This is a genomic window from Brevundimonas sp., assembly GCF_019636155.1.
In the GTDB taxonomy this organism is placed as follows: domain Bacteria; phylum Pseudomonadota; class Alphaproteobacteria; order Caulobacterales; family Caulobacteraceae; genus Brevundimonas.
In genome coordinates, this window is the sequence record NZ_JAHBYB010000003.1 from 1 (window position 1) to 109,951 (window position 109,951).

The following is a 109,951-nucleotide window of genomic DNA, read 5'->3' on the forward strand; positions in this document are numbered from 1 at the left end:
GGGGCGGGGGGGGGGGGGGGCCCCCCCCCCCCCCCGCGGGGGGGGGGGGGGGCCGGGGGGGGGGGGGGGGGGGCCAGCCCCGGACACCGACGCTCGGGTCAGGCCCCCTCCACCATCCTGTGGATGGTCCCCCTCCCCCGATGGGGGAGGATCGTCATGAGCGACACCATTTTCGCCCTGGCCACGCCCCCTGGCCGGGGGGCGATCGCGGTCATACGCATCTCGGGGCCGGACACGGAAAGGACGCTGGCGGCCCTGGGCGTCGGCCGGCTCAAGCCGCGCCTGGCCATGCTGCGCGACCTCGCACATGGCGGCGATCACATCGATCAGGGGCTGGTCCTGTGGTTCCCCGCCCCGGCCTCCTATACGGGCGAGGACTGCGCCGAGCTGCAACTGCACGGCGGACGGGCTGTTGTCGAGGCGGCCAGTCGTGCGCTTCTGGACCTGGGCCTGCGGCCGGCCGATCCGGGCGAGTTCACTCAGCGCGCGTTCCAGAACGGCCGCATGGACCTGGCCCAGGCCGAGGCGGTGGCCGATCTGATCGACGCCGAGACACTAGGCCAGGCACGCCAGGCTCTGGGCCAGCTGGGCGGCGCCCTGTCGGATGTCTATGCCGGGTTCCGCGCCGATCTGCTCCGCGCCCTGGCCCTGGTCGAGGCCGAGATAGATTTTCCCGATGAAGAGACGCCCGACAATCTGGCCCGCTCGGCCGGACCGGTGCTGGACGGGCTGATCGCGCGACTGGAGGCGGCGCTGTCCGACGCCCGGCGGGGCGAGCGGGTGCGGGACGGCTATCGCATCGTCCTGATCGGCGAGACCAACGCGGGCAAGTCGTCCCTGTTCAACGCCCTGGCGGCGCGCGAGGCCGCCATCGTCACACCCATCGCGGGGACCACCCGCGATGTGCTGGACGCCGAACTGGTCATCGGCGGATACGCGGTGACCTTGTCCGACACCGCCGGCCTGCGCGACAGCGACGATCCGGTCGAGGCCGAGGGGGTGCGCCGCGCACGGGCGCGGGCTCAGGATGCGGACCTGCGCCTGTGGGTGCGGGCGCCGGGCGATGCGCCGGGCGTGGCCGCCGATTATGCGCAGCCCGACGATCTGGTGGTTTTGACCAAAGCCGATCTGGGTGCGGGGCCCGAGGTCGCGGGACATGAGACGCTGAGCCTCAGCACCACGACGGGACAGGGCCTTGACCGTCTGCACGACTGGATCGCCGCGCGCCTGGCCCGAGACCTGTCCGGCGCCGACTTCCCGGCCGTGACCCAGGAACGCCACCGACGGCGGCTGGACGAGGCCCTAGTCGCCGTCCGCGCGGCCCGCGCCCAACTGGACCGTGCGCCGGAGATGGCAGGCGACGATCTGCGCCGCGCCAATGAGGCCCTGGCCCGGGTGACGGGCGAGATCGGGGTCGAGGAGATTCTGGGCGAGGTCTTCGCCAGCTTCTGTATCGGCAAGTGATGTTTCACGTGAAACAGCGGCTCAGGTGGTGTTTGAGCGCCATTTCGCCTATGTGCGCGCCATGAGTTCTTTCGACGTCATCGTCATCGGCGGCGGACACGCGGGCTGTGAGGCCGCGGCGGCCTCGGCGCGCCTGGGCGCCCGCACGGCCCTGCTGACACAGAAGCTGTCGACCATCGGCGAGATGAGCTGCAACCCCGCCATCGGCGGCCTGGGCAAGGGCCATCTGGTGCGCGAGATCGACGCCCTGGACGGCGTCATGGGGCGTCTGGCCGACCGGGCGGGCATCCAGTTCCGCCTGCTGAATCGGTCAAAGGGCGCCGCCGTGCGCGGCCCGCGCAGCCAGATCGACCGGAAACTGTATCGCGAAGCCATGCAGGCCGAGATGGCGGCCACCCCCAATCTGACCCTGGTCGAGGGCATGGCCGAGGCCTTGGTCCGCGACGGCGGCCGGATCGCGGGTGTCGAACTGGCCGACGGACGGCGCTTGGCGGCCGGGGCTGTGGTGCTGACCACCGGCACCTTCCTGAACGGCGTCATCCATCGTGGAGACGAACGCCGGGCGGCCGGTCGGGAAGGGGACGCCCCCTCCACCGGCCTGGCGGCGGACCTGTATGGAACCGGCCTGATGATGGGGCGGCTGAAGACCGGCACCCCGGCGCGGCTGGACGGGCGCACCATCGCCTGGGACCGGCTGGAAATGCAGGCGGCGGACGACCAGCCCGTGCCCTTCAGCTTCCTGACCGACCGGATCGACGTGCCCCAGATCGCCTGTGGCGTCACCCATACGACCGAGGCCACCCACCGCATCATCGCCGAGCGCCTGGGTGAAAGCGCCGTCTATGGCGGCAAGCTGTCGGGCCGGGGCCCGCGCTATTGTCCGTCGATCGAGGACAAGGTGGTGCGCTTCGCCGACAAGACCAGCCACCAGATCTTCCTGGAGCCAGAGGGGCTGGATGACCCCACTGTCTATCCGAACGGCATCTCCACCTCGGTCGGCGAGGCGACGCAGATGGAATTCCTGCGCACCATTCCGGGCCTGGAGACCGTCGAGGTGTTCCGCTTCGGCTACGCCATCGAATACGACTATGTCGATCCGCGCGAATTGACTCCCGCGCTGGAGGTCAAGCGGATGCCCGGCCTGTGGCTGGCGGGCCAGATCAATGGCACCACCGGCTATGAAGAGGCGGGCGCCCAAGGGTTGATCGCGGGGGCCAATGCCGCGCGTTTGGCGGGCGACGGCGATCCGCTGATCCTGGGACGGGACCAGGCCTATATCGGGGTGATGATCGACGACCTGGTCACACGCGGCGTGACCGAGCCTTACCGCATGTTCACCAGCCGGGCCGAATACCGGCTGACGCTGAGGGCCGACAATGCGGACCAGCGGCTGACCCCCCTGGGCGTCCAGGTCGGCCTGGTTGGGGCCGGGCGTCGCGAAGCCTGGCAGGCCAAGGCCCAGGCGCTGGCGGGAGCGGGCGCAGTGGTGCGTGAGACCCGATTCACGCCGCGCGAGGCGCAAGCGCTGGGCATCGCCGTCAACAATGACGGCCAGCGCCGTTCGATCCGCGACCTCCTGGCCTATCCGAACGTGGACCTGTCGCGGTTCGAGGCGGTTCAGCCGGTCATTGCGACCTGGAGCGCGACGGTGCGCGAGCAGGTCGAGATCGAGGCGGGATACGCCGGCTACCTGGACCGCCAGGCCGCCGACATCGCCGCCCTGTCGCGTGAAGAGGACCTGATCCTGCCCGGCGATATCGACTATGCCGCCATCGCCGGCCTGTCGCATGAGCTGCGTGAGAAGCTGATCATGATCCGCCCGCGCACCTTGGGCCAGGCCAACCGGATCGAAGGAATGACGCCGGGCGCCCTGACGGCCCTGATGGGTCATGTGAAGCGCGGGCGCGTCGCGGCCTGATGACCGAAGCCGCCTTTCTGGATGCGGCGGGGTTCCAGGCCCGCACCGGGGTTTCCGACGCCGTTCTGGCTGACCTGGAGATCTTCCGCCAAAGGCTGGAAACGGCCAATGCCCAGATGAACCTGGTCGGCCCGGCCAGCCTGCCCGACTATTGGAACCGGCATGTGCTGGACAGCGCCCAGCTGCTGGACCACGCGCCCGACGCCCTGACCTGGGCCGATCTGGGGGCGGGGGCGGGGTTCCCAGGCCTGGTCCTGTCCATACTGTTGAAGGGGCGGCCGGGCGCCCATGTCTGGCTGATCGACAGTTTGAACAAGCGCTGCAGGTTTCTTCAGTCGGTGGTTGATGAACTGGCCCTGCCGGCGACCGTGATCTGGGGCCGGGCCGAGGATCAGGATGTGACGGTCCAGATCGTCACCGCCCGCGCCGTGGCCGCCATGACCGTCCTGCTCGCTTATGCACAGCCCTATTTCGATCGCGGTGCAAAAGGCCTGTTTCTCAAGGGAGAGAAAGCCGAGTCGGAGTTGACCGAGGCGCGGAAATCCTGGCGTTTCGAGGCTGAGGTCCGGCCGTCGCTCAGCGATGCGCGGGGTCGGATCGTCAGCATCGGGAGTCTGCAACGTGTCCGCTGAATCTAGGCCCATGCGGGTGCTGGCCGTGTCGAACCAGAAGGGCGGGGTGGGCAAGACCACCACGGCCATCAATCTGGGCACCGCCCTGGCGGCCATCGGCGAACGGGTGCTGATCGTGGATATGGACCCCCAGGGCAATGCCTCGACCGGCCTGGGTGTTCCACGTGAAACACGTCGGGTGACCATCTATGATGTGGTGGTGGACGGCCGGTCCATCGCCGAGGCGGCGGTCGAGACGGCCGTACCGGGTCTGTCCATCGTGCCGGCCGACGCCGACATGTCGGGCGTCGAGATCGAACTGAGCCAGGCGGATCGGCGCTCCTATCGGCTGCGTGACGCCCTGGCGGCGACCGGCGGGGGTCAGACCGGGTATGACTATGTGCTGATCGACTGTCCGCCGTCGCTGAACCTGCTGACGCTGAACGCCATGGCGGCGGCCGATGCGGTGCTGGTGCCGCTGCAATGCGAGTTCTTCGCCCTGGAGGGCCTCAGCCAGCTGATGCGGACCATCGACATGGTGCGCCAGAGCCTGAACCCGGCGCTGGAGATCCAGGGGCTGGTCCTGACCATGTACGACCGCCGCAACGCCCTGTCGGGCCAGGTCGCAAACGATGTGCGCAGCCATTTCGGCGACAAGGTCTATGACGCCGTCATTCCCCGGAACGTGCGGGTCAGCGAGGCGCCCTCGTTCGGCAAGCCGGCCCTGATCTATGATCTGAAGTGTGCGGGCAGCCAGGCCTATCTGAGACTGGCGCGCGAAGTGGTGGCGCGAGAGCGGCTGCGCCGCGCGGCCTGAATGAAACGGAATCATGCAAGTGTCTGAACGTCAAAGAGGTCTGGGGCGCGGTCTGTCGGCCCTGCTGGGCGAGCCGGTGGCGGCCGAGAGCGGGGCTGCGGCCCCCGCGGGCGTGCAGACGGTTCCGATCGAGAGCCTGAAACCCAACCCCGATCAGCCGCGCAAGGCCTTCGCCCGCGAAGAGCTTGAGGAGCTGACCGCTTCGATCCGCGACAAGGGGGTGCTGCAACCCATCCTGGTCCGGCCCCAGCCGGGCGAGGACGGCGTCTGGCAGATCATCGCCGGCGAACGCCGCTGGCGGGCCGCCCAGGGCGCGCGCCTGACCAGCGTGCCCATCGTCGTGCGCGAGATGGACGACCGCGAGGTTCTGGAAGTCGCCATCATCGAGAACGTCCAGCGCGCCGACCTGAACCCGGTCGAGGAGGCCCAGGCCTATGGACTGCTGATGGAGCGGTTCGGCCGCACCCAGGACGCCCTGGCCGGGGTGGTGGGCAAGAGCCGCAGCCATGTGGCCAACACCCTGCGGCTGCTGCAACTGCCTGAAGATGTGCTGGAACATGTGTCGCAAGGCCGGCTGTCGGCCGGTCACGCCCGCGCCCTGATCACCGCCCGCGATCCGTCGGCCCTGGCCGAGGCGGTGCTGAAGGACGGGCTGAATGTGCGTCAGGCCGAGGCCCTGGCCCGGCGTTCGGCCGAAGGTCCGAAAACCGCCAAAACCAAGGCGCGCCGGCCCGAAGGCGGCGCCGACATCGCCGCCCTGGAACAGGACCTGTCCGACGCCCTGGGCCTGCGGGTCGCCCTGACCGACCGGGGCGGCAAGGGCGAGCTGACCATCGTCTATTCCAGCCTGGAGCAGCTGGACGACCTGTGCCGGCGGCTGATGCGGAGCTGAGGCGGGCTTCGCCCCATTCCGGCCCTTGCATAAGGGGGCGTCTGGCCCTTTAAGCGCGCGGAACGCCTCCCCGCGTTCGATCAAGGAGCCCGACCGTGTCGAAACCCGCCCCGAAGAAAGTCGTCCTCGCCTATTCCGGCGGGCTGGACACCTCGATCATCCTGAAATGGCTCCAGACCGAATACGGCGCGGAGGTCATCACCTTCACCGCCGACCTGGGCCAGGGCGAGGAACTGGCGCCGGCCAAGGAGAAGGCGCTGAAGCTGGGCATCAAGCCCGAAAACATCTTCATCGACGACCTGCGCGAGGAATTCGTGCGGGACTATGTCTTCCCGATGTTCCGGGCCAATGCGGTCTATGAGGGCCAGTATCTGCTGGGCACCTCGATCGCCCGGCCCCTGATCGCCAAGCGCCAGATCGAGATCGCGCGCCAGATGGGCGCCGACGCCGTCTGTCACGGCGCCACGGGCAAGGGCAACGACCAGGTGCGGTTCGAGCTGGGCTATTACGCCCTGGAGCCGGACATCCGCGTCATCGCCCCGTGGAGGGAGTGGGAATTCCGGTCTCGTGAAGCCTTGCTGGACTTCGCCGAAAAGCACCAGATCCCGATATCCAAGGACAAGCGCGGCGAGGCGCCGTTCAGCGTCGACGCCAACCTTCTGCACTCCTCGTCGGAAGGCAAGGTGCTGGAGGACCCGGCGGTCGAGGCGCCCGAATTCGTGCATCAGCGGACCATCAGCCCCGAGGACGCCCCCGACAAGGCCGCGGTTATCGAGATCGGCTTCGAGAAGGGCGATCCGGTCTCCATCGACGGCAAACGCCTGTCACCCGCGACCCTGCTGACCGAGCTGAACCGGCTGGGTCATGACAACGGGATCGGCCGGCTGGACCTGGTGGAGAACCGTTTCGTCGGCATGAAGTCGCGCGGGGTCTATGAGACGCCGGGCGGGACCATCCTGCTGGCCGCCCGCCGGGGGATGGAGTCCATCACCCTGGACGGTGGGGCCATGCATCTGAAGGACGAGTTGGCCGTCCGCTACGCCCACCTGATCTACAACGGCTTCTGGTTCGCGCCCGAACGCGAGATGCTGCAGGCGGCCATCGACCATAGCCAGCAACGGGTCAACGGGAGCGTTCGGGTCAAGCTGTACAAGGGCAATGCGACGGTGATCGGCCGCGAAAGCCCCGACAGCCTGTACGACCAGGACCTGGTGACCTTCGAGGAGGGCGTCCAGGCCTATGACCACCGCGACGCCGAGGGCTTCATCAAGCTGAACGCCCTGCGCCTGCGGGTTCTGGCGCGGCGCGACGAACGCGGGCGTTGAACGCGCCGGTCGACCCCCACCTCTATCTGGCCTTCCTCGGCGTCATGGCGGTGATGGCAGTGACGCCGGGGCCGGCCAATCTGTTCGCCGTGGCGACGGGGGCCGGGCGCGGCCGGGCGGCGGCCCTGACGGCCGTGGTCGGGATGAACGCCGCCACCCTGGTCTGGTTCGGGGCGGCGGCCCTGGGCCTTGGCGCCCTGGTCGCGGCCTTACCACAGGTTTTCTGGCTGATCGCGGTCGTCGGGGCTCTCTACGTCGCCTGGCTGGGCCTGTCGGCCATCCTGCGGGCGTTGCAACCGGAGACCGGGGCGGCCGAGCCGGTTCTGCCGTCCGCGCCACGTCGGCGCGGCGCCCTTCTGGACGGGTTCGCCGTGCAGATCGCCAATCCCAAGGCGGTCCTGTTCTTCACCGCCGTCCTGCCGCCCTTCGTGGACGGGGCGCGGCCGCTGGGCCCGCAACTGATCCTGTTCGCCCTGGCCGTGGCGCTGATGGACGGCCTGGCCATGAGCGCCTATGGCCTGGGCGGGGCCGCCCTGTCTGCGGCCCTGGCGCGGCCTGGGTTCCGGCGCGGATTCGGCCTGGCGTCGGGCGCCCTGCTGCTTCTGGCCGCAGCCTTGATTGCATCGAGATTATAGGGGCTTATTCTTCGTGGAACCGTGTCTTTCAGGCGCCGTTCAGGTCACGATCACTAAACCGGCCCCATCACAGGAGGCACGTATGAAACGCTTCGTCCGCCCCGCCCTGGCGCTGGCCGTGGCCGCCACGGCCCTGACCGCCTGCGCCACCGCCACCCCCTATCAACCCGCCGGAATGGGCAGCCGCTACGGCTATGCCGAACAGCGGCTGGACGCCGGCCGCTACCTGGTCACCTTCGCCGGCAACTCGGTCACCTCGCGCGAGCAGGTGGAGATGTCCCTGCTGCTGCGCGCCGCCGAACTGACGGTGCAGAACGGCCAGGACTGGTTCGCCACGGTCAATCGCGCGACCGAGCGCGACACCCGATACAGCGTCACCCCCAGCCCCTTCTCGGCCCGCTACGGCCCATACTGGAGCCCCTACTGGCGCTTCTATCGCGGCGGATACTGGAGCCGCTGGGACCCGTTCTGGGACCGCGACATGGATATCCATCGCATCGACCGCTACGAGGCCTCGGCCGAGGTGGTGATGGGCCGCGGGCCCAAGCCCGCCGGCGACCGCAACGCCTTCGACGCGCGCGAGGTGATCGAGAACCTGGGCGGACGCGTGCCGCGCGGCATGTGACCCGACTGCGTCAGCTCCGGGCTGCGGCCCCGGGGCTGGCGGCCTATGCTCATCCGACGCGGGGCGACTTCAGCCGGCGCTTGTTGACGTGGGTGTCCGGCGCGGCGCCCATGTCCTCGGGCAGTTCGCCCTTGAAATAGAATCGTTGCCAGGCTTCCTTGGCCGCGTCGGGATCGCCGCCGGCCAGCCGCTTGTTGAAATCGGTGCGCTGGCGGTTCCAGGCCTCGAACTGGCCGTGCATGACGGGGTTCGACTCCAGCGATCGGATAACCGGCTGGAATCCCTCGACCTTGCGATGCTCGATCGGGGTGATGAAACAGAAGGGTTCCCCCTTGTCGAAACGAATCCGTCCCGGCCGGGTGAAGAGCCAGTTCATGGTGAAGGGGAAGGGCAGCCAGTCCGTCTCCGTCAGCCCGACCAGGGGCTGGATGCCGTCCTTCATGTGATTGGGCGATCCCGCGGCCAGGAGGCCCCAGCCCGGCGGGGTGCGGAACAGATACTGGGGATGCATGGTCAGCACCCCGCGCGAGAAGTGCGAGACCACGAAAGCCTTAAGGTCCGGAACCGGCCGGTCGGGGGTGATGACGATGTCGTCCTGGCTGGGCCCGCCGTTCCATTCGGCCTGGAAACCGTAGGGGCACAGGATCTCCCAGCCCGTGGTGTTGGCCATGCTCAGCGGCAGGCAGCGATAGGGGTGCCGGCTGGCGAAGGCGTCCATCCAGTTGCGCGACTGCCGGCCGGGAACCAAGTCCGGCGGCTGGGACGTCATCGGATAGCATTCCAGTTCCAACGGGGCGCTCCGGGCGGTATCGACTTGGGAACATCCTCCCTATCCCCGCCGCCTCGCCTGCGTCAAAGCCCGATGACCGACACGCCCCCGCCCGAAGCCGAACCCGAACCGACACCCGCCTATGACCGCGACCGCCTGCTGGCCTGGATGGCCGAGCGGGGGATCGCCCATGCCACCCGCGACCATCCGGCCGTCTTCCGCGTCGAGGAGGGGCTCGACCTGAAGGCCGCCATGCCCGGCGCCCACACCAAGAACCTGTTCCTGAAGGACAAGAAGGGCCGGCTGTGGCTGATCTCGGCGCGTCAGGACACGGTCATCGACCTGAAGCGGGCGCCCCCGGTTATCGGCTCGGACCGGCTGTCGTTCGGCAATGAGGCCCTGATGTGGGCGGTGCTGGGGGTGCGGCCGGGATCAGTCACGGCCCTGGGCCTGATCAACGACCTGGATCGGCGCGTGACCTTCGTCCTGGACCGCCGCCTTTGGGAGGCGGAGATCGTCAACTTCCACCCCCTGGTGAACACCGCGACCACCGCCCTGGACCAGGCCGCCTTCCGCCAGGTTATGGCCGCCCTGGATCGCGAGCCCCTGGTGGTGGACTTCGAGGCCATGAGCGCTTGAGTTGCGGCGGGGGCGGGACCATCTGTCGCCTGCCGCGTTGATCCCATCCGACAGGAGACCCCATGACCTTCGCCGATCCGACCAGCCCGCCCGCCGACCTGATCAAGGAGGGTTCGGACGCCGGCTTCATGGCCGATGTGATGGAGGCGTCCAAGACCCAGCCGGTCATCGTCGATTTCTGGGCCACCTGGTGCGGCCCCTGCCGCCAACTGACGCCCATGCTGGAGAAGGCCGTGCGCGCGGCGCAAGGGGCGGTCAAGCTGGTCAAGATCGATGTCGACAAGAACCCGGCCTATGCGGGCCAGCTGCGGGTCCAGTCGATCCCGACCGTCTATGCCTTCGTCGACGGCCAGCCGGTTGATGGCTTCCAGGGCGCGGTGCCGGAAAGCCAGATCAAGGCCTTCATCGACAAGCTGACCGGCGGCGCCGGTGTCAATTCGGATGTCGAGCAACTGTTGAGCCTGGGCGAGGAATCCCTGGGGCTGGGCGATTTCGGCGGGGCGGCCCAGGCCTTCGCCCATGTGCTGTCGATCGAGCCCGAGAACGAGCAGGCGATCGCCGGCATGGCGCGCGTCTATCTGGCGGGCGGCGACGCGGACCAGGCGCGCCAGACCATCGCCATGGCCCCGGCCGACTCCAAGGAGCCGGCGGTGGTCAGCCTGCGGGCCCAGCTGGCCCTGGCGGCCTCGGCCCCCGCGGGCGAGACGGCTGCCCTGGAAGCGCGGCTGCAGGCGGACCCCAATGATCACCAGGCCCGGTTCGACCTGGCCCAGGCCCAGGCGGCGGCGGGCGACCTGAAGGGGGCGGCGGACAGTCTTCTGGCCATCGTCGCCGCAGACCGGGAATGGAGCGACCAGGCCGCGCGCAAGCAACTGTTGACGGTGTTCGAGGCCGCCGGCGGCGCCAGCGACATCGCCCGCGACGGCCGGCGACGCCTGTCTTCGATCCTCTTTTCCTGAGGAGCCCGCGCGTTTGGCCCAGGGTTATGTGAAACCGTCGGACCTGCCCCAGGTGATCCCGGTCTTCCCCCTGGCCGGGGTGCTGGTGCTGCCGCGCGGCCAGCTGCCCCTGAACATCTTCGAGCCGCGCTATCTGAACATGGTCGACGACGCCATGGCCGGAGACCGGATCATCGGCATGATCCAGCCATCGGGCGGCCTTCCCGCCCAGCCCGGCCTGGCCAGGGTGGGCTGCGCCGGACGCATCACCAGTTTCGCCGAGACCTCGGACGGCCGCTATCTGATCACATTGACGGGCGTCAGCCGGTTCGCGGTCGAGGCGGAACTGCCCGGACAGGCGCCCTATCGCCAGGTGCGGGCCCGCTATGAGGCGTTCGAGACCGACCTGACGGCGCCCGACCTGGACGCCGGGTTCGATCGGGAACCCCTGCTGGGGGCCCTGCGGCCCTATCTGGAATCGCGCGGCCTGGACATCGACTGGGAGACGGCCGAGGGGGCGCCGATGGAGGCCCTGGTCAACAGCCTGTCCATGGCCCTGCCGTTCGAGCCGCCCGAGAAACAGGCGCTTCTGGAGGCCCCGGCCGTGCCCGATCGCGCCGAGGTGCTGACAGCCCTGCTGCGGATCGACGCCGCCGGGGATGACGAGGACGCGCCCCTGCAATAGAGGGAAGACCCATGAGCGACGCCTTCAACACCCCCGCCACGGTCGATCCGCGCCTGCTGGAGACCCTGGTCTGCCCGGTCACGCGCGGACCCCTGACCTGGGACCGCCAGACCAACGAACTGGTGTCCAAGGGCGCCCGCCTGGCCTATCCGATCCGCGACGGCGTGCCGATCATGCTGCCGGAAGAGGCGCGGCCGCTGGACTGACCGCGCCTACGTCGCCCGGTCAGTAGCGGTAGTGGTCGGGCTTGAACGGCCCGGCCTGGGGCACGCCGATATAGGCGGCCTGGTCCGATTTCAGTTCGGTCAGTTTCGCGCCCAGCTTGGCCAGGTGCAGGAAGGCGACCTTCTCGTCCAGGTGTTTGGGCAGGGTGTAGACCTGCCGCTCATAGGCCCTGGCGTTGGTCCACAGTTCGATCTGGGCCAGGGTCTGGTTGGTGAAGGACGCGCTCATCACGAACGACGGGTGGCCCGTGGCGTTGCCCAGGTTCACCAGACGGCCTTCGGACAGCAGGATGATCTTCTTGCCGTCCGGGAATTCGATGTGGTGGACCTGGGGCTTGATCTCGTCCCACTTGAAATTCTTCAGCCCGGCGACCTGAATTTCGCTGTCGAAGTGGCCGATGTTGCAGACGATGGCGTTGTTCTTCATCGCCCGCATGTGGTCGACGCGGATCACATCCTTGTTGCCGGTGGCGGTGACGAAGATGTCGGCCTTGTCCGCCACGTCTTCCAGCACCTGGACCTCATAGCCTTCCATCGCCGCCTGGAGGGCGCAGATGGGGTCGATCTCGGTCACGATCACCCGGGCGCCGCCCTGGCGCAGGGATGCGGCCGAACCCTTGCCCACGTCGCCATAGCCGCAGACCACGGCCACCTTGCCCGACAGCATGACGTCGGTGCCGCGACGGATGGCGTCGACCAGCGATTCCCGGCAGCCGTACAGATTGTCGAACTTGGACTTGGTCACGCTGTCGTTGACGTTGATGGCGGGGAAGGGCAGCTCGCCCCGCTCGGCCATCTGGTACAGGCGGTGGACGCCGGTGGTCGTCTCTTCCGACACGCCGCCGATGGCGTCGCGGATGGCGGAATAGAAGCCAGGCTTTTCGGCTAGATACCGCTTCATGACCTTGAAGAGGGCTTCCTCTTCCTCGTTCTGCGGGTCGTCCAGGACGCTGGCGTCCTTTTCGGCCTTGGGCCCCAGCACGCACAGCAGGGTGGCGTCGCCGCCGTCGTCCAGGATCAGGTTCGGATAGCCGCCATCCGCCCATTCAAAGATCTTGTGGGCGTAGTCCCAGTATTCCTCCAGGGTCTCGCCCTTGACGGCGAAGACCGGGGTTCCCGCGGCGGCGATGGCGGCCGCGGCGTGGTCCTGGGTCGAGAAGATGTTGCACGAGGCCCAGCGCACCTCGGCCCCCAGGGCTTCCAGCGTCTGGATCAGCACCGCCGTCTGGATGGTCATGTGCAGGGAACCGGCGATGCGGGCGCCCTTCAGCGGCTGGGACGGGCCGTATTCGGCGCGCACGGCCATCAGGCCCGGCATCTCGGTCTCGGCGATGGCGATTTCCTTCTTGCCGAAGTCGGCCAGGGCGATGTCGCGCACGATATAGTCGGTCATGGGTTCGGCTCCTCGGCCGCAATCGGTTCGGTCGGGCGCCCCTATAGCCGTCCGTCGCCGGCCGTTCAATGAACATATAAGGATATCCTTATATCCCCTCGGACGAGTCCGCTTGCCAACCGCCGCCATCGAAGGCTCAATCCCCCCGCATGGTGAGATTGGACAGAGTTTCGCGCCGGACCCTGATCGGCGGCGCGGCGGCCCTGGCGGGGGCGGCGAGCGGATCGGGCGCGTGGGCGCAGGACTCCTTCAGCTCTCAGGGGGTGAGCGCGGGGCGGGCGACCGTTCCGGTGCGGATCGACGGCCACGGGCCGTTCCAGTTCCTGGTCGACACGGCGGCCAACGCCTCGGTCCTGGCCGCGGACCTGGCCCAGCGGCTGGGGCTGGAGTCGATGGGACTGATCGGCATCCATACACTGGTGGGACGCGAGGTCGTGCCCACGGTGCGCGCCGCCACCGTGCACAGCGGCGCCCTGGAGGCCGCGAACGTCCGCATGGCCATCGGACAGCGCGCCGCGATCGGGGGGCTGGACGGGCTTCTGGGGTGCGATCTGCTGGCGGAAAGCCGGATCGTGCTCAGCTTCGCCGGAAGCCAGCGGATTCGCATCGGCCGTTCCGCCCCGCCGGCCCGCAGCTTCACCCACGGCCTGGGCGAGACCGGTCAGATGGTGGCGCCTGGCGAGCGGCGGTTCGGCAACCTGCTGGCCATAACGGCGCGGGCCGGATCGACCCCGACCACGGCCATTATCGATTCCGGCGCCGAGGGCACCCTGTTGAACACCGCCGCGGCGCGCGCCGCCCGTTGCCTGCCGATCCAGCTGGCCAACGGTTCGACGCGGGTTCAGATCCATAGCCCGACCGGAGAGGTCACCTCGGCCCAGCCCATGCTGTTGCGGGAGCTGGGATTCGCCGGGATCGACGTGACCAACCTGCCGGTCGCGGTGGGCGACTTCCACACCTTCGGCCTGTGGGGGCTGCAGGATCAGCCCGCCATGCTGATCGGCCTGGACATCCTGAGGCTGTTCAAACGGGTCTATATCGACCTGAAGCGCAGCGAATTCAGCGTCTTTCTATAGGACGTAACGGGCTCTTAAGTCGATGGAGCCATACTGGCGGCATGGATCGCCGCAGTCTCATCGGCCTGTCGAAACCCGCCGCGCGCAAGACCTCGGGCGGGGGCGGCTCGGCCTCGGCCAACAGCTATGTCCGCTTTCCGACCGTGACGGCCACCATCATTCGGCCGACCGGCCAGCGCGGCGTCTTTTCGGTGGAGACGGGGGTGGATGTCGCCGACGCCGCCCTTCGCGCCCGCGCCGAACAGTCGGGGCCGCGCCTGCGCGCCGCCTATGCCGAGGTGTGCCAGCAGACCGCTCGGGTCCTGCTGCCCGGCGCCCCGCCGGACATCGACGCCCTGGCGCGCCAGCTTCAGGCGGCGACCGACCGCGTCCTGGGGCGGGCGGGGGCGCGGCTGCTGCTGGGCACGGTGATGATCGCCTGAAACGGCCCGCGCCTCGCGGGCTCAGGCCTTCAGCAGGGCGGTCGAGGCGGCCTCCAGCCGGCTTTCCAGCTGATCCATGAACTCGGCCCGTTTCAGCCCGGCGGGAATGGGCGGCAGGAACTGGAACACCACCACCCCCGGCCGGCGCATGAAGCCGTGGGCGGGCCAGTGCTGGCCGGAATTGGTCGCCAGGGGCCAGCAGGGGCTGTCCAGGTCGCGATACAGGGCCGCGATGCCCGGCTTGTAGTCCGGCCGCGCGCCCGGGGCGGTGCGGGTGCCCTCGGGGAAGATCAGGATCTGGCGGCCCTCGGCGTGACGATCGCGGGCCTGTCGCACCATGGACTTCAGCGCCTTGGAGTGGGCCGAGCGGTCCACGGCGATCATCCGCGTCTTCCAGGCGAACCAGCCGAAGAAGGGCAGGGGCATCAGCTCCTTCTTCAGAACGAAACAGGGGTCGTCCAGCATGGCGAAGGGGGCGACGACGTCCAGCATGCCCTGGTGCTTGCCGGCGATCAGGGCCGGGCCCGACGGTCGATGCTCCAGGCCGCGCACCTCGACCCGCACTCCGGCGATCCAGCGCAGGCCGAACAGGACGAACCGGGCCCACAGCTTGATGACCCCCATGGCCGGCCGGTGCGGCATCAGCAGGGCCGGCGACAGGCCCACCGCGAACAGGGGCATCGACAGATAGAGCCACAGGGTGAAGATCAGGGAGCGGATCACGGTCACGATGCGGCGCGGACCCCCGCCTTGCCGGCCGCCGCCTCGATGGCCGGCTGGGCGTCGATCGACCCGCCGGTCAGGCGGCGCACCCCCTCGCGTCCCAGGACGGCGAGATATTTCATGTATTCCAGCGTCATCCGCCGGGCGGTGACGGCGGCCCGCCACCAGCGGCTATTGTCCAGGGCGGGGGTGGAGACGGCATAGGGCGTCAGGGTCACCCCCGGCGCGGCCGAGCGGATCTCGATCAGGCTGCGCGGCATATGATAGTCGGAAGTCACGACGATCAGGCTGTCATAGCCCTTGGCGCGGGCCCAGGCGGCGATCTCATGGGCGTTGCCGTTGGTGGTCTCGGCCTCGAACCCCAGATCGACGCAACAGTTGAACAGCCGGGCCGAACCGGGGACCAGGGCGCGCAGTTCCTGGCGCCGCACCTCGCGGTTGACGCCCGAGATCAGCAGCCGGCGGCCCTTGCCCTGTTCCAGCAGGCGCATGGCGGCGTTGACCCGCTCGGCCGAGGGGCCGGTCAGGGCCACGATGGCGTCGGCCCGCGCCGGTTCGTCGGCGGGCGTGAAGCCGCGCACCCGTTCGGCGAAGACGAACAGGCCGACCAGCCACATCAGGGCCAGGATGCCGATCAGGGCGAGGAATTTCATCCGTCCTTCCTATCGCCGGGCCCACGGCGGGCCAAGTCGCCGATGACCGCGACTCGCGCGGCCGCAAGCGCCACCGTAGCGGCGATCAGCGGCAGGGGCGAGAGCAGGATCAGGTCGCGCCAGGCGACCGGCAGGGCGGGGGTCAGTCCCTCATCGCCCCCCAGCAGCCGCAGACCGGCGACCAGGACCGCCGCCGTCCCCGCACCCACGGCGCCCGAGGCGGCGGCCAGAAGGCCGTAGCGGCGCATGAACAGGCCGGCGATGGCTCCGTCGGAGGCGCCGTTCAGGCTCAGGGTCTCGACCACCGCCCGGTTGGCGGCCAGGCCCGCGCGGGTAGCATAGATCACGGCCGCCCCGGCCGCCCCGGCGACCAGCAGGAAGGCCGCCGCCGCCAGGGCGGTGATCAGGGCGGCCGCGCGCTTCACCTCGCCGCGCCACTGGGTGTGGTCGTCAACCGTTGCATCCAGCCCCGCCTGGGCCAGGGCGCGGGCCAGGGTCGGGGCGCTGGCCGGGGCGTCGGACTGGAGCCGGACGGTCACCAGCATGGGGATGGTCAGGTCCGGCAGGATGGCCTCGCCGAGCCAGGGCCGCAGCAGGGCCTCGGCGGCCTTGCGGTCCAGGGCCTCGGCCTCGGCCACCCCGTCCAGGCCCGACAGGACCTCCGCCGCGCGGGCGGCGGCGGTGGGGCCGGTCTCGCCCGCCCGCGGCCGGACCAGGACCGTGACCTCGGCCCGCAGCCGTCCGGCCCAGCCGTGGGCCGCCCGGTCGGCCGCCGATCCTCCGACCGCCGCCAGGGCGGCCAGGAAACACAGGGCGGCGATGACCGCCGCCAGCCAGGGCTCGCCCGCCGCGTCTCGGGGCAGAAGGCCATCGCGCCGACGCCCCGCCATCACGCCGCCTCCAGCCGGCCGCCGGCCAGGCGCAGGACCGTCGCGCCCGAACGGGCCGCCAGGGCCTCGTCGTGGCTGGCGATCAGCAGGGTCACCCCCTGGCGGTTCAGGGCCTGGAACAGGCGCAGCAGGCGTTCGGCCATGGCGCGGTCGACGCTGCCGGTCGGCTCGTCGGCGACGATCAGCTCGGGCCGGTTCAGCACCGCGCGGGCGATGGCCAGACGCTGTTTCTCGCCCCCGGACAGGGCGGTCGGCCGGGCGTCCATCCGTCGGTCCAGCCCGACCCAGCGCAGCATCTCCTCGACATCGGCCGCATGGTTGGCGGGCCGCCCGCCGGCCAGGCGCAACGGCAGGGCGGCGTTGTCGAAGACGCTGAGATGATCCAGCAGGCGGAAATCCTGGAACACCGCCCCGATGCGGCGGCGAAAGGCGGGCAGCGCGCGGCGCGGCGCGGTCGTCGCATCCTGGCCGAACAGGGTGATTCGCCCCTGGCTGGGCCGCTCGGCCAGGGTCAGGAGTTTCAGCAGGGTCGACTTTCCCGCGCCGGACGGGCCGGTAAGGAAGTGGAAAGAGCCGCGCGGCAAAGTGAGGTTAACGTCCCGGAGCACGCCCGGAGCCTCCGCATAGCCGAATCCCACGCCGTCCAGTCGGGCGGTCACGGACGAGGCGGCGGGCGCGGCGCGGCGGGGTTCGGGCATCTGGGGTTCGGTTAGGTCAGCGGGGCCATGCGCGCCGCACGGGAGGGGGCGGCTTCGCCTCGCAGTCAGACGCCATGATACTGACCTGCCCCGCCTGCGCCACCAGCTATTTCACCCCCGACGAGGCGATCGGCCCCATGGGCCGCAAGGTTCGCTGCCAGGCCTGCGGCGAGGTCTGGAAGGCCGTTTCCGAAGAACCTCTGGAACTGGGCCGGTCCGGGGAGCCGGGCTTCACGCCCCGGCCGGACCCCGCGCCTCCCCCGGTCGCCGCAACCGAATCGTCCGAAACCCTGGCCGAGACACCGGCGCCGGAACTGCCCCGCGCCTTCCGCGCCCGGGCCGAGCAGCAGCGCCGCCTGCGCCGCGCCGCCACCCACGGCGCCGCCTGGGCCGGATTGGCGGGCATCTTCGTCGCCATCCTGGGAACCGCCTGGATCTTCCGCGTCGATGTGGTCGACCTGTATCCGCGCGCGGCCAGCGTCTACGCCGCCGTCGGCGCGCGGGTGAATCCGACCGGGCTGGAGTTCGAGGCGGTGGGCGCGCGCGCCATGACCGACGATCCGTCCCTGGTCCTGGTCTCGGGCGCCCTGCGGAACGTGCGTGACCGCGAGATCGTCGCCCCCCCGGTCCGGGTCGCCCTGCTGGACGCCCATGGGGTCGAACTGGGCCACCGGGTCGTGGCGATAGAGGCCGCCCCGGTCCTGCCCGGCCGGGTCCAGGGCTTCGCCGTCCGGATACCCGATCCCGGCGGCAAGGCGACGGGGGTGGGGGTCGATTTCGTCCTGGTCCCGCCCCAGGCCGCCGCCGACCGGCGCCCCCAGGGCGAGGCCCGGGCCCCTTCGCCGGCCTCCGCCGCGGCGCCGCGCGCCCTGCCGGCCGCCGCCGTGGGGCTGAGGCCGGCGATGAGCGACGCCGGTTCCGGCCTGATCGAGGCGCCGCTGGAGGCCATGCCGCTCGACAGCGCCCCGGTGGAAGCGGTATCGCCCGCACATCATGGCTGATCCCACCCCCGCCGTCCTCCTGCCCGAGGCCGAGATCCAGCGCATCGTCGCCGATCTGGCCGCGCGCATCGCCCCGGTCATCGACGACGAGACGGTGGCGGCGGTGCTGCTGACCGGCGGCCTGTGGTTCGCGGCCGACCTGACCCGCGCCCTGTCGCGCGTCGGCCGCCATGTTCGGTTCGACGCCCTGTGGCTGGCCTCCTATGGCGACGAACAGAAGAGCCGGGGCGAGATCGAGGTCCGCGCCGGCTTCCAGCGGCCGATCGAAGGCCGCACCGTCCTGATCGTCGACGATGTGTTCGACACCGGCCTGTCCCTGGCTGAGGCGGTGCGGATCGCGCGCGACCAGGGCGCGGCCCGGGTCCTGACCGTGGTCTTCGCCCGCAAGCCCTGGCCCCTGCCCCGCGCGCCCGAGCCGGACTTCGTCGGCTGGGAGGCGCCGAACCGCTTCCTGGTCGGCTATGGCTTGGACCACGCCGGCGGCCTGCGCGGCCTGCCGGACATCTGCGCCCTGGATTAGGTTTTCCGCTTCAGCGTCACATAGACGGCGCCGGCGCCGCCGTGCCGCCGGTGCGCCGAGGCGAAACCGGCCACCACCCCGCGCAGGGCTGGGGCGTGCAGCCAGTCCTCGAAGGAGGCGCGGATCACCCCGCCGCCCCGCCGGCCCTGGCCGGTGATGACCAGGACGGCGCGCAGGCCCCGCGCATGGCACGACAGCAGGAAGGCGCGCAGGACGTCCTCGGCCTCGAACCGGCCATAGCCGTGCAGGTCCAGCCGCGCCTCTATCGGATCACGCTCGCGCGACAGGCGGCGCTGACGGCGCGGTTCCAGAAGGTCCGGCGCCCGGACAGGGGCGCGGACGGGCGCCGGGCGGGTGATGGCGGGGGGCGCAACGACAGGGGCCGGTCGACCCTTGGTCTGGCTCTTGGGCGCGGCTTTCGGGGCGGGGGCGTCCGGATCCTGGGCCGTCGCCTCGGCCAGGGGCGCGCGGCGTCGCCGGGACGGGGTGACGGTTCCGGACACCCGGGCCCACAGCCGGCGGTCGTCGTCGCTCAGGGGCGGGGGCCCGCGCCGGGCCATCAGGCGTCCGGGGCGCCGGCCTCGTCCTCGGCCGGATCGGCCGGTCCGGGCGCATGGACCAGCAGGTCGCCCGGCTGGCAGTCAAGTTCCCGGCACAGGGCGTCCAGGGTCGAGAAACGGATGGCCCGCGCCTTGCCGGTCTTGAGGATCGACAGATTGGCCACGGTGACCCCGACTCGGTCGGCCAGCTCCGTCAGCGACATGCGGCGCTGGACAAGCATGCGGTCGAGCTGGACGCGAATGGCCATGACGGGTCTCTACTCCGGGCGCTGTCGATCGGAAAGGCGCGATCCGGCCGCGTCGCGGGGCGAACGGGCAGGACGGACAGCGCCGATCCGGCGGGTGCTCATATGGTCAGCTCCGCTTCGCGCCGCAGACGGGCGCCCTCGCGGAACACCTCGGCCAGGACCAGGACGATCAGGACGGAAAAGCCGGGGGTCAGCAGGTCGCCCAGCCCCTGGGTCTCCATGACCCCGGGGGCCAGGCGCGAGGCGACCAGGCCCTGGGCGACCCAGACCCCGCCGGTGACGACAGTCAGGATCAGGCCGATCTGGCGCAGGCGGCGCACGTTTCCGGGCTGGAACGGGTCGCCGAGGATCAGGGTGCGGAAGATCATCCGCAGATTGCGCACGATCAGCATGAAGCCCCCGAAATAGGCGGCGAATGCGCCCACGGCGAACAGCAGCAGGGCGCGCGTCAGGGGCAGGGCCCGGCCGCCGCCGGAATTGTCCGAGACAGTGACGTTGAAATTATCGATGGGAATGAAGATCGAGGCGACCAGGAACAGGATCAGCACGCCGGTGATCACGGCCAGGACCCAGAAGGCCACGTCCAGGGCGATCTTCAGAAAACTGGACACCGAACCCGGTCCGAGCGTGCGGATCCCGGGGATGCGAAGGGCCATGCCGAGCGGCGTCAGTTTCGGCAGGCGCATGGAGGTCAGCCTCTTTCGGGGTCGGACGATCACCGCGCGGGGCCGTGGGGCCCGCACGCGGTGTCATTCTTCGCGGTCTTCACCCATGAGGTCAAAAGGCTTTCTTTCTGGGGCCGCGCGTATCGGCCCTGCAGGATCATTTTCCTTCGTCGCGGTCGTTGGCCCGATGGGACCCGCCGCCCCGAGGCGACGAATGATCAGAAGGCCTGGACCAGGATGGCGACCATGGCGGTCGGCAGGGCGGCCAGAAGGATGGTGTTGACGAAGGCGTGGCCGACCTTGTCCATCAGTTGCGAGGCGTTCATCGTATACATCGTGTTTCTCCGTCGATTGATCGGGGTCATTTTTCGCTCCGACCTGAGTGTTCGCCGCACATCCATTCCTTAGGCCCGGAATGTAGGGAACGGCGCGGCCTCCGTTCTTGAGGATGATAGATAGGCCTTGCTCTCTCGGAAATCACGTTACATATCGTTTAACGATATTAAACTTTGGCAAGGAACTGTTTCAGGCGGTTGATCGGGAATGACTCTGAGACTTATCAAGGGGATGCGGCTTGTCGCGGCGACCCATAATCCCGGCAAGGCGCGCGAGATCTCGGCCCTGCTGGATGGAAATTACGACGTCGTAACCGCCGGCGACCTGGACCTGCCCGAACCGGACGAGACCGAGAGCACCTTCGTCGGCAATGCGGTGCTGAAGGCGCGCCACGCGGCGGACCGCTCGGGCCTGGTCGCCCTGGCCGACGACAGCGGCATGTCGGTGGCGGCCCTGGACGGGGCGCCGGGCATCTATTCCGCCCGCTGGGCCGGGCCGGACAAGGATTTCGCCATGGCCATGGCGCGCGTCGAGGAACGGATCGAGGAGACGGGCCGCCGCGACGCCAATGGGGAACTTAGGGCCTGGTTCACCAGCGCCCTGGCCGTGGCCTGGCCCCATGGACCTGTGGTGGCGGTGCAGGGACGGGTGGACGGCCGCCTGACCTTCCCCCCGCGCGGCGACCGGGGTTTCGGCTATGACCCGATCTTCATCCCGGACGGCCAGGCCGAGACCTTTGGCGAGATGGACCCGGATCTGAAGGACCGGCTCAGCCACCGCGCCCTGGCGTTCGCCAAGCTGAAGGCGGCGCTGATTGACTGATACGCTCGATCCCGGATCAGCGGTCGGCCTCTATGTCCACTGGCCCTATTGCGCGCGCATCTGCCCCTATTGCGATTTCAACGTGGTGCGCGACCGGGGGCGGACCCAGGAGCAGGCGGGACTGGTCCAGGCCATCCTGGCCGACATGGAGGCGCAGAGGGCGCTGACGGGGCCGCGCGCCCTGGCCTCGATCTTCTTCGGCGGCGGCACCCCGTCGCTGATGGCGCCCGAGGCGGTGGCGGCGGTGATCGACCGGGCGCGGGCCCTGTGGGCGGCCGCGGGGCCGATCGAAACGACGCTGGAAGCCAACCCGACCGACGCCGAGGCGGGGCGGTTCGCGGCTCTGGCCGAGGCGGGGGTCAACCGCCTGTCGATGGGAGTCCAGGCCCTGGATGACGCCAGTCTGAAACTGTTGGGCCGCAACCATTCGGCCGCCGAGGCGATCCGGGCCGTGGGCTTGGCCCGGGCGGCGTTCGACCGACTGTCGATCGACCTGATCTATGCGCGGCCCGGCCAGACCCAGGCGGCCTGGACGGACGAGCTGAAGACCGCTCTGGACCTGGGGTTCGAGCATGTCTCGCCCTATCAGCTGACCATAGAGGCGACGACAGCGTTCGGGCGGGCAGCGGCGCGCGGGACCCTGATCCCGCCTGGGGAGGACGCGGCGGCGGGCCTGTATGAGACGACTCAGGCGGTGCTGGGGGCGGCCGGATTCGACGCCTATGAGGTGTCCAACCATGCGCGGGGCGTGGCGGCGCGCTCCAGCCACAACCTGCATGTCTGGCGCGGCGGCGACTATGTCGGGGTCGGGCCGGGCGCCCACGGGCGGCTGACCCTGGCCGGCGCGCGCACGGCCACCGTCGCCCATCGCGGAATCGCCGACTATGTGGCGGGCGTCGCGGCGGAAACCCCCTGGGCCGAGCGGACCGCGCTGGAGGCGGCCGAGGCGGACGAGGAGCGGGTTCTGCTGGGCCTGCGCACGGTCGAGGGGGTCGAGGCGGGGGCGCTGGCGCGGCTGGGGCTGGAGGCGCGGGTGGATGAACTGGTCGCGGACGGCTTCCTGAGGCTTCAGGGCGGCCGCGTCGTCGCCACGAATGCGGGTCGGCCGGTTCTGGACGGGGTGCTGCGGGCGCTGCTGGCGTGACGTGCTAGGAATGAATCGATGACCGACCGTCCGCTTTTTCCGCCGACTGCTCCGCCGCCGCGCCCGGTGACGCCGGGCCTATATCTTGTGTCGACCCCCATCGGGAACCTGCGCGACATGACGCTGCGGGCGCTGGACGTGCTGGCGGCGGCGGATGTGGTGCTGGTCGAGGACACGCGGGTGACGACCAGGCTGCTGTCGGCCTACGGGCTGAAGGCCCGGCTGGAGCGATGCGACGACCACGCCTCGGCCCGCGCGGCCGAGACGGCGGTGGAGCGGATAACGGCGGGCGAGGTGGTGGCCCTGGTCAGCGACGCGGGGACGCCCCTGGTGTCGGACCCCGGCTATGTGGTGGCGCGGGCCGTGATCGCGGCGGGCCTGCCGGTGCATCCCATTCCCGGCGCCTCCAGCCTGCTGGCCGCCCTATGCCTGGCGGGCCTGCCGGCGGACCGGGTGCTGTTCGAGGGTTTCCTGCCGCCCAGGTCGGCCGCGCGCAAGACGGTGCTGGAAACCCTCAGGCCCGGCCGCCAGACCCTGGTCTTCTTCGAGAGCGGACCGCGCCTGGCCGACAGCCTGAAGGACATGGCCGAGGTTCTGGGCGACCGGTCGGCGGCGGTGACGCGCGAACTGACCAAGCTGTATGAAGAGGCCGTGCGCGGAACCTTGTCGGACCTGGCGGCCGATCCGCGCTGCCAGGCGCCCAAGGGCGAGATCGTCGTGGTCGTCGGCCCCGGCGAGGCGGAACAGGCGGGCGAGGCGGAGATCGACGCCGCCCTGGCCGAGGCCCTGGGCCGGCTGCCGCCCGGCGAGGCGGCGGCCGAGGTGTCCAGGGCGCTGAACCTGCCGCGCAAACCCCTGTATCAGCGGGCCCTTTCTCTCAAGAGTTCGGCCCTGAAGGGTCGCGGATGACGCCCCGGGCGTCCCGCATCGCGCGCGGCGGCCGGTCCTGGCGCGAGGGCCACGGGGCCGAATGGATCGCCGCCCTGTGGCTGATGGCCAAGGGCTATCGCATCCTGGGCTTCCGTCTGAAGAGCCGGGCGGGCGAGATCGACATCCTGGCGCGGCGCGGCCGGGTGCTGGCGGTGGTCGAGGTCAAGCGGCGCGCGACCCTGGAGGCGGCCCTGACCGCCGTGACCCCGGCCCAGACGGCCCGGCTCGTGGCCGCCGTGCAACAGGTGGTGCAGGGACGTAAAGCTTTGCAGGAGCTGGACATCCGTTTGGATACGGTGGCGCTGGCCCCCGGCCGGTTTCCGCGCCATCGTCGCGGCCTGGGGTAGATCGCGGGGGCGGGGGTCCATGACACGCGAAGACGCCGTCGAGGTGCTGGAGGCGGCCGGTCAGGCCGAGGACGGGGGGTTTCCCCTGCTGGAGGCGGCGATCGCCTGCGCCATCCATGACTATCCATTCCGCGATCCCGAGCCGGTGCGTGTCCTGGCGGCCAATGCGGTCGAGAGGCTGAAGGAGCGGATCGGCGGCGAAGGGCCGGACGACGCCCTGGCCGAGACCATGGGCGCCGACCTGCGGCTGAACGGCGACCTGATGCATTACGAGGACGCCGCCAACACCGACCTGATCGACGTGGCCGAGCGGCGGCGCGGCCTGTCGGCGGCTCTGGCGGTCTTCTATCTGCATTGCGGACGCCGGGCGGGGATCGAGGCGCGGGGCGTCGATTTCCCGGGCCATTTCCTGGTGCGGGTCGAGACGCCCGACGGGCCGGTGGCCCTGGATCCGTTCAGCCAGGGCCGGCTGGTCCTGCCCAGCGAGCTGACGCGGCGGGCCCTGCGGGCCGGGCTGACGCCGCATGTGGCGGACCGGCTGGACCTGCTGATGGCGCCGGTCAGTGACCGCCAGGCCCTGATCCGGTTGCAGAACATGTTGTTCAGCCGCGCCATCCGCTGCGGCGACTATGAGGGGGCCGAGCGGTCGGCCCTGCGCCGCGCCCTGCTGGACCCCGAGGATTACCGGCCCTGGCTGGACGTGGCCGCCGCGCGCGAGAAACAGGGCGCCCTGGCCGGGGCGCTCCAGGCCCTGGACCGGGCGCGGGGCCTGGATCTGGCGGCCGAGGCCGGGCGGGCCCAGACCTATGAACGGGTGCGGCTGAGGCTGAACTGAGTCGGTCCTTTCCCGTTCCCTGCGCTCCTGGGGAGGAGCGGGCTTGCGCTCGACCTTCTCCACAGGCACCTAACGCCCTCAAGCAGCGAACGACCGCGTCGTGAGCGTTAGGGCGAAAAACGCCCTCAAGCAGCAAGCGCCCGCGGCGCGCGCGTTAGGGCAAACATCATGCTTAGAGTCGCCATCCAGATGGACCCCATCGAGGCGGTCAATATTGACGGGGACACCACCTTCCTCCTGGCCATGGCGGCCCAGGGACGCGGGCACGCCCTGTGGGTCTATGATTTCCGCACCCTGGCGCTGGAGGACGGGCGGCTGTTCTGCCGGGCGCGTCCGGTGACCCTGAGAGAGGTCGTCGGCGATCACGTCACCCTGGGCGACGAGGTGAAACTGGACCTGGGCGAGGATGTGGACGTGATCCTGATGCGCCAGGATCCGCCGTTCGACATGGCCTATGTGACGGCCACCTATCTGCTGGAGACGGTGCATCCCCGGACCCTGGTCGTAAATGACCCGGCCGAGGTGCGTTCGGCGCCGGAAAAACTGTTCGCCACGCGGTTCGCCGGGCTGCAGCCGCCGACGCTGATCTCCTCGGACGTCGTGGCGCTCAGCGATTTCCACGCGCGGCACGGCGATGTGGTGCTGAAGCCCCTGCACGGGGCGGCGGGCTCGGGGGTGGTGCGGCTGAAGGCCGAGGACCCGAACCTGGAAGCCCTGGTCGAAATCCACGCCACGGGATCGCGCGACCCCCTGGTGATCCAGAAATTCATCCCGGCTGTCTCGGCTGGGGACAAGCGCATCCTGCTGGTCGACGGCGAGGTGGTCGGCTCCATCAACCGGGTGCCGATGAAGGGCGCCGTTCGCTCCAACCTGCGCGTCGGCGGCGTGGCCGAGCCGGTCGAACTGACCGCCCGCGACCTAGAGATCTGCGCCGCCCTGGGGCCCGAGCTGAAGCGGCGGGGCCTGCTGTTCGTCGGCATCGACGTGATCGGCGACTATCTGACCGAAATCAACGTCACCTCGCCCACGGGGGCGGTCCAGCTGAAACGGTTCACCGGCGTCGATGCGGGCGAACGGCTGTGGGATGTGATCGAGGCGAAACGGCGAGGCTGACGCCCACCCGCTTTGGTAGAGACGGCGAGAGGTTGCAATCCCATCAAGTTCATGCTTCGTTCCCCACCGGGTGGGAGAGGACGACATGGTCGCGCGGGTCACGACATTCGCCTTCGAGGGGGTCGAGGCCCGGCGCGTGGACGTCGAGGTCCAGCTGATCGGCAGCGCGGGCCAGACGACCTTCAGCCTGGTCGGCCTGCCCGACAAGGCGGTGGCTGAAAGCCGCGAACGGGTGCGCGGCGCCTTCGCCGGCATCGGCCTGGCCCTGCCGCCCAAGCGGATCATCGCCAGCCTGGCGCCGGCCGACCTGCCGAAAGAGGGGTCGCATTTCGACCTGCCCATCGCCCTGGCCCTGATGGCGGCCATGGGGGTGATCGGGCCGGCGGACCTGGAAGGCTGGGCGGCCCTGGGCGAACTGGGTCTGGACGGGCGGATCGCGGCGACGGGCGGCGCCCTGCCCGCGGCGGTGGCGGCCTCGGCCCTGGGACTGGGCCTGATCTGTCCCGAGGCCAATGGGGCCGAGGCGGCCTGGGCGGGGGACGCCAGCATCCTGGCGCCGCGCTCCCTGATCGCCCTGATCAACCATTTCAAGGGGACCCAGGTCCTGCGCGCGCCCGAACCCGGCCCTGCGATGTCGGGCGGGCCGGTTCCCGACCTGCGCGAGGTCAAGGGCCAGGAAAGCGCCAAGCGCGCTCTGGAGGTGGCCGCCGCCGGGGGGCACAACCTGCTGTTCATCGGCCCGCCGGGGTCGGGCAAGTCGATGATGGCCCAGCGCCTGCCCGGTCTTCTGCCACCACTGACCCCGCCGGAGCTGCTGGAGACCTCGATGGTCTGGTCCATGGCCGGGCTGATCGAGCGCGGGGCCCTGACGCGGGATCGGCCGTTCCGCAGCCCGCATCATTCGGCCAGTATGGCGGCCCTGACGGGCGGCGGCCACCGGGCCAGGCCCGGAGAAGCCTCCTTGGCGCACAACGGGGTGCTGTTCCTGGACGAATTGCCCGAGTTCTCGGCCCAGGCGCTGGACAGCCTCAGGGCGCCGCTGGAAACGGGCGAGATCGTGGTGGCGCGGGCCAACGCCCACATCCGCTATCCGGCGCGTTTCCAGCTGGTGGCGGCGATGAATCCCTGCCGCTGCGGACAGGGCGGGGTCGGGCGCGGCGCCTGCGGCAAGGCCCCGCGATGCCAGGTGGATTATCAGAACCGCATCTCGGGCCCGATGTTCGACCGCATCGACCTGACGGTGGAGACCCCACCGGTCACAGCCGCCGACATGGCCCTGCCACCGCCGGCCGAGGGCACGGCCGAGGCCGCCGCCCGGGTGGCCGCCGCCCGCGCCATGCAGGCGGAACGGGCGCGGACCGCCGGGCTGGACCCGGTGCGGACCGTCAACGCCCGGGCCGAGGGCGCCTATCTGGAACGGTTCGCCACGCCCGACGAGGCGGGACGGGTCCTGCTGACGCGGGCGGGGGAGGCCGGCGGCCTGACCGCCCGGGGCTGGACCCGCACCCTGCGGCTGGCCCGCACCATCGCCGATCTGGAGGGGGCGGACGGGGTCCTGCGCCGCCATGTCGCCGAGGCCCTGATCTATCGCCGCGCCGGCCCCGCGGCCCAGGCCGATTTCGAGCGCCGGACATCGACCCGCCCAGGCTTCGCCGAGGCCGAGGCGGCTCCCAGTCTGCACCGCTGAAAGGGGGCTGTCCGGCATTCCTTAACGCCTGAGCCCTAGTCTCGCTCCGCGACGGAGGCGACCATGGCGCGACGGAACCGGAACAAGGACGGCGGCGAACCGGCGCAGCAGTTCCTGCGCCTGATGAGCCACGAGATGCGCACCCCGCTGAACGGGGTGATCGGGATGCTGGGCCTGGTCTCGCGCACCCGTCTGGACGGCGCCCAGCGCGCCTATGTGGAGGCGGCCCAGGTCTCGGCCGAACACCTGCTGGGCCTGGTCAACGACCTTCTAGACTACGCCCGGCTGGAGGCGGGACGGCTGGAGTTCGATCCGGCCCCCGTCGATCTGGAGGCCCTGGCCCAGGGTGTCGCTGAGCTGCTCAGCCCCAGGGCCCACGACAAGGGGCTGGAGATCGTCTGGTCCGTGGCGCCCGATGCGCCCGATGTGATCGCCGACGAGGGGCGGCTGCGCCAGGTCCTGTTCAACCTGGCCGGCAATGCGGTGAAATTCACCGAGACCGGCGGGGTGCGGATCGCCATCGAACGTGTCGGCGGCGACGACCTGCGGCCGCGTCTGGCCTTCATTGTCGACGACACCGGCCCCGGCGTGCCGGTCGAGGCGCGGGCGCGCGTCTTCGAGGAGTTCGGCCATGCCCTGGGCGGCGACGCCGTCCGACACGACGGGGCGGGCCTGGGGCTGGCGGTGGTGCGCCGCCTGATGACGGCCATGGGGGGGTCGGCGGTGGTCGAGGACCGGCCGGACGGCGCCGGCGCCCGGTTCCGGGTCGAGGCGGCCTTCGACGCCGCCGGGCGCCCCCGCGCCGAGGCCGCCCTGGCCGGCCGCGCCGTGTCGGTGGCGTCGCCCGACCCCTTCGTGCGCCAGGCCGCGCGGGCCCAGCTTCTGGCCAGCGGCGCGCGGGTCGAGGACGCCGCCCCCGTCAGCCTGATCGACCACGCCCAGGCGGCGATCGAAGGCCGGACCCTGGCCGCGCCGGCGGCCGGTGGACGCTCCATCATCCTGCTGAAACCCGCCGAGCGCGAACTGATCGCGCGGTATCGGTCGGCCGGTTTCCACGGCTATCTGATCAAGCCCCTGCGCCGCGCCTCCCTGGTCGAACGGGTGCTGGCGGCCTTCGGCGCAGGCCCCGCCCCGGCCGCTATGCCGGTCGAGGACGACCGCGTCGCCCCGGCCCGGTTCGCCGGCGTGCGGGTGCTGCTGGCCGAGGACAATCCTGTCGGCGCCCTGCTGGCCAAGACCCTGCTGCGGCGCGAGGGCTGCGTCGTCGAGACCGCGGCCTCGGGCGACGAGGCGGTCCAGGCCCTGAAGCGCGCGCGCTACGACCTGGTGTTCATGGACATGCGGATGCCGGGGCTGGATGGGCCCGGCGCGGCGCGGGCCATCCGGGCGCGGGGCGACGACACCCCCATACTGGCCCTGACCGCCAACGCCTTCGCCGAGGACCGCCGGGCCTGTCTGGAGGCCGGGATGAACGACCATCTGGTCAAGCCTCTGGAACCCGAGGCCCTGCGCGCCGCCCTGGCCCGCTGGACGAAGCGCGACATCCGCGCCAAGGTCGCGGCCGGATAGCGCCGGGGGGCGCTCCCTGGGGAGGCCCGTGATGACTGACGCTTCGACCCGCGAACGACCCGCCGGCCGGCTGGGCGGCCTGGCCGTCTATGGCGAGCGGCGCACGGCCGCCATGCTGCTGCTGGGGTTCGCCGCGGGCCTGCCCAACCTGCTGATCTTCGACACCCTGTCGGCCTGGCTGAGGGACGCCGGGGTGACGCTGGAGGTCATCGCCTTCTTCGGCCTGGCGACCCTGACCTATGCGCTGAAATTCGTCTGGGCGCCCCTGCTGGATCGCACCTCCATCCCCGGCCTGACCAGGCTTCTGGGCCACCGCCGCTCATGGATGCTGGCGACCCAGGGGCTGATCATCCTGGGGCTGTGGCTGATCTCGGGGTCCAATCCCGCGACCTCCCTGATGGCCGTGGCCGGGTTCGCGGTCATGGTCGGCTTCTTCGGCGCGACCCAGGACATCGCCATCGACGCCTGGCGCATCGAATCGGTCGACGACAGCCGCCAGGGCGCCATGGCCGCCGCCTATCAGCTGGGTTATCGCGTCGCCATGATCGTGGCCGGGGCCGTGCCCCTGCTGCTGGCCGATCATTTCGGCTGGAACCTGTCCTATGCGGTGATGGCGGCCCTGATGGGGATCGGCGTCCTGGGGGTTCTGCTGGCCCCGCGCGAGACCCAGCATGTGGTGCGGCCGATCCCCGTCGGCGACATCCCCTCGCGTCCGGCGCTGGAGGTGTTCGAATGGATTGTGCGCCTGGTGCTGATCGCCGTGGCGGCGGTCATCATCGGCACGGGCCTGACCGACAAGCCCGACGCCCTTCTGTGGGCCTTCGGCGGGGTTCTGGGCGAACCCGGCGCAGCGGCGGTGACCGCGGGCCTGGCGAACAATGAGCTGACCGGGGTGTTGACCCAGTTCGTCTATGTCATCGGCGGCTTCGCCGTCCTGACGGCGGCCTGCTGGCCCGTGCCGGGGCTCAGGACGCGGCCGGGCGCCTATCTGGCGGGGTCGTTCGGGGCGCCGCTGATGGATTTCTTCGTTCGGTTCGGAAAGCTGGCCCTGCCGATCCTGGCCCTGATCTGCCTGTATCGGCTGTCGGACTTCGTCCTGAACATCATGAACCCCTTCTATCTGGATCTGGGTTTCTCCAAGACCGAGGTGGCCGAGGTCCGAAAGGTGTTCGGGGTGGTCATGACCTCCCTGGGCGTCTTCATCGGCGGCTGGATGGTGGCGCGGATGGGTCTGATCCGGGCCATGGTGGTCGGCGCCTTCATGAGTCCGGTGTCGAACCTGGTCTTCGCCTGGCTGGCGACCCAGGGGAACAGCCTGGGCGCCCTGTTCGTGGCCATCGGCGTCGACAACATCGCCACCGGCATCGCCGGCACCGCCCTGATCGCCTACATGTCCAGCCTGACCTCGATCGGCTTCACGGCGACCCAGTATGCGCTGTTCAGTTCGCTCTACGCCCTGCCGGGCAAGATCGTAGCCAGCCAGTCGGGCAAGATCGTCGAAGGCTCGGCCCGGGCCGCGGACGCCGGCGGGATACTGGCGCCGCTGAAGGGTCTGTTCGCCGGCCTGCCGGAAGGGTCGCTGGTCGAGGGGGCGGCCAAGAGCGGGGCCACCCCCGCCGGCCTGGGCGCGGGCTATGTGACCTTCTTCCTGTATTCGACGGTCATCGGCGTCTTCGCCATCGTCCTGGCCTTCTACGTCGCCCGGCGACAGCGGGCGATGCAGGCGGAACAGGCCGCCATGGCCACGGTGGCGGCCGAGGCCGAGGACAATGCGCCCCGGCCGTGACCGGAACCGCCGTCGGCGCGGCGGTCCTCAGCCCTCGGTCTGAACCCCGTCCTCATAAGCGGCGAAGGTGGCGGCGGTGATGATCTCGCTGACCGAGGCGCCCAGGGGCACGATCTGCACCGACTTCTCCAGCCCGACCAGCAGGGGCCCGATCACCGTGGCGCCACCCAGGGCCTGGACCAGCCGGGTCGAGATGGCCGCCGAATGGATGGCCGGCATGACCAGGACATTGGCGTCGGCCGACAGGCGCATGAAGGGGTAGTTGGCCCTCTGGTCCGGGTCCAGCGCCAGTTCGGGCGGCATCTCGCCCTCATATTCGAAATCAACGTCCATCCGGTCCAGGATGCGGATCGCCTCGCGCACCTTCTCGCCCCGGTCGCCCGGCGGATTGCCGAAGGTGGAATAGGACAGGAAGGCCACGCGGGGCGTGCGGCCCAGCTTGCGCACCGTGGCCGCGGCCTTGATGGCGATCTGGGCCAGTTCGGGCGCGTCGGGCAGTTCGTGGATCGAGGTGTCGGCCACGAACAGGGTCCGTCCCTTGGCCAGGACGATGGAGACGCCGATCATCCGGTCGGTGACGTCCAGAACGCGCCGCACCTCCTTCAGCACCATGTTGAAATTGCGGGTGACCCCGGTGACCATGGCGTCCGCCTGGCCCCGCGCGCACATGGCGGCGCCGAAATAGTTGCGGTCCTGGTTGATCATCCGCTGGACGTCGCGGCGCAGATAGCCGCGTCGTTGCAGCCGCTCGTACAGCCAGTCGGTATAGTCGGCGTTCAGGTGCGAGACGCGGGCGTTGGCGATCTCTATGCCCAGGTCGTCGAAATTCAGTCCCGCCTCGGCCGCGTTCTGGCGGATCAGATCCTCGCGCCCGACCAGGATGGGGTCGCCCAGCTCGGCCTGTTTGAAGCCCCAGGCGGCGCGGATGACCGACGGCTCCTCGCCCTCGGCGAAGACGATCCGCTTGTTCGGCGCCCCACGCACGGCCGAGGAGATCTTCTGCATCAGGGCGGCGGAGGGGTCGACCCGCTCGCGCAGCTGGACGCGATAGGCGTCCATGTCCTCGATCGGCTTGCGGGCCACCCCGGTGTCCATGGCCGCCTGGGCCACGAAGGGCGGGATGTACCAGATCAGGCGCGGATCGAACGGGGTCGGGATGATGTAGTCGGGGCCGAATTTCAGCTGGCGGCCGCGATAGGCGGCGGCCACCTCGTCCGGCACGGCCTCGCGCGCCAGGGCGGCCAGGGCCTGGGCGCAGGCCACCTTCATCTCGTGATTGATCTGGCGCGCCCGCACGTCCAGGGCGCCGCGGAACAGATAGGGGAAGGCCAGGACGTTGTTGACCTGGTTGGCGTAGTCCGACCGGCCGGTGGCGATGATGGCGTCCGAACGGACCGACAGCACATCCTCGGGCGTGATCTCGGGGTCCGGGTTGGCCATGGCGAAGATGATCGGCCTGGGGGCCATGGAGGCCACCATCTCCTTGGTGATCGCCCCTTTCGCCGACAGGCCCAGGACCACGTCGGCGCCGACCATGGCCTCGGCCAGGGTCCGGTGCGGGGTGTCGGTGGCGTGGGCGGCCTTCCACTGGTCGACGCCCGGACGGCCCCGGTAGACCACCCCGTCGCGGTCGACGATGACAGTGTTCTCGACCCTGACCCCTGCCGCCTTCATCAGGGCGATGGACGACAGGCCGGCGGCGCCGGCGCCGGACAGGACCACCTTGACCTCCTCCAGCCTCTTGCCCGCGACATGGCAGGCGTTGATCAGGCCGGCGGTCGAGATGATGGCGGTGCCGTGCTGGTCATCATGGAAGACCGGGATGTCCAGCAGATCCTGAAGCTGGCTTTCGATCTCGAAACATTCGGGGGACTTGATGTCCTCCAGATTGATGCCGCCCCAGGTGTCGCCGATGTTCTTGACCACGGTGACGAATTCGGCCGGGTCGGTGGTCTTCACCTCGACGTCGAAGCTGTCGACGTCGGCGAAGCGTTTGAACAGGACCGACTTGCCCTCCATCACCGGCTTGGACGCCATATGGCCCAGGTTGCCCATGCCCAGGATGGCGGTGCCGTTCGAGATGACCGCGACCATATTGCCCTTGGCCGTATAGTCGTAGGCCCGGTCCGGATCGTCGGCGATCGCCTGGACCGGCACGGCCACCCCCGGCGAATAGGCCAGCGACAGGTCGCGCTGGGTCGCCATGGGCTTGGTCGGGGCCATGGAGATCTTGCCCGGCGTCGGCAGGCGGTGGAACTCCAGCGCGTCTTCGTCGGAAAAGGTCTGTTTGTCGGTCAGGTCGGGCATTCGGGCCTCTGGAGCGTTCCCTCCGTTCCTAGGCCGTGCGTTCCCCAGGGACAACCGCCTGTCCTGCCGGTCGGCTACAGAACGCCCGTCCGTTCGACCTCGACCGGGCCGGTCATCCGCACATGGCCGGTGGCCGCGTCCCAGGCGATGGACAGCTCGCCGCCGTCGACCTGAACCGTCGCCTCACGGCCGGTCAGCCCCCGGCGATGGGCGGCGACCAGGGCGGCGCAGGCGCCGGTGCCGCAGGCGCGGGTCAGGCCGGCGCCCCGCTCCCACACCCTCAGGCGGATTCGGTCGGGCGCCAGGACATGGGCGAAACCGACATTCACCCCCTCGGGAAACAGCGGATGGTGTTCGATCAGCGAGCCGGCGCCGCGCACGAGGCCGTCGTCCGGCGCATGGTCCATGAAGAAGACGACATGGGGGTTGCCCATCGACACGGCGCCGGGCGTATGGATCACCGGGGCGTCGATCGGCCCGATCTGAAGCTCGATGCCGCGGGTGTCCATCTCCTCGGCCAGGGGAATCTGGTCCCAGGCCAGGCGCGGCGCCCCCATGTCCACGGTCACCCTGCGATCCCCGGCGCGGGTGGCGACCGTGGGGCCGCCCGCCGTGTCGATGACCACCCGGTCGGTCCCGTTCGCCTGCATCAACAGCCAGCCGACGCAGCGCAGGGCGTTGCCGCAGGTCTGGACCGCGCCGCCGTCGGCGTTCCACACCCGCATGAAGGCGTCGGCCTTTGCGCTGGGCTCGATGGCGATCAGCTGGTCGCAGCCCTGGCCCGTCTCGCGGTCGGCGATGGCGCGGGCCTGGTCCGGCGTCGGGGCGAAGGGGGCCGACAGGGCGTTGACCACGACAAAGTCGTTGCCGGCGCCGTTCATCTTGACGAAGGCCAGGGGGTCCGTGCGGGTCATCGCATCGGCATATAGGCCCGCCGCGCCAATCAGGCTATCGCTGGCGCATGAGCCGCCCGCCCCCCGACGCCAACCCGCCCGACAAGGCCGAGGGCCTGAGGCTCAGGGCCCGACTGCGCTACCTCTATCACGGCAGCAGTCCGGAGGCGGTCCGCTTCCGCCTGGCGGTCATCGTCATCGACGTGGCCATCATCGGCTTCTTCCTGGCCGCGCCGATCCTGCGCGAGGCGGGGTGGGCCTTCTACGCCCTGGACTATGTGATCGCCGCGATCCTGGCGGCGGACCTGTTCGCGCGGGCCTGGACCTACAGCGACCTGAAGGACTGGCTGAAACAGCCGGTGGTCTGGGTCGACATGGTGGTCCTGGCCACCCTGCTGTTCCCGGCCTGGCTGTTCAACTTCGGCTTCCTGCGGATGCTGCGTCTCTGGACCCTCCTGACCTCGGACTTCTTCTGGCGGACGGTCGGGCGACGCTATGACGACACCCGGGTGGAGGAGGTCGTCCGCACCCTGGCGGCCCTGGTGACCTTCGTCTTCGTGGTGACGGGCTTCGTCTACGCCACCTTCCGGGGCCGGCACGACGGCATCCACGGCTATCTGGACGCCCTCTATTTCACCGTCGCCACCCTGACGACCACCGGCTTCGGCGACATCGTCCTGCCCGGCGCCTGGGGGCGGCTGCTGTCGATCACCGTCATGCTGGTGGGCATCACCCTGTTCATCCGCCTGGCCCAGACCCTGATCCGGCCGGGCAAGGTGAACTATCCCTGCGACCGCTGCGGACTGCAGAAACACGATCCCGACGCCGTCCACTGCAAGGCCTGCGGCAATCTGCTCTGCATCCCCGACGACGGCGCATGACAAAGCCGTAATGACCAGGGGCGCGATCTGCCGTTAGGGTCGGTTCCGACCGTTCCAAGGGGGAAGTCATGATCCAGTCCGTCGCCCGCGGCCTCGTCGCCGCCCTTCTCGTCTCCACCGCCCTGCCCGCGAGCGCCATGGCCCAGTCGTCCGAACCTTCCGCTCCCAGCCCCGCCGCCGAGGCCGAGGATCCCTATCTGTGGCTGGAGGACATCGAGGGCGAGCGCGCCATGGCCTGGGTGCGCGAACACAACGCCCGCTCCCTGGGGGTCCTGCAGTCCGACCCGCGCTACGAAACCCTGCACCAGCAGGCGCTGGAGATCGTCCAGTCGCGCGACCGCATCCCGGCGCCCGGCTTCCGCCATGACGGCTCGATCGACAACTTCTGGCAGGACGCCGAGCATGTGCGCGGTGTCTGGCGCACCACCAGCCTGGACAGCTATCGCAGCGCCGATCCCCAGTGGCGCACCGTGCTGGATATCGACGCCCTGGCCGCCGCCGAGGGCGCAAACTGGGTCTACAAGGGCGCGACCTGCCTGCCGCCGGACGAGACCCGCTGCCTGGTCAGCCTGTCGAACGGCGGCAAGGACGCGGTGACCATCCGCGAGTTCGACCGCTCCACTGGCGCCTTCGTCGAGGACGGCTTCGTCCTGCCCGAATCCAAGGGCGGCGCCGACTGGATCGACCGGGACACCCTGATCATCTCGCGCGATTTCGGCGAGGGCAGCCTGACCGCCTCGGGCTATCCGCGCATCGTCAAGATCCTGAAACGGGGCGAAAGCCTGGATCAGGCCCGGACCGTCTTCACGGCCGAGCCGACCGACGTCTGGGCCAATGGCTTTGTCCTGCGGGACGCCGACGGGGCGGTGCAGGCGGTGCTGATCCAGCGGGGCGTCAACTTCTATGAGGGCGAGACGCACCGGCTGAACGCCGACGGATCGACCACCCGGCTTGACCTGCCGGCCAAGTCGAACATCAACGCCCTGGTCCAGGGCCGGCTGGTCTTCACCACCGATCAGGACTGGACCGCGCCTTCGGGCCAGGCGTTCCAGACCGGCGACGTGCTCGCCTATGACCTGGCGGCCTGGACCGCCGATCCGGCCGCCCCAGCCCAGCTGGTGATCCGGCCCGGCGAGCGCGAGGCGATCGAGGGGGTGAGCGTCACCCGCGACCGGCTGATCGTGGCCCTGTATGAAAACGTGCGCGGCGCCCTTTACGCCTATCGGCCTTCGGACGACGGCGACTGGACCCGGTCGCGACTGGACCTGCCCGCCAACTCCTCGGTCAATATCGGTTCGGCCAGCGACGGGGACGACCGGCTGTTCGTGACCGTGTCCAACTATCTGTCGCCCCAGACCCTGTATCTGGCCGACGCCGCCGCCATGACGGCCGAGCCGGTCAAGACCCTGCCGGCCAAGTTCGACGCCGCGGGCATGACGGTCGAACAGTTCCAGGCCCGTTCCGCCGACGGGACCATGATCCCCTATTTCGTCGTCCATCGCGGCGACATGGCCATGGACGGGTCGAACCCGACCCTGCTGTACGGCTATGGTGGGTTCCAGAGTTCTCTGCTGCCCGGCTATTCGGCCACGGTGGGCAAGCTGTGGCTCGAACGGGGCGGAGTCTATGTCATCGCCAACACCCGCGGCGGGGGCGAATTCGGCCCGCGCTGGCACCAGGCGGCCCTGCAACAGAACCGCCAGCGCGCGCATGAGGATTTCCAGGCCGTGGCCCTGGACCTGATCGCCCGCGACATCACCAGCCAGCCGCGCCTGGGGATCATGGGCGGCAGCCAGGGCGGCCTGTTCATGGGCGCCATGCTGACCCAGCGGCCGGACCTGATCAACGCCGCCGTCATCCAGGTGCCCCTGTTCGACATGATGCGCTTCCACCGCCTGCTGGCGGGGGCCAGCTGGATCGCCGAATACGGCGACCCCGACATTCCGGAACAGCGCGCCTGGATCGCCGAATATTCGCCTTATCAGCGTCTGGCGGCGGGCCGGCCCTATCCGGAAGTCTTCATCCATACCTCGACCAAGGATGACCGGGTCCACCCCGGCCACGCCCGCAAGGCGGCGGCGCGGATGGAGGAACTGGGCTATCCGGTCCTGTTCTACGAGAACACCGACGGCGGCCACGGCGCGGCGGCCAACCTGCAGGAAACGGCCCGGCGCATCGCCCTGGAATACACCTACCTGACCCGCCGACTGATGGACTGAGGAAAGACCGACCCATGCGCCTGACCCTTCTGACTGTCGCCTTCGCCGCCCTGGCCCTGCCCGCCGCGGCCCAGCAGGCCAGTCCCTTCATGCCCGCCGACCTGTCGCCGGCGGGGGTGCGGGCGGCCGACGACCATCTGGCGCTGGAACAGGTGGACGGCGAGGAGGCCATGGCCTTCGTCCGCGCCGCGAACGAGCGGGCCCTGGCGGCCCTGACCGGCGATCCGCGCTACGAGACCTATCGCCGCGAGGCCGAGGCGATCCTGACCTCCACCGACCGCATCCCCATGCCCAGTTTCCTGGGCGAGGGGGTCGGCAATTTCTGGCAGGACGCGACCAATCCCAAGGGCGTCTGGCGCCGCACGACGCTGGGCGGCTACGCCTCGGGCGCGCCGCAATGGGAGACCCTGCTGGACATCGACGCCCTGGCCGCCGCCGAGGGCCGCGACTGGGTCTTCAAGGGCACGGACTGCCTGGCGCCGGACGAGACCCGTTGCCTGGTCATGCTGTCGGACGGGGGCAAGGACGCCCTTTATGTGCGCGAGTTCGACACCACGACGAAACAGTTCGTCGACGGCGGCTTCAGCCTGCCGGAAGGCAAGCACCGGATCGAATGGCTGGACCGCGACACCCTTCTGGTCGCCACCGACTTCGGCCCCGGAACCCTGACCGAGAGCGGCTATCCCTATATCGTCAGGGCCCTGCGGCGCGGCCAGGGCCTCGACCAGGCGGCCGAGGTCTATCGCGGCGATGTCTCGGACGGCGGCTATGGCGTCAGTCCCTCCGTCTATCGCGGCGCCGACGGTTCGGTCGAGGCGGTGATCATCAGCCGCCCGCTGGACACCTATCGCGCCGAGACCTGGCAGCTGACGGACGGCACGGCCGCGCGGCTGAACCTGCCGGAACGGCTGTCCATCTACGGGACCAGCGGTGGGTTGCTGATCGTTTCGCCGGACGAGGCCTGGAGCGGATATGCGGCGGGGTCCCTGCTGGCCTTAGACCCGGCCGAACTGCGCGAGGGCGCGCCGCCCGTCAGCAACGATCCGGCGCGCCAGATCTTCGCGCCCACCGCGCGCCAGTCAATCGGCGACGTCGCCGTCTTCTCCGACCGCGTCGCCGTGGCCTACAACGACAATGTCCGGGGCCAGCTGTCGATCTTCGTCAATCAGGGCGAATGGGGCTGGCAGGGGCGCGATGTGGCCGTGCCGGACAATAGCGCCGTCTCCCTGGGAGACCGGTCCAAGGCCACGGGCGAGCTGTTCGTCACCAGCCAGAATTTCCTGACCCCGACCACCCTGGGCCGGCTGGACGTCGACTTCCCGGTGACGCCGATGGACGCCGCGCGCGCCGCGCCCAACGCCATCCAGGTGCTGCGCACGGCGCCGGCCCTGTTCGACGCCTCGACCCATGTCACCGAACAGTTCGAGGCCGTCTCGTCCGACGGGGAGCGCATCCCCTATTTCGTGGTGCGGCCGCGCGACCTGGTCCTGGACGGAACGGCGCCAACCATCCTGTTCGGCTATGGCGGTTTTCAGATCAGCTTCCCGCCCGCCTACAAGCCCGAGATGGGCAAGCTGTGGCTGGAGCGCGGCGGGGTCTTCGTCCAGGCCAATATGCGCGGCGGGGGCGAGTTCGGTCCGGCCTGGCACCAGGCGGTGCTGAAGGAAAACCGCCAGCTGGCCTTCGACGACTTCGCCGCCATCGCCCGCGACCTGATCGCGCGCCGGATCACCAGCCCCGAACACCTGGGCATCTACGGCCGGTCCAACGGCGGAGTCCTGACCTCCGTCTCGATCACCCAGCATCCGGAACTGTTCAATGCGGCGGTGATCGAAAGCCCGCTGATCGACATGCTGCGCTATCACGAACTGCCCGCCGGGGCGTCCTGGATCGGGGAATACGGCGACCCGCGCATCCCCGAAGAGGCCGCCTATATCGCCCGCTATTCCGGCTATCAGAACCTGCGGCCGGGGGTGGACTATCCGCGCCTCTACATCACCACCAACACCCGGGACGACCGGGTGCATCCGGGCCATGCGCGCAAATTCGCCGCCCGCCTGGAAGGGCTGGGCCAGGACCCGATCTATTACGAGGAGACGGCGGGCGGCCATTCCAATGACGCCGACCCCGTGGCCAACGCCCGACGCTGGGCCCGCCATTATGTCTATCTGGCGCAACAGTTGATGGACTGAACACCCTGTCTCCTCCCCACTCTGTGGGGAGGTGGATCGGCGGCGCAGCCGACGAGACGGAGGGGTTCTGTCTTCGTGTCGCGAAGAACCCCTCCACCGCCTTCGGCGGTCCCCCTCCCCATGAATGGGGAGGAGACGACGCCTCTCCTCACGCGAAAATGAGTGGGCGGGGTCGCGCATCCGGTGATTAATCCCCGCCCATGAAGGTCAGGGGCTGGATAACGGGCGCGGCGGCCCTGGTCGTCGGCGCCTTCGCGGCGGGCGGAGCGGCCCAGCCGACGCGCGCCCGCCCGGCCGTGGCCCCGCCTCCCTCCGAGCCCGTGGTGATCGAACTGTTCACCGCCCAGGGCTGCGCCGGCTGTCCCGACGCCAATCGGGCGGTCGAGGCGGTGGCGGCCGAACCCGGCGTCATCGCCCTGACCTACGCCGTCGACTACTGGGACTATCTGGGCTGGTCCGACACCTTCGCCCGGCCCGAGTTCGCGGCGCGCCAGCAGACCTATCGCCAGGCCCTGAAGTTGCGCGCCCTGCCGACGCCCCAGGTGATCGTCGACGGCGCCCGCCAGAGCCAGGCCCGGCCCGAACCCCTGCAGGCCGCCATCACCGCCGAGATCGGCCGCCGAGCGGCCCCGCCCGAAATCGAGTTCCGCCAGAGCGGCGACGCCGTGGGCGTGGGCTCGGGCCGTCCGCCCGCCGGCGGGGCCGAGGTCTGGGCCGTGGTCTTCGTCCCCGGCCCCCAGGAGGTGGAGGTGGCGCGCGGCGACAATCGGGGCCAGACCGTCCGTCACGTCAATGTGGTCCGGCGGCTGACGCGGCTGGGCGACTGGACCGGCCGCCCGGCCCTGTTCCGCCTGCCCGCCGAACGGGAAGAGGGCGAGGCCGTCGCCGTCCTGGTCCAGGCCAAGGCGGACCGCCGCATCCTGACCGCCGCCGTCGGCTGATCCGGCCCCCGCCGCCGCGCCATCATCTTCGATCAGTTTGCGTCCGCGCCGTTCCGGGGCATGGTCCGAAGACGCGCGTCGCGCGGTTCGAGGAACGGGGATCGCAATCATGGTTCGACTGACAGGCATGGCCGCGGCCGTCTGCCTGATCCTGGCGGGAACGGCCCGGGCCCAGGAGATGGCCCCAGAGCTGGCCCAGGCGCCGGCCGCCGATCCCGCCGCCGAGGCGCGGGGCGTCAGCCAGGCCGTCACGGCGGCCGAACTGGCGCGCTGGGGCCGCGACCGGTCCGATCCCGGCGCCCTGATCATGGCCGCCCGGCTGCTGGCCGAGGTTCCGGTGCGGGTCGAGGGGGACGAAGCGCCCATGCTGACCCCCGGCGCCCTGCTGGATCAGGCCGCGGCGGTCGCCGGGGGCAATACGGCCGTTCTGGACGCCATCGAACGCCTGCGCGCGGCGGGGACGCGGGGCGTCATCTCCTCGCCCTTCGGCCGGGGCCCGGTCTTCATCGTCAAGCAGATCGACCCACGCGAAACCTACTGGTTCGAGGTCCAGGCCCGGGGCGGCGAGGTGCTGCGCATCGCCGCCATCGGCGACGGCGACACCAATATCGACCTGACGGTCCGCGACAGCGAAGGCGTCCTTGTCTGCCGCGACGGCTTCGGCGACCATTATCCCGTCTGCACCACCCAACCCCGCGCGGATGGGCGGCTGAGGATCGACATCGTCAACCGCGGCGAGATCTGGACCCGGGTCCAGATCCTGACCAACTGAACGGCGGGACGCGGAGGGGAAGAGCATGAACCGGATCGCATCCCTGGCGGGCGGCCTGATGGCCCTGGCGGCGGCGCTGTCCCTGGCCGGATCGGGCCAGGCGCGCGATGAGGCGGACACCCCGGACACCCCGGCCAGCCTGCGGGCCGAAGCCTTCGAGGCGGCGCAATGGGCCATCGCCTCGGACGCGGCTGACGCCCTGGCCAAGGTCTCGGCCCGGTTCGCCCAGGGCGACGACGCCCTGGGCCGCCTGGCCGAGGAACGCGAGACCCTGCTGGCCCGCCGCGATGCGCTGGAGCTGGAATTGGAGCGCCTCTACGCCGTCCAGGGCGACGAAGGGCGCGACCGCCGCGCCGCCGCACGCACCGACTATGACGCCGTGCGCGCCCGCCTGACCGCCGTCGACGCCGACATCGAGGCGCGCTTTCCCGCCTATGCCGAACTGACCAGCCCGCGCGCCCTGACCGTGACCGAGGCCCAGGCCCTGCTGAAGCCGGACGAGGCCCTGCTGCTGGTCCTGGTCAATCCAGAGGCGACCTATGTCTGGGGCCTGTCGCAGGACCGGGTCGAATGGGCCCGCGCGGAGGACCTGGGCGAAACGGCCATGACCGAGGCGGTGAGCCGCCTGCGCGACTCCCTGACCACCGCCGCCCAGAACCGCAGCGACATCGACCCCACAATCTTCGCCGGCCGCCCGGTGGCGGCCTTCGACCGGGTCGAGGCCCATCGCCTCTACGCCGAACTGATCCGCCCGGTCGAAAGCGTGTTCGAGGGCAAGAAGACCCTGATCACCGTGGTCACCGGCGCCCTGACCACCCTGCCGATGGCCGTGCTGTCGACCGAGGCGCCGACCGGGCCGGACGGGCCCGAGGCCCTGGCCGCCACCCCCTGGCTGATCGACCGCTACGCCCTGGCCACCCTGCCGTCTGTATCCAGCCTGAAGGCCCTGCGCTGCTACCTGGTGTCCGACCCGGCCCTGCGCAGTCCGGGCTGCCCGTCCTCGGCCCAGGCGGCCGAGGCCCGGCCTGCGGCCCAGCGGCCGCGTGACGCCGGCTTCACCCTGGCCGCCTTCGGGGCGCCGATCCTGTCCGGGGCGCCCGACTACGCCTCGCGCGGGGCGCCGGCGGCCGACAGCGTTCTGGGCGAAGGCCGGCTGGCGGATGTCTCGCGGCTGAAGGCCCTGCCCTATCTGCCCGGCTCCAAGTCCGAGCTGGAGGCCCTGAAGGCCCGCTATCCGCGCGCCCTGGTGCGGATGGGGGCCGAGGCCACCGAGACCGCCGTGCGTCAGGGCGACGCCGAGGCCCTGTCCCGCGCCCGCTTCGTGGTCTTCTCCACCCACGGGCTGATGGCCGGGTCCACGGCGGTCGAGCCGGGCCTGGTCCTGACCCCGCCGGACCAGGCGACCGAGGCCGACGACGGCTATCTGAGCGCGTCCGAGGCGGCCCAGCTGCGCCTGAACGCCGAGTTCGTGGTCCTGTCGGCCTGCAACACCGCCGCCTCGGACGGCCGGCCCGGCGGCGAGGGCCTGTCGGGCCTGGCGCGGGCCTTCTTCTACGCCGGGGCGCGGTCGGTGCTGGTGTCCCACTGGGAGGTGTCGGACGCCGCCACCACCGAACTGATCACCGCCAGCTTCGCCGCCCTGGACGCCCCCGGCGCCGACATCGGCGACCGCGCCCGAGCCCTTCAGTCCGGCATGCAGGCCGTCCGCGCCCACCGCGCCTGGACCCACCCCGCCTTCTGGGCGCCGTTTACTCTGGTTGGTGAGCCGGGCTGACGGACGCTCTAACAGAGCCTAAGGGTGGAGGCATGACGCCGCGACGGACACTGGATGCGATCTGGGCCGACCTTCAGAACGGAGCGGTCATCACCCTGCTGGGATTTGCCCTGCTCACCTTCATGGCCTGGACATTCGTCAAGGGTGTCAGCGCGGTCCTCCGTGCTGGCCCGGCTGCACCGGACGCCCTGGTGCTGGTGATGTTGGGTCTGTCCCTCATCTCAGGCGGTCTGCTGTTCGCGCGAACCGGGGTTCGGTTGTTCGTCAGGTCGATGAGCGAGCTTCGTCAACGCGACGCGGACGCCAAGCCTGACGCCTGACGCCTGACGCGGGCGTCGGGGGGCGGCCGTCGGATCAGGCCCCCGCCTTCTTCGCATAGGTCCACGCCGCCGCGCTCAGCGGCCCTACCTGGGCGGCCATGGATCTGGCGTGAGCGCTGGCGGCGGTGCCGTCGCGGACCCGGCCGGCGATGCCCTGGCAGATGGCGGCCAGGCGGAACAGGTTGTAGGCGGTCAGCCAGTCCAGATTCTGCGGCCGATCTCCTCCGCGCCGGGCGACATAGCGATCGACCGTCTCCTCGATCGACGGAATCCCCAGCGCCTTCAGGTCCGCCCCCGCCAGGCCGTTGCGCAGCGTCGCCGGAATGGCCCAGGCGATCAGCAGATAGGACAGGTCGGCCATCGGATCGCCCAGGGTCGACAGCTCCCAGTCCAGCACCGCCAGCACGCGCGGCCGGTCGGGCGCCAGGATCATATTGTCCAGGCGGAAGTCGCCGTGGACGATGCGGGCCGGCGCCTCGGGCGGCAGGCTGTCGGGCAGGAAGGCGATCAGCCGGTCCATCTCGGGCACGGACCCGGTCTCTGAAGCGCGATACTGTTTGGTCCAGCGGCCGACCTGGCGCGCGAAATAGTTGCCCGGCGGCCCATAGTCGCCCAGCCCCAGCTCGACCGGATCGAAGCCGTGCAGATCGGCCAGGGCGTCGGTCTGGGCATGATAGATGGCGCGTCGGTCTTCAGGCGTCAGGCCCGGCAGCTTCAGGTCCCAGAACACCCGGCCGTCGACCCGGTCCATCACATAGAAGATCGAGCCGATGACCGCTTCGTCCAGGCACAGCCCATGCGGCCGGGCCACCGGATAGCCGCGCCCGTGCAGGGCCGAGATGACGCGGAACTCCCGGTCCACGGCATGGGCGCTGGCCAGCAGCGTCCCCGGCGGCTTGCGCCGCAGCACATAGGCGCCCGATGGCGTCGTCAGCTCATAGGTCGGGTTCGATTGCCCGCCCTTGAACTGGCGGATGGTCAGCGGCCCGCGATACCCGACGACGTTCCCGGTCATCCAGGCGTACAGACGATCGGCGTCCAGCACATAGCGGGGGTCGACTTCTCGCGTGCCGGAGAAGGCGGCCTGGGGGTCTTGAACGGTGTCGGTCATTGCGCCGCGATGATGGCCGCCTGCACCGCGGCGCGCCAGCCCTTCAGCAGGCGTTCGCGTTCATCATCCGCCATGCGCGGGGTCCACCGGGCCGGCGCCTGGGCCACGCCGGGCGACAGGTCGGGAACCCGCCCCGCCCCCAGGGCCGCCAGCCGCGCCGCGCCCAGGGCCGTCATCTCCTGAAAGGCGGGCCGTTCGACCTCGACCCCGCAGATGTCGGCCACGAACTGCATGGCGAAGGCGTTGGCCGTGACCCCGCCATCCACCTTCAGGGTCTTCAGGCGCGGCGCCCCGTCGTCGGCCAGGGCGTCCAGCAGGTCGCGGGTCTGATAGGCCAGGGCCTCCAGCGCCGCGCGCACGAAATGGGCCGGCCCGGCGTCGCGGGTCAGGCCGACCACGACGCCGCGCGCCTCGGCGTCCCACCAGGGCGCGCCCAGGCCGGTGAACCCGGGAACCAGATAGACCCCGCCATTGTCGGGCAGGGATTGGGCCAACGCTTCGGACTGGCGGCTTTCGGAGATCATCCGGGCGCCGTCGCGCAGCCACTGGATCGCCGACCCGGCCGAGAAGATCGAGCCTTCCAGCGCATAGGCCGTGGTCCCGCCTGCCTGATAGGCCAGGGTCCCCAGCAGCCGTCGGGTCGAGGCCACCGGCTCGGCCCCGACATTAGCGACCAGAAAGGCGCCCGTGCCATAGGTGATCTTGGCGTCGCCGGGGTTCAGGGCGCCGTGACCGACCAGGGCCGCCTGCTGGTCCCCCGCCGCCCCGGTGATCGGCAGAGGCTCTCCGAACAGGGCCGGATCGCACGCGCCCAGCGGTTCGGCGCAACCCCGGATGTCGGGCAGGGCGCGGCGCGGAACCTTGAACAGGGCGCACAGATCGTCGCGCCATTGCTGGGTCGACAGGTCCATCAGCGAGGTGCGGCTGGCGTTGGTGGCGTCGGTGACATGGGCCGCCCCGCCCGTCAGCTTCCAGATCAGCCAGCTTTCGATGGTGCCCAGCCTGATCTCGCCGCGTTCGGCCCGCGCCCTCGCGCCGGGCACGGCGTCCAGCAGCCAGGCGTATTTGGTCGCCGAAAAATAGGGATCCAGGATCAGGCCCGTCGCGGCCTGGATCGCCGGTTCATGCCCCGCCTCGGTCAGAGCGGCGGTCACGGCGGCCGTGCGCCGATCCTGCCATACGATGGCGCGATGCAGGGGTTCGCCCATCGCGGTGTCCCAGATCACCGAGGTCTCGCGCTGGTTGCTGATGCCGATGGCGGCGAAACGGCCGACGCCGCCGCCCTTGCGGATCACTTCGCGGCAGGTCTGCAGGGTGGCGGTCCAGATCTCGGCGGCGTCATGCTCGACCCAGCCCGAGGCGGGGAAATGCTGGGCCAGTTCGATCTGGCTGACGGCGACGGGCGACAGGTCGCCGCCGTCGCCCAGTTCAAAGGCGATGGCGCGGGTCGAGGTGGTGCCCTGGTCGATGGCGAGGATCATGGATCGCATGGGGCCATTAAGGCTGCCCGGACCGCCGGCGTCTAGAATTCCTTCCAGGAGGATCCGGGGTCGCGCTCGCCCGGATTGGCCGACTGCTGGCCCCAGCTGACCACCATCAGGGCCTTGTGGCTGCGGATGCGATAGCGGCCGATCATCGGGCTGACGGCGCCCAGGGGCGCGCCGGTCCGGGCCTCGTAGAGAAAGCCCGAGAATTCGGCCACCCCCATCCGGTCGCGCCGGCTGTAGAGCGACAGTTCGGGCAGGGAGACGACGGTCAGGTTCTCGTTGATCGGTATCCGCATCTCCGGCAGGCCGACCACCCGCCGCATCTGTTCCAGCGACAGGGCCCCGGCCCGGATCTCGAAGATGGCGTCGGCCTGATTGCGGTCGGTGGCCAGGCGATAGCCGGCCTCGGACAGGGCCGCGCGAATGGCGCTGACGGCGTAGGCGCTGGTGTCGATGCGGAAATAGACCTCGTCCACATAGATGCGCGACCCGGTCGGCAGGGGCAGGACCAGCCCCTCCACCGCCCGCTCGGCGGCGCGCGCAAGCAGCAGCTGTTCGGTGGCCGTGCGCCCGGTGTTGGATTCGGTCGTCGAGGCGCAGGCCGAGACGGCCAGGGCGGCGGCGCACAGGGCGAACAGACGTGACGCACGCGCCATCACCAGCTTCCCGTGTTCGGCATCGAGGCCCAGGGTTCGGCCGGCGCCAGGGCCTCGCCTTCCTGCAGCAGTTCGATGGAGATTCCGTCCGGCGACCGGACGAAGGCCATATGGCCGTCGCGTGGCGGGCGGTTGATGGTCACCCCGCCGTCCATCAGCCGGCGGCAGGCGGCGTAGATGTCATCGACCCTGTAGGCCAGGTGCCCGAAATTGCGGCCGCCGTCATAGGCCTCCGGATCCCAGTTGAAGGTCAGCTCGACCTCGGGCGAGCGCTCGGCCTCGGCGCGTTCGCGGTCCCTGGGCGCGGCCAGGAAGACCAGGGTGTAGCGCCCGGCCTCATTGTCCATCCGCCGGGTTTCCACCAGCCCCAGCAGGTCGCGGTAGAAATGCAGCGAGGCTTCGAGATCCGACACCCGGACCATGGTGTGCAGATAGCGCATTCAGCGGGCTCCTGACGGGGCGTTGGGCGGCGAGACGGCCGCCGCCTCAGTGGGCTTCCGGCGGCCGGGCGGCGGGGTCCAGATATTCGCTCTCGGGCCGCGCCTTCTTCTTCGACAGGACGAAGCGGCGGTCGCAGTAGCCGCATTCGACGAAGTCGTCCTCGCCCATGTCCATATAGACCAGGGGGTGGCCCAGGGCGCCGCCGCCGCCGTCGCAGGCGACGCGCTTGGTCAGGACCTTGATCTCCTCGGGCGGAGGGATGATCGCATCGGGATGGCGAGGCGGCATTTTCGGGGTCCGGCCTTGGCGGTTGGGGATCGGGGGCATACCTATGCGGCGCGCCCTCGGGCGTCAAACCGCTTGCACCGGGATCGCATGAACCAGACCGAGACGCCGCCTGACGCCGCCCCCGCCAATGCGATCGAAATCCGCGGCCTGAAGAAGACCTATGCGGCCTCACGCAAGGCGCCGCCCAAGACGGCCCTGAAGGGGGTGGACCTGACGATTCCGCGCGGCTCGATGTTCGGCCTGCTGGGTCCCAACGGCGCGGGCAAGTCGACCCTGATCAACATCCTGGCCGGGGTGGTCAACAAGTCCGAGGGGGAGGTCCGCATCTGGGGCCGCGACATCGACCGCAGCCCGCGCGACGCCCGCGCCGCCCTGGGCGTCGTGCCCCAGGAGATCGTGGCCGACGTCTTCTTCACTCCGCGCGAGGCCCTGGAGGTCCAGGCCGGCTTCTACGGCGTGCCCGGGCGCGAACGCCGGTCCGACGAACTGCTGGCCGCCGTCGGCCTGTCGGACAAGGCCGACGCCTATGTGCGCGCCCTGTCGGGCGGGATGAAGCGGCGGCTGATGGTGGCCAAGGCCATGGTGCACAGTCCGCCGGTCCTGATCCTGGACGAACCGACCGCCGGTGTGGACGTCGAACTGCGCCGCCAGCTGTGGGCCTATGTGCGGCGGCTGAACGCCGAGGGGGTCACCGTGGTCCTGACCACCCACTATCTGGAAGAGGCCCAAGAGCTGTGCGACCAGATCGCCATCGTCAATCGCGGCGAGATCGTCGCCTGCGAGCCGACGCCCCAGCTGCTGCGCCGGCTGGACACCCGCAATGTGGTGGTGACGCCCGAGGGCGATCTGGCAGCCCCGCCGGCGCTGGAGGGATTCGATGTCACCGCCCGGTCCGGCGGCGCCTTCGCGGTGACCTATCGCAAGGGCCGCTCCTCGGTCGAACAGGTCATCAGCGCCGTGCGCGCCGCCGGGGTGACCATCGGCGACATCACCACCGAGGACCCGGACCTGGAGGATGTCTTCCTGGCCTTGACCTATGGCGACGCCTCCCAGCCCGATCCGACGAAGGACTAGGTGATATCGACATTCAGGATTCTCAGACGCTGAGATGTCTGATTCATAGGGCTCCGTTCGATGGACGGAGCCCTTTTGATGTCAGCCAAGCGCTACGAGTTGAGCCAGGTTCAGTGGGAGCGGATCGCGGACCTGCTGCCGGGCAAGGCGGGCGATCCTGGGCGGACTGCCGCCGACAACCGGCTGTTCGTCAACGGGGTGCTGTGGGTGCTGCGCTCGGGGGCGCACTGGTGCGATCTGCCCGAGCGCTATGGACGCTGGAAGACGCTGCACAAGCGCTTCAGCCGATGGTCGAAGGCCGGGGTGTGGGATCGGGTGTTCGCCGACCTGATCAAGGACCGTGACAATCAGTACCTGATGATCGACAGCACCTTGGTCCGAGCCCACCAGCAGGCGGCGACCGGAAAAGGGGGGCCTCGGATCAGGCTCTGGGGCGCTCCCGAGGCGGACTGACCACCAAGATCCACATGGCCGCCGACACCCTCGGCCGGCCGATCCGGTTCATCCTAACCGCCGGCCAAAGCGGCGACGCCCTGGCCGCGCCAGCCCTGCTGGAAGGCTTTCGCCCCCGCGCCGTGCTGGCCGACAAGGCCTACGATTCCAACGCCCTGCGCCAACTCATCGCCGACGCCGGCGCGCAAGCCGTCATCCCCTCCAACCGCACTCGCAAGGTGCTGATCGCCCACGACATTGAAGCCTATCGCGCTCGTAACCGCATCGAGCGTTGCTTCTCAAAGCTCAAGCACTTCCGACGCTTCGCCACCCGCTACGATCGCAGAGCCATTCACTTCCTAGGCTTCGTTCACCTCGCCGCCGCCATGATCTGGATGCGATGAATGTCGATTCCACCTAGGCAGGGAGTCCATTTCGCCTACACCGAGACGGCGGCGTCGAGAGCGATGGCTTCCGTTGGCGGTGCGCCCGGTTGCGGCCGCGCCTCGGGGCCATTAGCTGTGGGGCATGGGCGCCGCCTGCGATCATGACCATGGGACCACCGGCCTGGCCGAGGGCGAGGCCGTGCGCGCCCTGGACGCGGCCGAGGCCGCCTGCGCCGCCGAGGGCGAGCGGATGACCGCGCCGCGGCGCCGGGTGCTGGACCTGCTGCTGCGGGCCGGCGAACCGATGAAGGCCTATGACCTGATCGCCCGCTTCGGCCAGGACGGCCAGGCCGCCAAGCCGCCCACCGTCTATCGCGCGCTTGAGTTCCTGGAGCGGCGCGGCCTGGCTCACCGCATCGCCTCAATCAGCGCCTATGTCGCCTGCAGCCACGGCGGCGCCGACGACCATGCGGCGGCCTTCCTGATCTGCGACTGCTGCGGCGCCGCGCAAGAGATCGCCGCCCCCCTGGGCGACGGCCTGCGCCGGGCCGCCGAGGGGGCGGGCTATGTCATCGACCGCACGACGATCGAGGCGCACGGCCGCTGTCCCGACTGCCGTCTTCCGGCCTGAGCGCACCGGCGTGACCGAACCCCGACGCCTGACCCTGGACCTGTCCGCGCGCGGCGGCGCCATGGCGGTGCTGGAATGGGGTGATCCGGCCCGGCCCGTCGACCTGGTCTTCGCCCATGCCAACGGGTTCAACGCCCTGACCTGTCGCGCCCTGCTGGCGCCCCTGGGCGACCGGTTCCGCGTTTGGGCCCCTGACCTGCGCGGTCATGGAGCGACCCGCCTGCCGACGCCGATCGCGGGCCGGCGCGGCTGGTCCGACCATGCGGATGACCTGGCGGCCCTGCTGGACCGGATCGACGGCCCGCCGGTGGTGCTGGCAGGCCATTCGATGGGCGGGACCTCGGGCCTGCTGGCGGCCGCCGAACGCCCGGAACGGGTGCGCGGCCTGGTCCTGGCCGACCCGGTGATCTGGAGCCGGCCGGCCGTCCTGGCCTTCAACATTCCCCTGCTGCGCCAGATACCCGAACGCATCCCCCTGGTCGCCGCCGCCCGCCGCCGCCGGGCGCGGTTCGACAGCCGGGACCAGGCCATGGCCGCCTATCGCGGCCGCGGCGCCTTCAGGGGCTGGCCGGACGACGTCCTGGCCGACTATCTGGCCGACGGCCTGGCCCCGGCCCCCGAGGGCGGGCTGGTCCTGACCTGCGACCCCGACTGGGAGGCTTCCAACTATGCCGCCCAGGGGCACGATCCCTGGCGGGCCATGGCGCGGATCACCGCCCCGATCCACATCCTGAAGGCCGAGGCCGGCTCGACCTGCCGCGCCGCCGCTTCGCCGCGCCGCCCCCAGGTGCAGGTCCAGACCGTGGCCGGCGGAACCCATTTCCTGCCCATGCTCCAGCCGGAACGGGTGCGGGACGCCCTGGCCGCCATGCTGGCAGCGACCGGCCCCGCCTGACCCGCGTCACGGCGCCGCTTTGCCCCCGGCGCCGCTTGGGCTAGGCAGGGGGCCGACAAGACCACAGACGGGGTAGGAAAGATGCGCGTACTGGTTCTGGGCGGCGACGGCTTCTGCGGCTGGCCCACGGCGCTGCACCTGTCGGCGCGCGGCTGGGACGTGACCATCGTCGACAACCTGAGCCGCCGGAATATCGACAACGAACTGGAGGTCCAGTCCCTGACCCCCATCCGCTCCATGGGCGAACGCATCGCCGCCTGGAAGGCGGTCAGCGGCAAGACCATCGGCTTCGTCAACATGACGGTGGGCAAGGAGTTCGACCGGCTGGTGGCCCTGATCCGCGACTGGGCGCCGGACAGCGTGGTCCATTTCGCCGAGCAGCGGGCCGCCCCCTATTCGATGAAGTCGGCGCGGCACAAACTGTACACGGTCGACAACAATCTGAACGCCACCAACCACCTTCTGGCCGCCATTGTCGAGAGCGGGCGGGACGTGCATCTGGCGCACCTGGGGACCATGGGGGTCTATGGCTACACCACCGCCGGTCTGCGCATCCCCGAAGGCTATCTGAAGGTCACGGTGGACACCGACTTCGGCCCGGCCGAGCAGGAGATCCTGTTCCCGCCGAACCCCGGCAGCATCTATCACATGACCAAGACCCAGGACGCCCTGCTGTTCCAGTTCTACGCCAAGAACGACGGCCTGCGGATCACCGACCTGCACCAGGGCATCGTCTGGGGCGCCGAGACCGAGGAGACCCGCAAGGACGACCGGCTGGTCAACCGCTTCGACTATGACGGCGACTACGGCACGGTGCTGAACCGGTTCCTGATCCAGGCGGCGGTCGGATACCCCCTGACGGTGCACGGCTCGGGCGGCCAGACGCGGGCCTTCATCCATATCCAGGACACGGTGCGTTGTGTCGAACTGGCCCTGAAGAACCCGCCGAAATCGGGCGACCGGGTCAAGATCCTGAACCAGATGACCGAGAGCCGCCGCGTGCGCGACCTGGCCCTGATGGTCGCCGACATGACCGGCGCCCAGGTCGAATATGTCGCCAACCCGCGCCAGGAGGCGGACGAGAACGAGCTGGTCGTGGCCAATGACCAGTTCAAGGAACTGGGGCTGAAACCCATCACCCTGGCCGAGGGGCTGATGCAGGACGTGACCGAGATCGCCCGCCGCTACGCCGACCGGGCCGACCGGACCAAGATCCCTTGCGTCTCGGCCTGGAACGAGCGTCGGGCCGAGGCCCTGGCTGAACCGGCGCCGCCCGCGCCCGCCGCCGCCCGCACGGCGTGAGCTGTTCGCTGCTGATCTTCGGCGGCGGCTGGCTGGGCCGCGCCATCGGGGCCGAGGCCCTGAAGCGCGGGGGACAGGCCATGGCCACCTCGCGCGATCCCGCCACGCGCGGCGCCCTGGGGGCCCAAGGGCTGAAAGCGGTCGATCCGGCCGATGCGGCCGCTCTGGCGAGCGCTCTGGCCGCAGCCGACGCCGTGGTCATCACCGCGCCCCCGGCGGCGGACGGCTGTCCCGGCCATGCCGCCCTGGCGCCGTTGCTGGCGCGAGGCGAACGACGGCCCGGCTGGGTCGGCTATGTCTCGTCCACCGCCGTCTATGGCGACCGCGCGGGCGGCTGGGCCTTCGAGGACGACGCCCTGAACGCCGCCACCCTTCAGGGCGCCCGCCGGGTGCGGGCCGAGCAGGACTGGTTGGAGACCGGCCGGTCCCTGGGCCTGGCGGTGAACCTGTTCCGCCTGCCCGCCCTCTACGGCCCCGGCCGCTCGGGCCTGGACCGCCTCAGGAACGGCGAGGCGCGGATGGTGCGAAAGCCGGGCCAGGTGTTCAACCGCATCCATGTGGACGACGTCGTGGCCGGTGTGTTCGCGTCGATGGACCGCCCCAATCCCGGCCGCGCCTATAATCTGGTGGACGACGAACCGGCCCCGGCCCATGTGGTCACGGCCTGGAGCGCGCGGCGCCTGGGCCTGCCCCCGCCGCCAGAGGTCGACTGGACCGACCCTTCGGTGTCCGAGGCCATGCGGCGCTTCTATCTGGATTCCAAGCGCGTCTCGAACGCCCGCGCCAAGGCGGAGTTGGGCTGGCGGCCGCGCTATCCGTCCTATCGCGAGGGGATCGAAAGCCTGCTGGCCGCCGGCCTCTGACCCGGCCCTAAAGGGGCACGATGTTCCGCTGGCGGCTGTAGGCCATGGTGCCGACATTGGCGCCCAGGCGCAGGCCGACGCCGGTCCGCACCGGGGCCAGGGTGATGCCGTCCGCGCGCTGGTAGTTCACGCCGACCCCGCCGACCAGATAGGCGGAACCTTCGATGCCCGGAAAGCGGCGATAGATCATGTCCGGATGATACAGGCTGTAGACCAGGGTGAAGACCCGGCTGGCGTTGCCGCCGACGTCCCAGCCGATAGAGATGCCCTGCCAGAAGACTTCCTGCGAGGCGCTGAGATCCTTCATGTGCAGGGCGCCGCGGCCGTAGCGCAGGCCCACGCCCGCCGCGCCGGCAGCCTCTTCGCCCGCGATATAGGCGGTCGGACGGTCGCCCTGGTCGGCGAAGATGCGTTCGATGATCCCGCCCATGGCCTCGGCCGCGATGCCCAGCTCGCGCGAGCCGGCGGCGATCAGTTCCTCGGAGGTATAGGCCCGGGCGTTCCCGTCCGAGCGGATCGGATAGTTGGGCTCATTGGCCGGGCCGCTCGCGCAGGCGTTGAGCGCCGGCAGGCCGGCGACGGCGAGACCCGAGGCGATCAGTTGGCGGCGATGCATGGCGTCGGCTCCGGAAGGTGAATCGGTTCGATGCGCGAACCATCCGCGTCCAATGCGTCAGCCTTGCGGCGGCAAGGTTAACGGGAGATTGCCGTGGCGAGTGGCGAGTGGCGAGTGGCGAGTGGCGAGTGGCGAGTGCGTGGCCGGCCCTGTTGGCGACCGGCCAGGACGGCGTGACGCTGACGATCCGAAATCTCGTCACTCGCCACTCGCCACTGATCACTTCTCAGTGCTTCTCGGTGCGCGCCGACAGCCAGTCCATCAGCGCCAGAAGCACGCCCGAGACCACGAAGGCCAGGTGGATGATGACGCCCCACATCGCCTCGGTCTCGTTCAGCGGATAGCCGGCCTTGCCGATGTTCATGAAGGTCTTCAGCAGCTGGATGCCCGAGATGGCCACGATCGAGGCGATCAGCTTCATCTTCAGGCCCGAGAAATCGACCGTGCCCATCCACGGCGGGCGGTCGGTCTCGCCCTCTAGGTCCAGTTTGGAGACGAAATTCTCGTAGCCGGAAAACAGCACGATCAGCAGCAGATTGCCCGTCAGCGACAGGTCCACCAGCGTCAGCACCGCCAGGATGGCGTCGTTCGGCGCCATGCCGCGCCCGGCGACGAAGGCCTGGGGCAGGTAGTGGATCAGCTCGCGCACGAACACGACCATCAGCATGGCCAGGGCCAGGGCCAGGCCGACGTAGAAGGGCGCCATCAGCCAGCGGCTGCGGAACAGGGCGCGCTCGAACACGGTCTCGATACGGGGTTTCAGGCCCATGACGGTCAGCTCCTCAGACGGGCGCCCAGTTTTTCGACGGCGGCGACGATGCGGGCGCTCAGGGCCTCGATCTCGGCCTCGGCCAGGGTCGCCTCGCGCGGCTGGACGATGACCTCCAGCGCCACCGACTTCATGCCCTCGGGCACGCCGCCGCCGCGATAGACGTCGAACACCCCGACCGACTGGATCAGGGCCTTGTCCGCGCCGGTCGCCGCGCGCACCAGATCGCCCACCGCCCGGCCGTCATCGACCAGGAAGGCGAAGTCGCGGGACAGCGGCATCAGGTTGGGCAGATCGGCCGCGCCACGCGCCTTGGTGCCCCCATTCTTGCTTTTTTGGCCGCGCGGCTCGGGCACGGCGTCCAGAACGATCTCGAAGCCCAGCATCGGCCCGTCGGCGTCCAGGGCCTTCAGCACGCGCGGATGCAGGGCGCCGAACTCGGCGATCACCGTCTTGGGGCCAAGCTGAAGCCGGGCCGAACGGCCCGGGTGCCACCAGTCGCGGTTCTGGCCCTGGACCAGTTGCAGCGATCCGGTCGGGGCGCCGATCTCGTCCAGCACCGCCGTCAGATCGGCCTTCAGGGCGAACAGGGCGTCTTCAGCGGCGCCGCCCCAGTGACGGGCCACATGGGGTGCGATCAGGCCGGCGATGACCATGCGCTGACCATCCGGCTGGTCGGTCAGATAGATGGGGCCGATCTCGAACAGGGCCGCATCGGCATGGCCGCGCGCGGCGTTGCGCGCCGCCGCCTGGATCAGGTTCGGCAGGATCGACGGCCGCATGCAGTCCAGGTCGCTGGCGATGGGGTTTTCCAGCACCAGGCTGTCGTCCCCACCGCCGAACAGGACCGCCGTCTCGCGCCGGGTGAAGGACCAGGTCACGGCCTCGGCATAGCCCAGGGCCGCCAGGGCGCGGCGGGCGATGCGGACGCGGGCCTGGCGCGGGTTCAGCACGCCCTTCGACGGGGCGACGGCGCCGGGCAGGGGGGCCTCGGGCAGGGCGTCGAACCCTTCGATCCGCGCCACCTCCTCGACCAGGTCGGCCGGGCCTTCGACATCGCGCCGCCACGACGGCGGGGTGACGGTCCAGGGCGAACCGCGCATGACGACAAAGCCCAGGTCGGTCAGGATCTTCGCGATACGGTCGTCGGCCAGGTCCAGGCCCGACAGCCGCTTCACCTGGGCCGGATCGAAGGCGAAGCCCGCCGGATCGGCCGGGGCCTGGCCCGCCACGACGATGTCCGACGCCTCGCCTCCGCACAGGTCCAGGATCAGCCGGGTGGCCAGTTCGACCCCGGGAACCAGGGAGGCGGTGTCCACGCCCCGCGCGAACCGATACTGGGCGTCCGAGGTGATGGCCAGCGACCGGCCCGTCTGGGCGATGACGATGGGGTCGAACCAGGCGGCTTCCAGAAAGACCTCGGTGGTGTCGTCCGAACAGCCGGTGGACTCCCCGCCCATGACGCCGCCCAGGCCGATGGGCCGCTCGCCCGCCGCATCGGCGATGACGCAGTCGGCGCCGGAGACGGTGTAGGTCTTGCCGTCCAGGGCGATCAGATGTTCCGGTTCGCCCGTGTCCCTGGCCGCCTGTCCGGCGCGCACCACGATGGCGTCGCCCACCAGTTTGGCGCGGTCATAGACGTGCAGCGGCCGGGCGCGGTCATAGGCGATCAGATTGGTCACATCGACCAGCCGGTTGATCGAGCGCAGGCCGATGGCTGTCAGGCGATGCCTCAGCCAGTCGGGCGACGGGCCGTTGGTTACGCCGCGGATCAGCCGTCCGGCGAAGACGGGGCACAGCTCCGGCGCCTCGATCCGCACCGAGACGGGGCAGGGGAAGCCGCCCGGTACGGCGTTGATGGCGGGGGTGGTCAGGGCGCCCACACCGGCGGCGGCCAGGTCGCGGGCGATGCCGGCGACGCCCAGCCAGTCGGGCCGGTTCGGCGTCACCTCGAAGTCGATAACCGGCTCGGCGCCGAAGACCCCGGCGGCCGGCGTTCCGACCGCCAGATCGTCGGAAAGCTCCAGGATGCCGTCGCTGTCGTCCGCCAGCTCCAGCTCGGCGCCCGAGCACAGCATGCCGTTGGACACCACGCCGCGCACCGGCTTCTCGACCAGGGTCACCCCCAGGCCGGGCACATAGGCGCCGATGGGGGCGTAGATGGTGGTCAGGCCCGCACGCGCGTTCGGGGCGCCGCAGACGATCTCCTTCATCCCGTCCACCGTCTCGACCTGACAGACCTGTAGCCGGTCGGCGTTGGGATGACGTTCGGCCGAGACGATGCGCGCCACGGTGAAGGGCGCCAGGGCGGCGATGGGGTCGTGGACGTCCTCGACCTCCAGCCCGGCCATGGTCATGGCCTCGGCGATCTGCTGGACGTCGGCGTCGGTGTCGAGGTGGCTCTTCAGCCAGGACAGGGTGAATTTCATATCAGGACAGGCCGGACGCGGGGTTGGGGACGGCGTGGGCCGAGAAGCCGTAGTGGGCCAGCCAGCGGGTGTCGGCCTCGAACATGGGCCGCAGGTCCGGCACGCCGTATTTCAGCATGGCCAGGCGGTCGACGCCCATGCCGAAGGCGAAGCCCTGCCACTGGTCCGGATCGACGCCGCAGGCGCGCAGCACATTCGGGTGCACCATGCCGCAGCCCAGGATCTCCAGCCAGTCGTCGCCGGTGTTCAGCACCAGCTTGCCGCCCGAACGATCACAGCGGATGTCCATCTCGGCGCTGGGCTCGGTGAAGGGGAAATGGTGCGGACGGAACCGCGCCTGGACATCGTCCACCTCGAAGAAGCGGGCGATGAAGGTCTGAAGCGTGGTCTTCAGGTGCCCCATGTGGATGTCGCGGTCGATCACCAGACCCTCGATCTGGTGGAACATCGGCGTGTGGGTGGCGTCCGAATCCTTACGGAAGGTGCGGCCCGGCGCGATGATGCGGATCGGCGGCTGCTGGCTCATCATGGTCCGCACCTGCACCGGGCTGGTGTGGGTGCGAAGAACCTTGCGCTCGCCCGTTTCGGGATCGGGTTTCAGGAAGAAGGTGTCGTGCATCTCCCGCGCCGGGTGTTTGGGCGGGAAATTCAGGGCGGTGAAGTTGTGGAAGTCGTCCTCGATGTCCGGGCCTTCCGCCACGGCGAAGCCCATCGAGGCGAAGATGGCGATCATCTCGTCCATCACCTGCAGGGTCGGATGCACGGCCCCCTTGCGGCGTGGACGGGCCGGCAGGGTAAGGTCCACGCGCTCGGCTTGCAGCCGGGCGTCCAGTTCGGCGGCTTCCAGTTCGGCCTTCTTCGCCGCAATGGCGTGGGTGACCCGGTCGCGGAGGCCGTTGATGGCCGGCCCCTGTTCGCGCCGCTCGTCCGGGCTCATGGCCCCCAGGCCCTTCAGCAGGCCCGACACGGCCCCGGACTTGCCCAGGGCGGCCACGCGCACATCCTCAAGGGCGGCGACGGTTGTCGCGCCGCCGACGGCGTTGATGAGATCGAGTTCAAGCTGGGGCAGGTCGGTCATGTCGCGTTTCGTCTAGCGGCTGCGGCGCAAAGCAAAAAGCCCCCCGGCGCGCGGCCAGAGGGCTTTTGAGGATTCCGTGATCGGGAAACCTTAGGCCAGGGCGGCGCGGACCTTGTCGGCGATGGCCTTGAAGCCGGTTTCGTCGGCGGCGATGGCGGCCATGACCTTGCGGTCCAGCTCGATGCCGGCTTTCGACAGGCCGTGGATGAACTGCGAATAGGTGAAGCCTTCGGCGCGGGCGGCGGCGTTGATGCGCTGGATCCACAGGGCGCGGAACGAGCGCTTCTTGTTGCGGCGGTCGCGATAGGCGTATTGCCCGGCGCGGTCCACGGCGGCCTTGGCGGCGCGGATGGTGTTCTTGCGGCGGCCGTAGAAGCCCTTGGCCTGCTTCAGAACCTTCTTGTGCTTGGCGTGGGACGTAACGCCCCGAGTGACGCGAGCCATGATGATTTTCTCTTCGAGAAGGCCCTAACGCTCGCGACGCGGTCGCTCGCTGCTTGAGGGCCTGATTTCAAACTGATGCGGTGAAGTTCGTTCCTGCCTTTGCGCCGATCAGGCGTAGGGCATGTAGGACTTGATCTTCTTGGCGTCGGCGTCGGCCATGACCGAGGTGCCGCGGTTCTGGCGGATGTATTTGGAATTGTGGCTGATCAGGCGGTGACGCTTGCCCGCCACCCCGGCCTTGACCTTGCCAGTCGCCGTCAGTTTGAAGCGCTTCTTGGCGCCCGACTTCGTCTTCAGTTTCGGCATTTCATCTCCTTTGCCGGGTTCTGGACCCGGAGTTTCAAGGACCGCCCAGGCATGCCTGTTCGCCCGGCGGTCCGGTACGCGAAGGCGCGGCTTCTAAGCGAAGGCGCGCCGGAAAGCAAGGTCAGCGCGGCGGGTTGTGCGCCTCCAGGAAGCGGACCGTCTCGTTCAGCATCCGCTGGCGGGTGTCCGAACGCGACAGCCAGTGATCCTCGCCGGTCATCTCGATCAGTTCGTAAGGCTTGCCGGCGCGGCGCAGGGCGTCGGCCATGACCCGGCTCTGTTCGATCGGCACCACGGTGTCGTCGCGGCCGTGGATCAGCAGGATCGGCGCATCCGCCTGGGCCGCCAGCAGGGCCGGCGAATAGCGGTCCACGGCGTGGTCCAGCCGTTCGACGCCCATGAAGCGGTTCCAGTAGCGCACGGTTTCATTGTCGCGCCGGGCGCCGTCGCGGGCCTCCTGGTTGACCATCCGATAGAGGTCCGAAACCCCGCCATAGGAGACGGCGCAGCGATAGACCCCGCGATCCAGGGTCGGTCCAGCCATGGCCGCATAGCCGCCGTAGCTGGCGCCGACGATGCAGACGCGCGACGGGTCGATCATCCCCTGCTCGGCCATCCAGCGCACGCCGTCCGACAGGTCGGTCTGCATCTTGCGGCCCCATTCGCCGTAGCCGGCCTCCATGAAGGCCTTCCCATAGCCGGTCGAACCGCGGAAATTGGGCTGGAGCACCACATAGCCGCGCGAGGCGATGGCCTGGGCCCACCAGTCGAAGCCGCCGACGTCATGCGAGGCCGGCCCGCCGTGGGCCAGGACGACCAGCGGCAGGTTGCGCGGGCTCTCAACGCCCGGCGGCAGGGTCATGAAGCCGTGAATCTGGGTGCCGTCGGCGGCCGCATATCGAACCGAGCGCACCAGGCCGACCCTGTCCGGCGTCAGGGCGGCGTAGGACCCGCCCGCGGGGGTGATGGTGCCGGCGTCCATGTCCAGAACGAAGAAGGAGCCGGAATCGCGGTCCCCGGCGGTGCGGACCACCACCGTCTTGAAGTCCGGCGTCCAGCTGACCAGGTGAGGCGCGCGGCCGGCGAACGACTGCTGCACCCGGGTCCACATGGCGCCGGCGCGCGGCTCCACGAAGACATAGCGCGGGCCGTCCTCGCCCTCGCCGGCGGCGCCGATCATGCGCGAAGTCAGAGGGTCGAAGAAGATGCCCTGGGGGCGGAACTCAAAACGCAGAGGCCGCCAGGCGCCGGTGGCGATATTGACGTCGAAGAATTCCGCGTCCTCGCGGCCCTCGCGATGCAGGTCCGGGCGATCAGCCGCGACGATCAGGCTGTCGCCATTCATGCCCAGACCCAGCATGGAGGGCGAATCCAGCGGCGCGGTGACCTTGTAGATTTCCTTCAGGCTCGACCCCTGGCGCGCCAGCAGGCTCCATGACCGCAGCGACGGATCGTATTCGCTGCGCGCCAGCGATTGTCCGCTGGGGTCCAGGATGAAGGATTCGACGCGGCGACCCATCACCTCCGCCAGAGACGCGCGGCCGCTGTTGAGGTCGATCCGGTACAGGTCCATCCGCTCCGGGTTCTCGAAGGCGAAGGCGCGGACCAGCAGCGCGGGCGGGTTCTGATTGTCCAGAATGCGGGCGTTGCTCATCATTGCGGGGAAGACGCCGCGGGTGCCGTTGAACACCTCGACCGCCCGGTTGCGGCCCGGGTCGTAGATCTTGCCGATCCAGAATTCGCCGGCCTCGATGCCGAGGCGCGGCAGGGACAAGGTCGCCGAGGTGCTGACCAGGACGCGTTCCTCGCCGATCCAGTCCAGATCGCGCACCTTGACCCGGCCGACGTCCACGCCGCCGATCTGGCTGCGGGTGGTCAGGTCCAGCAGCACCAGGGTCCGCTGCTCGCCCGCGACCGTGATGAAGGCCAGTTTGTCGCCCGAGGGCGACAGGCGAAGCATCTCCAGGGACGGCAGGGCGCCGTAGGCGTCCAGAGGCGAGGCGGCCGTCTCGGCGGCGGTCGCGTTCTGGGCCGAGGCCGGCGCGGCGGGAAGAGTGACGGTCAGGACCGCGGCCAGAGCCCCGGCCACGGCGGCGGTCAAACCGCTCCGGAATACAGACTTCATGATCAACGCCCCGATTGCACAATGGCAATCATCATCCGCCCTGTCGCGGAGGATCACAAGCCCCGGTTGTCCAGGCGCGCTTGCGCCGCCTTGTCGCCGCCCGTCGGGTCAGCGCGGGGCCAGGATCATGATCATCTGGCGCCCTTCCATACGGGGGGCGTATTCGACCTTGGCGACCTCGTCGAAGTCGGCCTGGACCTTGTTCAGCAGCTTCATGCCCAGTTCGGGGTGGGCCATCTCGCGGCCGCGGAAGCGCAGGGTCACCTTGACCTTGTCACCCTCCTCGAAGAAGCGGTGCATGGCCTTGGCCTTCACCTCATAGTCGTGGGTGTCGATGTTGGGGCGGAGCTTGATTTCCTTCAGCTCGACAACCTTCTGGCGCTTGCGCTGCTCGGCCTTCTTCTTCTGCTCCTGGAAGCGATGCTTGCCATAGTCCAGGATCTTGCAGACGGGCGCGTCTGGATTGGCGACGATCTGCACCAGATCAAGTCCGACTTCCTCCGCGGCTTCCAGGGCCGCAGACAGCGGCATGATCCCCTGTTTCTCGCCGTTCTGATCGATCAGAAGCACGCGAGTGGCGCGGATATCGTTGTTCATGGGCGGCCCGTCCTTGACGGGCGGCGTTTGCATCGGACGGCGAATGGGCGTCGTTTCCTTGGTTGTTTACATGTCTGGCAGGGTAAAGCCCGCGACCCGCAGTCGCGTTCCCAGCGGGTTCATATGCCTTTGGAACGGCCGAAATTCAAGGCTGGCGGGGCTCCGGCGCCGAGATGTAGGCGTCGTGTAGCGCCAGAACACCATCGAACACATGATCGACGCTCAGGGCCTCGATGGGGGCGAACTGGCCGCGCGTCTCGTTCGAGGCCACGGTGCGGGTCCTGGGCCCCCAGGGACCGTACAGCCACCATTCGGTCGGACCGAACAGGCCCAGGGTGGGCCGTCCGGCGGCGGCGGCCACATGCATCAGGCCCGAATCGTTGCCGACGAACAGATCGGCCCGGTCGATGGCGGCCGCCGAGGCGAGGATGTCGCCCTTGCCCACGACGTCGATGGCCCGTTCGCCCGCCTCGGCCAGGGCCGGCGCCGCCGGCGGATGGTCGCCCGGTCCGCCCACCAGCATAAAGCGCCAGCCGTCGAAGCGCGGCTCGGCCTTCAGCCGTCCCACCAGTTCGCCCCAGCGTTCGGCCGGCCAGCTCTTGCCCGGCTGGTGGGCGATGGGGGCCAGGGCCAGGATGGGTCCGGGACCGGCGCCGGACGCCAGTTGCGGATCGATCACGGCCGCGGCCGTGGCGCGGGCGCGTTCGTCGATGAACAGTTCGGGGTCCAGGTCGCGATCGGCGCCCATCAGGCGGCTGACCATCTGGACCTTCCTCAGCCCCATCTCCCAGCGGCGGTTGTAGACCACGCGCCGCCGGGCCGGGATCAGCCAGGCCAGGGCCGATCCGCGAATGTCGATGACCATGTCCCAGCGGGTCCCGCGCACCTGGCGCCACAGGTCCAGCCAGTGTCCGGCCGCCTTCTTCTTGTCCAGGATGATGGTCCGCACCACCCCGGGGGCCGAGCGGAAGAAGGGGGCGGGCGGGCGGCCGCAGGCCACGGTGATCTCGGCGCCCGGAAGCTGGCGGCCGATCTCGCGGATCACGCCGGACGAGATGACGCAATCACCGATGCGGTTCGAGGTGACGAACAGGACCTGGGGGGCGGGCATAGGTCTTCCGTCCTATCCCGCGCCGTGCGGGTCAAGCCCGAGGATGACGGATCAGGCGGAAGCAGGCACAAGACGGGCATGACCGACCTCCAGCACCTGACCCGCCCGGATGGCGAAACCCTGGCCTTCAAGCGCGTCGAGGGCGACGGGCCGACCGTCGTCTGGATCGGCGGCTTCCGCTCGGACATGGAGGGGACCAAGGCCCTGGCCCTGGACGCGGCGGCGCGCGCGGGCGGCTGGGCCTATCTGCGCTACGACCATTTCGCCCACGGGGTCTCGTCCGGCGACTGGCGGGCGGCCACCATCGGAAGGTGGCGCGAGGATGCGATCGCCCTGATCGACGCCCTGGACGGGCCGGTGATGCCGGTGGGATCGTCCATGGGCGGCTGGATCGCCCTGTTGCTGGCCCTGGCGCGGCCCGAGCGGATGGCGGGCGTCGCCCTGGTCAATCCGGCCCAGGATTTCACCGAACGGCTGATGTGGCCGGACCTGCCGGACCATGTGCGCCAGGCCATCCTGCGCGACGGCCAGGCGACGATCACGGAGGAGGGCCTGGGCGACTATGTCCTGACCCGCGCCATGTTCGAGGAGGCGCGCCGGTGGCTGCTGCTGGACGACGAAATCCGCATTCCGGCGCCGATCCACATCCTGCAGGGGCGGGACGACGACGTCGTGCCCTGGCGCCATCAGGCGAGGCTGCTGGAGCGGCTGACCGGCGGCGACGTGATCCTGGAGCGGATCGAGGGCGGCGATCACCGCCTGTCGTCGCCGGGCCAGCTGGCGCGGCTGGTCGCGGCGGTCGAGGGTCTCAGAGCAGGGCGCTGACCGCCGCGCGGGCGGCCGGGCCCAGATCGGGCCGCTTCAGCGCCAGGGCGACATTGGCCCGCAGCAAGCCGATCTTGTCGCCGCAGTCGTGGGTCGCCCCTTCGTATTCATAGGCGGTGAAGTCCTGGGTCCGCATCAGCCGAGCCATGGCGTCGGTCAGCTGGATCTCGCCGCCCGCGCCGCGCTCCTGGGTCTCCAGCAGGTCGAAGATTTCCGGCTGCAGGATGTAGCGGCCCGAGATCGACAGGTTCGACGGCGCCGCGCCCTGGGGCGGCTTTTCCACCATCCCCTTCATGGCGATGCGGCGGCCGTCGCGGCTGGCCGGATCGACGATGCCGTATTTGTGGGTCTGGTCCTGGGGCACCGCCTCGACGCCGATGACATTGCCGCCCGTCCTTTCATAGACCTGGGCCAGCTGTTTCAGGGCGCCGGGCGCCGCGTCGACGATCACGTCGGGCAGGATGACGGCGAACGGCTCGTCGCCCACGATGTCGCGCGCGCACCAGACGGCGTGGCCCAGCCCCTTGGGCTGCATCTGGCGGGTGAAGCTCATTTCGCCGGGCCGGGCCAGGTCGGCGTTCAGGGCGTCCAGTATGTCGGTCTTGCCCTTGGCCTGAAGCTGAGCCTCCAGCTCGACCTGATGGTCGAAATAGTCCTCGATCGCCTGTTTGGCCCGACCGGTGACGAAGACGATATGCTCGATCCCCGCTTCGCGCGCCTCCTCGACGATGTAGGACAGGATCGGCCGGTCGACGACGTTCAGCAATTCCTTCGGCGTGGTCTTGGTGCCGGGCAGGACGCGGGTGCCCAGGCCGGCGACGGGCAGGACGGCCTTGCGAAGGCGACGGGTCGAGGCGGTCATGAAGTCTCCGAGGGTGTTCACGCCAGCCTAGAGCATGTCCCGCCGAACTGTCTCCTCCCCATTTCATGGGGAGGGGGACCGCCGCAGGCGGTGGAGGGGATCTTCAGGGGCGCAAAGACTGACCCCTCCGTCTTGTCGGCTGCGCCGCCGATCCACCTCCTCATCGCTGCGCGACAGGGAGGAGATGCGCATCATTCCACCGTCACCGACTTGGCCAGGTTGCGCGGCTGGTCCACGTCCGTGCCCTTCTGGACCGCCGTGTAATAGGCCAGCAGCTGCACCGGCACAGCGTAGATCAGGGGCGCGACCAGGGGGTGGCATTCCGGCGCATCGACGCGGGCGATGCCGGCGCCGTGCGGATCGGGTGCGGCCCCCGGCGCGATCATCACCACCGGACCGCCGCGCGCGGCGACCTCCTGAAGGTTCGAGGCCGTCTTCTCGAACACCTCGTCCAGCGGGGCCAGGGCGATGATCGGCGTCTCCTCGTCCACCAGGGCGATGGGGCCATGCTTCAGCTCGCCGGCGGCATAGCCCTCGGCGTGGATATAGCTGATCTCCTTCAGCTTCAGCGCCCCCTCCATGGCCAGGGGGAACATGGCGCCCCGGCCCAGGAACAGGACATCGCGGGCCTTGGCCAGGTCCACCGCCACCGCCCGGATGTCGGCGTCCATCGAAAGCGCCTCGGCGATCAGGCGCGGGGCCTCGAACAGGGCCTTGACCAGCTCGCCCTCGGTCTGGCCATCGATGCGGCCGCGCGCCACCCCCGCCGCCACCGCCAGCGACAGCAGGGCGGCCACCTGGGCGGTGAAGGCCTTGGTCGAGGCGACCCCGATCTCCGGCCCCGCATGGGTGGGCCACAGGGTTTCCGCCTCGCGCGCCATGGAGGAGGAGTGGACATTGACCACGGCGGCGGTCTTCAACCCCTGCCGCTTGCACCAGGTCAGGCCAGCCAAGGTGTCGGCCGTCTCGCCCGACTGGCTGACGGCGACGGCCAGGGTTCCCGGCGTCAGGGCGGGATGGCGATAGCGGAACTCGGACGCGATCTCGACGTCGCAGGGCAGGCCGGCGATCTTCTCGAAGGCGTATTTGCCGATCTGGCCGGCGTAAAAAGCCGTGCCGCAGGCGATGATCTGGATGCGGTCGATGGCGGCGAAGTCGACGGGCTGGGCCTTGGTCCTGCCGGTCACCAGGTCGAGGTATTCGGACAGGGTGTGCTGGACGCTGTCGGGCTGTTCATGGATCTCCTTCTCCATGAAGTGCCGGTACTCGCCCTTCTCCACGAGGGCGGAGGAGGCCGAGACCTTGACCATCGGCCGTTCGACGGCGGCGCCCGAGGCGTCGAACATCCGCGCGCCCGACCGGTCGATGGCGACATAGTCGCCCTCTTCCAGATAACTGATCTCCTGGGTGAACGGCCCGACCGCCAGGGCGTCGGACCCCAGATACATCTCGCCCTCGCCCCAGCCGACGACCAGGGGACTGCCGCGCCGGGCGCCCAGGATCAGTTCGTCCTCGCCCTCGATTAGCACCGCCAGGGCATAGGCGCCGGTCAGCCGGTCCAGCACCGACTTGAAGGCGGCCAGCGGCTCGGCCCCGGCGTCCAGGGCCGCGTCGATCATATGGGCCACCACCTCGGTGTCTGTCTGGCTTTCGAACACACGGCCCTTGGCTTCCAGTTCGGCCTTCAGCTCGGCGAAATTCTCGATGATGCCGTTGTGCACCAGGCAGACGCGGCCCGCCTTGTGCGGGTGGGCGTTGGCCGTGGTGGGCGCGCCGTGGGTGGCCCAGCGGGTATGGCCGATGCCGACCGTGGCCCTGATCGGATCGTCGGCCAGAACGGCCTCCAGCTCGCGGATCTTGCCCTTGGCGCGGCGCCGCTCGATGCGGCCATCGACCAGGGCGGCCACCCCAGCGGAATCGTAGCCGCGGTATTCCAGCCGCTTCAGGCTGTCGATCAGACGGGGGACGACCGGGCCTTCGCCGCTGACGCCGATGATGCCGCACATGGTGGTCTCGCTCCCTCGTCGCCGCTTTGCGCCGATCCGCCGGACGGTCTAAGCCGTTAGTCCAAGGTGGACGCCTCTAGGGAATATGAAACCCTCGGGCATCCAAAAAAGGGTTTCCGAAGATTTCGGAACGGCAGGGAGAGTCGCATGGGCGACAGGCGGTATTTCGGGACGGACGGCATCCGGGGCCGGGCCAACAGTCATCCGATGACCGCCGAGGTGGCCCTGCGCGTAGGCCTGGCCGCGGGCCGGCTGTTCATGTCGGCCGACGACCGGCGGCACCTGGTGGTGATCGGCAAGGACACCCGCCTGTCGGGCTACACCATCGAGCCGGCCCTGGTGGCGGGCTTCGCCTCTGTGGGCATGGACGTCCTGACGTTCGGGCCGCTGCCGACGCCGGGGGTGGCCATGATGACCCGGTCGATGCGCGCCGACCTGGGTGTGATGATCTCGGCCTCGCACAACAGTTTCACCGACAACGGGATCAAGCTGTTCGGGCCGGACGGCTACAAGCTGTCGGACGAGATCGAGCTGAAGATCGAGGCGATGATGGACGCCGGCCTGGACGAGAGCCTGGCCCCGCCCGACCGTCTGGGCCGGGTCAGGCGGATCGACGACAGTCAGGCCCGCTATGTCGAGATCGCCAAGCGCGCCTTCCCCAAGGGCCTCAGCCTGAAGGGGCTGCGCATCGCCGTCGACTGCGCCAACGGCGCCGGATACCGGGTGGCGCCGACCACCCTTTACGAACTGGGCGCCGAGGTGTTTCCGATCGGGGTCGAGCCGAACGGGATGAACATCAATCTGGACTGCGGCTCGACCCATCCGGGGGCCCTGTCCGAGGCAGTCCGCAAATACCGCGCCGACATCGGCATCGCCCTGGACGGCGACGCCGACCGGGTCATCATCTGCGACGAGACGGGACAGGTGGTCGACGGCGACCAGATCATGGCCCTGATCGCGCGGGACTGGTCACGGCAGGGACTGCTGACCGGCGGCGGGGTGGTGGCCACCGTCATGTCCAACCTGGGGCTGGAGCGGGCCCTGTCGGCCGAGGGGCTGACCCTGGAGCGCACCAAGGTCGGCGACCGCTATGTGATGGAGCGGATGCGCCAGGGCGGCTTCAACCTGGGCGGGGAACAGTCGGGCCATATCATCCTGCACGACCACGCCACCACCGGCGACGGCCTGATGGCGGCGCTTCAGGTCCTGGCCGTCATGGTCGACAGCGGCCGCAGGATGAGCGAGCTGGCGCGTCAGTTCGACACCGTCCCTCAACTGCTGGAGAACGTCCGCTTTACCGCCGGCAAGCCGCTGGAAGACGCTGCGGTCAAGGCCGCCATCGCCGACGGCGAAGCCGCGCTGAACGGCGCCGGCCGGGTTCTTGTGCGCCCGTCGGGCACCGAGAAACTGATCCGCGTCATGGCCGAGGGTGATGACGAGGCCCTGGTCAAACGGGTGGTCTCGGACATCGCCGGGGCGGTGAAGGCGGTCGGCTAGGCCCGGTCGTCCGGGGCGGAGTCCCGAATCGATTCCCCTTTCCGGATCCGGCGCCCGGTCCGGTTGACGTCTGAGACGAAGCCGGAGCGCGGTTCATCGTCCCGCCGCCGCCTTGTCCCAGGCCACCGCATGCACCCGATCACGGCCCAGGGCGGCGATAAGGGGCGGGGTCTCGAACAGGCCGGCCACCGCAGGGTCGCGCACGTTCAAACCGCCGGTGAAGACCCCGAACGCCGGCAGCAGAAGCCGCCGCCCATCGGTGACGAAACAGGGCCTCCGGACACTTCGGCCGTGGCCGACGATCCGGACCGCCGGATGCAGGTGGCCCGCCACCTCGCCGGGCCAGGGCGCCGGCGAGGGCTCGTGCGTCAGGCTCAGGGCGCCCACCGACAGGTGACCGACCACCCGCCCCGGCAGGCCCGCCATATCGGCCTGTTCCAGGGCCCGGCGGTCGTGGTTGCCCTCGATCCACAGCCAGTCCCGTCCCTGGGCCAGGAGGTCCAGCCGGGCGCGATCGTCGCCCGCCATCCGGCCGATGGCGCGGCTGTCGTGGAAACTGTCGCCCAGCAGGATCACGACGCCGGGATCCAGTTCTGCGATCTCGGCCGCCAGCCGGTCCAGGGTGGCGCGGCTGTCATAGGGCGGCAGCATCTGGCCCCGCGCCGCGAAGGCCGACCCCTTCTCCAGATGCAGGTCGCCCGCGACCAGGGTGGAATGATCCGGCAACCACAGGGCGCCGGAACAGCGCAAGACGCAGGTCTCGCCCATGACCGACAGGCGCAGCGAGCCGCAAGGGCGGCGCATGGGCGACAGGGCGGCGCGCAGGCCGGCGTTCATCGCCCTTCTCCCATCACCTCAGCCACCAGGGCCTCTTCCGAAAACTCCATGGCGGCGGCGTCCAGGATCATTTCGGCCGAGCCGCCCCCGACCCGCTCGCGCCCGATCTGGACCAGAACCGGCACGCAGAAGGGCGAGGCCCGGTCCAGCGGCTGATGCACGATCCGTCCCTGGATGCGCGCCAGAAGTTGCCCCAGCCGCGCGACATCCAGCAGGCCGGAGGCGGCGTCGGCCCGGGCGGTGCGAAGCAGCAGATGATCGGGCTGGTGGCGGCGGAGCACGTCGTAGATCAGGTCGGTGGAGAAGGTCACCTGCCGCCCCGTCTTCTCGGCGCCCGGCTGGCGGCGTTCGATCAAGCCGGAGATCAGGGCGCAATTGCGGAAGGTGCGCTTCAACATGAAGCTCTCGTCCAGCCAGTTCTCCAGATCGTCGCCCAGCATGTCGGGCTCGAACAGGGCGTCCAGATCGGCCGGATCGATCGGCCGGATCGACCAGATGGCCAGGGAGTAGTCGGTCACCACAAACCCCAGAGGCCCGACGCCCAGCCGGTCCAGACGCCGGGTCAGCAGCATGCACAGGGTCGAATGGGCCAGCCGCCCCTCGAACGGATAGGCGACCAGGAAATGCCGCGAGCCCTTCGGAAAGGTCTCCACCAGCATGTCGCCGGCGCGCGGGATGACCGAGCGCGCCTCCTGCAGCTCCAGCCATTCCTGCACGTCGGGCGGCAGGACGCGCCAGTGGTCGCGGTCCTGGATCATGTCGCGCACCCGTTCGGCCAGGCTGGTGCCCAGCGGGAATTTCGACCCGCCCCAGGACGGGATCTTGGGGTCCGCGTCGCGCGCGTGGGTGACCAGGGCGTCGGTCCCGCTGATGCCCTGATAGGCCCAGACCTGACCGGCGAAGACGAAGGTGTCGCCGGGGGTCAGCTGTTCGAAATACCATTCCTCGGCCTCGCCGACCTTTCGGCCCGCCGACCAGCGCGCGGCGCCGGTTCCGCCGCCGCGCCGGTGCGCCACCTTGATGTTCAGCGTGCCGGCCGAGACGATGGCGCCGACGTTCATCCGGTGCTTCTGGGCGAGGGTCTGGTTGCGCACCTTCCAGCGGCCGTCCGGCGTGCGCACGATGCGGGCGAACCGTTCGTAGGTGCGCAGGGCGTAGCCGCCGGTGGCCACCAGATCCACCACCTCCTCGAACGTCTCGTAGCTCAGCGCGCGATAAGGGCCGCAGCCGGTCACCTCGGCGAACAGGTCCTCCATGCGGAAGGGCTCGGAACAGGCCACGCCCATGACGTGCTGGGCCAATGTGTCCAGCGTGCCGATATGGTGCGGCTCCCAGTCGAAGGCGTTCTGCGCCACCGCCTCGCGCGCGGCCTGGCATTCCAGCATCTCGAACCGGCTGGCGGGGACCATCAGGGCGCGGCTGGGCTCGTCCAGCCGGTGATTGGCCCGGCCGATCCGCTGCACCAGGCGACTGGCCCCCTTGGGCGCGGCCAGCTGGATGACCAGGTCCACGTCGCCCCAGTCGATGCCCAGGTCCAGGGTCGAGGTGCAGACCACGGCCTTCAGGTCGCCCCGCGCCATGGCCGCCTCGACCTTGCGCCGCTGTTCGGCGGCCAGCGATCCGTGGTGCAGGGCGATGGGCAGGTCATCCTCATTGATGGCCCACAGCTGCTGGAAGACGAACTCGGACTGCCAGCGGGTGTTGACGAAGATCAGGCTCATGCCCGCCCGCTTGATGGCTTCATAGACCTCCGGGATGGCGTGGACGCCGGTGTGCCCCGCCCACGGCACGCGGCCTTCGGAGATCAGCACATCCACCACCGGCGGCGCGCCGGGATCGCCCTTCACAATCAAGACACCCTTCCCCCCTTGCGGGGGAAGGTGGGCGGCGGAGCCGCTCGGATGGGGGGTGTGTTGGACGGGGGCCAGGCTGTCACCGAGCGCGTCGCCCAAAGCCCCCCCCTCCGTCTCGCTCCGCGAGCCACCTTCCCCCGCGAGGGGGGAAGGGGAGAGCCAGTCGGCGATCATCTGCGGGTCGTCGACAGTCGCGCTCAACGCCACCCGCCGCATCCCCGGCGCAAAGGCCTGCAGCCGGCCCAGACCCAGGTTCAGCAGATCCCCCCGCTTGCCGCTCCAGATGGCGTGGACCTCGTCCAGCACCACGCATTTCAGGTCGGCGAAATAGGCCCGCGCCCCCTCCCAGGCGCAGAACAGGGCCAGTTGCTCCGGCGTCGTCAGCAGGATGTCCGGCGGAAAATCGCGCTGGCGCTGGCGCTTGGATTGTTTGGTGTCGCCGGTGCGGCTCTCGACATGGATGTTCAGCCCGATCTCGCGGATGGGCGTCATCAGATTGCGCTCGACGTCGGTGGTCAGGGCCTTCAGAGGCGACAGATAAAGCGTGTGCACCCCGCTGCCCGGCCCCGTTTCCGGCTTCGGTCCGCGCTCGGCCAAGTCGATCAGGCTGGGCAGGAAGCCCGCCAGGGTCTTGCCGCCCCCGGTCGGCGCGACCAGCAGGGCGTGGGCCCCCGCTTCGGCCGCCCGAACCATTTCCAGCTGATGCCGCCGGGGCGACCAGCCGCGCCGCGCGAACCAGTCGGCGAACAGCGGCGGAAGCGTTGCGGGAGCGGCAGGGGACGGCACGGAGGCGATATAGCATGTTCCCGTTCCGTTTCACCCCGGCGCGCGCTATCGTCCGCGGGTGATTTCCGACCCTTCCCTCCCGACCGGCGCCGTCAGCGGCGCCCCGCCCTGGCTGGACCTGCCGCCGGCCCTGGCCACGCCGCCGGGGGCCGGGGCGGTGTGCGACGATCAGGGGGCGCGGCGGATCGGGCGCGGGGCGGCCGAGGGGCTGCTGACCGGCGGGCCGGTGCTGGTGGCCCATGCGGCCCTGACGGCGCGGCGACTGGGGCTGGCGGCGCCGCCGCGCAGCCGTGACCTGATGGATGTGCTGGAGCTGTTCGCCTTCGTGCGGCCGGCGCGGTTCTGCGCCCCGTCCCCCACTGGCCTGGCCCTGGCCCTGGGTCTGGCCGAACCCAAGGGGGCGGAGGCTCAGGCCCAGGCTTTGCGAGAGAGCGCGACCCTGCTGCTGAAGGAAATGGCCGATCCGGCCTGGCCCGGGCGCGAGGCGGCGGTGACTTTGGCCGAGACCATGGATCGGGCGGGCTGGGCCTGGGGGCCGCGCGTGCTGGACGCCCTGCGCGCCCAGCCGGTGCGCGATCGCCAGCATCGCGGGTCGGGCCTGGACGTCTGGTCGCGCCTGCCGGAATGGGAGGACGAGGCGCCGCGCGGCGAAGCCGGCTCGGCTCCGGTTGACTCTGAGTCCGCCCGCATCCGGCTGGAGAAGCTGCTTCAGGCCGCCGGGCTGGACGAGGCGCGTCCAGCCCAGTCGGACTATGCGGCCGAGGCGGCCTACGCCTTTTCGCCGCGCGACGAGGCGGGGCGGCCGCGCATGCTTCTGGCCGAGGCGGGCACCGGCACGGGCAAGACCCTGGGATACCTGGCCCCCGCCAGCCTGTGGGCCGAACGCAACGCCGGGGCGGCCTGGGTCTCGACCTACACCCGCGCCCTGCAGCGCCAGATCGACCGCGAGAGCGCCAGCCTGTGGCCCGACCCGGCCGAACGCAAACGCAAGGCCGTGGTGCGCAAGGGGCGCGAAAACTATCTGTGCCTGCTGAACCTGCAGGAGATGGTCCAGGCGGCCCAGCTGGGGACCGGCGACCTGATCGGCGCGGCCCTGGCGGCGCGCTGGGCCTTGCACAGCCGCGACGGCGACATGACCGGCGGCGACTGGCCCGGCTGGCTGCCCGGCCTGTTCGCCGTGGCCCCGGCCCATCAGGCGGGGGCGGCCAATCTGGTGGACCGGCGCGGCGAGTGCGTCCACGCCGCCTGCCCCCACTACCGCACCTGTTTCGTCGAAAAGACCATCCGCGCCAGCCGCCGGGCCGATCTGGTCATCGCCAACCACGCCCTGGTCATGACCCAGGCCGCCTTCGACGGCGCCCGCACCGCGCGCGGCCAGAAACAGGACGGCGAGACGGCGGCCCTGAAACGCATCGTGTTCGACGAGGGCCACCATCTGTTCGACGCCGCCGACAGCGCCTTTTCCGCCGCCCTGTCGGGCCAGGAGGCGGCCGAGCTGCGCCGCTGGATTCGGGGACCCGAGGGGCGGGGGCGACGCGGGCGCGGGCTGGAACAGCGGCTTGGCGACCTGTGCGCCGACTCGGAGGCGGCGACGAAAGCCCTGAACGACGCCATCCGCGCGGCGGCCGAACTGCCGGGCGACGGCGTCTCGGCCCGCATCGGCGCCGCGACCGGCGAAGTGAACCCCATCGGCCCGATCGAGCGGTTCCTGGCCGCCGCCCTGGACCAGCTGCGCGCGCGCACGTCTGAAACATCAGCCGGGGCCGAGTTCGGCCTGGAGTGCGCCCTGCGGCCCGTCACCGAGCCGGTGCTGGACACGGCGCGCGAGGCGGCGCGGGCGTTGGCGAACGTAGAGGCGCCGCTGCTGGCCCTGTCGCGGCGCCTGGAAGACATACTGGACGACGAGGCCGACGTGCTGGAGCCATCGTCACGGGCGCGGATCGAAGGCGCCCTGCGCGGTCTGGACCGGCGGGCGCGCATGACCCTGCCGGCCTGGCGCGCCATGCTGGCGGCGCTGGAGGAGACGGGCGACGAACCCGACCCCGACTTCGTTGACTGGCTGTCGGCCGAGACCGCCTTCGGCCGTATTCATGACGTGGCCCTGCGCCGCCACTGGATCGATCCGACCGTGCCGCTGGAGGCCGCGGTGATCGCGCCGTCGCACGGGGTGCTGGTCACCTCGGCCACCCTGTCGGACGCAGGCGGGATGGAGTGCGCCGACCCGTTCGACCTGGCGCGGATGCGGACCGGCGCGGCCCGGCTGATCGACCCGGCGCGGACGCTGAAGCTGGACAGCCCGTTCGACTATGAGGCCAACAGCCGGGTCATCGTGGTCACCGACGTGGCCAAGGACGACCCGCGCCAGACGGCGGCGGCCATGCGCGAACTGTTCCTGGCGTCCGGCGGCGGGGCGCTGGGCCTGTTCACCGCCATCCGGCGGCTGCGGGCGATCTATGAGCGGCTGGGGCCGGAGCTGGCCAAGGCCGGCCTGCCCCTCTACGCCCAGCACGTCGATCCGCTGGAGATCGGGGCCTTGGTCGACATGTTCCGGGTCGAGCAGGACAGCTGTCTTCTGGGCACCGACGCGGTGCGCGACGGGGTGGACGTGCCGGGGCGGTCCCTGCGACTGCTGGTGTTCGACCGCGCCCCCTGGCCCCGCCCGGACCTGTTGCACAAGGCGCGGCGCGAGCGGCTGGGCGGCCTGTTCGACCGGGGGCGCGGCTATGACGACGCCCTGGCGCGCGGCCGCATCGCCCAGGCGTTCGGCCGCCTGATCCGCCGCGCCGACGACCGGGGGGTGTTCGTCATGCTGGACGCCGCCAGCCCGACCCGCCTGTTCGCCGGCCTGCCGCCGGGCGCCGAGGTGATGCGGATGGGCCTGGCCGAGGCGGTCGAACTGACGCGCGGCTTTCTGGGCGATTCCTAGCCTTGGCGCGTTGATGCGGTCTGATAGAGGAAGGCCATGACCGATACGCCCGCCCCCCGCCACCGCCGACGCGGCCTGTTCGCGCCGCTGATCCTGGTGCTTCTGGCCCTGGCCGCCTGGACCGGCTGGTGGTTCTGGCTGTCGTCCCAGATCGAAGGGCGGCTGCAGGCCCAGGCCCAGGCCCTGCGTGCCCAGGGGTGGCAGGTGGACTATGTCTCGGGCGGGCTGACCGGCTGGCCCTTCCGCACCCGGCTGGCGCTGGACCATGTGAAGATCGTCGCCCCGTCCGGCCATGCCCTGGCCGCGCCGCAGCTGGTGGCCGAGGCCAACGCCTACAATCCCGACAAATGGGTGATCCTGGCTACCGACGGCCTGGTCCTGACCCGCGCCGACAAGGGTCAGGTGGCGGTGCGCGGCCAGGCCCTGCGCATGAGCGTCCATGGACTGAACCAGCGCTGGCCCAATGTCGCCATCGACCTGAACCAGCCGGAATTCACCCCTCATCCGGGGTCCGAGGCCTTTCCTCTGCGCCGCGCGGAAGAACTGGCCTTCTACCTGCGTCCGCATCGGACCGACGCCGCTCCGGCGCCCGACAGCGTCGATGTGCTGTTCCGGCTGGTCGACGCCGAGGGGCGCGATCGCGGCCCGGTCGAGGGCCTGGCGCAGGGCGGGCGGCTGACCCTGCAGATGGAGGCCGTGATCGAACAGGCCGGCCGGCTGCGCGGCATGGACGAGGCGGGGGTCTTCTCCGCCTGGACCCGCGCGGGCGGGCGCTTCACCCAGGTGCGCGGCCGCGCCGTCGCCGGCGACAGCCGCGCCGAACTGTCCAGCGACAGCCTGGCCGCCGGCCCGGACGGGCGGCTGGTCGGCCAGGTGGCCCTGAAGACCGAGCGCCCCCTGCCGGCCATCGCCGGCCTGGCGGGGTCGGGCCAGGGGGCGGTCAATCGCGTCGGCGTCGCGGGGGCCGCCGCCGCCACGGCGGCGACCGGCGGCCAGGGCGATATGGATCTGACCCTGGTGTTCCGCGACGGCCGCACCTTCCTGGGGCCCTTCGCCCTGGCCCCGGCGCCGCGGCTGTTCTGATGCTGACGGCGCCGGACGAGGATCCGCAACGCACGGCCCTGGACGCGGCGCTGCGGTCGGCCCTGACGGCTCGCCTGGCCCTCGGCGAGGCGGCGTCGTCGGACGCGGCGGCCCTGGCCCTGCGGGCGGTGCTGGCGGGAACGACGCCCGCCGAAGGCGCGGTTCTAAAGGCCGCCTGGGGCCGGATGGCGGCGGCGGATCGCCCCCTGGTCGTCTGGGGCGCGGCGGCCCAGGTCCTGGCGGCGGACCGTTTCGGCCTGACAGCCCGTCTGGCGGCCGAGCCGGAACAGGCGTTGGAGGCGGCGGCCGGGCGCGCGACCGCCGTGCTGGACCTGACCCCCGCACGGCCCTGGTGGGGGCGGCTGTTGGCCCGGCCCGAGCTCAAGGTCACGGCGGCCCTGCCCGACGATGCGGCGGCCCGCCCCCGCGCCCTGATCGTCGCCCGCGCCCAGCCCGGTCCCACCGGCGACGACCGCACCTTCTGGATCACCGACAGCGCCCGCCCCGACGCCGAGATCGCGGCGTTTCTGGCTCAGGCCGGACTGGCGGCCCAACCCCTGACGGCGGGCGGCGGGTTGAAGCTGTTCCTGCTGGCGGGTTATGTGCAGGCCGAGGACGGGCGGCTGAACGGCGCGCCCGGCGACCTGACCGGCGTCATCGGCGCCGCCCCCGTTTTCTGAAGGCCTTTCCCATGACCACCGGACCCGCGCCCAAGCCCGGCATCCTGGACATCGCCCCCTATGTGGGCGGCAAGTCGCGCATCGAGGGCGTGGCCGAGCCGATGAAACTGTCGTCCAACGAGAACGCCCTGGGCGCCGGCGAAAAGGCGCGCGAAGCCTTCCAGGCGGCGACGGCCAACATCCACATGTATCCCGACGGCCGGGCGGCCAAGCTGCGCCAGGCGGTGGCCGACCTGCACGGGATCGAGCCGGAGCGGCTGATCTTCGGCAACGGTTCGGACGAGGTCTTCGCCTTGCTGAACCAGACCTATCTGCGTCCCGGCGACAATATCGTCACCGGCCAGTACGGCTTCCTGGCCTATCGCATCAGCGCCAAGGCCAATGAGGGGATCGTCAAGCTGGCGCCCGAGCCGGGCTTCAAGGCCGAGGTCGAGGCCCTGCTGGCCGAGGTCGATGACCGCACCCGCATCGTCTATGTCTCCAACCCCTCCAACCCGACCGGCAGCTGGAACTCGGGCGAGGAGATCGCCCGCCTGCACGCCGCCCTGTCGCCCGACATCCTGCTGGTGATCGACGAGGCCTATGCCGAATATGTCACCGAGCCGGACTGGGAGACCGCCATCCCCCTGGCGCGCGAGGCGTCCAACATCGTCGTCACCCGCACCTTCTCCAAGATCCACGGCCTGGGCGGGCTACGCATCGGCTACGGTTATGCGCCCCTGTCGGTCGCCGAGGCGGTGGACCGCATCCGCCTGCCGTTCAACGTATCCGTGCCGGGGCTCGAGGCGGCGACCGCGGCCCTGGGCGACGAGGCGCACCAGAAGGCCTCGCGCGACCTGATCCAGACCTGGCGGCCGCGCCTGACCCAGGCGCTACGGGGCTTCGGCTATGACGTCCTGCCCTCGGCGGGGAATTTCGTCCTGGTCCGGTTCGGCGGGGCCGAGCGCGCCCGGGCGGCCAACGACTATCTGAACGCCAAGGGGATCATCGTGCGCCCCGTCGGCGGCTACGGCCTGCACGACGCCCTGCGCATCACCGTGGGGACGGAAGACCAGAACCGCGCCGTCATCGACGCGCTCAGCGAGTTCGCCGCCCAGGCCTAACGGTCGTACAGATAGACGTCCGGGCCATCCCGGCCGCTCCAGCCATATCGCGGCGCGTCCCCGCGCGGCCAGGACCGCCAGCGCGACGGCGGACGATCGTCGGCATAACCCCATTCGTCGCGATAGCCCGCGGCGTAGCGGCCGCCATATCCGGAGCCCCGGCCCCACCGGTGTCGATTCCCGTGATCGTAGCCGTGCGGCCGATGGATCAGCGGCCCCTCGCCATGGGCGTATCCATCGCCCGCCGCACCCAGCCGCGCATGGGCCCTGGCTCGGGCCTCGGACAGGGGCGAAGGTTGGATGTCGGCGCCATAGGCTGGCTGGCCCCAGGCGCGGCCGCCGTGGAACTGGGCCTGGACCGCGTCCGGCGCGGCCAGAACCAAAACGCCGACGGTCAGGGCGGCGCCGGCGCCGATCATGGTCCTCATCGCGGTCTCCTCCTGATCGGGTGGGAAACGCGCGACGACGGCCTTTGTTCGTTCAGCCGCGCTCGCCCGGTTCCTGGCGATAGTCGTGGCGCGGCGGCGGGCCCATCGGCGCCGCGTCGGGCGGCGGCAGGTCGCCGTAATAGGGCAGGCCGGACGCCGGTTGCGGCCGATGGTCGGGTTCCGGCGCCGGGGCGTGGAAATGCGGCGCCGGATGCGGGGCGCGGCAGTCGCAGTCGGCGCGCCCGTCGTCATAGCCCCGGTCGTAGGCGCGGCTCTCGCGGCCGATGATCTCGAACGCCCAGGCGGCCTCGACCTGACGGCGATACTCCGCGTCGCTTTCCCAGCGCTCGTAATGGTCTTGGTCGTAGGACCCCGCCTGGTCGCGCCAACGGCCCTCGCGGCCATAGCGGTCGCCGCGCGGGACGGGCGGGCCGGCGCGATAATCGCGGCCGAATCCCTGGACCGCATAGCCGAAGGGGGCGCTGGGGGCCGCCGGGACCAGGTTGCGGTCGTCGACATGGACGGGGCCGCCGCCCATCAGTCCATAGTCCCCCACATAGCCGCCGCCCGAGATTATCGTCCCGCCGCCGACATAGGTCCGGCTGGCTCCCGAGGCATAGGCGCGGGCGTTGATATAGCTGCGGGCCGAGGCGGACGCAGACGCCGATGCGCTGGCGTTCACATTGACATTGATATTCGGGGTCGCCGGCGGACGGCAGCCGCCGCAGGGTCCGTGCGGGGAGGGTGGGGGCCGTCGCCCGCCGCGCTCGCCGGCGATGGCGGGACTGGACAGGATCAGGGCGACGATCGCCGCCGAGGTCAGGACGCGCATGGGCTGCAGGACTTTCGCTGGTCGGCGGCAGTCTAGGCGCGTGCGGCGCGCGGGTCGGGCCTTCGCACCCGGCGGGCGACGATCAGGGTTAAGGTTCGCCCCTCAGGATTCCGGCCGGCGCTCAGAAATCGACCGCCAGTCCCTTCTTCTCCCAGTCGCCATAGCGGGTCGGCTCGGGCCCCCGCCGCCCGCCGTCTTCGTGCGGCAGTTCCAAGGGGACTGCGGCCTGGCGTCGCGCCTCGGCCTCCAGCAGGGCGCGCCGGGCGGCCTCGGTCAGGGGCCGATGCGGCGTGGCGCCGGGCACATCGGCGTTCAGGCGGGGGGCCGGTTCGGCGTCGGGGGTGGGCTGTTCGGTCACAGGGGGCGTCTCTTGAGGCCGGCTCTCGCCTTCCTCAGATAGGCCCTCGGTATCCCGGAGTCACCCGTCGCCCGTCCATGAACCACTTGAAGACCTTCGCCCTGCTCGCCGCCCTGACCGCCCTGTTCGCGGGCGTCGGCTATCTGATCGGCGGAGCGACGGGCATGCTGATCGCCCTGGTCTTCGCCGGCGGCATGAACCTGTTCAGCTACTGGAACGCCGACAGGATCGTACTGAAGATGTATCGCGCCCAGCCGGTGGACGAGGCGCACCCCAACGCCGTGGTCCGCAACTATGTCGCCGACGTGAAGCAGATGGCCGCCGACGCCGGCCTGCCCCAGCCGACCATCGCCATCATCCCGACCGACCAGCCGAACGCCTTCGCCACCGGCCGCAACCCCGCCAATGCCGCCGTCTGCGCCACCACCGGCCTGCTGGACATGCTGTCGCGCGAGGAGATCCGCGGGGTGATGGCCCACGAACTGGCCCATGTGAAGAACCGCGACACCCTGACCATGACGGTCACCGCCACCCTGGCCGGGGCCATCGCGGCCCTGGCCAATTTCGCCCTCTTCTTCGGCGGCGGCGATGATCGGGAACGGCCCGGCGGCCTGATCGGAACCCTGGCCCTGATGATCCTGGCCCCCATGGCGGCGGGCCTGGTGCAGATGGCCGTCAGCCGCGGCCGCGAATACGAGGCCGACCGCGTGGGCGCCCAGATCGCCGGCGACCCCCAGGCCCTGGCCGCCGCCCTGCAGAAGATCGAGGCCTACGCCAAGCGCATCCACAATCCGACCGCCGAACGCAATCCGGCCTCGGGCCAACTGTTCATCATCAACCCCCTGGCGGGCGGGCGGGCCGACAGCCTGTTCTCGACCCATCCGAACACGGCCAACCGGGTGCGGGCGCTGATGCAGATGGGGGGCGTGACGGCCGGGGCGCCGCATCCCGCCCCGCCGCGCGCCGTCACTGGCGTTCCGGTGACCCCGACGCCCGAAAGGCCGCGCGGCCCCTGGGGATGAGGCCCCACGCGGTCCAGGTTCTGGGCTCCCCGTTCGGGCCTGATCGAAAGCGGGTCCGCCATCGCTGATGCGGCAGGCGATGCAACAGCATCGCCGACGATCCGGACGCCAATCCTAAAGCGGCCGGATCATGTAGCGGGCGTCGGGCCCGTAGCTGGCCAGCCTGGTCCGCAGGGCCGGGCTTTCGACGGGCTGAAAACCCAGGCTTTGCCAGAACACAGCCGCATCATTGACCGCCACCAGGGCGATAGCGGGCCAGCCCTCGGCCGCCGCCTGTCGGGCCAGCCGTTCGATGATCGGCCGCGCATGCCCGGCCCCGCGCGCCCGGGGGTCCAGGGCCAGGTCGTGCAGATAAAGAACATCCGCGCCGTCAGGGACGGCGCCGACCAGGGTGTTCAGGGCCGGGGGCGCCTCGCGCCGCCAGGGATAGGCGACCAGATAGCCGCGCACCCCCTCCGAACCGTCCAGGACGAAACAACCGCGGGGGTTCAGGCCCAGCCGTTCGGCGAAACAGGCCCGGTCCTCCGGATGGTTCGGAAAAGCGACGCGGGCGACGGCGACGACCTCATCCAGGTCGCCTTCGGTCATCGGCCGCCAGATCAGCTCGGGCATCGGGCGTTCAGCTCCCGGCGCTCGAAACTCCAGTCGGCGCTGCGCTCGCGGCCGTCGATTTCGCCCTCGATGCGAGCGGTCAGGCGGTCGCCGTCGCGGGCATAAAGGATGCGCGCCGGATAGTCGTCGGCCACGGTGTTCTGGAACACCGCCCGGCCTTCGGATTGTTCGATCAGCAGGAACAGGGTCGGGGCCGCCCCGTCCGGCTGGGCGAAATAACCCAGGCGGCCATCCGGCGTCGCGGCGATGTGCGACGCCTCGAACCCCGCGCGGTCGCCCCGGACCGTCAGGGCCCAGCCGACCATCAGGCCCTGGCGCGGATCGCTCCAGGCCTCGGCCGCCTCGCGCCCGTTCGAGCAGTCCAGCCAGTAGCCGGCCATCCAGCCCAGATCGTCGGCCGTCGCGGCCGGGGTCTGCAGCATCAGGGCGGCGGCGAGGGCGGGCAGGATGGGCATGGCGGGTCTCCGTCTGGGTTCGGCCGGACCCTAGGCGTCGGCGGCGCCCGCCGGCTTGTAGGATTGCGACGCGATGGCCCGCGCCAGTTCGACCTGTTCGCGCGCCCAGTCGGTGGCGGTGCAGCCCAGGAAGCGGCGGAATTCGCGCGCCATCTGCGGCTGGTCGAAATAGCCGGCCGCCAGACCGGCCTCCAGCCACCCGGCCGCCTCTCCGCCCGCCGTGGCGTGGTCGAACACCCGGCGGAAGCGGAACACGGATTTCAGGGCGCGGGGCGAGACCCCGACCCGGTCCAGGAACCGGCGTTGCAGGGCGCGCTGGGCCGCCGCATCGCGCGGCGGGGTCGGGCGCTCGGCCTGCAGGGTCTCCATTTCGGCCCGCACCATGGGGTCGATACGCCAGTCCCCGACGCGGCGTTGGTCGTCCAGCCAGGCGATCATCGTCCTGGCCTGGCCTTCGGGATCGCCTACCGGGACGGCCAGGCCCGCCAGTCGCCCGGTCATGTCCAGCCGCCGATCCGTCGCCGCCGACAGGGGCGCCCCCAGCCAGTCGCGCGCGCCGTCGGGATGGAACCGCACAGCCACCAGCTCGACCGGCCCCACCGGACGGATGGCCATGGGCCGGCTCATCTGGCCGGCGAAGATGCGCGGCGGCTGCAGCCGGAAGACGCCGTCGTCGTGCAGTTCCTCATAAGGATCGCCGACATCGACGATCAGTTCGGGGCAGCCGTCCGGGGCGATGCGTTGGACCGTGCGGCTGGGCTCAGGCGCGGCGTAGGTCCAGATCACCCTGACCCAGGGCTTAAGGGCCTCGGGCGGTTCGAACTCCTGATAGCGCTCGCCGCCCCCCATGGCGCGGTCAGTTCAGCTTGGCCGGGTCGGGCGGCGGGGCAGGCAGGGGGGCGCACGGAACGCCGTCGTCCTTCAGCTTCTTCACCTCGGCGGGGGTGGCCTCGCCATAGATGTCGCGCTTTTCCGAACGGCCTTCGTGGATGTCGCGGGCCTCGCGGGCGAAGGCGTCGCCGACATAGTCGAAATTCCGTTCGACATGGTCCCGCACCTGGCGGGCAGCCTGCATCATCATGTCCTGCATCCGGGCCGCCGTCTCGGGCGCGGCGGCCTTCCGGGTTCCCGAGACCGCCGGGGCCATGACCTGTTTGCGCACGGCGGTGGAGCCACAGGCGGGGCATTGCACCAGGCCTCGCGCCGCCTGGTCATCATGGTCGGCGGACGAGGCGAACCAGGCCTCGAAACCATGGTCGTGATCGCAGATCAGGGCGTAGCGGATCATGAGGCGCCCGTCGGTCCAGGCGCCGCGAAATCGCGGTCGTGGCTCAGGGCGGGCACCGCCTGCCGCGCCTTGCCAACGGCGTCCAGGTCCAGGGTGGCGAACAGCACCCCCGGTTCGTCATGGTCCAGCCGACCGATCACCTCGCCCCAAGGCCCGACCACGATGGACCGGCCCCAGGTGCGGCGGCCGTCTTCGTGCGTTCCGCCTTGCGCGGGGGCCAGGACGAAGGCGCCGGTTTCTATGGCGCGGGCCCGCAACAGGGTCTCCCAGTGGGCCTCGCCGGTCGGCCGCGTGAAGGCGGCGGGCACGGCGATCATGGCGGCGCCGGCCTTGGCCAGTTGCCGGAACAGGTGCGGAAACCGCACGTCGTAGCAGACCGTCAGCCCCAGCCCGCCCCACGGCGTCTGGGCGACCACGGCCGCGTCGCCGGGCCGGATATTGGCGCTCTCGCGATAGGTCTCGCCATTGGGCAGATCGACGTCGAAGACGTGCAGCTTGTCATAGCGCGCCGTGATCCGGCCCTGGTCGTCGATCAGCAGGCTGCGGTTCGCCGCCCGGTCGTCGCCGGCATGGCCGGATTTCACGATGGCCGATCCGACCAGCAGCCAGACCTTCAGCTCGGCCGCCAAGGCCCGCAGGCCCTGGACGCAAGGGTCGTCGGCCTCGTCACGGATCGCCTCGCCGCGCCGGTCGCGGCGTTGCTCCAGCAGGTTGGTCCCCTCGGGCGTCAGTATGAACCGAGCCCCCCCCGCCGCCGCCTGACGGATCAGGGGTGCGACATGGGCCAGCCCCGCCTCGGCCGTCGCCGGGGTGCGCGTCTGGATCAGGGCGATGTCCAGGCGGCGGTCCATTCAGGCGGCCAGCAAGGCGTCCAGCTTGCCGGCCCGGTCCAGGGCGTGCATGTCGTCGGACCCGCCGATGTGTTCGCCGTTGATGAAGATCTGCGGGAAGGTGGCGCGGCCGCCCGAACGCTGGACCATCTCGGCCTTCTTCTCCGGGTCGGTGGAGGCGACGATCTCGGTGAAGTCCACGCCCTTCCTGGCCAGTAGGCCCAGCGCCGCATAGCAGTAGGGGCAGCCGGGCTTGGTGTAGATGACGACGTCGGCCAAATCAGATCTCCAGAACTAAAACCGTCCTCGCGCAGAGAGAGCGATAGAGCCTACATAATCACTTCCCGGGCGGATCGCACCCGGGCGACGACGGCCAGGTCCACCGCCCGCGCACCGGCCTTCAGCAGGGCGGCGGCGCAGGCCTCGGCCGTGGCGCCGGTGGTCAACACATCGTCGATCAGAAGGATGCGTCGGCCACGCACGCGGCGCGCCCCGGCCTCGGTCACGGCGAAGGCGGCGCGCACGTTCTGACGCCGGCCTCGGGCCGACTTGCCGCCCTGGCTGTCGGTCGGCCGGGTGCGCACCAGGGCGTCAGCCAGATAGTCGCGCCCCGCCCACCGGGCCAGGGGGCGGGCGATCTCGGCCGCCTGGTTGAAGCGCCGAGCCAGCAGGCGCGACGGGTGCAGGGGCGTGGGCGCGACCGCATCGGCCTGGGCCACCAGATCGGCCGCGGCCCGGCTGATCCAGCGGGCGAACAGGGGGCCGAACTGAGGCTGGTCGCCGTGCTTGAACCTGAGGATCAGGTCTCGGCTGGCCTCATCATAGACGCAGGCGGCCCGGCCGCGTTCGAAGGCGTGGGGCCGGGCCGTGCACGCGGCGCACCGGTCGGCCGCGAAGGCGCCGCCGTCCGCCTCGAAGGCCGCGCCGCAGCCGTCGCAGACCGGCGCTTCCAGGAAGATGACCCGACTCCAGGCCCCCGGGGTCAGCCCGGCCGAGGCCGTGGCCTCGCGGCTGTCGTGGGCCATCGGCGGCAGGATCAAATCGGCCGCGCCCCGGCCCAGGCGCCGCAGTTGCAGCCCCGCGCCTTTCAAAGCCCGGCTCCAGCCGCCATCTTGCATGCGATGCAATCTCCGCCCCCCCGCCTGTTCGATCCGGTCCGTCGCGCCGCGCGCCTGGCGCGGGCCGCCCGGCGTTTCCAAACGGCCGACTTCCTGCACCGGCGCGCCGCCGAAGAGGCGGTGAACAGCCTGGAGGCCATAGTGCGCGGCTTTCCGGTCGCCGTCGACCTGTCGCCGCATCCGGGCGTCTTCGCCGCCGTCCTGGCCGACAGCGACGCGGCCGGACGGATCGGTCCGGTCCAGGCGCCGGCGGCTTGGCCCGGCGAGGCGGCCCTGCCGGTCGCCGACGGCTCGGCGGACCTGATCGTCTCCGTCCTGGGCCTGCACTGGATCGACGACCTGCCCGGCGCCCTGGCCCAGATCAGGCGGGCGCTGAGGCCGGACGGCCTGTTCCTGGGCGCCCTGTTCGGCGCGGGGACGCTGAAGGAACTGCGCGGCGTCGTGACCGAGGCCGAGCTTTCGGTGCGCGGCGGCGCCCAGGCGCGGGTGTCGCCGTTCGCGGACGGATACGATGCAGCGGCCCTGATGCAGCGGGCCGGTTTCGCCCTGCCGGTCACCGATGTGGACCGGGTGACCGTGCGCTATCCTGACCTGTTCGCCCTGGTGCGTGACCTGCGGGCGATGGGCGAGACCAACGCCCTGGCGGGAACGGCCCGGCCCCTGACCCGCGACATCGCCGCCCGCGCCGCCGCCCTTTACGCCGAACGCCACGCCGAGCCGGACGGGCGCATCCCCGCCACCTTCGAGATCATCCAGCTGGCCGGCTGGGCCCCGCACGAGAGCCAGCAGAAGCCCCTGCCGCGCGGATCGGCCAGGATGCGGTTGGCGGACGCCCTTGGGGTCAAGGAACAGGGCGGGAATTAGAAGTCTTGCATGGCCCGCGGTCGTCGGCCCTTCGGGGCCTCCCGACCCGACGCGGTGATTTTTTCTGGCCCGCGGTCGTCGGCCCTTAGGGACCTCCCGACCCGACGCGGGCTTAGCCGCCCATGGCGTTCCGGATCGTGGTCATCGCCACATTGAACACCCCGGTAGAGGTGTTTCCGAACGCCGTCACCGCCGACAGGATGACCAGGAAGATCAGGGCCAGGATCAGGCCGTATTCGATGGCCGTGGCGCCGCCCTCGTCGCGCATCAGGTGGGCGATGAAGCGTCTCATGCGGCCCTCCCTTTTCGGCGCGGGTCTTCAGAGCAGGTCGCGCAGCCAGGCGACCAGGGGTTCGTCGGCCGGAGGCATGGGATAGTCCGAAAGCTGGTTCGGCCTGACCCATTTCAGGGCGGCGTGTTCCTTGCGGATCACCGGCCCCGACCACCTGCGGCACAGATACAGTGGCATCAGAAGGTGAAAGGTTTCGTAAGCGTGGCTGGCGAAGACAAAGGGCGCCAGGCAGGATTCCTGGACATCGATGTCCAGCTCCTCCTTCAGCTCGCGGATCAGGGCCGCCTCGGGCCGTTCGCCGGCATCGACCTTGCCGCCCGGAAACTCCCACAGGCCCGCCAGCTGCTTGCCTTCGGGTCGCTGGGCGATCAGCACCCGCCCATCCGCGTCGATCAGGGCCGCGGCGACGACGAGGACGGTGGGGAGGGCGGTCAATCGAAGGCCTGGCGCAGGTCGTAGCCCGCATAGACGACCCGCAGGACGAAAACCCGAACACCTGCGACGCGATAGAGCACATGGATTCTGCGCGCCGCTACGCCCATGCGAACGGACGTGCCGCCGATCAGCGGGCAGCTTTCCGGAAATTCACCGATCCGTACGAACAGGTCCGAGACAGCCGCTTCCAACCGCCGTGCGCCTGACGGACTGTCCATCGCGATCATGGTCAGAAGGTCGCCGAGCTGGCGCCGCGCCTTCGCAGAAATCAGGACGTCAGCCGCCACGTTTGGCTTCGACCTGATCGATCAGGTTGCGCATTTCAGCCATGACGTCCGCCATGGGCCGGAAGACGTCGGGCGCCGCATCGACCTCGCCCGAGGCCCGCTCAACCCAGGCGAGAGCATCCGCCGACGGCTGTGGGCTCGACAAGTCGTCTATCAGAGACTGGCTGACGACCGATCCGTCCATACCGGCATAGGGATCCGTCAAAAGGGCTTTCGGCTTGGCGCTCATCCCCGCATCCTACCGCAATCAGCTGCGATAGTCGCCGTTGATCTCGACGTAGCGTTTGGTCAGGTCACAGGTCCAGACGGTGGCCGAGGCGCGGCCGGAGGCGACGTCCACGGTGATGTCGATCTCGGGGCGTTTCATATAGGCGCTCATCCTGGCCTCGTCGTAGCTCGGGGACGGGGCGCCGTCGATGGCCGCGACATGCGGGCCGAAGCGGATGGCCAAGCGGTCGCGGTCCACCGGCTCGTCGGTCTTACCCACGGCCATGACGACCCGGCCCCAGTTGGCGTCCTCGCCGGCGATGGCGGTCTTGACCAGGGGGCTGTCGGCGATCGACTTGGCCAGCTTGCGGGCCGAGGCCGGGCTGGCGGCGCCGTCCACCGTGACCTTGACGAATTTGGTCGCCCCCTCGCCGTCGCGCACCAGTTGGTGCGCCAGATCCAGCATCACCTTGTCCAGGGCGGCCGAGAAGTCCTTCAGCCGACGGTCCCCGACCCGGCCGATGCGCGGCGCCCCCGAGGCGCCGGTGGCGAACAACAGGCAGGTGTCGTTGGTCGAGGTGTCGCCGTCCACCGTCACCGAGTTGAAGGTGGTGCGCACATGCACCCCCAGCAGGGCCTGCAGCACCGGCGGGGCGATGGCGGCGTCGGTGACGATGAAGGCCAGCATGGTGGCCATGTCCGGCGCGATCATGCCCGAACCCTTGGCGATGCCCGCGATCCGCACCTTGACCCCCTCGATCCGGCATTCCGCATAGGATCCCTTGGGAAAGGTGTCGGTGGTCATGATGGCCCGGCCCGCCTCGGTCCACTGGTCGCCGGGGTCGCGGCCGGCGTCCAGGGTGGACTCCACCTCGTGCAGACGGGCTGCGATCTTCTTGTCGTCCAGCAGCACCCCGATGACCCCGGTGGAGGCCAGCATGACGTCGCGCTGGCGGCAGCCGAATCGCTTGGCGACCTCGGACGCCGTGCGCCGGGCGGCGTCGGCCCCGGCCTTGCCGGTGAAGGCGTTGGCGCAGCCGGCGTTGACCAGAAGAGCCCGCACATCCGAACCGCCGCCCTCGGCCGAAAGGTGGCGCTTGCACCAGTCGACGGGGGCCGAGCCCACCTTGTGCCGGGTGAAGACCCCCGCGCAGGTCGTGCCCCTGGCAAAGCGGAAGACGACCATGTCGGGCCGGTCGTGCTTGTAGAAGCCGGCCCGCGCGGCGGCCATCTCGACCCCGCCGATCGGCGGGATGCGGGGAAAGGGCACGGCCAGGGGCGAGACCTGCAGCCCCGGCTTGCCGGGCACGGCCGGCTCGGCCGCGCGGCCGCGCGCCAGGGGGGCGGTCAGGGGCTTCAGCGCCTTTTCCAGGGCGGCCTTGGCGGCGTCGGCGGGCTTCTTGTTCAAGACTTGGCGGCTCCGGATGCGACGGGGGCGGTGGGCGGGACGGTCTGCGCGGGCGGCGGGGCCGAGGCCGGCTCGGACGCCGCGCCCCCGGCCTCGCCGGATAGCAGCACCTCGACCTTGGCCTTGCCGCGCAGCTGCTCCAGCAACTGCCGCACCCCTTCATAGGTCAGGTAGCGCACGATCTGGGGCCGGGCCTGCTCGAGGGTGGGCGGACTTTCGCGGCGGCGGTCCTCGACCCGCAGCACGGCCCAGCCGCCCTCGGTCTGGAACGGCCCGACCGTCGATCCGGCCGCCTTGTCGCGCAGGGCCACGGCATAGGCCTGGGGCATGACGTCCAGGGTCGAATAGCCCAGGTCGCCGCCGGAATATCTGGTCGCCTCGTCGATCGACCGCTCCATGGCCACGGCCTCGAACTGGGCGCCCTGGCCCAGCATGCCGATGACGGCGTCCGCCTCCGCCTTGGTGCGCGACAGGATCAGGCGCACCCGGATCTCCTCGGACGTCCGGGCCAGCTTCAGCTGCTCCTGATAGAGGGCCTGGACCGCCTGGTCGGTGATGGCCCCGTTGACCACCGTTTCCACCAGCATGTCGCCCAGGATGCGCTCACGCGTGGCCTCAAGTCTCCGCTGGGCCAGGGGCGAATTGTCCAGGCCGCGCCGTTCGGCCTCGTGGGCCAGCAACTTCTGGTCGATCACCTCGTCCAGCACGCGCCGGAACAGGCCCGAGGTCGCGTCCAGGGCCTCGCCCTCGCCGACCAGGCCCTGGGCCACCGCCTCGCGCCGCACGTCCGAGGCCCAGATGGTCTGATCCTTGACCCGGGCCACGGCCCGGTCGCCCGGCTCGGGCGCACGGTCTGCGCCCCCGTCGCCGCAGGCGGCCAGGGTCAGGCCCAGCATCAGGCAGAGGGCGACCGCGAGGGTCGATTTCGGCTTGGGATATCGCATCGGCGGCGCTCCGTGGGCGCGGCGCGGGACCCCGGACGCCGGGGCCGGAGCCGCGTGCGTCGTCAAGCCCCTTGCGTTGACAGGGGTAAGGCCGGTGCTTAAGTCCCGCCTGCGCCCAAGTCGAGGGGTTTTCGATCCTACGCGCGGCCCTTCGCATGCGCCTTTTCGGCGGCGCCGGGGGCCGCCGTCGATCCGGCCCCGCCAGAGGCGTCGCAACCGTCCCCGCGGGGACCCGTCAGAGCCCTTACCCGCTCGATCGCCTCGGATCGCCCATGCTCGGCTTCGCCAAGAAATTTTTCGGTTCTTCCAACGACCGCAAGGTCAAGGGCTTCATGGCCCAGGTGCAGAAGATCAATGCGATGGAGGCCAAATACGCGGCCCTGTCGGACGACGAACTGCGCATGATGACCGACGCCTTCAAGGACCGGCTGGCGGCGGGCGAAACCCTGGACGACATCCTGAACGACGCCTTCGCCGTGGCCCGCGAGGCGTCCAAGCGGGTGCTGGGCCAGCGTCAATATGATGTCCAGCTGGCCGGCGGCATGATCCTGCACGAAGGCGGCATTTCGGAAATGCGCACCGGCGAGGGCAAGACCCTGGTCGCCGTGGCGCCGGTGTATCTGAACGCCCTGGCCGGCAAGGGGGTGCACGTCATCACCGTCAACGACTACCTGGCCAAGCGCGACGCCGAATGGATGGGCCGGGTCTATGGCTTCCTAGGGCTGGAGACGGGAGTCATCGTCAACGGCCTGTCGCAGGTCCAGCGCCAGCAGTCCTACAACGCCGACATCACCTACGGCACCAACAACGAGTTCGGCTTCGACTATCTGCGCGACAACCTGGTCTATGACCGGCGCGAGATGGTCCAGCGCGGCCACCACTTCGCCATCGTCGACGAGGTCGACTCCATCCTGATCGACGAGGCCCGCACCCCGCTGATCATCTCGGGCCCGACCGAGGACCGTTCGGACCTCTATATGATCCTGGACGGGATGGTGAAGGAGCTGATCAAGGATCCCGACACCTACGAGCTGGACGAGAAGCAGCGCCAGTCCCTGCTGACCGAACTGGGTTCGGAGCGGATGGAGGAGATGCTGACCGCCGCCGGCCACCTGGCGCCGGACACCACCGACCTCTACGACGCCGCCAACGTCAGCCTGGTGCACCACACCAACCAGGCCCTGCGCGCCAACACCCTGTACACGCGCGACAAGGACTACATCATCCGCGCCGGCGAGATCATGCTGATCGACGAGTTCACCGGCCGCATGATGCAGGGCCGGCGCCTGTCCGAGGGCCTGCACCAGGCCATCGAGGCCAAGGAAGGCGTCAAGATCCAGCCCGAGAACCAGACCTTGGCCTCGGTGACGATCCAGAACTATTTCCGCCTCTATTCCAAGCTGTCGGGCATGACCGGCACGGCCGCCACCGAGGCCCAGGAATTCCACGACATCTACAAGATGGACGTGCTGGAGGTGCCGACCCACCGCCCGATCCAGCGCATCGACCACGACGACGAGGTCTATCGCACCGAGGCCGAGAAGAACCTGGCCATCTGCGCCCAGATCGCCGAGCGCCACCTGGCCGGCCAGCCGATCCTGGTCGGCACCGTCTCGATCGAGAAGTCCGAGGCCCTGTCGGAACTGCTCAAGACCTATGAGCACAAGGTCGAGGTCAGCCGCACCCTGAAGACCGAGTTCGCGGGCCGCGACAAGGAGGCCCAGAAGGCCGGGGACGCCGCCTATGACATCCGCTACGAGGTCAGGCTGCGCGGCATTCCGCACAATGTCCTGAACGCGCGTCAGCACGAACAGGAGGCCTATATCGTCGCCGACGCGGGTCTGCCGGGCGCGGTGACCATCGCCACCAACATGGCCGGCCGCGGCACCGACATCCAGCTGGGCGGCAACCTGGAGATGCGGCTGCAGGGCTGGCGCCAGGAACAGCGCAACCTGGCCATAGAGGTCACTCCCGAGATGGAGGCCGACAAGACCGCCGAGATCAAGCGCGAGATCGAGGAGAAGAAGGCCGTCTCCCTGGCCGCCGGCGGCCTGTTCGTCCTGGGCACCGAGCGGCACGAGAGCCGCCGCATCGACAACCAGCTGCGCGGCCGCACCGGCCGTCAGGGCGACCCCGGCACCTCCAAATTCTTCCTGTCCTGCGAGGACGACCTGCTGCGCATCTTCGCCGGCGACCGGCTGGACGCCATCATGCGCAGCTTCGGCGTGGCAGAGGGCGAGGCCATCACCCACCCCTGGCTGAACAAGGCCATCGAGACGGCGCAGAAGCGGGTCGAACAGCGCAACTACGACATGCGCAAGAACCTGCTGAAATACGACGACGTGGTGAACGACCAGCGCAAGGCCGTGTTCGAGCAGCGCCAGGAGTTCATGGACGCCGAGGACCTGTCCGAACTGGTGGGCGAGTTCCGCACCGACGTCATCGCCGACCTGGTCGAGCGCTATATGCCGCCCAAGGCCTATGCCGAACAGTGGGACATCGACGGGTTGAAGGAAAAGGCCAGGGAGACCCTGGGCCTGGACCTGCCGCTGCACGACTGGGCCGCCGAGGAGGGCGTCTCGAACGAGGAGATCGAGGAGCGGATCACCGCCGCCGCCGACGCCCGCGCCGCCGAACGTCTGGAACTGGTCGGCGCCGAACAGACTCGCGGCCTGGAGAAGCAGTTCCTGCTGCAGATGATCGACATGCAGTGGCGCGAGCACCTGACCCACCTGGATCACCTGCGCGGGGTCATCGGCCTGCGCGGCTATGGCCAGCGCGACCCGCTGAACGAATACAAGACCGAAGCCTTCAACCTGTTCGAGACCCTGCTGTACGACCTGCGCCACAACGTCACGCGCTGGCTGATGACGGTGGAGTTCCGCTTCCAGCCGCCGCCCGAACTGCCCGAGTTCCAGGAGATCCACCTGAACCCCGGCACCGGCGAGAACGAGATGAACGACCCGATGGCCCAGCTGCCGGAAGGCGCGCTTCAGGGCGACGATCGCGCCGGCCTGCCGGTCGGGGCCCTGCCCGTCGGCTGGGAGCGCACCCCGCGCAACGCCCTGTGCCCGTGCAACTCTGGCCGCAAGTTCAAGCACTGCCACGGGGCGCTCATTTAAGGGCGCTAACGCTCGCGTCGCGGACGCTCGCTGCTTGAGCGCGGGGGTTTGGCGCGGGGCGGCGCAGGGATTAAGGCTGGGACATGAGCTGGAAGCCCCTGTTTTCGCGCGCCCTGGCGCTGGCGCCGGATCGGCTGCATTTCGCGGCCCACAGCCACCATCTGTGGCCCGACGCCGCCTTCGAGGGCCAGATGGCGGCCTGGGAAGACGCCAACCGCCACGCCGACCGCAAATGGGATCTGGTGTTCGGCGAGGTGATCCCCGAGGCCCAGGGCCATGTCGCGGCGGAACTGGGCCTGCCCGATCCGGCCAGCCTCGTCTTCTCGCCCAACACCCACGACCTGATCGTGCGCCTGGTCTCCGGCGCGCCGCGGCGGCCAGTCCGCATCCTGTCGACCGATGGCGAGTTCCATTCCTTCCGCCGCCAGGCCCAGCGCTGGGAAGAGGCGGGCGAGGCGGTGGTGACCCGCACGCCCCTGGCCCCCTTCGACACCTTCGCCGAACGCTTCCTGGCCCAGGCGCGGGGCGGCGGGTTCGACATCATCCTGGTCAGCCAGGTCTTCTTCCGCACCGGCCAGACCTTCGACGCGGTGGAGGCCCTGGCCGCCCTGGCCGATCCGGCCGGGCCCTGGGTGGTCATCGACGGATACCACCGCTTCATGGCCGCCCCGACCGACCTGTCCGGCGTCGCCCACCGCGTCTTCTACCTGGCCGGAGGCTACAAATACGCCATGGCTGGAGAAGGGGCCTGTTTCCTGCACGCCCCGCCGGGCTTCTGCCCGCGGCCGGTGGTGACCGGCTGGTTCGCCGAGTTCGGCGATCTGGAAGGCCCGCCGGGCGGGGTCGGCTATCGCACCGACGGCGGCCGTTTCTGGGGCGCGACCTTCGACGTGACGCCGCTTTACCGCTTCAACGCCGTGCGGCGGATGATGGCGCGCGAGGGGCTGACCACGGCGGTCATGGCCGAACAGGCGCGCGGGCTGATGATCCGCTTCTGCGACGCCGTCGCGACCGGGGCGGCGGGACGGCTGTCGGACGCCGCACTGCTGAACCCGGTGGAGGGTCCGGGCCCGCGGGCCCGTTTCCTGGCCTTCCGGCATCCGCGGGCCGGCGCCTGGCAGAAGGCGCTGCTGGCGCAGGGCGTGGTGTCCGATGTGCGGGACGACGTGATCCGCTTCGGCTTCGGCCCCTATCAGGACGAGGCCGATGTTCAGCGGCTGATCGCCGCCTGCGCCCGCGCCCTGGCCTGAGCCGGCCTCAGAAGAAGGTCGAATCTTCCTGCATCTTGGGCTCGGGCGCCGGTCGGGGCGCGGCGCGAGGGGTCGGCGCGCGCGGGGCGCTCGACGTTTCGGGCGTCACGGTGGGGTCGGTGACGGCGCCGGCCGGTGGGATCGGCGCCAGGGTCGGATAGGACAGGCTTTCGGGCGCCCCGTCTCCGGGGGCCACGAAGGGCGCCGGAGCGTCCGGATCGGCCACAGGCGCGGGCTCCAGCCGGTCGGGCGCGTCCAGGTCGTCGCGGATGAAGGCCCAGGACCGCTTGTCGGTGCAGGCGCAGGCCTTCAGGAAGCCCTCGCGGTCACGCCAGATGATCAGCGGATAGCGGGTGGAGACGCCCGCGTCGCGCAGCAGGCCGCCCAGCCGGTCGGAGAATTGGCGGCTGGCCTCGACCACGGCCGAACGGGCCAGGTTGCCGTCGGCGGCGGGCACGCCGGCGGCGGTCCACTGGCGGCTGGGGGTCGCGGTCCAGCGCTGATACAGGGTCCAGTCGCGGCTCAGCCACAGCTCGGCGATGGTGGCGCGTTCGGCGGCCGTGGACTGGGCCAGGCCCTCGCGGTCCGGGCGGGCGAATAGGACGACCCGCGTCTCCACCCCTGCGGCGCGCAGCTTGGGGCCCTCCTCCTGCTCATAGGCCTGGGTCGCGGCGCTGTCGCGATAGCCGACGACATACAGGGGCTGGCCGCCGCCGCCGCCGGACACCCACGACGCCTCGTCCAGCAGGCGCTGGATCTCGGCCTGGTGGCGGGTCAGGGTCACCGGCTGGAACCGGGCGTAGAAATTCCAGTAGGCCCAGTAGCCCCCGCCCGCCAGCAGCAGGCCGATCAGGGCCGACAGGGCCGACCAGACGAAAAACCGACGCATCGGAACGCGGCCTCCAGCTTCACCATTCGCAGAGGTTAACGCCTAGAGCCTGATCGGTTGAGGTGGAATCGCTTCGCGATTCCGCCGATGCCGTGAATCAGGCTCCAGGACATCCCTGGACCGAAATCTGAGCCCAGTTGGACTTCATCCGACTGAACCGATTTCGGTCTAGCATCAAAAAGCGTTGTTCCGAAGACACGTCTCCTCCCCATTGAAAATGGAGAGGAGACCAGGCCTCACCCCATGGTCGGGATGACGAAGCTGGAGTCCGGGTGTTCCAGTGCGCTGTCGGGCCATCTGGCGGTGACGGTCTTGGTCTTGGTCCAGAACCTGAGGCCTTCCATGCCGTGCTGGTTGATGTCGCCGAAGGCCGACCGCTTCCAGCCGCCGAAGGTGTGATAGGCCACCGGCACCGGGATCGGCACATTGATCCCCACCATGCCGACGTTGACCCGGGCGGCGAAGTCGCGGGCCGCGCGGCCGTTCTGGGTGAAGATGGCCACCCCGTTGCCGTACTGGTGCTGCGACGGCAGGCTCAGCGCCTCCTCGAAGCTGTCGGCCCGCACGATCTGCAGCACCGGGCCGAAGATCTCCTCGCGGTAGCTCTCCATCGTCGGCTTCACATGGTCGAACAGGGACGGGCCGACGAAGAAGCCCTTCTCGTGGCCCTGAAGGGTGAAGCCGCGACCATCGACCACCAGTTCGGCGCCCTCTTCCACCCCCTTGGCGATCCAGCCCTCGATCCGCGCCTTGTGGGCGGCGGTGACCACCGGCCCATAGTGGGCCTCGGCGTCGGTCGAGACCCCGACCTTCATCCTGGGGATTTCCGCGACCATCCGCTCGCGCAGTTCGTCGGCCGTCTTCCTGCCCACGGGAACCACCACCGGCAGGGCCATGCAGCGTTCGCCGGCCGAGCCATAGGCGGCGCCCGACAGGTCCCTGATCACCTGGTCCATGTCGGCGTCGGGCAGGACGACGCCGTGGTTCTTGGCCCCGCCCATGGCCTGGACCCGTTTCCCGTGGGCCGCCCCGGTCTGATAGACATAGTGGGCGATGTCGGACGAACCGACGAAGCTGACGGCGTGGATCTGGGGGTGGGTCAGGATGGCGTCGACCGCCGCCTTGTCGCCGTGGACCACGTTCAGCACCCCCTTGGGCGCCCCCGCCTCCAGCATCAGCTCGCCCAGCCGCACCGGAACCGACGGATCACGCTCCGAAGGCTTCAGGATGAAGGTGTTGCCCACCGCTATGGCCACGCCGAACATCCACATCGGGATCATGGCCGGGAAGTTGAACGGGGTGATGCCCGCCACCACCCCCAGCGGCTGGCGCATCGAATAGACGTCGATGCCGGGGCCGGCCCCCCAACTATATTCTCCTTTGAGCGCATGGGGGATGCCGCAGGCGAACTCGATCACCTCCAGGCCGCGCTGCAGGTCGCCCCTGGCGTCGGCCACCACCTTGCCGTGCTCGGAACTCAGCAGTTCGGCCAGTTCGTCCATGTTCGCCTCGACCAGGCGCTTGAACTCGAACATCACCCGCGCGCGGCGCTGGGGATTGGTCGAGGACCAGCCGTCAAAGGCCCCCTGCGCCGACTGCACCGCCCGATCCACCTCGCCCGCCGTGGCCAGCTGAACCCGCGCCTGAACCCCGCCCGTGTTCGGATCAAACACATCCGAATACCGACCCGAACCCCCCGTGAAACCCGATCCGTCTATGAAATGATCTATGTCGCGCATGGTCGAGCCTCTCGCCTTGGATGGTCGGACAGTTCCGGGATCGAGGCGGGTTTAGACCCTGAACCGCGCGGGCGACAAGGCATGTCCTCCCCATGACGCCAGAGGCAGGGTCTTTCCTTGCCCGGAGCCCTGCAATGCGTGGAACATCGTCCTTCGGCGCGACGGGGCGCTCACACCGGCAGGGCGGCGCGCTTGACGACGGTGCGCATGGCGACGCTGGAGGAGACACGGGTCACCCCGGGCAGGCGCGTCAATTCGCGCGCGTGGATTCGTTCCAGGTCGTCCACGTCGCGCACCACCAGGCGCAGCAGATAGTCGCTGGACCCCGTCATCAGATAGCATTCCACCACCTCGGGCGCGCTGGCCACGGCGGTCTCGAAGGCGGTCAGGGCGGCCTCGGCCTGGGACGACAGGGTGACGGTGACGAAGACGCTGATCGGCAGGCCCACCGCGCGTTCGTTCAGAACGGCCGTATAGCGGCTGATGACCCCGGCGGCCTCCAGCGCCCGCAGCCGGCGCAGGCAGGCGCTTTCGGACAGATTCACGGCGCGGGCCAGGTCGGCGTTGGTCATGCGTCCATCGACCTGAAGGGCGCGAAGCATCTTCCGGTCGATATCGTCCAGGGTTACGGCGGAAACGGTCTTCATGGGTGGCTCATGGTGCAGATTCTGCGACTTTACGCCGATCAGTCTGCGAAAAGAACAGGAACCTGCGATGGAACCGCCGCTAGATTGCGCGGCGACGGCGACCGCCGGATCGGCTCGCCCAAGGACAAGAGGAAACGTCCCCATGCACGTCGGCGTCCCCAAGGAAATCAAGAAGAACGAACATCGCGTCGGCCTGACGCCGACCGCGGTGCGCGAATACACGGCCCATGGCCATCGCGTCACGATCCAGACCGGTGCGGGCCTGGGCGCCGGCTTCGCCGACGAGGACTTCAAGCGCGCGGGCGCCGATATCGCCGCCACCGCCGCCGACGTCTTCGCCCAGGCTGACATGATCGTGAAGGTCAAGGAGCCCCAGAAGGTCGAGTGGGAGATGCTCCGCGAGGACCAGATCCTGTTCACCTACCTGCACCTGGCGCCCGATCCGGAACAGACCCGGGGCCTGATCGCCTCCAAATGCGCCGCCATCGCCTATGAGACGGTGACCGACGCGCGCGGCGGCCTGCCCCTGCTGGCGCCCATGTCCGAAGTGGCCGGGCGGATCGCCGTCTTCTCGGCGGCCGAGACCCTGCTGAAGCACAACGGCGGCATGGGTCTGCTGTTCAGCGGCGTGCCGGGCGTGGCGCCGGCGCGGGTGCTGGTCCTGGGCGGCGGCGTCGTCGGGATGAACGCGGCGCGGATGGCGGTCGGCCTGGGCGCCGAGGTGGTGGTGATGGAGCGTTCCATCCCCCGCATGGCCCATGTCGACGAGGTCACCGGCGGCCGCATCGTCACCCGCTATTCCTCGATCGGCGCCATCGAGGAAGAACTGGTCAAGGCCGACGTCATCATCGGCGCCGTACTAGTGCCGGGCGCCGAGGCGCCCAAGTTGATCAAGCGCGAACACCTGAAGCAGATGAAGCCCGGCTCGGTCCTGGTCGACGTGGCCATCGACCAGGGTGGCTGTTTCGAGACGTCAAAGGCCACGACCCACGAAGACCCCACCTTCGTCGTCGACGGCGTGGTCCATTACTGCGTCGCCAACATGCCCGGCGCGGCGCCGCGCACCAGTTCCGAAGCCCTGAACAACGCCACCCTGCCCTTTGGCCTGGCCCTGGCGAACCACGGCCTGGAGGCGCTGAAGCAGAACCCGCACCTGGCGCGTGGCCTGAATGTGCTGAAGGGCGAACTGACCTATCCGGCCGTGGCCGAGGCCATGGACCTGTCGTGGTCCGACCCGTTCGGCGTCTGGGCCAAGGGGTGAAGCTGGACTGAGGCGCAAGCCGGGGACGTTTCGGACGGCTCAGGCAGGCCGGTGGGCGCCAGGTCGATCTCGCGCTCCAACTGGGCCGACGCCCCGTCGGCCGCCTTCCAGTCGTCCTTGGACAGGGTCTGCAATGAGATCATTTTGATCTCCCATGGCTTTCGGTCGCCACGCTAGAACGCCGGGCTTTCGATCCGCTTAAGCGGCCCCGTCCACGCCCAGCAGGCCTCCGACGCCGGGCACGGTGGTGACGACCCCGCCCAGCAGATCGCGGCCGGTCGCCGCCTGAATCGCCTGCCGCGCGGCGGGAAGGAGGCGCTTCAGATCGCCCTTTGAAACTCCCTGCTTCCTCAGCCGCTCCAGCACGCCCATGGCGTCGGCCATGGCCTGGCCCGACAGGCCGCCGGCCGACTTCATGACTCCGCCGAACAGTCCCCCTCCGGTGTGAGGCCTCGCCTCATCGGACCGTGCCAGGCGCTCCGCGCCCTCGACACAGTCATAGAGCGACTGCAAGGCGCCCGGCTCTCCGTGCTTGTCCAACAGGCCCAGGGCGGCGGTCATGGCGGCCCAGACGCGCGCCTCCTCCATCCCGCTGGCCTGGGCGGCGCGGGAAACCCATTCGGACATGGACAGGGGGCGGGCGGGCCCGGCGTAGGGCCGGGGTGGGGCGGAGTCGGACATGCGGCGGTCTTAACGCGAAAAAAAGCGATCCGATCCAGGCTGGGGGCATGACCGCCACCCCGCCCGACACCTCCCGTTCCGGCCCGCCGGCCGATTTGAAGCCCCTGACGGCGCTGCGCTTCATGGCTGCCGCCTGGGTGGTGCTCTACACCTTCTGGCCCAATCTCGATGTCGGCTTCGTCCCCAACCTGGCGGCCAAGGGCTATCTGGGGGTCGAACTGTTCTTCGTCCTGTCGGGCTTCATCCTCAGCCACGTCTATCTGCAGGCGGCGGGCGAGGGGCGATATCGCTACGGCGGCTTCCTGTGGGCCCGGATCGCGCGCATCTATCCGCTGCACCTGGCCACCCTGGTCGGGGTCGGGGCCCTGGGCGTCGCGGCCGTGGCGGCCGGGATGGACATCGACGCCAATATACTGAGCTGGAAGACACTTCCGGCCAATCTGCTGATGGTCCACGCCTGGGGCGTGACCGATGCGGCGGGGTGGAACCATCCGTCGTGGTCGATCTCGGCGGAATGGTTCGCCTATCTGACCTTCCCGGCCTTCGCCTTCGTGGCCTGGCGGCTGCGGTCGCGACCTGTGACGGCGGCCGTCGGCGCCGCGGCCCTGCTGTGCGCGACCTATCTGACGTTCGAGCGGCTGGCCGGCTTCTCCCTGACCCAGGCGACCTTCCATTGGGGCGCCCTGCGGATCGTTCCCTGTTTCGCCTATGGCTGCGCCCTGTATCTCGTTCACCGCAGCGGCGGCGTGCGCCACGGCGGCCTTGTGGCTACGGCAGCGGCCCTGAGCATGATCGCCTCGGCCTCGCTGATAGCCTGGGACGGGATCACGGTGCTGTTCGGCGGCCTGGTGATCCTGGGCCTGGGTTCGGTGTCCAATGCGCGCGCGGGCGTGATGGCGTCGGGACCGGCCGTCTATCTGGGCGAGATTTCCTACGCTCTCTACATGGTCTGCGCGCCCTGGCAGCTGCTGGCCGTCAATCTGGCGGCCAAGGCGACCGGCGCGGCGGACAAGCAGCTTCCTCTATGGGCTTGGGCGGCGGTGATCGCGGGCCTGCCGGTGGCGGCCATGGCGGCGCACCATCTGGTGGAACGCCCGGCGCGGACCTGGCTGAGACGGCTTGCGGACAGGCGCGCCGCTGCGGCGAATTCGCGCAGGAATTCGCCTGAAAGGGTTCTTCAACCTGGCGAAACTATCGTCTAAGGCTGGCTTCGGGCGTAACAGTCGGAAACAAACCGGATGATGAAACGGTTCTCGGCCGCGGTGGTTGCGGCGACCCTCGGCTTTTTCGCCCTTGGCGCCCCCACGTCGGTCCAGGCCGACCAGCCTTACTGGCAGTGCGTGACCTTCGCGCGCATGCTGTCGGGCATCAACATCTTCGGCGACGCCTGGACCTGGTGGAACCAGGCCGTCGACAAATTCCGCACCGGCCGCGCGCCCGAGACCGGCTCGGTCCTAGTGTTCCAGCCGCATGGCGCCATGAGCCGGGGCCATGTCGCCGTGGTTTCCGACATCCTGACCGACCGGGTGATCCGGGTGACCCACGCCAACTGGGGCGGCAGCCGCGGCCGGGTCGAGGAGAACGTCACCGTGGTCGACGTCTCCAGCGAAGGCGACTGGTCCCGCGTCAAGGTCTGGTACAACCCGATCCGCGACCTGGGCACGACCGTCTATCCAACCTACGGCTTCATCTACAAGGAAGCCGGCGGCGCCCTGAACGCCGGAACCCGCGCGGCCCAGGCCGGCGCCTCGGGCGCGCAATAGGCCGCAGCCGACCGCATCGAGGTTGAGCCGTCGCCCCGTCCGCGCGATAGGGGGACATGACCGACGCCGCCCCCTCCGACATGACCTACGCCGGCTATCTGACGCTGGATACGCTGCTGGACGCCCAGCATCCGATCTCGGACCAGCATGATGAAATGCTGTTCGTCATCATCCACCAGACCAAGGAACTGTGGCTGAAGCAGATCCTGCACGAGGTCGCCCTGGCCCAGGGACTGGTGCGGTCCGGCGATCTGGTTCCCGCCTACAAGAGCCTGGCGCGGGTCAGCCGCATCCAGGCGGTGATGACCCAGAGCTGGGACATCCTGGCCACCATGACCCCGGCCGACTATCTGCGGTTCCGAGGCGTCCTGGGCTCCTCCTCCGGCTTTCAGAGCGACCAGTTCCGGCGCTTCGAGGCCATGCTGGGCCTGAAGGACGAGCGATTCCTGAAATTCCACGAGGGCCGGCCCCACGCCCTGGCCGCCCTGAAAGCGGCCATCGCCGCCCCCAGCCTCTATGACGACGCCCTGTCCCAGCTGGCGGTCGCGGGCCTGCCGGTGCCGGTCGAGGTCCTGAACCGCGACGTCAGCCGACCCTATGAGCCCTCCCAGGCGGTCGAGGACGCCTGGCTGATCGTCTATCGCGACACCGAACGGTGGTGGCCCCTGTATCAGCTGGCCGAGAAGCTGGTGGACCTGGACGACGCCCTTCTGACCTGGCGGCACAAACATGTGGTGACCGTCGAGCGGATCATCGGCCGGCGCCGGGGCACCGGCGGCACAGACGGGGTCGGCTATCTGACCGAGACCCTGAAACGGCGCTGCTTCCCCGAACTGTGGTCCCTGCGCACGGCGCTGTGACGCCGCAACCTTTTCGGTAGGGGCCGGGTTAGTCAGGCGTAAGCAGGAGCCCGCCATGAGCGACCCCAACCGTCACGACATCCGGGTCTTGAACGACCTGAGCCAGGCCTTGCTGGACAGCGGCAACGGCTATGGCGCCGCGGCGGCCCAGGCCCGGCGGGCCGAGGAGCGCGTCCTGTTCCAGCGGCGGGGCCGCGACCGCGCGGCGGCGGCGGCCGATCTGCAGGTCGCCCTCAGGGGGCTGGGCGGCGAGCCCCGGTCGGACGGATCGGTCCTGGCCAAGGCCCAGCGCGCCTTCACCGACATCGGCCACGCCCTGCTGGGCGGCGAGCCGATGGCCGCTGCGGTCGAGGCCGCCGAGGAGGCGCTTGGCGATCGGTTTGATCACGCCCTTGCCGACGACGCCCTTTCCGCCACCACGCGCGAGACGATCCGTCGCGCCAGGGCCAGCCTGGATCAGATTTCTCGAGCCGGCGACCTCATCACAGGCGGCAAGGACGAGGGCCGCCTGTTTCCTTACTGACTTCTGGAAAGCGCCTAGAGGCCGGTGTCCGGCGACACGGGGCCGGGCGGCTGGTCCTTGATCAGGTTGCGCATGATCAGCGGCAGCTGGGCGATGCCGAAGATGGAGGCGGTGATCCATAGGACGCCGCGGAAGGCGACCCAGACCGCCTCCGGATCGGGGGTCTGGCGGCCCGCCCAGTGCCACAGGGCGGTGACCGCCGCCGGGCTGCGGACCACCTCGTTGACCAGGGCCACGGCCAGGAAATAGACGCCGTAGCGGATGGTCAGGGTGCGCCAGGCCGGATCGTTGACCTTGATCGCATCGCCCAGCAGGGCCTTCAGCGGCTGTCTGCCCATCAGGGTCCCTCCCAGCAGCAGGCCGGCCAGGAACAGGTTCAGGACCGTGACCTTCAGCTTGATGAACAGGGCGTCGTCGAAGAAGACGGTCAGCAGGCCGAAAACCAGGGCGAAGCCGCCGGTCAGCAGCGGCATCAGGGCCAGCCGCTTCTCAACCAGGAAGCCGACCGCCAGGGCGATGGCGGAGCCGGCCACCAGAACCCAGGTGGCCTGGACCAGGGCCTGGGACGATTCCAGGCCGCGCGCCCGCAGGATCAGGAAAGCCGCCCCGAAGGCCGCCAGGGCGCCGAAGTCGACGGCGCTGCGGATCCACTGGCGGTTGGGCGAAGGGGCGTCGTCGGTCATGGCTCAGTCCTCTAGCCCCACCAGGGAGCGGGCGAAGGCGTCGGCGTCGAAGGGCTGAAGATCCTCGATCCCCTCGCCCACGCCGATCAGCTTGATCGGGGCGTCCGAGGCGTTGGCCACGGGCACCAGCACCCCGCCGCGCGCGGTACCGTCCAGCTTGGTCATCACCACGCCCGACACATAGGCCGCCCGGCCGAAGATCTGTTCCTGGGCCAGGGCGTTGCGGCCGACCGTGGCGTCCAGCACCAGCAGGGTTTCATGCGGGGCGTCGGGATCGATCTTCTTCAGCACCCGCACGATCTTCAGCAGTTCGTCCATCAGGGCCGACTTGTTCTGCAGCCGCCCGGCGGTGTCGATCAGGACGACATCATAGTTCTCGGCTCGCGCCCTGGTGTAGGCATCGAAGGCCAGGCCGGCGGGATCGGCGCCGTCGCGGCGGCTCTCGAAATCGGCGCCCGCGCGCTCGGCCCAGACCTTCAGCTGCTCGCGCGCGGCGGCGCGGAAGGTGTCGCAGGCCACGATCATCACCTTGGCGCCCTTGCCCGTCAGATCGGCGGCGATCTTGCCCAGGGTGGTGGTCTTGCCCGAGCCGTTGACCCCGACGAACAGCACCACGAACGGCTTGATCCCGCCCGCCACGCCGTCGGGCCCCAGCGGATCGAAGGTCGCCTGGTTGGGGCGCAGTTCGGCGGCCACGGCCTCGGCCAGGGCCTGTTTGACCTCGCGTTCGTCGGTGGTCCTGCCGAAGCGCAGGTCGCGGAACCGGGCCACGATCCGGTCGGTCGCCTCCGGCCCCAGGTCGCTTTCCAGCAGATGCTCCTCCAGCCCTTCCAGCGCGGCCTCGGACAGCGGCTCCCTGACGAAGGTCGCCACCACCTGCTCGGTCATCTGCTTGGACGAGCGGGACAGCCCCTCGCTAAGGCGCGAGAACCAGCCCTTCTTCGGCGTATCGGTCATGGAACGGATGTAGCGACGGCGGGACGGTTCGTCACCCATGCAAAAATCCGCTCTTCCCCGCGAAAGCGGGGACCCAGGTCTTTCGCACGATGATCCGTTGGTGGTCGGTGGGTGTTTTGTTGGTGTATGCGGAGCTTGAAGCTCTCACTGGATCCCGGCTTCCGCCGGGATGAGCGGAGTAGAGATGGCCAGGACCGAACCCTTCCACGCCCCGCGCAACCAGGGCTTCGTGCGCGTCGCCGCCGCCACGCCGGTCGTGCACACGGCCGATCCGGCCGCGAACATGGTCGAGCATTTGGCCCTGATCGAACAGGCGGGGGCGCAAGGGTGCGACCTGGTGGTCTTCCCGGAACTGAGCCTGACCGGCTACGCCATCGACGATCTGGTGATGCAGGAGGCCCTGCTGAACCAGGTGGAGGCCTGCATCAAGCCGCTGGCCGTGGCCGCCCAGGCGGCCGGGGTCATCGCCGTGGTCGGGGCGCCGATCCGGCATGGGGATGCGCTGTACAACTGCGCCCTGGTGCTGGCCGGCGGCCGGGCGCAGGGGATCGTGCCCAAGACCTACCTGCCCAACTATCGGGAATATTACGAGAAACGCTGGTTCGCGCCGGGCGCGAGTGTGCGCGGCGGGGTCAGGATCGGCGACGACTGGGCCTCGTGGTTCGGCGGCAATTTCGTCGTCGAGGTGGCCGGGCGGCCGGGCTTCACCTTCGGCATCGAGATCTGCGAGGACTATTGGGCGCCCCTGCCGCCCTCGACGCGGCTGGCCCTGGCGGGGGCGCGCATCATCCTGAATCTATCGGCGTCCAACGTCCTGATCGGCAAGGCCCAGGACCGCGAACTGCTGAGCGCCAGCCAGTCGGCGCGGGCCATGGCGGCCTATGTCTTCACCGCCTCGGGCTGGGGCGAATCGACCACCGACCTGGCCTGGGACGGACAGGCGACGATCCACGAACTGGGCGCCCGCATCGCTTCAGGTCCGCGCTTTTCCACCGAGCCGCATCTGACGGTGGCCGACATCGATGTGGAGCGGATCGGGCTGGAGCGGATGCGCACCGGCACCTTCGCCGACTGCGCCCGCGAAGAAGCGCGCCGGGCGCATGAAGACGACCATATCGGCCGCCTGCTGATCGTGGATGACGACGCCCCCGCCGGCCCGGCGACCGGCCCCCTGATGCGGGCCGTCGACCGTTTCCCCTTCGTGCCCGATGATGCGGACCGGCTGGACCAGGACTGTTTCGAGGCCTTCAACATCCAGGTTCAGGGCCTGATGCGGCGGATGAAGGCGACGAACACCGAACGCTTGGTCATCGGCGTCTCGGGCGGGCTGGATTCCACCCAGGCCCTGCTGGTCGCCTGCCGCGCCTTCGACCGGCTGAAGCTGCCGCGCGCCGGCATCCTGGCCTACACCCTGCCCGGCTTCGCGACCTCCGAAGGCACCAAGTCCAACGCCTGGGCGCTGATGAAGGCCTTGGGCGTCACCGGGGCCGAGATCGACATCCGCCCCACGGCCATGACCATGCTGGAGGGCATCGGCCACCCTTACGCCCGAGGCGAGGCGGTGCACGACATCACCTTCGAGAATGTGCAGGCGGGGCTGCGCACCGACTATCTGTTCCGCCTGGCCAACCAGAACGGGGCCTTCGTCCTGGGCACAGGCGACCTGTCGGAACTGGCCCTGGGCTGGGCCACCTATGGCGTCGGCGACCACATGAGCCACTACAACGTCAACGGCGGGGTGGCGAAGACGCTGATCCGCCACCTGATCCGCTGGGTCGCCGAGCGCGAGATGGCGGGGGCCGAGGTCGCGCCGGTGCTGCGCGCCATACTGGAGACGGAGATCTCGCCCGAACTGGTGCCCGCCGTGGACGGCAAGATGCAGTCGACCGAAGGGACGGTCGGTCCCTATGCATTGAACGACTTTTTCCTGTTCCACATCACCCGCTACGGCTCCTCGCCGTCGAAGGTCGCCTATCTGGCGCATCAGGCCTGGGGCGATGCGGGACGCGGCGACTGGCCCGCCGGCACGCCGGATGCGGAGAAGGTCGAATACGACCTGAAGACCATCAAACACTGGCTGCGGAAATTCCTGATCCGCTTCTTCCAGACCAGCCAGTTCAAACGCTCGGCCCTGCCCAATGGCCCCAAGGTGGTGACCGGCGGTTCCCTCAGCCCCCGCGGCGACTGGCGGGCGCCGTCGGACGCGACCGCCCGAGTCTGGCTGGACGAGCTTGACAGCAACGTGCCCGACGCCTGAAACCGCCGCCCATGACCGACGACATCACCAAAGACTCCAACGGCAACCGGCTGTCCGATGGCGACAGCGTGACCCTGATCAAGGACCTGAAGGTCAAGGGTTCGGGCGGGGTGACGCTGAAGCGCGGGACCCTGGTCAAGAACATCCGCCTGACCGGCGACCCCGACGAGATCGAGGCCAATGTCGAGAAGGTGCGCGGTCTGGTCCTGCGCACCGAGTTCGTCAAGAAGGCCTGACCTAACGGCCCAAGACCTCGATCGCGGCGCAAAGACCGATCAGGGCAACGGCCAGCGACATACAGACCCGGATGACGGGAACCAGCTTCCGAGTATGGGCGTCGGTTTCAAGATAGTCCCGACTATACAGCACCTTGATTCCTTCAATGGCGCGGCCGGTCGCGGTGTAGGGCCCGGATAGGCGCCGGCCCCGCCGACTGGGGCGCGGCAGGTCGCCGGACTGTCTCAGGGCGTGGATGCGCAGGTCCAGATAGACCCACAGGACTCCGCCCAGGCTCCACAAGCCGCAGGCCGCGAAGGCCAACCATGGCCATGCCCTCACGGCGCCTCGGCCAGGAACTGGAAGATGGCCGACCGGGCTTCCGGCTCGTCCAGCATGGGGGCGTGGCCGATGTCGGGAACCTCGACATAATCCATTTTGCGCGCCGCCTTGCGCATGCGGGCGGCGATATCCTCGCTGAGCAGGTCCGAGGTTCCGCCCCGCACCAGCAGGGTCGGCCGCCCCCGGGTCAGCCGCCGGAAGAAGGGCCACAGGTTGGGGACCAGGGCCTTGGCCCCCGCCGTCCGAATCGGAACGGCGATGTCGGGGTCATAGTCCAGCACCGGCGTCCCCTCGGTCCCCTCGCGGAAGCAGCGGCGGGCGAAGGCGTCCCAGAAGGCGTCGTCTCGGTCGGGGAAGGCGACGGCGTTGTTGCGCCGGACATAGTCGCGGGCGTCGGCCCAGCTGTGAATTTCGACCGGCTGGCCGGTATAGGCGGCGATGCGGGCCAGGCCTTCCTTGGCCACCTCCGGCCCCACGTCATTGATGATGGCCCCCGCCACCACCCGCGACTTGATCGCCGCCAGGGCCATGGTGATCAGCCCGCCCATGGAGGTGCCCAGGAAGATCGCCCGCTCGATCCCAGCCTGCTGCATCAGGGCCAGGACGTCCTTGGCATAGTTTGGCGGCTGATAGGTCATCGGGTCCGGCGCCCGGTCCGACAGGCCGCGCCCGCGCACGTCGATGGCCAGGACGCGCCGGCCGCTGGCGGCGATCAGGGGGGCGATGGCGTCGAAGTCGGCGCTGTTGCGGGTCAGGCCGTGGATGGCGATGACGGGCAGTTTCGCGGGCCCGTCGGCCGGGGCATAGTCACGGGCATAGAGGGACAGGCCGTCGGGCGAGGTCCAGCGGCGGTCGGCGTAGGGCGTGCTCATGGCGTCAGTCTGGACCCCGGACGCGCGGGTTTCAACGCGTGATGAAATACCGTCGTCGCGAGATCAGTGGCCCAGCAGGTCGCGCACGAACCGGTCCAGGTCGCCGCCTTCGAAGCGGAAGCCCGAGACCCCGGCGCGGCGCGCGGCCTCCAGGTCGCTGGGCTGGTCGCCGATCAGGAAGCTGCGGGTCGGATCGATCCCATGGTCGGCGACGGCCTTCAGGATCATGCCGGGGTTGGGCTTGCGGTCCGGATGGTCGGGATGACGGAATTCCTCGACCTTGGCCTCGGCATGAAAGGGACAGGCGTAGACCGCGCCGATGCGGGCGCCCTTGGCCGCGAACCGCCGCACCAGGGCGTCGTTGAACCGGTTCATCTGCTCCAGGCTGAACAGGCCGCGCGCCACCCCCGACTGGTTGGTGACGATGACCGCCAGATAGCCCAGGGCGTTCAGCCGCCGCACCGCCTCGGGCGCGCCGGGGGTGATGCGCATCTCCGATTCGATGTGCGGATAGCCGGTGTCCTCGATCAGAACCCCGTCGCGATCCAGGAAGACGGCGGGAACCCCGATCATGCGCCCGGCTCCAGAACGACGGTGAAGGCGGTCATCAGGTGATACAGGGTTGAGGCCGGTACGCGGTCGTCGCAGGGGCGGCCATCGGCGTCATAGCTGTCCATCCATAGGCCGGGGACGGCGGTGGCCAGATGGGCGCCGAAGACGCCGTCGATCAGCCGCGCGGCCAGGTCGTCATCGCCGGCCAGCAGATAGGTGCGGATCGCCTCGGTCTGGGCCCAGAGGCGTCGCCCGCCGTCCCGAACGGCGCCGGTGCGATCCGTCTCGCGCACCAGGAAACCTCCATCATCTTGGCCGTGCGTCACGGCGAAGGCGTATAGCCGGTCGGCCGAGGCGCCGTGGTCGCCCCAGCCGGCGCGACGGGCCTGATCCAGCAGCCAGACCCATTCCAGATGGTGACCCGGCTCTATGACGCGTCCCGCGTCTCCCGGCGTGACGGTCCAGTCGTCGGTGAAATACTCCCCCAGCACCCCCGATCGGGCGTCGAAGAAGGCGCGATCGAACAGGTCCAGGCTTACCTTTGCGGTCTGGTCCCACAACGGATCTGGCGCCGTTTCGCGCCACGCCAGCATGGCCTCCAGCAAGTGCATATGCGGGTTCTGGCGGCGCGGCAGTCTTGCCGGGATCGCCTCGTCCCAGCCGCCATGGGGCGAGGTCATGCGCTGGTGGATCGCCTCCAGGGTCTGGCGCGCCAGGGGCAGGAGGCGCGGGTCGCCCAGCACGCGATGCGCCGCCGCCAGGGCGAACAGGACGAAGGCCTGGTCATAGAGGTCCGCCGTCTCGTCCGCGGGCGTCCCGTCCGCGCCGGTGGTCAGCCGCCACAGGCCGTCGTCGCGGCGGCATGCGGCGATCATCCGGTCCAGCCCGGCCTGGGCCACGGCCCGGCCCGGCGCCCAGCCCAGGGCGGCGCCCTGGGCGAAGACATAGACCTGGCGGGCCTGGACGCGGGTGCGGCGCGGCAGACCGGGGATCGGACGTCCGTCGAAATCCAGCGCCTCGTGGAAGCCGCCGTCGGGGCCGACCCCCGCCTCGGCCCACAGCGGCAGGGCCTGGTCGAACAGCCAGGCGCGCACCCGATCCTGACTGGGCGATAGCGACGTCACCGAGCGGGCTTACGGTCCCGCCCACGATTTGCCAAGCCGCACATGTCGTCGTCATTCTGCGGTCGCCGTCCTGTTGCATCCGGCAACGGGAAGTGACCCCCGGCCGTTTGGCGTGGCGGGGGCCGGTTTGATAAAGCCCGCCTGATTTCTTCGCCGCATCGTCGGCGCCTGGACCCGAGACGCCCATGCTCCCCTTCATCGACCTGCAGGCCCAGCGCCTTCGCCTGGACGGCAAGATCGAGGCCGCGGTGGCCGAGGCCGTCACCGGCGGCGCCTGGGTCATGGGTCCTCAGGTGCGCCAGTTCGAGGCCGACCTGGCCGCCTTCGGCCGGGCCAAGCACGCCCTGGGCTGCGCCAACGGCACCGACGCCCTGGCCCTGCCGCTGATGGCCTGGGGGATCGGGCGCGGCGACGCCGTCTTCGTGCCCAGTTTCACCTTCGCCGCCACGGCCGAGATCGTGCCCTGGTTCGACGCCGAGCCGGTGTTCATCGACGTGGACGCGCGCACCTACAACATGGACCCCGCCCATCTGGAGGCCGCCATCGAGGCGACCAAGGCGGAAGGCCGCCTGACCCCGCGCGTGGTCATCGCCGTGGACCTGTTCGGCCAGCCGGCGGACTATCCGGCGATCCGGGCGATCTGCGACCGGCATGGGCTGAAGCTGATCTCGGACTCGGCCCAGGGTTTCGGCTGCACCATCGGCGGCGAGCATCCGCTGAAATGGGCCGATGTGACGACCACCAGCTTCTTCCCGGCCAAGCCGCTGGGCTGCTACGGCGACGGCGGGGCGGTGCTGACCGATGACGACGGCCTGGCCCAGCTGATGGATTCCATCCGTGTGCACGGCAAGGCGGTGGCCCGCGATCTGGACGGCCGCAGCTTCGATCACGACCCCAAATACCTGAACATGCGCATTGGCCTGAACAGCCGGCTGGACACCATCCAGGCCGCCGTCCTGATCGAAAAGCTGAAGGTGTTCGGGCAAGAAATCGAATGGCGCAACCGCATCGCCGCCCGCTACAACGCCGGTTTGCGTGACCACGTTTCGGTCGTGCCCGACGTGCCCGAAGGCAACATCTCAAACTGGGCGCAATATACCATCGAGCACCCGAACCGCGACGCTCTGGCGGCGCATCTGAAGGAACAGGGTGTGCCGACGGCGGTCTATTATCCGATCCCCCTGCACCTCCAGCCGGCCTATGAGATCTATCCGCGCGGCCCGCAGGGACTGCCGACGACCGAGCGGCTGAAGGAGGTGGTGATCAGCCTGCCGATGCACGCCGATCTGGACGAGGCGACCCAGGACCGCATCATCGCCGCCGTCGTCTCGTTCAAGAGCTGATCTCCGCATGACCTCGCATCCCGCTCCGCTGAAACTGGGCGTCGCCGGCGCCGGCGTCATGGGCCGCAACCACGCCCGTGTCGCCTCGGACATCCGCGACTTCGACCTGACCCATGTGCTGGACATGGACGCCGTGACGGCCGAGGGCGTGGCCGCCGCCTATGGCGCCGCGGGGGTGTCCAGCGCCCAGGCCTTCGTCGAGGCGGGGCTGGATTGCGCCATCGTGGCGACGCCGAACCGGACCCACGCCGACCTGTCGGTGGCCCTGCTGGAAAAGGGCGTCCATGTGCTGGTCGAAAAGCCCATCGCCGCCACCGTGACCGACGCCCGACGCATGATCGACGCGGCCGCCGCCAATGGCCGGGTGCTGATGGTCGGCCAGGTCGAGCGGTTCAATCCGGCGGTCGAGGCGGTCAAGCGCGCCATCGCCGGCGAAGACGTCATCTCGATCCAGATCACCCGCGTCGGCCCCTTCCCGCCGCGCATGGGCGAAGTGGGCGTGGTGATCGACCTGGCGGTGCATGACATCGACATCATCCGTCACCTGACCGGCTCCGAGATCGCCGAGGTCCAGCCCCAGCTGGCCCGCACCCGCGCCGACCGCGAGGACACGGCCCTGCTGCAATTCCGGCTGGAAAACGGGGTGATCGCCCACATCACCACCAACTGGGTCACCCCCTACAAGACCCGCACCCTTCAGGTGGCGACCCAGAACAAATTCGTCGTCGCCGA

General features: G+C 70.0%; 113 protein-coding genes (1 of these 113 cut by a window edge). 57 read left to right on the forward strand and 56 right to left on the reverse strand.

Annotated features, from left to right (window positions below):
* Window positions 1-156: 156 nt before the first annotated feature.
* The 8 genes from mnmE (at window position 157) to KF910_RS03880 (ending at window position 8,287) form a co-directional block, all read left to right on the forward strand.
* Window positions 157-1,464 carry a tRNA uridine-5-carboxymethylaminomethyl(34) synthesis GTPase MnmE gene (gene mnmE, locus KF910_RS03845; protein ID WP_292258884.1) on the forward strand — a complete coding sequence of 436 codons (1,308 nt, stop codon included), beginning with the start codon at window positions 157-159 and terminating at the stop codon, window positions 1,462-1,464.
* A 61-nt stretch (window positions 1,465-1,525) separates the two neighbouring features.
* The gene (gene mnmG, locus KF910_RS03850; RefSeq protein WP_292259439.1) at window positions 1,526-3,382 is read left to right on the forward strand and encodes a tRNA uridine-5-carboxymethylaminomethyl(34) synthesis enzyme MnmG; all 1,857 of its coding nucleotides are present in this window, start codon (window positions 1,526-1,528) and stop codon (window positions 3,380-3,382) included.
* Window positions 3,382-4,014, forward strand: coding sequence for a 16S rRNA (guanine(527)-N(7))-methyltransferase RsmG (gene rsmG / locus KF910_RS03855; RefSeq protein WP_292258885.1), 633 nt, complete (start codon window positions 3,382-3,384; stop codon window positions 4,012-4,014). Before mnmG ends, rsmG begins: the two co-directional genes overlap by 1 nt.
* A gap of 10 nt (window positions 4,015-4,024) precedes the next feature.
* A complete protein-coding gene (locus KF910_RS03860; protein ID WP_416354682.1) occupies window positions 4,025-4,810 on the forward strand; it encodes a ParA family protein in 786 nt (261 codons plus the stop codon).
* Between the two features lie 19 nt (window positions 4,811-4,829).
* Window positions 4,830-5,702 carry a ParB/RepB/Spo0J family partition protein gene (locus KF910_RS03865; RefSeq protein WP_292259441.1) on the forward strand — a complete coding sequence of 291 codons (873 nt, stop codon included), beginning with the start codon at window positions 4,830-4,832 and terminating at the stop codon, window positions 5,700-5,702.
* A 95-nt stretch (window positions 5,703-5,797) separates the two neighbouring features.
* Window positions 5,798-7,027: an argininosuccinate synthase gene (locus KF910_RS03870; RefSeq protein WP_292258888.1), complete on the forward strand. Its 1,230-nt coding sequence runs from the start codon at window positions 5,798-5,800 to the stop codon at window positions 7,025-7,027.
* Window positions 7,024-7,662: a LysE family translocator gene (locus tag KF910_RS03875; protein WP_292258889.1), complete on the forward strand. Its 639-nt coding sequence runs from the start codon at window positions 7,024-7,026 to the stop codon at window positions 7,660-7,662. The genes KF910_RS03870 and KF910_RS03875 overlap by 4 nt, the downstream gene beginning before the upstream one ends.
* Window positions 7,663-7,744: 82 nt before the next feature.
* Window positions 7,745-8,287, forward strand: a complete 543-nt coding sequence (locus KF910_RS03880; RefSeq protein WP_292258890.1) for a CC0125/CC1285 family lipoprotein — start codon at window positions 7,745-7,747, stop codon at window positions 8,285-8,287.
* Window positions 8,288-8,336: 49 nt separating this feature from the next.
* Here the strand turns inward: KF910_RS03880 and KF910_RS03885 are convergent, their stop codons facing one another.
* Complete coding sequence (locus KF910_RS03885) at window positions 8,337-9,077, reverse strand: DUF6065 family protein (RefSeq protein WP_292258892.1); 741 nt, start codon at window positions 9,075-9,077, stop codon at window positions 8,337-8,339.
* Between the two features lie 72 nt (window positions 9,078-9,149).
* Here KF910_RS03885 and KF910_RS03890 point away from each other — a divergent pair, with 72 nt between their 5' ends.
* The 4 genes from KF910_RS03890 (at window position 9,150) to KF910_RS03905 (ending at window position 11,524) form a co-directional block, all read left to right on the forward strand.
* The gene (locus tag KF910_RS03890) at window positions 9,150-9,695 is read left to right on the forward strand and encodes a prolyl-tRNA synthetase associated domain-containing protein (RefSeq protein ID WP_416354679.1); all 546 of its coding nucleotides are present in this window, start codon (window positions 9,150-9,152) and stop codon (window positions 9,693-9,695) included.
* Window positions 9,696-9,757: 62 nt separating this feature from the next.
* Window positions 9,758-10,654, forward strand: a complete 897-nt coding sequence (gene trxA, locus KF910_RS03895; RefSeq protein ID WP_292258894.1) for a thioredoxin — start codon at window positions 9,758-9,760, stop codon at window positions 10,652-10,654.
* Between the two features lie 13 nt (window positions 10,655-10,667).
* The gene (locus KF910_RS03900; RefSeq protein ID WP_292258896.1) at window positions 10,668-11,318 is read left to right on the forward strand and encodes an LON peptidase substrate-binding domain-containing protein; all 651 of its coding nucleotides are present in this window, start codon (window positions 10,668-10,670) and stop codon (window positions 11,316-11,318) included.
* Window positions 11,319-11,329: 11 nt separating this feature from the next.
* Window positions 11,330-11,524, forward strand: coding sequence for a Trm112 family protein (locus tag KF910_RS03905; RefSeq protein WP_292258898.1), 195 nt, complete (start codon window positions 11,330-11,332; stop codon window positions 11,522-11,524).
* A 19-nt stretch (window positions 11,525-11,543) separates the two neighbouring features.
* On the opposite strand, the gene ahcY is transcribed toward KF910_RS03905, so the two are convergent.
* A complete protein-coding gene (gene ahcY / locus KF910_RS03910; protein ID WP_292258899.1) occupies window positions 11,544-12,935 on the reverse strand; it encodes an adenosylhomocysteinase in 1,392 nt (463 codons plus the stop codon).
* A 158-nt stretch (window positions 12,936-13,093) separates the two neighbouring features.
* Here ahcY and KF910_RS03915 point away from each other — a divergent pair, with 158 nt between their 5' ends.
* Together KF910_RS03915 and KF910_RS03920 are read left to right on the forward strand one after the other, a co-directional pair.
* Entirely contained in the window at window positions 13,094-14,011 is a 918-nt protein-coding gene (locus tag KF910_RS03915) for an aspartyl protease family protein (RefSeq protein WP_292258901.1), read from the forward strand.
* Between the two features lie 41 nt (window positions 14,012-14,052).
* Window positions 14,053-14,433: a Tat pathway signal protein gene (locus KF910_RS03920; RefSeq protein WP_292258903.1), complete on the forward strand. Its 381-nt coding sequence runs from the start codon at window positions 14,053-14,055 to the stop codon at window positions 14,431-14,433.
* A 21-nt stretch (window positions 14,434-14,454) separates the two neighbouring features.
* On the opposite strand, the gene KF910_RS03925 is transcribed toward KF910_RS03920, so the two are convergent.
* From KF910_RS03925 to KF910_RS03940, 4 genes are read right to left on the reverse strand one after another with little or no spacing between them, the layout of a single operon-like run.
* Window positions 14,455-15,162, reverse strand: a complete 708-nt coding sequence (locus KF910_RS03925; protein ID WP_292258905.1) for a lysophospholipid acyltransferase family protein — start codon at window positions 15,160-15,162, stop codon at window positions 14,455-14,457.
* Window positions 15,159-15,809, reverse strand: a complete 651-nt coding sequence (locus KF910_RS03930) for a YdcF family protein (protein WP_292258907.1) — start codon at window positions 15,807-15,809, stop codon at window positions 15,159-15,161. Before KF910_RS03930 ends, KF910_RS03925 begins: the two co-directional genes overlap by 4 nt.
* Window positions 15,806-16,699, reverse strand: a complete 894-nt coding sequence (locus KF910_RS03935; protein ID WP_292258909.1) for a cell division protein FtsX — start codon at window positions 16,697-16,699, stop codon at window positions 15,806-15,808. Before KF910_RS03935 ends, KF910_RS03930 begins: the two co-directional genes overlap by 4 nt.
* Window positions 16,699-17,397, reverse strand: coding sequence for a cell division ATP-binding protein FtsE (locus KF910_RS03940; RefSeq protein ID WP_292258911.1), 699 nt, complete (start codon window positions 17,395-17,397; stop codon window positions 16,699-16,701). Before KF910_RS03940 ends, KF910_RS03935 begins: the two co-directional genes overlap by 1 nt.
* A gap of 74 nt (window positions 17,398-17,471) precedes the next feature.
* Between KF910_RS03940 and KF910_RS03945 the strand changes: the two genes are divergently transcribed.
* Both KF910_RS03945 and KF910_RS03950 read left to right on the forward strand, forming a co-directional pair.
* The gene (locus KF910_RS03945; RefSeq protein ID WP_292258913.1) at window positions 17,472-18,398 is read left to right on the forward strand and encodes an MJ0042-type zinc finger domain-containing protein; all 927 of its coding nucleotides are present in this window, start codon (window positions 17,472-17,474) and stop codon (window positions 18,396-18,398) included.
* Window positions 18,391-18,918 carry a phosphoribosyltransferase gene (locus KF910_RS03950; RefSeq protein WP_292258915.1) on the forward strand — a complete coding sequence of 176 codons (528 nt, stop codon included), beginning with the start codon at window positions 18,391-18,393 and terminating at the stop codon, window positions 18,916-18,918. Before KF910_RS03945 ends, KF910_RS03950 begins: the two co-directional genes overlap by 8 nt.
* On the opposite strand, the gene KF910_RS03955 is transcribed toward KF910_RS03950, so the two are convergent.
* The 3 genes from KF910_RS03955 to KF910_RS03965 form a co-directional block, all read right to left on the reverse strand.
* A complete protein-coding gene (locus tag KF910_RS03955) occupies window positions 18,915-19,478 on the reverse strand; it encodes a Smr/MutS family protein (protein ID WP_292258917.1) in 564 nt (187 codons plus the stop codon). The two genes, KF910_RS03950 and KF910_RS03955, sit on opposite strands and share 4 nt — an antisense overlap.
* On the reverse strand, window positions 19,478-19,726 hold the full coding sequence (locus tag KF910_RS03960; RefSeq protein WP_292258919.1) for a helix-turn-helix domain-containing protein: 249 nt from the start codon (window positions 19,724-19,726) through the stop codon (window positions 19,478-19,480). Before KF910_RS03960 ends, KF910_RS03955 begins: the two co-directional genes overlap by 1 nt.
* 98 nt (window positions 19,727-19,824) lie before the next feature.
* Window positions 19,825-20,412: a DUF2975 domain-containing protein gene (locus KF910_RS03965; protein ID WP_292258921.1), complete on the reverse strand. Its 588-nt coding sequence runs from the start codon at window positions 20,410-20,412 to the stop codon at window positions 19,825-19,827.
* A gap of 522 nt (window positions 20,413-20,934) precedes the next feature.
* On the opposite strand from KF910_RS03965, the gene KF910_RS03970 reads away from it, so the two are divergent.
* From KF910_RS03970 to KF910_RS04010, 9 genes are all read left to right on the forward strand, one after another.
* The gene (locus KF910_RS03970) at window positions 20,935-21,549 is read left to right on the forward strand and encodes a non-canonical purine NTP pyrophosphatase (protein WP_292258922.1); all 615 of its coding nucleotides are present in this window, start codon (window positions 20,935-20,937) and stop codon (window positions 21,547-21,549) included.
* Window positions 21,542-22,693, forward strand: a complete 1,152-nt coding sequence (gene hemW, locus KF910_RS03975; protein WP_292258924.1) for a radical SAM family heme chaperone HemW — start codon at window positions 21,542-21,544, stop codon at window positions 22,691-22,693. The genes KF910_RS03970 and hemW overlap by 8 nt, the downstream gene beginning before the upstream one ends.
* A gap of 18 nt (window positions 22,694-22,711) precedes the next feature.
* On the forward strand, window positions 22,712-23,602 hold the full coding sequence (rsmI, locus tag KF910_RS03980; protein WP_292258926.1) for a 16S rRNA (cytidine(1402)-2'-O)-methyltransferase: 891 nt from the start codon (window positions 22,712-22,714) through the stop codon (window positions 23,600-23,602).
* The gene (locus KF910_RS03985) at window positions 23,599-23,970 is read left to right on the forward strand and encodes a YraN family protein (protein ID WP_292258928.1); all 372 of its coding nucleotides are present in this window, start codon (window positions 23,599-23,601) and stop codon (window positions 23,968-23,970) included. Before rsmI ends, KF910_RS03985 begins: the two co-directional genes overlap by 4 nt.
* 19 nt (window positions 23,971-23,989) lie before the next feature.
* The gene (locus KF910_RS03990) at window positions 23,990-24,805 is read left to right on the forward strand and encodes a SirB1 family protein (protein WP_292258930.1); all 816 of its coding nucleotides are present in this window, start codon (window positions 23,990-23,992) and stop codon (window positions 24,803-24,805) included.
* A 165-nt stretch (window positions 24,806-24,970) separates the two neighbouring features.
* Entirely contained in the window at window positions 24,971-25,918 is a 948-nt protein-coding gene (gene gshB, locus KF910_RS03995; protein WP_292259444.1) for a glutathione synthase, read from the forward strand.
* 85 nt (window positions 25,919-26,003) lie between these two features.
* Entirely contained in the window at window positions 26,004-27,605 is a 1,602-nt protein-coding gene (locus KF910_RS04000) for a YifB family Mg chelatase-like AAA ATPase (protein ID WP_292258932.1), read from the forward strand.
* 63 nt (window positions 27,606-27,668) lie between these two features.
* Window positions 27,669-29,174 (forward strand): response regulator, encoded by a 1,506-nt coding sequence (locus KF910_RS04005; RefSeq protein WP_292258934.1) that lies wholly within the window; start codon window positions 27,669-27,671, stop codon window positions 29,172-29,174.
* 31 nt (window positions 29,175-29,205) lie between these two features.
* Window positions 29,206-30,960 carry an AmpG family muropeptide MFS transporter gene (locus tag KF910_RS04010; protein WP_292258935.1) on the forward strand — a complete coding sequence of 585 codons (1,755 nt, stop codon included), beginning with the start codon at window positions 29,206-29,208 and terminating at the stop codon, window positions 30,958-30,960.
* 27 nt (window positions 30,961-30,987) lie between these two features.
* Here the strand turns inward: KF910_RS04010 and KF910_RS04015 are convergent, their stop codons facing one another.
* Entirely contained in the window at window positions 30,988-33,267 is a 2,280-nt protein-coding gene (locus KF910_RS04015) for an NADP-dependent malic enzyme (RefSeq protein WP_292258936.1), read from the reverse strand.
* Between the two features lie 74 nt (window positions 33,268-33,341).
* Window positions 33,342-34,181, reverse strand: coding sequence for a diaminopimelate epimerase (dapF, locus tag KF910_RS04020; RefSeq protein WP_292258937.1), 840 nt, complete (start codon window positions 34,179-34,181; stop codon window positions 33,342-33,344).
* Between the two features lie 47 nt (window positions 34,182-34,228).
* On the opposite strand from dapF, the gene KF910_RS04025 reads away from it, so the two are divergent.
* The 7 genes from KF910_RS04025 (at window position 34,229) to KF910_RS04055 (ending at window position 43,259) form a co-directional block, all read left to right on the forward strand.
* Window positions 34,229-35,041, forward strand: a complete 813-nt coding sequence (locus KF910_RS04025) for a potassium channel family protein (RefSeq protein WP_292258938.1) — start codon at window positions 34,229-34,231, stop codon at window positions 35,039-35,041.
* 68 nt (window positions 35,042-35,109) lie between these two features.
* Window positions 35,110-37,260, forward strand: coding sequence for a prolyl oligopeptidase family serine peptidase (locus tag KF910_RS04030; protein ID WP_292258939.1), 2,151 nt, complete (start codon window positions 35,110-35,112; stop codon window positions 37,258-37,260).
* Window positions 37,261-37,274: 14 nt separating this feature from the next.
* On the forward strand, window positions 37,275-39,452 hold the full coding sequence (locus tag KF910_RS04035; RefSeq protein ID WP_292258940.1) for a prolyl oligopeptidase family serine peptidase: 2,178 nt from the start codon (window positions 37,275-37,277) through the stop codon (window positions 39,450-39,452).
* A gap of 200 nt (window positions 39,453-39,652) precedes the next feature.
* Window positions 39,653-40,393, forward strand: a complete 741-nt coding sequence (locus KF910_RS04040) for a DUF1223 domain-containing protein (protein ID WP_292258941.1) — start codon at window positions 39,653-39,655, stop codon at window positions 40,391-40,393.
* A 109-nt stretch (window positions 40,394-40,502) separates the two neighbouring features.
* Complete coding sequence (locus KF910_RS04045; RefSeq protein WP_292258942.1) at window positions 40,503-41,165, forward strand: hypothetical protein; 663 nt, start codon at window positions 40,503-40,505, stop codon at window positions 41,163-41,165.
* A gap of 25 nt (window positions 41,166-41,190) precedes the next feature.
* The gene (locus KF910_RS04050; protein ID WP_292258944.1) at window positions 41,191-42,939 is read left to right on the forward strand and encodes a CHAT domain-containing protein; all 1,749 of its coding nucleotides are present in this window, start codon (window positions 41,191-41,193) and stop codon (window positions 42,937-42,939) included.
* A gap of 32 nt (window positions 42,940-42,971) precedes the next feature.
* Window positions 42,972-43,259 carry a hypothetical protein gene (locus KF910_RS04055; protein WP_292258946.1) on the forward strand — a complete coding sequence of 96 codons (288 nt, stop codon included), beginning with the start codon at window positions 42,972-42,974 and terminating at the stop codon, window positions 43,257-43,259.
* A 34-nt stretch (window positions 43,260-43,293) separates the two neighbouring features.
* On the opposite strand, the gene KF910_RS04060 is transcribed toward KF910_RS04055, so the two are convergent.
* Genes KF910_RS04060 through KF910_RS04080 form a run of 5 tightly spaced genes read right to left on the reverse strand, consistent with a single transcriptional unit; the run spans window position 43,294 to window position 47,242 of the window.
* The gene (locus KF910_RS04060) at window positions 43,294-44,370 is read right to left on the reverse strand and encodes a phosphotransferase family protein (protein ID WP_292258948.1); all 1,077 of its coding nucleotides are present in this window, start codon (window positions 44,368-44,370) and stop codon (window positions 43,294-43,296) included.
* A complete protein-coding gene (gene glpK, locus KF910_RS04065) occupies window positions 44,367-45,851 on the reverse strand; it encodes a glycerol kinase GlpK (protein WP_292259446.1) in 1,485 nt (494 codons plus the stop codon). Before glpK ends, KF910_RS04060 begins: the two co-directional genes overlap by 4 nt.
* A gap of 41 nt (window positions 45,852-45,892) precedes the next feature.
* Window positions 45,893-46,513 (reverse strand): DUF6655 family protein, encoded by a 621-nt coding sequence (locus KF910_RS04070; RefSeq protein WP_292258950.1) that lies wholly within the window; start codon window positions 46,511-46,513, stop codon window positions 45,893-45,895.
* Window positions 46,513-46,953 carry a VOC family protein gene (locus KF910_RS04075; protein ID WP_292258952.1) on the reverse strand — a complete coding sequence of 147 codons (441 nt, stop codon included), beginning with the start codon at window positions 46,951-46,953 and terminating at the stop codon, window positions 46,513-46,515. Before KF910_RS04075 ends, KF910_RS04070 begins: the two co-directional genes overlap by 1 nt.
* Before the next feature lie 46 nt (window positions 46,954-46,999).
* Window positions 47,000-47,242 (reverse strand): zinc-finger domain-containing protein, encoded by a 243-nt coding sequence (locus tag KF910_RS04080; protein WP_292258954.1) that lies wholly within the window; start codon window positions 47,240-47,242, stop codon window positions 47,000-47,002.
* 87 nt (window positions 47,243-47,329) lie between these two features.
* Between KF910_RS04080 and KF910_RS04085 the strand changes: the two genes are divergently transcribed.
* The 6 genes from KF910_RS04085 to KF910_RS04110 all read left to right on the forward strand — a co-directional run bounded on the left by KF910_RS04085 (window position 47,330) and on the right by KF910_RS04110 (window position 52,825).
* Entirely contained in the window at window positions 47,330-48,316 is a 987-nt protein-coding gene (locus KF910_RS04085; protein WP_292258955.1) for an ABC transporter ATP-binding protein, read from the forward strand.
* Window positions 48,317-48,394: 78 nt separating this feature from the next.
* A protein-coding gene (locus KF910_RS04090; RefSeq protein ID WP_292258833.1) for an IS5 family transposase occupies window positions 48,395-49,152 on the forward strand; the annotation gives its coding sequence in 2 pieces (ribosomal slippage) (window positions 48,395-48,737 and window positions 48,737-49,152; 759 coding nt in all).
* Window positions 49,153-49,276: 124 nt separating this feature from the next.
* Entirely contained in the window at window positions 49,277-49,765 is a 489-nt protein-coding gene (locus KF910_RS04095) for a transcriptional repressor (protein WP_292258957.1), read from the forward strand.
* 10 nt (window positions 49,766-49,775) lie between these two features.
* Complete coding sequence (locus KF910_RS04100) at window positions 49,776-50,660, forward strand: alpha/beta hydrolase (RefSeq protein ID WP_323805232.1); 885 nt, start codon at window positions 49,776-49,778, stop codon at window positions 50,658-50,660.
* 81 nt (window positions 50,661-50,741) lie between these two features.
* Entirely contained in the window at window positions 50,742-51,962 is a 1,221-nt protein-coding gene (locus KF910_RS04105; RefSeq protein ID WP_292258958.1) for an NAD-dependent epimerase/dehydratase family protein, read from the forward strand.
* The gene (locus KF910_RS04110) at window positions 51,959-52,825 is read left to right on the forward strand and encodes an NAD-dependent epimerase/dehydratase family protein (RefSeq protein ID WP_292258960.1); all 867 of its coding nucleotides are present in this window, start codon (window positions 51,959-51,961) and stop codon (window positions 52,823-52,825) included. The genes KF910_RS04105 and KF910_RS04110 overlap by 4 nt, the downstream gene beginning before the upstream one ends.
* A gap of 7 nt (window positions 52,826-52,832) precedes the next feature.
* On the opposite strand, the gene KF910_RS04115 is transcribed toward KF910_RS04110, so the two are convergent.
* From KF910_RS04115 to KF910_RS04155, 9 genes are all read right to left on the reverse strand, one after another.
* Window positions 52,833-53,441: an EipA family protein gene (locus KF910_RS04115; RefSeq protein ID WP_292258961.1), complete on the reverse strand. Its 609-nt coding sequence runs from the start codon at window positions 53,439-53,441 to the stop codon at window positions 52,833-52,835.
* 226 nt (window positions 53,442-53,667) lie between these two features.
* Window positions 53,668-54,210: a TIGR00645 family protein gene (locus KF910_RS04120; protein ID WP_292258963.1), complete on the reverse strand. Its 543-nt coding sequence runs from the start codon at window positions 54,208-54,210 to the stop codon at window positions 53,668-53,670.
* A 5-nt stretch (window positions 54,211-54,215) separates the two neighbouring features.
* A complete protein-coding gene (gene pheT / locus KF910_RS04125; protein WP_292258964.1) occupies window positions 54,216-56,639 on the reverse strand; it encodes a phenylalanine--tRNA ligase subunit beta in 2,424 nt (807 codons plus the stop codon).
* Between the two features lies 1 nt (window position 56,640).
* Complete coding sequence (pheS, locus tag KF910_RS04130) at window positions 56,641-57,717, reverse strand: phenylalanine--tRNA ligase subunit alpha (RefSeq protein WP_292258966.1); 1,077 nt, start codon at window positions 57,715-57,717, stop codon at window positions 56,641-56,643.
* A gap of 90 nt (window positions 57,718-57,807) precedes the next feature.
* Complete coding sequence (gene rplT / locus KF910_RS04135; RefSeq protein ID WP_292258969.1) at window positions 57,808-58,161, reverse strand: 50S ribosomal protein L20; 354 nt, start codon at window positions 58,159-58,161, stop codon at window positions 57,808-57,810.
* Between the two features lie 108 nt (window positions 58,162-58,269).
* Window positions 58,270-58,467 (reverse strand): 50S ribosomal protein L35, encoded by a 198-nt coding sequence (rpmI, locus tag KF910_RS04140; protein ID WP_029416075.1) that lies wholly within the window; start codon window positions 58,465-58,467, stop codon window positions 58,270-58,272.
* A 121-nt stretch (window positions 58,468-58,588) separates the two neighbouring features.
* Window positions 58,589-60,592, reverse strand: a complete 2,004-nt coding sequence (locus KF910_RS04145; RefSeq protein WP_292258972.1) for an alpha/beta hydrolase family protein — start codon at window positions 60,590-60,592, stop codon at window positions 58,589-58,591.
* Between the two features lie 108 nt (window positions 60,593-60,700).
* The gene (gene infC, locus KF910_RS04150; RefSeq protein ID WP_292258974.1) at window positions 60,701-61,222 is read right to left on the reverse strand and encodes a translation initiation factor IF-3; all 522 of its coding nucleotides are present in this window, start codon (window positions 61,220-61,222) and stop codon (window positions 60,701-60,703) included.
* A 112-nt stretch (window positions 61,223-61,334) separates the two neighbouring features.
* The gene (locus KF910_RS04155; protein ID WP_292258976.1) at window positions 61,335-62,300 is read right to left on the reverse strand and encodes a glycosyltransferase family 9 protein; all 966 of its coding nucleotides are present in this window, start codon (window positions 62,298-62,300) and stop codon (window positions 61,335-61,337) included.
* Window positions 62,301-62,378: 78 nt separating this feature from the next.
* Between KF910_RS04155 and KF910_RS04160 the strand changes: the two genes are divergently transcribed.
* Window positions 62,379-63,125, forward strand: coding sequence for an alpha/beta fold hydrolase (locus KF910_RS04160; protein WP_292258978.1), 747 nt, complete (start codon window positions 62,379-62,381; stop codon window positions 63,123-63,125).
* Here KF910_RS04160 and galU read toward each other — a convergent pair.
* Together galU and glmS are read right to left on the reverse strand one after the other, a co-directional pair.
* On the reverse strand, window positions 63,109-63,987 hold the full coding sequence (gene galU, locus KF910_RS04165; RefSeq protein WP_292258980.1) for a UTP--glucose-1-phosphate uridylyltransferase GalU: 879 nt from the start codon (window positions 63,985-63,987) through the stop codon (window positions 63,109-63,111). The two genes, KF910_RS04160 and galU, sit on opposite strands and share 17 nt — an antisense overlap.
* Before the next feature lie 191 nt (window positions 63,988-64,178).
* Window positions 64,179-65,993 carry a glutamine--fructose-6-phosphate transaminase (isomerizing) gene (gene glmS, locus KF910_RS04170; protein ID WP_292258981.1) on the reverse strand — a complete coding sequence of 605 codons (1,815 nt, stop codon included), beginning with the start codon at window positions 65,991-65,993 and terminating at the stop codon, window positions 64,179-64,181.
* Window positions 65,994-66,140: 147 nt separating this feature from the next.
* On the opposite strand from glmS, the gene glmM reads away from it, so the two are divergent.
* A complete protein-coding gene (gene glmM / locus KF910_RS04175) occupies window positions 66,141-67,490 on the forward strand; it encodes a phosphoglucosamine mutase (RefSeq protein ID WP_292258982.1) in 1,350 nt (449 codons plus the stop codon).
* Window positions 67,491-67,583: 93 nt separating this feature from the next.
* On the opposite strand, the gene pdeM is transcribed toward glmM, so the two are convergent.
* Entirely contained in the window at window positions 67,584-68,327 is a 744-nt protein-coding gene (gene pdeM / locus KF910_RS04180) for a ligase-associated DNA damage response endonuclease PdeM (protein ID WP_292258983.1), read from the reverse strand.
* A complete protein-coding gene (locus tag KF910_RS04185; protein ID WP_292258985.1) occupies window positions 68,324-70,966 on the reverse strand; it encodes a ligase-associated DNA damage response DEXH box helicase in 2,643 nt (880 codons plus the stop codon). Before KF910_RS04185 ends, pdeM begins: the two co-directional genes overlap by 4 nt.
* Window positions 70,967-71,024: 58 nt before the next feature.
* Here KF910_RS04185 and KF910_RS04190 point away from each other — a divergent pair, with 58 nt between their 5' ends.
* From KF910_RS04190 to hisC, 4 genes are read left to right on the forward strand one after another with little or no spacing between them, the layout of a single operon-like run.
* Window positions 71,025-73,892, forward strand: coding sequence for an ATP-dependent DNA helicase (locus tag KF910_RS04190; RefSeq protein ID WP_416354680.1), 2,868 nt, complete (start codon window positions 71,025-71,027; stop codon window positions 73,890-73,892).
* Between the two features lie 36 nt (window positions 73,893-73,928).
* Window positions 73,929-74,975, forward strand: coding sequence for a DUF2125 domain-containing protein (locus KF910_RS04195; protein ID WP_292258987.1), 1,047 nt, complete (start codon window positions 73,929-73,931; stop codon window positions 74,973-74,975).
* Window positions 74,975-75,655 carry a hypothetical protein gene (locus KF910_RS04200; RefSeq protein WP_292258989.1) on the forward strand — a complete coding sequence of 227 codons (681 nt, stop codon included), beginning with the start codon at window positions 74,975-74,977 and terminating at the stop codon, window positions 75,653-75,655. Before KF910_RS04195 ends, KF910_RS04200 begins: the two co-directional genes overlap by 1 nt.
* 11 nt (window positions 75,656-75,666) lie before the next feature.
* Entirely contained in the window at window positions 75,667-76,758 is a 1,092-nt protein-coding gene (hisC, locus tag KF910_RS04205; RefSeq protein ID WP_292258991.1) for a histidinol-phosphate transaminase, read from the forward strand.
* Here hisC and KF910_RS04210 read toward each other — a convergent pair.
* The 3 genes from KF910_RS04210 to KF910_RS04220 form a co-directional block, all read right to left on the reverse strand.
* Window positions 76,755-77,186 carry a hypothetical protein gene (locus KF910_RS04210; protein WP_292258992.1) on the reverse strand — a complete coding sequence of 144 codons (432 nt, stop codon included), beginning with the start codon at window positions 77,184-77,186 and terminating at the stop codon, window positions 76,755-76,757. The two genes, hisC and KF910_RS04210, sit on opposite strands and share 4 nt — an antisense overlap.
* Before the next feature lie 52 nt (window positions 77,187-77,238).
* Window positions 77,239-78,018 carry a hypothetical protein gene (locus KF910_RS04215; protein ID WP_292258994.1) on the reverse strand — a complete coding sequence of 260 codons (780 nt, stop codon included), beginning with the start codon at window positions 78,016-78,018 and terminating at the stop codon, window positions 77,239-77,241.
* Between the two features lie 121 nt (window positions 78,019-78,139).
* Window positions 78,140-78,376, reverse strand: a complete 237-nt coding sequence (locus KF910_RS04220) for a DUF1674 domain-containing protein (RefSeq protein ID WP_292258996.1) — start codon at window positions 78,374-78,376, stop codon at window positions 78,140-78,142.
* Window positions 78,377-78,453: 77 nt separating this feature from the next.
* On the opposite strand from KF910_RS04220, the gene htpX reads away from it, so the two are divergent.
* The gene (gene htpX, locus KF910_RS04225; RefSeq protein WP_292258998.1) at window positions 78,454-79,398 is read left to right on the forward strand and encodes a zinc metalloprotease HtpX; all 945 of its coding nucleotides are present in this window, start codon (window positions 78,454-78,456) and stop codon (window positions 79,396-79,398) included.
* Window positions 79,399-79,512: 114 nt separating this feature from the next.
* On the opposite strand, the gene KF910_RS04230 is transcribed toward htpX, so the two are convergent.
* The 7 genes from KF910_RS04230 to KF910_RS04260 are packed head-to-tail and all read right to left on the reverse strand — an operon-like array spanning window position 79,513 to window position 83,701.
* A complete protein-coding gene (locus KF910_RS04230; RefSeq protein WP_292258999.1) occupies window positions 79,513-80,010 on the reverse strand; it encodes a GNAT family N-acetyltransferase in 498 nt (165 codons plus the stop codon).
* The gene (locus tag KF910_RS04235; RefSeq protein WP_292259000.1) at window positions 79,998-80,465 is read right to left on the reverse strand and encodes a DUF6265 family protein; all 468 of its coding nucleotides are present in this window, start codon (window positions 80,463-80,465) and stop codon (window positions 79,998-80,000) included. The genes KF910_RS04230 and KF910_RS04235 overlap by 13 nt, the downstream gene beginning before the upstream one ends.
* Before the next feature lie 30 nt (window positions 80,466-80,495).
* On the reverse strand, window positions 80,496-81,314 hold the full coding sequence (locus tag KF910_RS04240) for a helix-turn-helix domain-containing protein (protein ID WP_292259002.1): 819 nt from the start codon (window positions 81,312-81,314) through the stop codon (window positions 80,496-80,498).
* A gap of 7 nt (window positions 81,315-81,321) precedes the next feature.
* Window positions 81,322-81,753, reverse strand: coding sequence for a DUF1178 family protein (locus tag KF910_RS04245; RefSeq protein WP_292259004.1), 432 nt, complete (start codon window positions 81,751-81,753; stop codon window positions 81,322-81,324).
* Entirely contained in the window at window positions 81,750-82,604 is an 855-nt protein-coding gene (locus KF910_RS04250) for a carbon-nitrogen hydrolase family protein (RefSeq protein ID WP_292259006.1), read from the reverse strand. The genes KF910_RS04245 and KF910_RS04250 overlap by 4 nt, the downstream gene beginning before the upstream one ends.
* Window positions 82,605-82,862: a glutaredoxin 3 gene (grxC, locus tag KF910_RS04255; protein WP_292259007.1), complete on the reverse strand. Its 258-nt coding sequence runs from the start codon at window positions 82,860-82,862 to the stop codon at window positions 82,605-82,607.
* Window positions 82,863-82,912: 50 nt separating this feature from the next.
* The gene (locus KF910_RS04260; RefSeq protein WP_292259452.1) at window positions 82,913-83,701 is read right to left on the reverse strand and encodes a ComF family protein; all 789 of its coding nucleotides are present in this window, start codon (window positions 83,699-83,701) and stop codon (window positions 82,913-82,915) included.
* 3 nt (window positions 83,702-83,704) lie between these two features.
* Between KF910_RS04260 and KF910_RS04265 the strand changes: the two genes are divergently transcribed.
* The gene (locus KF910_RS04265) at window positions 83,705-84,565 is read left to right on the forward strand and encodes a methyltransferase domain-containing protein (RefSeq protein WP_292259008.1); all 861 of its coding nucleotides are present in this window, start codon (window positions 83,705-83,707) and stop codon (window positions 84,563-84,565) included.
* Between the two features lie 112 nt (window positions 84,566-84,677).
* Here the strand turns inward: KF910_RS04265 and KF910_RS04270 are convergent, their stop codons facing one another.
* The 6 genes from KF910_RS04270 to KF910_RS04295 all read right to left on the reverse strand — a co-directional run bounded on the left by KF910_RS04270 (window position 84,678) and on the right by KF910_RS04295 (window position 88,138).
* Entirely contained in the window at window positions 84,678-84,857 is a 180-nt protein-coding gene (locus KF910_RS04270; protein WP_292259010.1) for a Flp family type IVb pilin, read from the reverse strand.
* 27 nt (window positions 84,858-84,884) lie between these two features.
* The gene (locus KF910_RS04275) at window positions 84,885-85,292 is read right to left on the reverse strand and encodes a (deoxy)nucleoside triphosphate pyrophosphohydrolase (protein WP_292259012.1); all 408 of its coding nucleotides are present in this window, start codon (window positions 85,290-85,292) and stop codon (window positions 84,885-84,887) included.
* Window positions 85,289-85,579 (reverse strand): type II toxin-antitoxin system RelE/ParE family toxin, encoded by a 291-nt coding sequence (locus KF910_RS04280; protein WP_292259014.1) that lies wholly within the window; start codon window positions 85,577-85,579, stop codon window positions 85,289-85,291. Before KF910_RS04280 ends, KF910_RS04275 begins: the two co-directional genes overlap by 4 nt.
* Entirely contained in the window at window positions 85,569-85,808 is a 240-nt protein-coding gene (locus KF910_RS04285; protein WP_292259015.1) for a hypothetical protein, read from the reverse strand. The genes KF910_RS04280 and KF910_RS04285 overlap by 11 nt, the downstream gene beginning before the upstream one ends.
* An 18-nt stretch (window positions 85,809-85,826) precedes the next feature.
* Window positions 85,827-87,056 carry a bifunctional glutamate N-acetyltransferase/amino-acid acetyltransferase ArgJ gene (argJ, locus tag KF910_RS04290; protein ID WP_416354683.1) on the reverse strand — a complete coding sequence of 410 codons (1,230 nt, stop codon included), beginning with the start codon at window positions 87,054-87,056 and terminating at the stop codon, window positions 85,827-85,829.
* Between the two features lie 134 nt (window positions 87,057-87,190).
* Window positions 87,191-88,138, reverse strand: coding sequence for a peptidylprolyl isomerase (locus KF910_RS04295; RefSeq protein WP_292259017.1), 948 nt, complete (start codon window positions 88,136-88,138; stop codon window positions 87,191-87,193).
* Between the two features lie 272 nt (window positions 88,139-88,410).
* Between KF910_RS04295 and secA the strand changes: the two genes are divergently transcribed.
* Both secA and KF910_RS04305 read left to right on the forward strand, forming a co-directional pair.
* Window positions 88,411-91,260 (forward strand): preprotein translocase subunit SecA, encoded by a 2,850-nt coding sequence (gene secA, locus KF910_RS04300; RefSeq protein WP_292259019.1) that lies wholly within the window; start codon window positions 88,411-88,413, stop codon window positions 91,258-91,260.
* An 83-nt stretch (window positions 91,261-91,343) separates the two neighbouring features.
* Window positions 91,344-92,510: a class V aminotransferase gene (locus KF910_RS04305; RefSeq protein WP_292259021.1), complete on the forward strand. Its 1,167-nt coding sequence runs from the start codon at window positions 91,344-91,346 to the stop codon at window positions 92,508-92,510.
* A gap of 7 nt (window positions 92,511-92,517) precedes the next feature.
* On the opposite strand, the gene KF910_RS04310 is transcribed toward KF910_RS04305, so the two are convergent.
* The 3 genes from KF910_RS04310 to KF910_RS04320 all read right to left on the reverse strand — a co-directional run bounded on the left by KF910_RS04310 (window position 92,518) and on the right by KF910_RS04320 (window position 95,785).
* The gene (locus KF910_RS04310) at window positions 92,518-93,399 is read right to left on the reverse strand and encodes a hypothetical protein (RefSeq protein ID WP_292259022.1); all 882 of its coding nucleotides are present in this window, start codon (window positions 93,397-93,399) and stop codon (window positions 92,518-92,520) included.
* Window positions 93,400-93,635: 236 nt separating this feature from the next.
* Window positions 93,636-95,138 carry a CoA-acylating methylmalonate-semialdehyde dehydrogenase gene (locus KF910_RS04315; protein ID WP_292257788.1) on the reverse strand — a complete coding sequence of 501 codons (1,503 nt, stop codon included), beginning with the start codon at window positions 95,136-95,138 and terminating at the stop codon, window positions 93,636-93,638.
* A gap of 170 nt (window positions 95,139-95,308) precedes the next feature.
* The gene (locus tag KF910_RS04320; RefSeq protein ID WP_292259024.1) at window positions 95,309-95,785 is read right to left on the reverse strand and encodes an Lrp/AsnC family transcriptional regulator; all 477 of its coding nucleotides are present in this window, start codon (window positions 95,783-95,785) and stop codon (window positions 95,309-95,311) included.
* 142 nt (window positions 95,786-95,927) lie between these two features.
* Here KF910_RS04320 and ald point away from each other — a divergent pair, with 142 nt between their 5' ends.
* A complete protein-coding gene (ald, locus tag KF910_RS04325) occupies window positions 95,928-97,046 on the forward strand; it encodes an alanine dehydrogenase (RefSeq protein ID WP_292259026.1) in 1,119 nt (372 codons plus the stop codon).
* Here ald and KF910_RS04330 read toward each other — a convergent pair.
* Window positions 96,977-97,189, reverse strand: a complete 213-nt coding sequence (locus KF910_RS04330) for a hypothetical protein (protein WP_292259028.1) — start codon at window positions 97,187-97,189, stop codon at window positions 96,977-96,979. The two genes, ald and KF910_RS04330, sit on opposite strands and share 70 nt — an antisense overlap.
* A 55-nt stretch (window positions 97,190-97,244) precedes the next feature.
* Window positions 97,245-97,727, reverse strand: coding sequence for a hypothetical protein (locus KF910_RS04335; RefSeq protein ID WP_292259030.1), 483 nt, complete (start codon window positions 97,725-97,727; stop codon window positions 97,245-97,247).
* Between the two features lie 47 nt (window positions 97,728-97,774).
* On the opposite strand from KF910_RS04335, the gene KF910_RS04340 reads away from it, so the two are divergent.
* From KF910_RS04340 to KF910_RS04355, 4 genes are read left to right on the forward strand one after another with little or no spacing between them, the layout of a single operon-like run.
* Window positions 97,775-98,929 (forward strand): acyltransferase family protein, encoded by a 1,155-nt coding sequence (locus KF910_RS04340; protein WP_292259032.1) that lies wholly within the window; start codon window positions 97,775-97,777, stop codon window positions 98,927-98,929.
* Window positions 98,930-98,965: 36 nt separating this feature from the next.
* On the forward strand, window positions 98,966-99,490 hold the full coding sequence (locus KF910_RS04345) for a CHAP domain-containing protein (protein ID WP_292259034.1): 525 nt from the start codon (window positions 98,966-98,968) through the stop codon (window positions 99,488-99,490).
* Window positions 99,491-99,546: 56 nt separating this feature from the next.
* Entirely contained in the window at window positions 99,547-100,350 is an 804-nt protein-coding gene (locus tag KF910_RS04350) for a tryptophan 2,3-dioxygenase (protein ID WP_292259036.1), read from the forward strand.
* Window positions 100,351-100,405: 55 nt separating this feature from the next.
* Window positions 100,406-100,873 (forward strand): PA2169 family four-helix-bundle protein, encoded by a 468-nt coding sequence (locus tag KF910_RS04355; RefSeq protein ID WP_292259037.1) that lies wholly within the window; start codon window positions 100,406-100,408, stop codon window positions 100,871-100,873.
* 14 nt (window positions 100,874-100,887) lie between these two features.
* On the opposite strand, the gene KF910_RS04360 is transcribed toward KF910_RS04355, so the two are convergent.
* The gene (locus tag KF910_RS04360) at window positions 100,888-101,556 is read right to left on the reverse strand and encodes a septation protein IspZ (RefSeq protein WP_292259039.1); all 669 of its coding nucleotides are present in this window, start codon (window positions 101,554-101,556) and stop codon (window positions 100,888-100,890) included.
* A 3-nt stretch (window positions 101,557-101,559) separates the two neighbouring features.
* Window positions 101,560-102,513, reverse strand: a complete 954-nt coding sequence (gene ftsY / locus KF910_RS04365; RefSeq protein ID WP_292259041.1) for a signal recognition particle-docking protein FtsY — start codon at window positions 102,511-102,513, stop codon at window positions 101,560-101,562.
* A gap of 184 nt (window positions 102,514-102,697) precedes the next feature.
* On the opposite strand from ftsY, the gene KF910_RS04370 reads away from it, so the two are divergent.
* Window positions 102,698-104,770, forward strand: a complete 2,073-nt coding sequence (locus KF910_RS04370) for an NAD(+) synthase (RefSeq protein ID WP_292259043.1) — start codon at window positions 102,698-102,700, stop codon at window positions 104,768-104,770.
* A gap of 11 nt (window positions 104,771-104,781) precedes the next feature.
* Window positions 104,782-105,006: an alkylphosphonate utilization protein gene (locus KF910_RS04375; protein WP_292259044.1), complete on the forward strand. Its 225-nt coding sequence runs from the start codon at window positions 104,782-104,784 to the stop codon at window positions 105,004-105,006.
* 1 nt (window position 105,007) lies between these two features.
* Here KF910_RS04375 and KF910_RS04380 read toward each other — a convergent pair whose 3' ends face one another.
* The 4 genes from KF910_RS04380 to KF910_RS04395 all read right to left on the reverse strand — a co-directional run bounded on the left by KF910_RS04380 (window position 105,008) and on the right by KF910_RS04395 (window position 107,846).
* A complete protein-coding gene (locus KF910_RS04380) occupies window positions 105,008-105,310 on the reverse strand; it encodes a hypothetical protein (RefSeq protein WP_292259046.1) in 303 nt (100 codons plus the stop codon).
* Between the two features lie 14 nt (window positions 105,311-105,324).
* Window positions 105,325-106,200, reverse strand: coding sequence for an alpha/beta fold hydrolase (locus KF910_RS04385; RefSeq protein WP_292259048.1), 876 nt, complete (start codon window positions 106,198-106,200; stop codon window positions 105,325-105,327).
* A 63-nt stretch (window positions 106,201-106,263) separates the two neighbouring features.
* Window positions 106,264-106,773 (reverse strand): D-glycero-alpha-D-manno-heptose-1,7-bisphosphate 7-phosphatase, encoded by a 510-nt coding sequence (locus KF910_RS04390; protein WP_292259049.1) that lies wholly within the window; start codon window positions 106,771-106,773, stop codon window positions 106,264-106,266.
* Window positions 106,770-107,846 carry an AGE family epimerase/isomerase gene (locus KF910_RS04395; RefSeq protein WP_292259051.1) on the reverse strand — a complete coding sequence of 359 codons (1,077 nt, stop codon included), beginning with the start codon at window positions 107,844-107,846 and terminating at the stop codon, window positions 106,770-106,772. The genes KF910_RS04390 and KF910_RS04395 overlap by 4 nt, the downstream gene beginning before the upstream one ends.
* 215 nt (window positions 107,847-108,061) lie before the next feature.
* Between KF910_RS04395 and KF910_RS04400 the strand changes: the two genes are divergently transcribed.
* Together KF910_RS04400 and KF910_RS04405 are read left to right on the forward strand one after the other, a co-directional pair.
* Window positions 108,062-109,219, forward strand: coding sequence for a DegT/DnrJ/EryC1/StrS family aminotransferase (locus KF910_RS04400; protein ID WP_292259053.1), 1,158 nt, complete (start codon window positions 108,062-108,064; stop codon window positions 109,217-109,219).
* Between the two features lie 7 nt (window positions 109,220-109,226).
* Window positions 109,227-109,951: the 5' portion of a Gfo/Idh/MocA family protein gene (locus tag KF910_RS04405; RefSeq protein ID WP_292259054.1), read on the forward strand. Its footprint extends 211 nt past the window's final position; 725 of the gene's 936 nt are visible here — the first part of the coding sequence; it begins with the start codon at window positions 109,227-109,229; the stop codon falls past the right edge of the window.

What these genes read in the sequence shown, in the direction of transcription:
- KF910_RS03945 (WP_292258913.1), top strand. Translation starts at nt 17,472, where the DNA reads ATGATACTGACCTGCCCCGCCTGCGCCACCAGCTATTTCACCCCCGAC.
- KF910_RS04270 (WP_292259010.1), bottom strand. Translation starts at nt 84,857, where the DNA reads ATGAGACGCTTCATCGCCCACCTGATGCGCGACGAGGGCGGCGCCACG.
- ftsY (WP_292259041.1), bottom strand. Translation starts at nt 102,513, where the DNA reads ATGACCGATACGCCGAAGAAGGGCTGGTTCTCGCGCCTTAGCGAGGGG.
- KF910_RS04360 (WP_292259039.1), bottom strand. Translation starts at nt 101,556, where the DNA reads ATGACCGACGACGCCCCTTCGCCCAACCGCCAGTGGATCCGCAGCGCC.
- KF910_RS03930 (WP_292258907.1), bottom strand. Translation starts at nt 15,809, where the DNA reads ATGAAATTCCTCGCCCTGATCGGCATCCTGGCCCTGATGTGGCTGGTC.
- glpK (WP_292259446.1), bottom strand. Translation starts at nt 45,851, where the DNA reads ATGATCCTCGCCATCGACCAGGGCACCACCTCGACCCGCGCCATCGCC.
- rsmI (WP_292258926.1), top strand. Translation starts at nt 22,712, where the DNA reads ATGACCGACCGTCCGCTTTTTCCGCCGACTGCTCCGCCGCCGCGCCCG.
- KF910_RS04335 (WP_292259030.1), bottom strand. Translation starts at nt 97,727, where the DNA reads ATGTCCGACTCCGCCCCACCCCGGCCCTACGCCGGGCCCGCCCGCCCC.
- KF910_RS03890 (WP_416354679.1), top strand. Translation starts at nt 9,150, where the DNA reads ATGACCGACACGCCCCCGCCCGAAGCCGAACCCGAACCGACACCCGCC.
- KF910_RS03905 (WP_292258898.1), top strand. Translation starts at nt 11,330, where the DNA reads ATGAGCGACGCCTTCAACACCCCCGCCACGGTCGATCCGCGCCTGCTG.
- KF910_RS04050 (WP_292258944.1), top strand. Translation starts at nt 41,191, where the DNA reads ATGAACCGGATCGCATCCCTGGCGGGCGGCCTGATGGCCCTGGCGGCG.
- KF910_RS04285 (WP_292259015.1), bottom strand. Translation starts at nt 85,808, where the DNA reads ATGAGCGCCAAGCCGAAAGCCCTTTTGACGGATCCCTATGCCGGTATG.
- secA (WP_292259019.1), top strand. Translation starts at nt 88,411, where the DNA reads ATGCTCGGCTTCGCCAAGAAATTTTTCGGTTCTTCCAACGACCGCAAG.
- KF910_RS03860 (WP_416354682.1), top strand. Translation starts at nt 4,025, where the DNA reads ATGCGGGTGCTGGCCGTGTCGAACCAGAAGGGCGGGGTGGGCAAGACC.
- KF910_RS04390 (WP_292259049.1), bottom strand. Translation starts at nt 106,773, where the DNA reads ATGATCGGGGTTCCCGCCGTCTTCCTGGATCGCGACGGGGTTCTGATC.
- KF910_RS04350 (WP_292259036.1), top strand. Translation starts at nt 99,547, where the DNA reads ATGACCGACGCCGCCCCCTCCGACATGACCTACGCCGGCTATCTGACG.
- KF910_RS04045 (WP_292258942.1), top strand. Translation starts at nt 40,503, where the DNA reads ATGGTTCGACTGACAGGCATGGCCGCGGCCGTCTGCCTGATCCTGGCG.
- pdeM (WP_292258983.1), bottom strand. Translation starts at nt 68,327, where the DNA reads ATGAACGCCGGCCTGCGCGCCGCCCTGTCGCCCATGCGCCGCCCTTGC.
- glmM (WP_292258982.1), top strand. Translation starts at nt 66,141, where the DNA reads ATGGGCGACAGGCGGTATTTCGGGACGGACGGCATCCGGGGCCGGGCC.
- KF910_RS04010 (WP_292258935.1), top strand. Translation starts at nt 29,206, where the DNA reads ATGACTGACGCTTCGACCCGCGAACGACCCGCCGGCCGGCTGGGCGGC.
- KF910_RS04040 (WP_292258941.1), top strand. Translation starts at nt 39,653, where the DNA reads ATGAAGGTCAGGGGCTGGATAACGGGCGCGGCGGCCCTGGTCGTCGGC.
- KF910_RS04330 (WP_292259028.1), bottom strand. Translation starts at nt 97,189, where the DNA reads ATGATCTCATTGCAGACCCTGTCCAAGGACGACTGGAAGGCGGCCGAC.
- KF910_RS04000 (WP_292258932.1), top strand. Translation starts at nt 26,004, where the DNA reads ATGGTCGCGCGGGTCACGACATTCGCCTTCGAGGGGGTCGAGGCCCGG.
- KF910_RS04265 (WP_292259008.1), top strand. Translation starts at nt 83,705, where the DNA reads ATGCAATCTCCGCCCCCCCGCCTGTTCGATCCGGTCCGTCGCGCCGCG.
- KF910_RS04070 (WP_292258950.1), bottom strand. Translation starts at nt 46,513, where the DNA reads ATGGCGCGTGCGTCACGTCTGTTCGCCCTGTGCGCCGCCGCCCTGGCC.
- KF910_RS04015 (WP_292258936.1), bottom strand. Translation starts at nt 33,267, where the DNA reads ATGCCCGACCTGACCGACAAACAGACCTTTTCCGACGAAGACGCGCTG.
- KF910_RS04155 (WP_292258976.1), bottom strand. Translation starts at nt 62,300, where the DNA reads ATGCCCGCCCCCCAGGTCCTGTTCGTCACCTCGAACCGCATCGGTGAT.
- KF910_RS04215 (WP_292258994.1), bottom strand. Translation starts at nt 78,018, where the DNA reads ATGCGCGTCCTGACCTCGGCGGCGATCGTCGCCCTGATCCTGTCCAGT.
- KF910_RS03955 (WP_292258917.1), bottom strand. Translation starts at nt 19,478, where the DNA reads ATGGCCCGGCGCGGGCCCCCGCCCCTGAGCGACGACGACCGCCGGCTG.
- hisC (WP_292258991.1), top strand. Translation starts at nt 75,667, where the DNA reads ATGACCACCGGACCCGCGCCCAAGCCCGGCATCCTGGACATCGCCCCC.
- KF910_RS03950 (WP_292258915.1), top strand. Translation starts at nt 18,391, where the DNA reads ATGGCTGATCCCACCCCCGCCGTCCTCCTGCCCGAGGCCGAGATCCAG.
- KF910_RS04345 (WP_292259034.1), top strand. Translation starts at nt 98,966, where the DNA reads ATGATGAAACGGTTCTCGGCCGCGGTGGTTGCGGCGACCCTCGGCTTT.
- KF910_RS04210 (WP_292258992.1), bottom strand. Translation starts at nt 77,186, where the DNA reads ATGAGGACCATGATCGGCGCCGGCGCCGCCCTGACCGTCGGCGTTTTG.
- KF910_RS04060 (WP_292258948.1), bottom strand. Translation starts at nt 44,370, where the DNA reads ATGACCGACACCGTTCAAGACCCCCAGGCCGCCTTCTCCGGCACGCGA.
- rpmI (WP_029416075.1), bottom strand. Translation starts at nt 58,467, where the DNA reads ATGCCGAAACTGAAGACGAAGTCGGGCGCCAAGAAGCGCTTCAAACTG.
- KF910_RS03990 (WP_292258930.1), top strand. Translation starts at nt 23,990, where the DNA reads ATGACACGCGAAGACGCCGTCGAGGTGCTGGAGGCGGCCGGTCAGGCC.
- KF910_RS04375 (WP_292259044.1), top strand. Translation starts at nt 104,782, where the DNA reads ATGACCGACGACATCACCAAAGACTCCAACGGCAACCGGCTGTCCGAT.
- KF910_RS04085 (WP_292258955.1), top strand. Translation starts at nt 47,330, where the DNA reads ATGAACCAGACCGAGACGCCGCCTGACGCCGCCCCCGCCAATGCGATC.
- KF910_RS04080 (WP_292258954.1), bottom strand. Translation starts at nt 47,242, where the DNA reads ATGCCGCCTCGCCATCCCGATGCGATCATCCCTCCGCCCGAGGAGATC.
- KF910_RS04385 (WP_292259048.1), bottom strand. Translation starts at nt 106,200, where the DNA reads ATGAGCACGCCCTACGCCGACCGCCGCTGGACCTCGCCCGACGGCCTG.
- KF910_RS04105 (WP_292258958.1), top strand. Translation starts at nt 50,742, where the DNA reads ATGCGCGTACTGGTTCTGGGCGGCGACGGCTTCTGCGGCTGGCCCACG.
- KF910_RS04320 (WP_292259024.1), bottom strand. Translation starts at nt 95,785, where the DNA reads ATGAAGACCGTTTCCGCCGTAACCCTGGACGATATCGACCGGAAGATG.
- KF910_RS04355 (WP_292259037.1), top strand. Translation starts at nt 100,406, where the DNA reads ATGAGCGACCCCAACCGTCACGACATCCGGGTCTTGAACGACCTGAGC.
- KF910_RS04025 (WP_292258938.1), top strand. Translation starts at nt 34,229, where the DNA reads ATGAGCCGCCCGCCCCCCGACGCCAACCCGCCCGACAAGGCCGAGGGC.
- KF910_RS04240 (WP_292259002.1), bottom strand. Translation starts at nt 81,314, where the DNA reads ATGGGGGGCGGCGAGCGCTATCAGGAGTTCGAACCGCCCGAGGCCCTT.
- KF910_RS04200 (WP_292258989.1), top strand. Translation starts at nt 74,975, where the DNA reads ATGCTGACGGCGCCGGACGAGGATCCGCAACGCACGGCCCTGGACGCG.
- KF910_RS04055 (WP_292258946.1), top strand. Translation starts at nt 42,972, where the DNA reads ATGACGCCGCGACGGACACTGGATGCGATCTGGGCCGACCTTCAGAAC.
- KF910_RS04370 (WP_292259043.1), top strand. Translation starts at nt 102,698, where the DNA reads ATGGCCAGGACCGAACCCTTCCACGCCCCGCGCAACCAGGGCTTCGTG.
- trxA (WP_292258894.1), top strand. Translation starts at nt 9,758, where the DNA reads ATGACCTTCGCCGATCCGACCAGCCCGCCCGCCGACCTGATCAAGGAG.
- KF910_RS03960 (WP_292258919.1), bottom strand. Translation starts at nt 19,726, where the DNA reads ATGGCCATTCGCGTCCAGCTCGACCGCATGCTTGTCCAGCGCCGCATG.
- KF910_RS04120 (WP_292258963.1), bottom strand. Translation starts at nt 54,210, where the DNA reads ATGGGCCTGAAACCCCGTATCGAGACCGTGTTCGAGCGCGCCCTGTTC.
- KF910_RS03970 (WP_292258922.1), top strand. Translation starts at nt 20,935, where the DNA reads ATGACTCTGAGACTTATCAAGGGGATGCGGCTTGTCGCGGCGACCCAT.
- KF910_RS04160 (WP_292258978.1), top strand. Translation starts at nt 62,379, where the DNA reads ATGACCGACCTCCAGCACCTGACCCGCCCGGATGGCGAAACCCTGGCC.
- KF910_RS03985 (WP_292258928.1), top strand. Translation starts at nt 23,599, where the DNA reads ATGACGCCCCGGGCGTCCCGCATCGCGCGCGGCGGCCGGTCCTGGCGC.
- KF910_RS04310 (WP_292259022.1), bottom strand. Translation starts at nt 93,399, where the DNA reads ATGCGTCGGTTTTTCGTCTGGTCGGCCCTGTCGGCCCTGATCGGCCTG.
- KF910_RS04400 (WP_292259053.1), top strand. Translation starts at nt 108,062, where the DNA reads ATGCTCCCCTTCATCGACCTGCAGGCCCAGCGCCTTCGCCTGGACGGC.
- KF910_RS04315 (WP_292257788.1), bottom strand. Translation starts at nt 95,138, where the DNA reads ATGCGCGACATAGATCATTTCATAGACGGATCGGGTTTCACGGGGGGT.
- KF910_RS04250 (WP_292259006.1), bottom strand. Translation starts at nt 82,604, where the DNA reads ATGGACCGCCGCCTGGACATCGCCCTGATCCAGACGCGCACCCCGGCG.
- KF910_RS04195 (WP_292258987.1), top strand. Translation starts at nt 73,929, where the DNA reads ATGACCGATACGCCCGCCCCCCGCCACCGCCGACGCGGCCTGTTCGCG.
- galU (WP_292258980.1), bottom strand. Translation starts at nt 63,987, where the DNA reads ATGACCGCCTCGACCCGTCGCCTTCGCAAGGCCGTCCTGCCCGTCGCC.
- ahcY (WP_292258899.1), bottom strand. Translation starts at nt 12,935, where the DNA reads ATGACCGACTATATCGTGCGCGACATCGCCCTGGCCGACTTCGGCAAG.
- dapF (WP_292258937.1), bottom strand. Translation starts at nt 34,181, where the DNA reads ATGACCCGCACGGACCCCCTGGCCTTCGTCAAGATGAACGGCGCCGGC.
- KF910_RS03920 (WP_292258903.1), top strand. Translation starts at nt 14,053, where the DNA reads ATGGATCGCCGCAGTCTCATCGGCCTGTCGAAACCCGCCGCGCGCAAG.
- ald (WP_292259026.1), top strand. Translation starts at nt 95,928, where the DNA reads ATGCACGTCGGCGTCCCCAAGGAAATCAAGAAGAACGAACATCGCGTC.
- KF910_RS03880 (WP_292258890.1), top strand. Translation starts at nt 7,745, where the DNA reads ATGAAACGCTTCGTCCGCCCCGCCCTGGCGCTGGCCGTGGCCGCCACG.
- pheS (WP_292258966.1), bottom strand. Translation starts at nt 57,717, where the DNA reads ATGACCGACCTGCCCCAGCTTGAACTCGATCTCATCAACGCCGTCGGC.
- KF910_RS04340 (WP_292259032.1), top strand. Translation starts at nt 97,775, where the DNA reads ATGACCGCCACCCCGCCCGACACCTCCCGTTCCGGCCCGCCGGCCGAT.
- KF910_RS04260 (WP_292259452.1), bottom strand. Translation starts at nt 83,701, where the DNA reads ATGCAAGATGGCGGCTGGAGCCGGGCTTTGAAAGGCGCGGGGCTGCAA.
- KF910_RS04230 (WP_292258999.1), bottom strand. Translation starts at nt 80,010, where the DNA reads ATGCCCGAGCTGATCTGGCGGCCGATGACCGAAGGCGACCTGGATGAG.
- KF910_RS04115 (WP_292258961.1), bottom strand. Translation starts at nt 53,441, where the DNA reads ATGCATCGCCGCCAACTGATCGCCTCGGGTCTCGCCGTCGCCGGCCTG.
- htpX (WP_292258998.1), top strand. Translation starts at nt 78,454, where the DNA reads ATGAACCACTTGAAGACCTTCGCCCTGCTCGCCGCCCTGACCGCCCTG.
- KF910_RS03940 (WP_292258911.1), bottom strand. Translation starts at nt 17,397, where the DNA reads ATGCCCGAACCCCGCCGCGCCGCGCCCGCCGCCTCGTCCGTGACCGCC.
- KF910_RS03935 (WP_292258909.1), bottom strand. Translation starts at nt 16,699, where the DNA reads ATGGCGGGGCGTCGGCGCGATGGCCTTCTGCCCCGAGACGCGGCGGGC.
- rsmG (WP_292258885.1), top strand. Translation starts at nt 3,382, where the DNA reads ATGACCGAAGCCGCCTTTCTGGATGCGGCGGGGTTCCAGGCCCGCACC.
- mnmG (WP_292259439.1), top strand. Translation starts at nt 1,526, where the DNA reads ATGAGTTCTTTCGACGTCATCGTCATCGGCGGCGGACACGCGGGCTGT.
- pheT (WP_292258964.1), bottom strand. Translation starts at nt 56,639, where the DNA reads ATGAAATTCACCCTGTCCTGGCTGAAGAGCCACCTCGACACCGACGCC.
- KF910_RS04075 (WP_292258952.1), bottom strand. Translation starts at nt 46,953, where the DNA reads ATGCGCTATCTGCACACCATGGTCCGGGTGTCGGATCTCGAAGCCTCG.
- glmS (WP_292258981.1), bottom strand. Translation starts at nt 65,993, where the DNA reads ATGTGCGGCATCATCGGCGTCAGCGGCGAAGGCCCGGTCGTCCCCCGT.
- KF910_RS04145 (WP_292258972.1), bottom strand. Translation starts at nt 60,592, where the DNA reads ATGAAGTCTGTATTCCGGAGCGGTTTGACCGCCGCCGTGGCCGGGGCT.
- KF910_RS04245 (WP_292259004.1), bottom strand. Translation starts at nt 81,753, where the DNA reads ATGATCCGCTACGCCCTGATCTGCGATCACGACCATGGTTTCGAGGCC.
- KF910_RS04035 (WP_292258940.1), top strand. Translation starts at nt 37,275, where the DNA reads ATGCGCCTGACCCTTCTGACTGTCGCCTTCGCCGCCCTGGCCCTGCCC.
- KF910_RS04235 (WP_292259000.1), bottom strand. Translation starts at nt 80,465, where the DNA reads ATGCCCATCCTGCCCGCCCTCGCCGCCGCCCTGATGCTGCAGACCCCG.
- KF910_RS04030 (WP_292258939.1), top strand. Translation starts at nt 35,110, where the DNA reads ATGATCCAGTCCGTCGCCCGCGGCCTCGTCGCCGCCCTTCTCGTCTCC.
- mnmE (WP_292258884.1), top strand. Translation starts at nt 157, where the DNA reads ATGAGCGACACCATTTTCGCCCTGGCCACGCCCCCTGGCCGGGGGGCG.
- rplT (WP_292258969.1), bottom strand. Translation starts at nt 58,161, where the DNA reads ATGGCTCGCGTCACTCGGGGCGTTACGTCCCACGCCAAGCACAAGAAG.
- KF910_RS03965 (WP_292258921.1), bottom strand. Translation starts at nt 20,412, where the DNA reads ATGCGCCTGCCGAAACTGACGCCGCTCGGCATGGCCCTTCGCATCCCC.
- KF910_RS04005 (WP_292258934.1), top strand. Translation starts at nt 27,669, where the DNA reads ATGGCGCGACGGAACCGGAACAAGGACGGCGGCGAACCGGCGCAGCAG.
- KF910_RS04095 (WP_292258957.1), top strand. Translation starts at nt 49,277, where the DNA reads ATGGGCGCCGCCTGCGATCATGACCATGGGACCACCGGCCTGGCCGAG.
- KF910_RS04295 (WP_292259017.1), bottom strand. Translation starts at nt 88,138, where the DNA reads ATGCGATATCCCAAGCCGAAATCGACCCTCGCGGTCGCCCTCTGCCTG.
- KF910_RS04305 (WP_292259021.1), top strand. Translation starts at nt 91,344, where the DNA reads ATGAGCTGGAAGCCCCTGTTTTCGCGCGCCCTGGCGCTGGCGCCGGAT.
- infC (WP_292258974.1), bottom strand. Translation starts at nt 61,222, where the DNA reads ATGCAAACGCCGCCCGTCAAGGACGGGCCGCCCATGAACAACGATATC.